The organism is Streptomyces sp. NPDC047061 (genome assembly GCF_040643955.1).
Taxonomy (GTDB): domain Bacteria; phylum Actinomycetota; class Actinomycetes; order Streptomycetales; family Streptomycetaceae; genus Streptomyces.
In genome coordinates this window covers 1-113947 of record NZ_JBEYVI010000022.1, presented here as the reverse complement: position 1 = coordinate 113947, position 113947 = coordinate 1, and the positions used below count along the sequence as shown (strand labels likewise).

The 113947-nt window shown below is 71.4% G+C and carries 96 protein-coding genes and 1 pseudogene (1 of these 97 cut by a window edge); 46 read left to right on the top strand and 51 right to left on the bottom strand.

The window, feature by feature from the left end:
* The 4 genes from mgtA to ABZ887_RS28475 all read left to right on the top strand — a co-directional run.
* Positions 1 to 279 carry the 3' portion of a magnesium-translocating P-type ATPase gene (mgtA, locus tag ABZ887_RS28490; protein ID WP_361294911.1) on the top strand. Its footprint begins 2295 nt before the window's first position, so only the last 279 of its 2574 coding nucleotides appear in the window; the start codon falls outside the window, past its left edge; the stop codon is at positions 277 to 279.
* Positions 280 to 419: 140 nt separating this feature from the next.
* Complete coding sequence (tatA, locus tag ABZ887_RS28485) at positions 420 to 692, top strand: Sec-independent protein translocase subunit TatA (RefSeq protein WP_361294908.1); 273 nt, start codon at positions 420 to 422, stop codon at positions 690 to 692.
* A 178-nt stretch (positions 693 to 870) separates the two neighbouring features.
* Complete coding sequence (locus tag ABZ887_RS28480; RefSeq protein WP_361294905.1) at positions 871 to 1266, top strand: hypothetical protein; 396 nt, start codon at positions 871 to 873, stop codon at positions 1264 to 1266.
* An 82-nt stretch (positions 1267 to 1348) separates the two neighbouring features.
* Positions 1349 to 1885, top strand: a complete 537-nt coding sequence (locus ABZ887_RS28475; RefSeq protein ID WP_361294902.1) for an SMI1/KNR4 family protein — start codon at positions 1349 to 1351, stop codon at positions 1883 to 1885.
* Between the two features lie 102 nt (positions 1886 to 1987).
* Here the strand turns inward: ABZ887_RS28475 and ABZ887_RS28470 are convergent, their stop codons facing one another.
* The gene (locus ABZ887_RS28470) at positions 1988 to 2425 is read right to left on the bottom strand and encodes a DUF6114 domain-containing protein (RefSeq protein ID WP_361294899.1); all 438 of its coding nucleotides are present in this window, start codon (positions 2423 to 2425) and stop codon (positions 1988 to 1990) included.
* Entirely contained in the window at positions 2425 to 3123 is a 699-nt protein-coding gene (locus tag ABZ887_RS28465; protein ID WP_361294896.1) for a DUF6230 family protein, read from the bottom strand. The genes ABZ887_RS28470 and ABZ887_RS28465 overlap by 1 nt, the downstream gene beginning before the upstream one ends.
* Positions 3124 to 3731: 608 nt before the next feature.
* Here ABZ887_RS28465 and ABZ887_RS28460 point away from each other — a divergent pair.
* Positions 3732 to 4376 (top strand): Tat pathway signal sequence domain protein, encoded by a 645-nt coding sequence (locus tag ABZ887_RS28460; RefSeq protein WP_361294893.1) that lies wholly within the window; start codon positions 3732 to 3734, stop codon positions 4374 to 4376.
* 17 nt (positions 4377 to 4393) lie between these two features.
* Here the strand turns inward: ABZ887_RS28460 and ABZ887_RS28455 are convergent, their stop codons facing one another.
* Entirely contained in the window at positions 4394 to 5353 is a 960-nt protein-coding gene (locus ABZ887_RS28455) for a lytic polysaccharide monooxygenase (RefSeq protein ID WP_361294890.1), read from the bottom strand.
* Between the two features lie 466 nt (positions 5354 to 5819).
* On the opposite strand from ABZ887_RS28455, the gene ABZ887_RS28450 reads away from it, so the two are divergent.
* A complete protein-coding gene (locus ABZ887_RS28450) occupies positions 5820 to 6467 on the top strand; it encodes a ScbR family autoregulator-binding transcription factor (RefSeq protein ID WP_361294887.1) in 648 nt (215 codons plus the stop codon).
* Positions 6468 to 6545: 78 nt separating this feature from the next.
* On the top strand, positions 6546 to 7703 hold the full coding sequence (locus ABZ887_RS28445) for a damage-control phosphatase ARMT1 family protein (protein WP_361294884.1): 1158 nt from the start codon (positions 6546 to 6548) through the stop codon (positions 7701 to 7703).
* Here the strand turns inward: ABZ887_RS28445 and ABZ887_RS28440 are convergent.
* Complete coding sequence (locus ABZ887_RS28440; protein ID WP_361294881.1) at positions 7675 to 8940, bottom strand: cytochrome P450; 1266 nt, start codon at positions 8938 to 8940, stop codon at positions 7675 to 7677. The genes ABZ887_RS28445 and ABZ887_RS28440 overlap by 29 nt on opposite strands.
* Before the next feature lie 46 nt (positions 8941 to 8986).
* Positions 8987 to 10714 (bottom strand): serine/threonine-protein kinase, encoded by a 1728-nt coding sequence (locus ABZ887_RS28435; protein WP_361294879.1) that lies wholly within the window; start codon positions 10712 to 10714, stop codon positions 8987 to 8989.
* Between the two features lie 207 nt (positions 10715 to 10921).
* On the opposite strand from ABZ887_RS28435, the gene cyc2 reads away from it, so the two are divergent.
* A complete protein-coding gene (gene cyc2 / locus ABZ887_RS28430; RefSeq protein ID WP_361294876.1) occupies positions 10922 to 13084 on the top strand; it encodes a germacradienol/geosmin synthase Cyc2 in 2163 nt (720 codons plus the stop codon).
* 21 nt (positions 13085 to 13105) lie between these two features.
* Here the strand turns inward: cyc2 and ABZ887_RS28425 are convergent, their stop codons facing one another.
* Positions 13106 to 13939 (bottom strand): hypothetical protein, encoded by an 834-nt coding sequence (locus ABZ887_RS28425; protein WP_361294873.1) that lies wholly within the window; start codon positions 13937 to 13939, stop codon positions 13106 to 13108.
* A 70-nt stretch (positions 13940 to 14009) separates the two neighbouring features.
* A complete protein-coding gene (locus ABZ887_RS28420) occupies positions 14010 to 14744 on the bottom strand; it encodes a hypothetical protein (RefSeq protein WP_361294870.1) in 735 nt (244 codons plus the stop codon).
* 88 nt (positions 14745 to 14832) lie between these two features.
* Here ABZ887_RS28420 and ABZ887_RS28415 point away from each other — a divergent pair, with 88 nt between their 5' ends.
* The 4 genes from ABZ887_RS28415 to ABZ887_RS28400 all read left to right on the top strand — a co-directional run bounded on the left by ABZ887_RS28415 (position 14833) and on the right by ABZ887_RS28400 (position 18680).
* Positions 14833 to 15705, top strand: a complete 873-nt coding sequence (locus tag ABZ887_RS28415) for a LysR family transcriptional regulator (RefSeq protein WP_361294867.1) — start codon at positions 14833 to 14835, stop codon at positions 15703 to 15705.
* 91 nt (positions 15706 to 15796) lie between these two features.
* Positions 15797 to 16351 carry a PDZ domain-containing protein gene (locus tag ABZ887_RS28410; RefSeq protein ID WP_361294864.1) on the top strand — a complete coding sequence of 185 codons (555 nt, stop codon included), beginning with the start codon at positions 15797 to 15799 and terminating at the stop codon, positions 16349 to 16351.
* Between the two features lie 195 nt (positions 16352 to 16546).
* Positions 16547 to 17671, top strand: a complete 1125-nt coding sequence (locus tag ABZ887_RS28405; protein ID WP_361294861.1) for an aminopeptidase P family protein — start codon at positions 16547 to 16549, stop codon at positions 17669 to 17671.
* A 61-nt stretch (positions 17672 to 17732) separates the two neighbouring features.
* Entirely contained in the window at positions 17733 to 18680 is a 948-nt protein-coding gene (locus ABZ887_RS28400; RefSeq protein WP_361294858.1) for an aminoglycoside phosphotransferase family protein, read from the top strand.
* 72 nt (positions 18681 to 18752) lie between these two features.
* Here ABZ887_RS28400 and treZ read toward each other — a convergent pair whose 3' ends face one another.
* Positions 18753 to 20498, bottom strand: coding sequence for a malto-oligosyltrehalose trehalohydrolase (gene treZ / locus ABZ887_RS28395; RefSeq protein WP_361294855.1), 1746 nt, complete (start codon positions 20496 to 20498; stop codon positions 18753 to 18755).
* Between the two features lie 176 nt (positions 20499 to 20674).
* Between treZ and ABZ887_RS28390 the strand changes: the two genes are divergently transcribed.
* From ABZ887_RS28390 to ABZ887_RS28380, 3 genes are all read left to right on the top strand, one after another.
* On the top strand, positions 20675 to 21226 hold the full coding sequence (locus ABZ887_RS28390) for a DUF1707 and FHA domain-containing protein (protein ID WP_361294852.1): 552 nt from the start codon (positions 20675 to 20677) through the stop codon (positions 21224 to 21226).
* A 166-nt stretch (positions 21227 to 21392) separates the two neighbouring features.
* Entirely contained in the window at positions 21393 to 22760 is a 1368-nt protein-coding gene (locus tag ABZ887_RS28385; RefSeq protein ID WP_361295068.1) for a M14 family zinc carboxypeptidase, read from the top strand.
* On the top strand, positions 22757 to 23176 hold the full coding sequence (locus ABZ887_RS28380; protein WP_361294849.1) for an SSI family serine proteinase inhibitor: 420 nt from the start codon (positions 22757 to 22759) through the stop codon (positions 23174 to 23176). Before ABZ887_RS28385 ends, ABZ887_RS28380 begins: the two co-directional genes overlap by 4 nt.
* Before the next feature lie 64 nt (positions 23177 to 23240).
* On the opposite strand, the gene ABZ887_RS28375 is transcribed toward ABZ887_RS28380, so the two are convergent.
* The 3 genes from ABZ887_RS28375 to glgX all read right to left on the bottom strand — a co-directional run bounded on the left by ABZ887_RS28375 (position 23241) and on the right by glgX (position 29330).
* Positions 23241 to 24500, bottom strand: coding sequence for a M14 family zinc carboxypeptidase (locus ABZ887_RS28375; RefSeq protein ID WP_361294846.1), 1260 nt, complete (start codon positions 24498 to 24500; stop codon positions 23241 to 23243).
* Between the two features lie 274 nt (positions 24501 to 24774).
* A complete protein-coding gene (treY, locus tag ABZ887_RS28370) occupies positions 24775 to 27126 on the bottom strand; it encodes a malto-oligosyltrehalose synthase (RefSeq protein ID WP_361294843.1) in 2352 nt (783 codons plus the stop codon).
* 95 nt (positions 27127 to 27221) lie between these two features.
* The gene (glgX, locus tag ABZ887_RS28365) at positions 27222 to 29330 is read right to left on the bottom strand and encodes a glycogen debranching protein GlgX (protein ID WP_361294841.1); all 2109 of its coding nucleotides are present in this window, start codon (positions 29328 to 29330) and stop codon (positions 27222 to 27224) included.
* A 196-nt stretch (positions 29331 to 29526) separates the two neighbouring features.
* On the opposite strand from glgX, the gene ABZ887_RS28360 reads away from it, so the two are divergent.
* The 4 genes from ABZ887_RS28360 to ABZ887_RS28345 all read left to right on the top strand — a co-directional run bounded on the left by ABZ887_RS28360 (position 29527) and on the right by ABZ887_RS28345 (position 33893).
* Positions 29527 to 30342: a Tat pathway signal sequence domain protein gene (locus ABZ887_RS28360; protein WP_361294838.1), complete on the top strand. Its 816-nt coding sequence runs from the start codon at positions 29527 to 29529 to the stop codon at positions 30340 to 30342.
* Positions 30343 to 30400: 58 nt separating this feature from the next.
* Complete coding sequence (locus tag ABZ887_RS28355) at positions 30401 to 31717, top strand: copper amine oxidase (RefSeq protein WP_361294835.1); 1317 nt, start codon at positions 30401 to 30403, stop codon at positions 31715 to 31717.
* 103 nt (positions 31718 to 31820) lie between these two features.
* Complete coding sequence (locus ABZ887_RS28350) at positions 31821 to 33062, top strand: SAV2148 family HEPN domain-containing protein (RefSeq protein WP_361294832.1); 1242 nt, start codon at positions 31821 to 31823, stop codon at positions 33060 to 33062.
* A 111-nt stretch (positions 33063 to 33173) separates the two neighbouring features.
* A complete protein-coding gene (locus ABZ887_RS28345) occupies positions 33174 to 33893 on the top strand; it encodes a 3'-5' exonuclease (RefSeq protein ID WP_361294829.1) in 720 nt (239 codons plus the stop codon).
* A 74-nt stretch (positions 33894 to 33967) separates the two neighbouring features.
* Here ABZ887_RS28345 and ABZ887_RS28340 read toward each other — a convergent pair whose 3' ends face one another.
* Complete coding sequence (locus ABZ887_RS28340) at positions 33968 to 34831, bottom strand: aminoglycoside phosphotransferase family protein (protein WP_361294826.1); 864 nt, start codon at positions 34829 to 34831, stop codon at positions 33968 to 33970.
* 1036 nt (positions 34832 to 35867) lie between these two features.
* Between ABZ887_RS28340 and ABZ887_RS28335 the strand changes: the two genes are divergently transcribed.
* On the top strand, positions 35868 to 37115 hold the full coding sequence (locus ABZ887_RS28335) for a reverse transcriptase N-terminal domain-containing protein (RefSeq protein WP_361294823.1): 1248 nt from the start codon (positions 35868 to 35870) through the stop codon (positions 37113 to 37115).
* Between the two features lie 102 nt (positions 37116 to 37217).
* A pseudogene (locus tag ABZ887_RS28330) lies at positions 37218 to 38416 on the top strand (RNA-guided endonuclease TnpB family protein).
* A gap of 277 nt (positions 38417 to 38693) precedes the next feature.
* Here the strand turns inward: ABZ887_RS28330 and ABZ887_RS28325 are convergent.
* Positions 38694 to 40949, bottom strand: a complete 2256-nt coding sequence (locus ABZ887_RS28325) for an MMPL family transporter (protein WP_361294820.1) — start codon at positions 40947 to 40949, stop codon at positions 38694 to 38696.
* Between the two features lie 384 nt (positions 40950 to 41333).
* Here ABZ887_RS28325 and ABZ887_RS28320 point away from each other — a divergent pair, with 384 nt between their 5' ends.
* Positions 41334 to 41885, top strand: a complete 552-nt coding sequence (locus ABZ887_RS28320) for a DUF1697 domain-containing protein (protein WP_361294817.1) — start codon at positions 41334 to 41336, stop codon at positions 41883 to 41885.
* Positions 41886 to 41956: 71 nt separating this feature from the next.
* The gene (locus ABZ887_RS28315; RefSeq protein WP_361294814.1) at positions 41957 to 42967 is read left to right on the top strand and encodes a 2-dehydropantoate 2-reductase N-terminal domain-containing protein; all 1011 of its coding nucleotides are present in this window, start codon (positions 41957 to 41959) and stop codon (positions 42965 to 42967) included.
* A 190-nt stretch (positions 42968 to 43157) separates the two neighbouring features.
* Here ABZ887_RS28315 and ABZ887_RS28310 read toward each other — a convergent pair whose 3' ends face one another.
* From ABZ887_RS28310 to ABZ887_RS28240, 15 genes are all read right to left on the bottom strand, one after another.
* Entirely contained in the window at positions 43158 to 43907 is a 750-nt protein-coding gene (locus ABZ887_RS28310) for a sirohydrochlorin chelatase (RefSeq protein ID WP_361294811.1), read from the bottom strand.
* A gap of 5 nt (positions 43908 to 43912) precedes the next feature.
* The gene (locus tag ABZ887_RS28305; RefSeq protein ID WP_361294808.1) at positions 43913 to 44791 is read right to left on the bottom strand and encodes an ABC transporter permease; all 879 of its coding nucleotides are present in this window, start codon (positions 44789 to 44791) and stop codon (positions 43913 to 43915) included.
* The gene (locus ABZ887_RS28300; protein ID WP_361294805.1) at positions 44778 to 45563 is read right to left on the bottom strand and encodes an ABC transporter ATP-binding protein; all 786 of its coding nucleotides are present in this window, start codon (positions 45561 to 45563) and stop codon (positions 44778 to 44780) included. The genes ABZ887_RS28305 and ABZ887_RS28300 overlap by 14 nt, the downstream gene beginning before the upstream one ends.
* 35 nt (positions 45564 to 45598) lie before the next feature.
* Positions 45599 to 46708: an aliphatic sulfonate ABC transporter substrate-binding protein gene (locus tag ABZ887_RS28295; protein WP_361294802.1), complete on the bottom strand. Its 1110-nt coding sequence runs from the start codon at positions 46706 to 46708 to the stop codon at positions 45599 to 45601.
* 231 nt (positions 46709 to 46939) lie between these two features.
* On the bottom strand, positions 46940 to 48277 hold the full coding sequence (locus tag ABZ887_RS28290) for a GTP-binding protein (RefSeq protein WP_361294799.1): 1338 nt from the start codon (positions 48275 to 48277) through the stop codon (positions 46940 to 46942).
* Between the two features lie 2 nt (positions 48278 to 48279).
* Complete coding sequence (gene cysD, locus ABZ887_RS28285) at positions 48280 to 49218, bottom strand: sulfate adenylyltransferase subunit CysD (protein ID WP_361294796.1); 939 nt, start codon at positions 49216 to 49218, stop codon at positions 48280 to 48282.
* Positions 49215 to 49823: an adenylyl-sulfate kinase gene (gene cysC / locus ABZ887_RS28280; protein WP_361294794.1), complete on the bottom strand. Its 609-nt coding sequence runs from the start codon at positions 49821 to 49823 to the stop codon at positions 49215 to 49217. Before cysC ends, cysD begins: the two co-directional genes overlap by 4 nt.
* Positions 49820 to 50530, bottom strand: a complete 711-nt coding sequence (locus ABZ887_RS28275; protein WP_361294791.1) for a phosphoadenylyl-sulfate reductase — start codon at positions 50528 to 50530, stop codon at positions 49820 to 49822. Before ABZ887_RS28275 ends, cysC begins: the two co-directional genes overlap by 4 nt.
* Positions 50527 to 50706 (bottom strand): hypothetical protein, encoded by a 180-nt coding sequence (locus tag ABZ887_RS28270; protein WP_361294788.1) that lies wholly within the window; start codon positions 50704 to 50706, stop codon positions 50527 to 50529. Before ABZ887_RS28270 ends, ABZ887_RS28275 begins: the two co-directional genes overlap by 4 nt.
* Positions 50703 to 52400, bottom strand: a complete 1698-nt coding sequence (locus ABZ887_RS28265) for a nitrite/sulfite reductase (RefSeq protein WP_361294785.1) — start codon at positions 52398 to 52400, stop codon at positions 50703 to 50705. Before ABZ887_RS28265 ends, ABZ887_RS28270 begins: the two co-directional genes overlap by 4 nt.
* 127 nt (positions 52401 to 52527) lie before the next feature.
* Entirely contained in the window at positions 52528 to 52611 is an 84-nt protein-coding gene (locus tag ABZ887_RS28260) for a putative leader peptide (RefSeq protein WP_309500612.1), read from the bottom strand.
* Positions 52612 to 52703: 92 nt separating this feature from the next.
* Positions 52704 to 53294: a GNAT family N-acetyltransferase gene (locus ABZ887_RS28255; RefSeq protein ID WP_361294782.1), complete on the bottom strand. Its 591-nt coding sequence runs from the start codon at positions 53292 to 53294 to the stop codon at positions 52704 to 52706.
* 112 nt (positions 53295 to 53406) lie between these two features.
* Positions 53407 to 54741 (bottom strand): hypothetical protein, encoded by a 1335-nt coding sequence (locus ABZ887_RS28250; protein WP_361294779.1) that lies wholly within the window; start codon positions 54739 to 54741, stop codon positions 53407 to 53409.
* Between the two features lie 184 nt (positions 54742 to 54925).
* Positions 54926 to 56203: a GAF domain-containing protein gene (locus ABZ887_RS28245; RefSeq protein ID WP_361294776.1), complete on the bottom strand. Its 1278-nt coding sequence runs from the start codon at positions 56201 to 56203 to the stop codon at positions 54926 to 54928.
* Between the two features lie 434 nt (positions 56204 to 56637).
* The gene (locus tag ABZ887_RS28240) at positions 56638 to 58275 is read right to left on the bottom strand and encodes an acyl-CoA dehydrogenase family protein (RefSeq protein WP_361294773.1); all 1638 of its coding nucleotides are present in this window, start codon (positions 58273 to 58275) and stop codon (positions 56638 to 56640) included.
* 127 nt (positions 58276 to 58402) lie between these two features.
* On the opposite strand from ABZ887_RS28240, the gene ABZ887_RS28235 reads away from it, so the two are divergent.
* A complete protein-coding gene (locus ABZ887_RS28235) occupies positions 58403 to 59548 on the top strand; it encodes a YihY/virulence factor BrkB family protein (RefSeq protein WP_361294770.1) in 1146 nt (381 codons plus the stop codon).
* A gap of 160 nt (positions 59549 to 59708) precedes the next feature.
* Positions 59709 to 60383 (top strand): helix-turn-helix domain-containing protein, encoded by a 675-nt coding sequence (locus ABZ887_RS28230; RefSeq protein ID WP_361294767.1) that lies wholly within the window; start codon positions 59709 to 59711, stop codon positions 60381 to 60383.
* Here ABZ887_RS28230 and ABZ887_RS28225 read toward each other — a convergent pair.
* On the bottom strand, positions 60369 to 60767 hold the full coding sequence (locus ABZ887_RS28225; protein WP_361294764.1) for a VOC family protein: 399 nt from the start codon (positions 60765 to 60767) through the stop codon (positions 60369 to 60371). The genes ABZ887_RS28230 and ABZ887_RS28225 overlap by 15 nt on opposite strands.
* 117 nt (positions 60768 to 60884) lie before the next feature.
* On the opposite strand from ABZ887_RS28225, the gene ABZ887_RS28220 reads away from it, so the two are divergent.
* The 3 genes from ABZ887_RS28220 to ABZ887_RS28210 all read left to right on the top strand — a co-directional run bounded on the left by ABZ887_RS28220 (position 60885) and on the right by ABZ887_RS28210 (position 62834).
* A complete protein-coding gene (locus ABZ887_RS28220; RefSeq protein WP_361294761.1) occupies positions 60885 to 61451 on the top strand; it encodes a membrane lipoprotein in 567 nt (188 codons plus the stop codon).
* 274 nt (positions 61452 to 61725) lie between these two features.
* Complete coding sequence (locus tag ABZ887_RS28215; protein WP_361294758.1) at positions 61726 to 62592, top strand: isocitrate lyase/PEP mutase family protein; 867 nt, start codon at positions 61726 to 61728, stop codon at positions 62590 to 62592.
* Entirely contained in the window at positions 62589 to 62834 is a 246-nt protein-coding gene (locus ABZ887_RS28210) for a hypothetical protein (protein WP_361294755.1), read from the top strand. The genes ABZ887_RS28215 and ABZ887_RS28210 overlap by 4 nt, the downstream gene beginning before the upstream one ends.
* Positions 62835 to 62944: 110 nt before the next feature.
* On the opposite strand, the gene ABZ887_RS28205 is transcribed toward ABZ887_RS28210, so the two are convergent.
* The 6 genes from ABZ887_RS28205 to ABZ887_RS28180 all read right to left on the bottom strand — a co-directional run bounded on the left by ABZ887_RS28205 (position 62945) and on the right by ABZ887_RS28180 (position 69187).
* The gene (locus ABZ887_RS28205) at positions 62945 to 63151 is read right to left on the bottom strand and encodes a hypothetical protein (protein WP_361294752.1); all 207 of its coding nucleotides are present in this window, start codon (positions 63149 to 63151) and stop codon (positions 62945 to 62947) included.
* 30 nt (positions 63152 to 63181) lie between these two features.
* Positions 63182 to 64246, bottom strand: a complete 1065-nt coding sequence (locus tag ABZ887_RS28200; protein WP_361294749.1) for a substrate-binding domain-containing protein — start codon at positions 64244 to 64246, stop codon at positions 63182 to 63184.
* A 199-nt stretch (positions 64247 to 64445) separates the two neighbouring features.
* Positions 64446 to 66059 carry a family 43 glycosylhydrolase gene (locus ABZ887_RS28195; RefSeq protein WP_361294746.1) on the bottom strand — a complete coding sequence of 538 codons (1614 nt, stop codon included), beginning with the start codon at positions 66057 to 66059 and terminating at the stop codon, positions 64446 to 64448.
* Entirely contained in the window at positions 66056 to 66961 is a 906-nt protein-coding gene (locus tag ABZ887_RS28190) for a carbohydrate ABC transporter permease (protein ID WP_361294743.1), read from the bottom strand. The genes ABZ887_RS28195 and ABZ887_RS28190 overlap by 4 nt, the downstream gene beginning before the upstream one ends.
* Positions 66961 to 67845, bottom strand: coding sequence for a sugar ABC transporter permease (locus ABZ887_RS28185; protein ID WP_361294740.1), 885 nt, complete (start codon positions 67843 to 67845; stop codon positions 66961 to 66963). Before ABZ887_RS28185 ends, ABZ887_RS28190 begins: the two co-directional genes overlap by 1 nt.
* A gap of 13 nt (positions 67846 to 67858) precedes the next feature.
* Positions 67859 to 69187, bottom strand: coding sequence for an extracellular solute-binding protein (locus ABZ887_RS28180; RefSeq protein ID WP_361294737.1), 1329 nt, complete (start codon positions 69185 to 69187; stop codon positions 67859 to 67861).
* Between the two features lie 330 nt (positions 69188 to 69517).
* Here ABZ887_RS28180 and ABZ887_RS28175 point away from each other — a divergent pair, with 330 nt between their 5' ends.
* From ABZ887_RS28175 to ABZ887_RS28145, 7 genes are all read left to right on the top strand, one after another.
* Positions 69518 to 70867: an extracellular solute-binding protein gene (locus ABZ887_RS28175; protein ID WP_361294734.1), complete on the top strand. Its 1350-nt coding sequence runs from the start codon at positions 69518 to 69520 to the stop codon at positions 70865 to 70867.
* Positions 70864 to 71862, top strand: a complete 999-nt coding sequence (locus ABZ887_RS28170) for a sugar ABC transporter permease (protein ID WP_361294731.1) — start codon at positions 70864 to 70866, stop codon at positions 71860 to 71862. Before ABZ887_RS28175 ends, ABZ887_RS28170 begins: the two co-directional genes overlap by 4 nt.
* Complete coding sequence (locus ABZ887_RS28165; RefSeq protein ID WP_361294728.1) at positions 71859 to 72722, top strand: carbohydrate ABC transporter permease; 864 nt, start codon at positions 71859 to 71861, stop codon at positions 72720 to 72722. Before ABZ887_RS28170 ends, ABZ887_RS28165 begins: the two co-directional genes overlap by 4 nt.
* 33 nt (positions 72723 to 72755) lie before the next feature.
* Positions 72756 to 74288: a glycosyl hydrolase family 28 protein gene (locus ABZ887_RS28160; RefSeq protein WP_361294725.1), complete on the top strand. Its 1533-nt coding sequence runs from the start codon at positions 72756 to 72758 to the stop codon at positions 74286 to 74288.
* A gap of 179 nt (positions 74289 to 74467) precedes the next feature.
* Complete coding sequence (locus ABZ887_RS28155) at positions 74468 to 77731, top strand: alginate lyase family protein (protein ID WP_361294722.1); 3264 nt, start codon at positions 74468 to 74470, stop codon at positions 77729 to 77731.
* 26 nt (positions 77732 to 77757) lie between these two features.
* Entirely contained in the window at positions 77758 to 79008 is a 1251-nt protein-coding gene (locus tag ABZ887_RS28150) for an alginate lyase family protein (RefSeq protein WP_361294719.1), read from the top strand.
* 119 nt (positions 79009 to 79127) lie between these two features.
* On the top strand, positions 79128 to 80678 hold the full coding sequence (locus ABZ887_RS28145) for a carboxylesterase family protein (protein ID WP_361294716.1): 1551 nt from the start codon (positions 79128 to 79130) through the stop codon (positions 80676 to 80678).
* On the opposite strand, the gene ABZ887_RS28140 is transcribed toward ABZ887_RS28145, so the two are convergent.
* Positions 80652 to 81710, bottom strand: coding sequence for a LacI family DNA-binding transcriptional regulator (locus tag ABZ887_RS28140; RefSeq protein ID WP_361294713.1), 1059 nt, complete (start codon positions 81708 to 81710; stop codon positions 80652 to 80654). The genes ABZ887_RS28145 and ABZ887_RS28140 overlap by 27 nt on opposite strands.
* Before the next feature lie 166 nt (positions 81711 to 81876).
* The gene (mmuM, locus tag ABZ887_RS28135; protein ID WP_361294710.1) at positions 81877 to 82794 is read right to left on the bottom strand and encodes a homocysteine S-methyltransferase; all 918 of its coding nucleotides are present in this window, start codon (positions 82792 to 82794) and stop codon (positions 81877 to 81879) included.
* Positions 82795 to 82923: 129 nt separating this feature from the next.
* Here mmuM and ABZ887_RS28130 point away from each other — a divergent pair, with 129 nt between their 5' ends.
* Entirely contained in the window at positions 82924 to 83778 is an 855-nt protein-coding gene (locus tag ABZ887_RS28130) for a PhzF family phenazine biosynthesis protein (RefSeq protein ID WP_361294707.1), read from the top strand.
* Positions 83779 to 83903: 125 nt separating this feature from the next.
* Here the strand turns inward: ABZ887_RS28130 and ABZ887_RS28125 are convergent, their stop codons facing one another.
* A complete protein-coding gene (locus tag ABZ887_RS28125) occupies positions 83904 to 86027 on the bottom strand; it encodes an autotransporter (protein WP_361294704.1) in 2124 nt (707 codons plus the stop codon).
* A gap of 207 nt (positions 86028 to 86234) precedes the next feature.
* Here ABZ887_RS28125 and ABZ887_RS28120 point away from each other — a divergent pair, with 207 nt between their 5' ends.
* Positions 86235 to 87644: an RICIN domain-containing protein gene (locus ABZ887_RS28120; RefSeq protein ID WP_361294701.1), complete on the top strand. Its 1410-nt coding sequence runs from the start codon at positions 86235 to 86237 to the stop codon at positions 87642 to 87644.
* A gap of 18 nt (positions 87645 to 87662) precedes the next feature.
* Here ABZ887_RS28120 and ABZ887_RS28115 read toward each other — a convergent pair whose 3' ends face one another.
* Positions 87663 to 89342, bottom strand: coding sequence for a rhamnogalacturonan lyase B N-terminal domain-containing protein (locus ABZ887_RS28115; RefSeq protein WP_361294698.1), 1680 nt, complete (start codon positions 89340 to 89342; stop codon positions 87663 to 87665).
* Positions 89343 to 89530: 188 nt separating this feature from the next.
* Between ABZ887_RS28115 and ABZ887_RS28110 the strand changes: the two genes are divergently transcribed.
* Positions 89531 to 90589 carry a rhamnogalacturonan acetylesterase gene (locus ABZ887_RS28110; protein WP_361294695.1) on the top strand — a complete coding sequence of 353 codons (1059 nt, stop codon included), beginning with the start codon at positions 89531 to 89533 and terminating at the stop codon, positions 90587 to 90589.
* A 123-nt stretch (positions 90590 to 90712) separates the two neighbouring features.
* The gene (locus ABZ887_RS28105) at positions 90713 to 92410 is read left to right on the top strand and encodes a DUF2264 domain-containing protein (protein ID WP_361294692.1); all 1698 of its coding nucleotides are present in this window, start codon (positions 90713 to 90715) and stop codon (positions 92408 to 92410) included.
* A gap of 63 nt (positions 92411 to 92473) precedes the next feature.
* Here ABZ887_RS28105 and ABZ887_RS28100 read toward each other — a convergent pair whose 3' ends face one another.
* The 4 genes from ABZ887_RS28100 to ABZ887_RS28085 all read right to left on the bottom strand — a co-directional run bounded on the left by ABZ887_RS28100 (position 92474) and on the right by ABZ887_RS28085 (position 96377).
* Positions 92474 to 93856, bottom strand: a complete 1383-nt coding sequence (locus ABZ887_RS28100) for a hypothetical protein (protein WP_361294689.1) — start codon at positions 93854 to 93856, stop codon at positions 92474 to 92476.
* A 54-nt stretch (positions 93857 to 93910) separates the two neighbouring features.
* Positions 93911 to 94879, bottom strand: coding sequence for an alpha/beta hydrolase (locus ABZ887_RS28095; RefSeq protein ID WP_361294686.1), 969 nt, complete (start codon positions 94877 to 94879; stop codon positions 93911 to 93913).
* Between the two features lie 234 nt (positions 94880 to 95113).
* Positions 95114 to 95794 carry an alpha/beta hydrolase gene (locus ABZ887_RS28090; protein ID WP_361294683.1) on the bottom strand — a complete coding sequence of 227 codons (681 nt, stop codon included), beginning with the start codon at positions 95792 to 95794 and terminating at the stop codon, positions 95114 to 95116.
* Positions 95787 to 96377 (bottom strand): TetR-like C-terminal domain-containing protein, encoded by a 591-nt coding sequence (locus tag ABZ887_RS28085; protein WP_361294680.1) that lies wholly within the window; start codon positions 96375 to 96377, stop codon positions 95787 to 95789. Before ABZ887_RS28085 ends, ABZ887_RS28090 begins: the two co-directional genes overlap by 8 nt.
* A gap of 128 nt (positions 96378 to 96505) precedes the next feature.
* Between ABZ887_RS28085 and ABZ887_RS28080 the strand changes: the two genes are divergently transcribed.
* The gene (locus ABZ887_RS28080; protein ID WP_361294677.1) at positions 96506 to 97765 is read left to right on the top strand and encodes an MFS transporter; all 1260 of its coding nucleotides are present in this window, start codon (positions 96506 to 96508) and stop codon (positions 97763 to 97765) included.
* A gap of 15 nt (positions 97766 to 97780) precedes the next feature.
* Here the strand turns inward: ABZ887_RS28080 and ABZ887_RS28075 are convergent, their stop codons facing one another.
* The 5 genes from ABZ887_RS28075 to ABZ887_RS28055 all read right to left on the bottom strand — a co-directional run bounded on the left by ABZ887_RS28075 (position 97781) and on the right by ABZ887_RS28055 (position 103190).
* Complete coding sequence (locus ABZ887_RS28075) at positions 97781 to 98581, bottom strand: ABC-2 family transporter protein (protein ID WP_361294674.1); 801 nt, start codon at positions 98579 to 98581, stop codon at positions 97781 to 97783.
* Positions 98582 to 98586: 5 nt separating this feature from the next.
* Positions 98587 to 99393, bottom strand: coding sequence for an ABC-2 family transporter protein (locus tag ABZ887_RS28070; RefSeq protein ID WP_361294671.1), 807 nt, complete (start codon positions 99391 to 99393; stop codon positions 98587 to 98589).
* Positions 99393 to 100400 (bottom strand): ATP-binding cassette domain-containing protein, encoded by a 1008-nt coding sequence (locus tag ABZ887_RS28065; protein WP_361294668.1) that lies wholly within the window; start codon positions 100398 to 100400, stop codon positions 99393 to 99395. The genes ABZ887_RS28070 and ABZ887_RS28065 overlap by 1 nt, the downstream gene beginning before the upstream one ends.
* 172 nt (positions 100401 to 100572) lie before the next feature.
* A complete protein-coding gene (locus ABZ887_RS28060; RefSeq protein WP_361294665.1) occupies positions 100573 to 101808 on the bottom strand; it encodes an ROK family transcriptional regulator in 1236 nt (411 codons plus the stop codon).
* Between the two features lie 128 nt (positions 101809 to 101936).
* Positions 101937 to 103190 (bottom strand): FAD-binding protein, encoded by a 1254-nt coding sequence (locus ABZ887_RS28055; protein WP_361294662.1) that lies wholly within the window; start codon positions 103188 to 103190, stop codon positions 101937 to 101939.
* Positions 103191 to 103352: 162 nt separating this feature from the next.
* Here ABZ887_RS28055 and ABZ887_RS28050 point away from each other — a divergent pair, with 162 nt between their 5' ends.
* The 5 genes from ABZ887_RS28050 to ABZ887_RS28030 all read left to right on the top strand — a co-directional run bounded on the left by ABZ887_RS28050 (position 103353) and on the right by ABZ887_RS28030 (position 109619).
* Entirely contained in the window at positions 103353 to 104360 is a 1008-nt protein-coding gene (locus tag ABZ887_RS28050) for a hydroxyacid dehydrogenase (protein WP_361294659.1), read from the top strand.
* A gap of 71 nt (positions 104361 to 104431) precedes the next feature.
* Positions 104432 to 105499: a LacI family DNA-binding transcriptional regulator gene (locus ABZ887_RS28045; protein ID WP_361294656.1), complete on the top strand. Its 1068-nt coding sequence runs from the start codon at positions 104432 to 104434 to the stop codon at positions 105497 to 105499.
* 164 nt (positions 105500 to 105663) lie between these two features.
* The gene (locus tag ABZ887_RS28040; protein ID WP_361294653.1) at positions 105664 to 106338 is read left to right on the top strand and encodes a pyridoxamine 5'-phosphate oxidase family protein; all 675 of its coding nucleotides are present in this window, start codon (positions 105664 to 105666) and stop codon (positions 106336 to 106338) included.
* Between the two features lie 58 nt (positions 106339 to 106396).
* Positions 106397 to 107716 carry a radical SAM protein gene (locus tag ABZ887_RS28035; RefSeq protein ID WP_361294650.1) on the top strand — a complete coding sequence of 440 codons (1320 nt, stop codon included), beginning with the start codon at positions 106397 to 106399 and terminating at the stop codon, positions 107714 to 107716.
* 394 nt (positions 107717 to 108110) lie between these two features.
* Entirely contained in the window at positions 108111 to 109619 is a 1509-nt protein-coding gene (locus ABZ887_RS28030) for a cellulose-binding domain-containing protein (protein WP_361294647.1), read from the top strand.
* A 115-nt stretch (positions 109620 to 109734) separates the two neighbouring features.
* Here ABZ887_RS28030 and ABZ887_RS28025 read toward each other — a convergent pair whose 3' ends face one another.
* The 3 genes from ABZ887_RS28025 to ABZ887_RS28015 are packed head-to-tail and all read right to left on the bottom strand — an operon-like array spanning position 109735 to position 112615.
* Positions 109735 to 110739 carry an ABC transporter substrate-binding protein gene (locus ABZ887_RS28025; RefSeq protein WP_361294644.1) on the bottom strand — a complete coding sequence of 335 codons (1005 nt, stop codon included), beginning with the start codon at positions 110737 to 110739 and terminating at the stop codon, positions 109735 to 109737.
* A 50-nt stretch (positions 110740 to 110789) separates the two neighbouring features.
* Positions 110790 to 111824, bottom strand: coding sequence for an ABC transporter permease (locus ABZ887_RS28020; protein ID WP_361294641.1), 1035 nt, complete (start codon positions 111822 to 111824; stop codon positions 110790 to 110792).
* The gene (locus ABZ887_RS28015) at positions 111821 to 112615 is read right to left on the bottom strand and encodes an ATP-binding cassette domain-containing protein (protein WP_361294638.1); all 795 of its coding nucleotides are present in this window, start codon (positions 112613 to 112615) and stop codon (positions 111821 to 111823) included. The genes ABZ887_RS28020 and ABZ887_RS28015 overlap by 4 nt, the downstream gene beginning before the upstream one ends.
* A gap of 201 nt (positions 112616 to 112816) precedes the next feature.
* On the opposite strand from ABZ887_RS28015, the gene ABZ887_RS28010 reads away from it, so the two are divergent.
* Complete coding sequence (locus tag ABZ887_RS28010) at positions 112817 to 113827, top strand: LacI family DNA-binding transcriptional regulator (RefSeq protein ID WP_361294635.1); 1011 nt, start codon at positions 112817 to 112819, stop codon at positions 113825 to 113827.
* The last annotated feature ends 120 nt before the right edge of the window (positions 113828 to 113947 follow it).

Below are 113947 nucleotides of genomic sequence, written 5' to 3'. Positions count from 1 at the left end.
CTCGACGACCAGGCCGTCTTCCACTCCGCCTGGTTCACCGAGAACCTGCTCACCCAGGCCCTGGTGATGCTCCTGCTGCGTGGCGGCTCCCGCCGCGGGCCCGTCGGCCGGGCCGCCGCCGCTCTCGCCGCCGTCGGCCTGCTGCTCCCGCCCGGACCCCTGGGCGGGGCGCTGGGCATGACCGGGCTGCCGCCCGCCTACCACGTACTGCTCGCCGCCGTCCTCGCGCTGTACGCGCTGGCACTGCGGGCCGTGCGGGCACGCCACCACCGGCGTTAGCGATCCCGGGGCCGGGTCCGGGGGGCGTTTCCCGCCCCGGGTTGTACAGTTGCGCAATGTAGCAATCGTCGCTGCCCGGCCGAGGCCCGTGAAGCACCCTCCGCCGGCACGAAAGAACGTGAGAAAGGGAGGGGGCGGTCATGCTCCGCAACGGACTGGAACCCTGGCACCTGCTGATCGTCGCGATCGTCTTCATCGTGCTCTTCGGTTCCCGGAAGCTGCCCGACACCGCCCGGGCCCTGGGCAAGTCGATGCGCATCCTGAAGAGCGAGGCGAAGGCCATGAAGACCGACGACACGGCCGCGGCGGCGCCGGTGGAGCCGACGTCGGTGCAGATGGCGGCGGAGCCGGCCGCGGCCCCCGCGCAGCCGGAGCCGAAGACGGTCGCCGAGCCGACCGCCACCACGAGCTGACGCTCTCTCATCCTGTACGCCGCTGGTCGCTGAACTCCTGGGGTGTGACCGGTCCGGGGTGTCCCGGGCCGGTGGCGTCGGAGGGATGCTCGGGCTCCCCGGGGCGACGGTCCGAGGGCCGCGTCGTGAGACGTACAGGGAAAGGCCACTGCCGTGTCAGCCGCGGATGTCCTGGGGGATGACGTTTCCCGAGGAGTACGTGGACTTCGGCCGTGCCTACGGGGACGCGACGATCTCGGACTTCCTCTTCGTCTGCGGTCCCCGGACGCTCCAGTCGTACGTCGCGATGACGGGGCCGAGAATGGAGCGCAACCCCTTCGTGCCGGGGGAGGCGCTCCCCACGAAGGGCGGCATGCTGCTGTGGGGGAACACCGTCGAGGGCGACCAGCTGTTCCTGGTCGACCGGGGAGACGGCCGGTGGACCGTCGCGGCCTTCCGGCGCAACTGGGCGGACTGGTACGAGTCGGATCTGACGCTGCTGGAATGGCTGCGGCAGGCACTCACCGGACGGATCGCGGTGGACTGGTTGCCGGCCTCGCCGGAGCGACACACCCTCGTGCCGACAGGACGATGACCGGAATGCACATGACGGCCACCACCGAGGCCGGGCCGCTGTCCGACGTGGCAGTGGAGAACACCTCGGCCCGGCAGGACACATGCTGAACCTTTCGGACCTCGAACGCACGATGCAGGGGCTGCGGGCGGTGCGTCCGGCCGCGGCCCGCCGGGTCGACTGGCCCGCCCTGGAGCGCTCACTGGGGGTCGGTCTGCCGGCGGACTTCAAGGAGTTCGCCGAGGCCTACCCCCCTGTCGAGATCGACGAGTTCCTCCGGATCTGGAGTCCGGCGCCCGGACGGGAGGAGGAGTACGTCGAAGGGGTGCGCTACGGCCTCGACATCCTGGGGGACCTGAGGGAGTCCGGCGACACCGAGGACTACACGCCCTATCCGGAGCCGGGAGGACTGCTGCCGTGGGGCGAGTCGCTGGAAGGCGACGTCTTCTACTGGCGTACGGCCGGCCGGGATCCGCGGCAGTGGCCGGTGGTCGCCGGCGGGCGCAACGGCGCCTGGTGGGAGTGCGCGGGCGGCATGCTCACGTTCCTGGTCGGGGTGGTCGACGGGACGGCGGAGAGAGCCGAGCTGCCGGACGGCGTACTCGGACCGGCCGCGTCCGTGGTCCTGCTCGGCCCGTGAGGCGGGTCGGCCTCGACCTACGCCGTCCTGCCCTCGGAAAAGAGGCCTCCGCACCCTCTGCGCCGACCGGCGGAGAGGGTGCGGAGGCCGTCGTTCACACGTTCACTGCGCCTGGACGATGTCCGTCGCCCGCGCCTGCTTCTTGCGTTGCCGTCGGCTCACCCGCGGCTCCTGGTCCGGCAGCCAGCCGAAGATCATGCAGCTGCCGACGGCCCCGAGGGCGAGGCCGACGAAGAAGCCGCCCAGGTTGGAGGTGACCCAGGTGCCCAGTGAGCAGAGGATGCCGAGGATGGAGTAGAAGAGGCGCTGCGAAGGGCTGAAGAGGGTCAGCAGGCCGCACAGCACCATGACCACCGGCAGCAGATAGCCCACCAGGCCCTGCATGCCGATGTGTATGACGACCTTCAGCGAGGCCTTCTCGGTGAGCAGGATCCACGTGCCGCCCAGGGTCAGCAGCAGCCCGCCCACGAACGGCCGACGGGCCCGCCAACCGCGGAAGGCGGGCCGCCACCCCTCATGTGGAGTGTCTGTGCCGGACATCAGCAACCCGAGCTGCTGAAGCTGAGTTTCAGGCCGGGCAGCTTGAACACCGCAGCGGTCGTCGCGTAGTTGGTCTGCCGCAGGTTGTCGATGTGCACGGTGTCGGCCTGCTGGCTGAAGACGCCGATGGGCCCCTTGACTCCGGCCTTGGTGAGGGTGCTCGCGTCGTTGCCGATCTCGATGTTGTTGAAGGACGCGTCGCCCGACAGCTCGGTCGAGTCGGTGGTCAGGTTGGTCGCCTGCACCTTCGACGAGCCGCTGCCCGCCTTGATGAGCAGGTTGGTACCGCCGAGGTCGACGCTCTGGCACAGGCTGTCCAGGGTCGCGCTCTTGATCGCGGAGGTGACGACCAGCACCTGGCCGCCGGTGTCACCGGCGTTCGGGCTGCCGTCGGCCATGCTGTCGAGCGCGCCGAACTGCTCGAAGCCGGTGCCGTCCAGCGACTTGGCGGTGACCGTGAAGGGCATGCCGGAGATGGAGAACGACACCCCCAGCGCTCCCTGGGCGGTCAGGACCGCGAGGCCGGCGAGGCCCAGGGTGGCCGGTACGGCCATCACGGCGGCCCGGCGTGCCCGGACCCGTCCGCGTCTCGGTGCCCCTCCGGTCTCCCCGGTGGTGTCTGGTGTTGCGGAAAGAGAACCGCTTCCCGGGTTCTCAGGCGTGTTGTCGGCGGACGGAACGTCCGGGGACTCGGCCATGTCTGCTCCCATGCATTAGTCACGCGGGTTGGGCTTCAGTGGCACGTTGTCCTGGCGCGGACAGCGGCTGCCGCGCACGCCTCCTCGCAACTCCCGGCGGGTGCAAGGGCTTTCTCGTTACGCAGCAGTAGCCAAGCCGCAAGTTACCGGCGGTTACTTTTCAGGGTCAAGACAGTTGTGAAAAAAGGGTGTTGAATTCGCGTCAATTATGTTCCGACCATGCATTCCCTTGATCGATTGCCCAACTCCCTTGATAGGCCTTGACGTTGACGGGTGATCAGGTCTACAACTCTCCCTGGTTTGTTTCGGATCCGTGGCGCCGGATCCGCCGAGCGGCATCGACCGCTTCCCGGCCTCTTCGATCACCGCTCCGCTCGCGGCGTCGGCACGGTCGCTTCCCCCCAGGGACCGTGCCCGAACGCCCTTGACCGGCCCGGTCGGAGGCCTAACCCCCCCAGGCTTTCGGCCGGTGTCCGGCCTGACCGCCGTTGCCGGCCCGTCACGTACGGAGAAGGCGTGACGAGCCGGCAACGGCCGGCGCTGCATCCGCGCCCCCAGAACCCCCCACCTCACCTCACGCAAGTCCCCCAAGGAAAGAGGCAACCCGCATGCGTACGCGATCCCTTCTCGCCCTCGCCGGTACCGTCGTCGCCCTCTCGGTCGCGGCCACCGTTCCCGCCTCCGCCGACGGCGCCGTGCTGACCACCGGCAGCGCCGGCGGCACCGCCGTCGCGGTCGGCGACACCCTCACCGCGTCGCTGGCCAGCGGCACCACCGCCACCCTCTACTCCAGCTCGACCAGCACCAGCGGCATCACCTGCGCGGCCTCGACCTTCACCGCGACGGTCACCGACAACCCGGCCGCCTCCGGCACCGCCGTCGAGTCGGCCACCGCGCAGACCTTCAGCAGCTGCACCAGCAACGTGGTCGGCGTGACCGGCGTCTCCAGCATCACGGTCGACAACCTGCCGTACACCACCGCGGTCAACTCGGACGGTACGGTCTCGGTCACCTCGGCGAGCGGCGCGAACATCCAGACCACGGTCAAGCTGACCACCCTGCTGGGCAGCATCACCTGCGTCTACCAGGCCGCCAGCCTGTCCGGCACGAGCTCCAACACCGACAACAGCCTCGCCTTCAGCAACCAGGCGTTCGCGAAGTCGTCCGGCTCGATCCTCTGCCCCTCCGCCGGCTACTTCACCGCCAAGTACGCCCCGGTCAGCGACAACGGCGCCGCCGTCTTCGTCAACTGACCTTGTTACAAAGGCCGTTAGCGTCGACGCAGACGCAACGCCAGGGCGGCGCCGCCGGTGAGTACCAGCACCGCGGCGGCGCCGCCCGCCACCAGTGGCGCCGACGGGCCCGAACCGGGGTCCGTGTCGGAGGCCACGGGAGTGCTGTCGGCGGCGGTGGTTCCGGTCGTTGGGGAGGCCGGGGTCGCGGCCGCCGTCTGCTGTGCCCGGGCGGCAGCGCTCTTCGAGGCGCCGGCGGCGGGCGTCGCACTCGGCTGCGGTTTTGCGCTCGCCGTCGCCCCGCCGCCCTTCGTCGCGGCTTTCTCCCCTGTCTTGTCCGCGTCCTTGTTCGCGGCCTTCTTCGCTGTGAACACCACGTCGGAGCACGAGTAGTAGGTGTCCGGCGTGCTGCTGGTCTGCCAGACGGTGTACAGCACCTGACGGCCCGTCCGGTCGGCGGGCAGCGTCGCGCTGAAGTGGTACGCCCCGTTCGTCAGCGGCGGGTCCTTGACCTCCGCGAAGGGCTGCGCGGCCAGCTCGGACCAGGTCAGCGGCTTCGCCGGGTCGTAACCCTGCTTCGTCAGATACAGCTTGAACGTGCCGGAGTGCGCGATCGTCGACGCATACGTCATCGTCATCCGGGCGCCCGGCGTCAGTTCGGTCGCGGGCCAGTCCGCGCGCGCCAGGTCGAGCCCCTTGTACGCCGGCAGACTGCCGCTGCACAACTTTCCGTCCGGAATCACCTGCCGGTCACGACCGGCGACGCCCGCCACCCGCACGTCGTCCCATGCGACGAAGTTCTGCCCGCTCGCCGCGATCGCCGCCCTGCAGGCCGCCGTGGCGGCGCTGCCGCCGCTGGGGGAGCAGGCGTAGGCCCGGCTGACGGGATAGGTGGGCGCGCCGTGCGCCCGGGCGGATCCTGCCGCCCACGACAGGAGCAGAAGCGGGGCCGCGGCGGCGGCTCCCATGATTCTCAGGCGGGCGGTCGTCCGGGTCATCCGGGACGTCTCCTCGGCGGGCGCGGGTACGTGGTCTGTTGAGGTGAGTACGGGAATCGGGGCCGCACTGTTCAGCGCGCTCGGTCTCCGGGCCGGCCGAAGTGTGGCGCACCGACCGGATCGTCCGTTTTGCCGACTTTCCAGGCGCCATTGAGAACCAACCGCCCGGCTCGTATCGTGGCGATCACCGATGGCCGCCCGGCCGCCCGCATCGCTTCCGGATACCGGTGCGAACACGAGGGAGGGGCGCGTTCTGATCTCGTCCGTTTGTGCACTGCGGACCCCCGTTCGCATGGTCGCACGCGCGACTTGCCCATGTACGTCGCCGGGTCCGCACAGTTGCCTCCCGCTGCCGCACGGTGAGCTATCGTGTGCACGGGGTAAAAAACAAACCGCATGCCCCGTCGGTTTGGGAAGTGTGAAGCCCGGAAACGCAGTCGTGGAGCCGTGAAGGAGCGTCGAGTCGATGGCGAGGCAGTTACGCGCGGAGCAGACCCGTGCCACGATCATCACGGCCGCCGCCGACCTTTTCGACCGGCACGGCTATGAATCCACCAGCCTCAGCGAGATCGTGGAGCACGCGAAGGTCACCAAGGGAGCGCTCTACTTCCACTTCGCCGCCAAGGAGGACCTGGCACACGCCATCATGGAGCTCCAGTCCCGTACCTCCAGCCAGTTGGTGAGGGAGATGGACAGCCGCGGCTACTCCTCGCTGGAAGCCCTGATGCGCACCACGTTCGCGATCGCCCGGCTCTCCGTCGACGGCCCGATCCCGCGCGCCGGCCTGCGCCTCGCCACCGCGGACGTCACCGTACGGCCACCGCTCAGGCATCCGTTCACCGAATGGCTGGAGTTCGCCACGCGTAAACTCCTGGGCGCCGTCAAGGAGTCCGACGTACACCCGGACATAGACGTCGGCGCGGTCGCGCACTCCCTGGTCTGCTTCTTCGTCGGCACCCGGGTCGCCGGCCGCAACCTGGAGCCGGTGGGGCGACTGCCGCGCAGGGTCGCCGAGATGTGGTACCTGATGATCCGTGGCCTGGTCCCGGTGCACCGGCGGGCCCGTTACCTCACCCTCGCCACCCAGCTGGAGCGCGAGATCAGAACGGCGTGACAGGCGACGCGACCGGCGGCGTGACCGGTCTCCCGCGGTTCGGCGGAGCCGGGCGGCCCGCGCGATAGCGTGGCGGCCATGCCCGACTCCGCCGCCGCGCCCGTGATCCTCGGCACCACCGGCCCGTTCCCGCACAGCGTGCTGGCCGAACGGCACCCCGCGATCATCCGCCAGGTGCGGGACGCCTTCCCGTACGGCCCCGCCCAGCACCGCGCCCTCGACGCGCTGCTCCACAACTGCACCGAGGGCGTGATCGAACCCCTGCCCGACGGCGCGAGCGGCTGGCGCGACTGGGGCCTGGACACCTACACCGGCCACTCCTGGTTCGACGTGCCGTGGCTGTGGTCCGAGAGCTACTTCTACCGCCGGCTCCTGGACGCCGTCGGCTACTTCGGCCCCGGCCCCTGGCAGGGCATCGACCCGTTCCGCCCGTTCAAGCTCGCCGAACTCGACGCCAAGGAGACCGACGAGGAACTGGCCGCACTCGACGACCTCGACGGCGATCCGGACCTGGCCCTGCTGCACGGCTCGCTCTGGGGCAACCGCGCCGACCTCGGCTTCCGGCTCTCCGCCGCCGGGTCCGGCGAGGCCGTCGCCGCCCTGGTCGCCGACGACAGCGCCGCCCTGTGGCCGCTGCTGCGCGGCGGCACCCTGTGCCTCGTCGCCGACAACGCGGGCCGCGAACTCGTCCCCGACCTGCTGCTGATCGCCCACCTCCTGGACACCGGCCGCATCGCACACGCGGTCCTGCACATCAAGCCCCACCCGTACTACGTCTCCGACGCCACGACCGCCGACGTGCTCGACGCCCTGCGCAGGCTCACCGCCGCCCCGGGCGCCGCCGCCGGATACGGCACCACCCTCTGGTCGGCGATGGCCGACGGCCGCCTCACCGTGCGAGCCCACCCCTTCTCCTGCGCCCCGCTGCCGTATGCCGAGATGCCCGGCGACCTGCGCGCCGAGTTCGCCGCCGCCGACCTGACGATCTTCAAGGGCGACCTCAACTACCGCCGTCTGGTGGGCGATCGGCTCTGGCCGCCGACCACCCCCTTCGCCGACGTGACCGCCTGGTTCCCGGGCCCGGTGGCCGCGCTGCGCACCCTCAAGTCCGATGTGATCACCGGGCTCTCCGCGGACACCGAGCGGGCCCTGGACGAGGCCGGGGCAGAGCGCTGGCGCACGGCCGGCACCCATGCCCTGATCCAGGTCAACCCAGGTACACCGGCAGCGACTTGAGCCCGTTGATGAAGTTCGAGACGAGGCGCTCGGGCGGACCGGCGGGCTTCAGGACCGGTGGCGCCTGCGCGTAGAGAGCGCGCAGCTGGAGCCGGGCGAAGTGGGCGCCCAGGCAGACGTGCGGGCCGTCCCCGAAGGAGACGTGCGGGTTCGGCGCACGGGTGAGGTCGAGCCGGCCGGGCTCGGCGAAGGCCCGCTCGTCACGGTTGGCGGAGGCGTGCAGGACGACCACCTTGTCGCCCTTCCTGATGCGCCGCCCGCCCAGCTCGGTGTCCCGCGCGGCGGTGCGGCGGAAGGTCAACACCGGGGGATGCCAGCGCAGCAACTCCTCCACCGCACGGTCCGCTCCGGCCTTCCCGGCGCGCAACAGGCGGTACGACTCCGGGTCTTCGGCCAGCGCCAGCAGCCCGCCGGGGGCGGCCGAGCGCACGGTGTCGTTGCCCGCGACCGTCAGCAGGAAGAAGAACATCTCCAGCTCGCCGTCGGCGAGTTCGGGGTCGTGGGCGAGGGACGTCATGACGTCGTCGGCCGGGTCACGGCGTTTGTGCGCGGCGAGTTGCCGGGCGTACTCGAACATGTCCCGCAGCATCGCGGGCGACCGTGGGTTCACCGGCCGGCCCGTGCCGTCGCGCACCTCGGGTCCGGCCTCGTCCGGGTCCTGGTAGCCGATCACCCGCCGCGTCCAGTGCAGCAGCAGCCCCCGGTCGCTCTCCGGGACACCCAGCAGGTCGGCGAGGTTGAGCAGCGCGTACTCGTCGGTGACGGCGGCGACCAGGTCCACCGTGCCGCCCCCCGCCCGGGCCGACTCCAGCGCCCGGGCGAACAGGGTCCGCGCCCGCTCCCGTACCACCGCCTCGAACCGCTCGATCCGTCCCGGCGTGAAGGCCCGGCTCACCGTGCGCCGCAACCGCCCGTGGTCCGGCGGATCCTGGTTGAGCATCATGCGCCGGATGAACGGCAGATCCGCCGGGTCCGGATCCCGGATCTGGGTCGCGCCGAGCTGCGAGGAGTACGTCCCCGGATCCCTGAGCACCCGCACCACGTCCGCATGCCGGGCCACCGCCCAGAACCCCGGCCCGGCCGGCCACCCCAGCACCTCCGGCTCCCGCTGCCAGGCCACGGGATGGTGGTCGCGAAGGACGCGGTAGTCGGCGTACGGCACGGCGGCCGCGTACCGGCGCGGGTCGAAGACGTCGGGGACGGGCGGTGCCTCGCCGGGGTGCGCGGAGGAGGTCATGGCACCACCGTGGCCCGGGGGTCCGGGTCCGGCAAGACCGCGGAGATCAGGCCGCCTTGCGCCAGATCGTCATGTCCGCGGTCATGAAGCTGATCCCGGGATGGTCCCAGAGCGCGGTCGACTTCACCTTGACGACGAGCAGCGCGATGTCCCCGGAGCGGGACTTGACGCAGATCAGGCTGCCGGCCGCGGCCACGTTCAGTGTGAGGCTGTGGCTCTTGGAGGCGGTGACGGCGTCACGGCAGGTGTCGAGGGTGCCCTGGGCCTTGTTGTCCCACACGTTCTCGATGACGCTGGTGTCGCTCTCCAGTGCGCAGCCGATCTTCTTGCAGTCGAAGCGCACGTCCCCCTTGCGGTTCTTCCGTTCGACCGGCTCCTTGAAGCTCAGGGAGCTCTTCTCGTCCACCCAGACCTGGGGGTACGCCTCAGGCCGCGGGGCCGTGGCCGTGGGGTCCGTGGCCGCGGGGGCGGTGGCCGTGGTGGATGCCGGGGTGGTGGCGACGGTGTCCGGCGACTTCGTCGAGGAGGAACCCGCCGACCGGCCGTGGGCCGTCGGATCCGGGGTACCCGAGGACCGGGTCCCGGCCTGCCGGCGGACCCAGTCGGCGGTCTCCGGCAACACCAGCGCCATGACCGTCACCATGCCGGCGACCCAGGTCACGGTGGCGATCCCGAGCAGCACGGCACGTCTGCGGCGGCCGGGACGCGGCTCCGCCTGCCCCGGTGGCGGGGCGAACGGATAGGTCGGCGGCAGGAGAGGCCCGACCGGGGCGGGGGCGGCGGACGTGACGGTGACCGGGGCCGCCATGGTGAGCGGGGCGGGAGCGGGAGCCTGAGTCGGCGCGGGGGCGGGAGCGGGAGCGGGAGTCGGCGCGGGGGCGGGTACCGGTACCTCGGGTCCGGTGATCTCCTGCCACACGGCCGGTCCGGCGCCCGCGTCGGCGTCCGGGCCCAGTCGCCGCCGGCACCGGTCGACGACCTCCGCCAGGGTGGCCCGCTGCTCCGGATCGGCGGCCAGACAGCGGGCGATCAGCGGCCGCACCTCCTCGGGCAGCGGGGAGAGGTCGGGTTCGGAGTGCACGATCCGGTACAGCACATTGACGGCGGGACCGTCGCCGTACAGCGGCACGCCCAGGGCCGCGAACGCCGCCGTCTGGCCGAGCGCGAACACGTCGGTCGCCGGGGTGACCTCGCCTCCCGAGGCCTGCTCGGGAGCCATGAACGAGGGGGTGCCGATGGCGGTGCCCGTCGCGGTGTGCGAGGTGGCGTCGGCGGCCAGCGAGATACCGAAGTCGATCACCCGCGGACCGTCCGAGGCCAGCAGCACGTTCGACGGCTTCAGGTCCCGGTGCACGATGCCCGCGCCGTGGATGGCCTGCAGCGCCTCGGCGACCCCCGCCATCAGCCACAGCACCGCCGGCACCGGCAGCGGGCCGCGCCGGGCGACGACCTCGGAGAGGGCGGGCCCGGGCACGTACAGGGTGGCCAGCCACGGCGGTACGCCGTCCGCGTCGGCGTCGATCAACTCGGCGGTGTACGCGCCCCGGACCCGCCGGGCGGCCGTGATCTCCCGGCGGAACCGGCGCCGGAACTCCGGGTCGTCGGCCAGCTCCGGCCGCACCACCTTGATCGCCACCGGTCGGCCGCCCCGGGTGTGCGACAGATAGACCCGGCCCATGCCCCCGGCACCGAGTCGTGCGGCGAGGCGGTATCCGGCCACTCCGGGCGGATCGTCCGCCTGCAACGGCTGGAACACCTCGGTCGCGTTGTTCATCGGCCCCCGCCCCCTGAATCTGTTGATCCGACGAGTCGACCAACGGCGGCAGCCTAATGGATGTTGTGTGAATGCATCGGGGGAGGATGCCCCTCCAACGCCACAGCCGGCGGCCGGAGTTCCGGGATTCCGCCGCGGTTCACGCGATGGTGTGATCATGTGCCGCGGGGCGGATGGCCTCTGTGGCGCGCGGGTAGAGCCCGGGCCATGACGCAGCCGTTCGAACTCCCGCACTTCTACATGCCGTATCCCGCGCGGCTCAACCCGCATCTGGAGGAGGCCCGGGCCCATTCCACCGAGTGGGCCCGCGAGACGGGCATGCTGGAGGGCTCCGGGATCTGGACCCAGGCGGACCTGGAGGCACACGACTACGGCCTGCTGTGCAGCTACACCCACCCCGACTGCGACGGCCCGGCCCTGTCGCTGATCACCGACTGGTACGTGTGGGTGTTCTTCTTCGACGACCACTTCCTCGACATGTACAAGCGCACCCAGGACCGCGCGGCCGGCAAGGCCCATCTCGACCGGCTCCCGCTGTTCATGCCGCTCGACCTCGCGACGCCCGTGCCGGAGCCGGAGAACCCGGTCGAGGCGGGCCTCGCCGACCTGTGGGCGCGTACGGTGCCGTCGATGTCCGTCGACTGGCGCCGCCGCTTCTCGGTCGCCACCGAGCACCTGCTGAACGAGTCGATGTGGGAGCTGTCCAACATCAACGAGGGGCGGATCGCCAACCCCGTCGAGTACATCGAGATGCGCCGCAAGGTGGGCGGCGCCCCCTGGTCCGCGGGGCTCGTCGAGTACGCGACGGCCGAGGTGCCCGCGGTCGCCGCCGGCTCGCGGCCGCTCAGGGTGCTGATGGAGACCTTCGCGGACGCCGTCCACCTGCGCAACGACCTGTTCTCCTACCAGCGCGAGGTCGAGGACGAGGGCGAGAACAGCAACGGCGTGCTGGTCCTGGAGACCTTCTTCGACTGCACCCCCCAGGAGGCCGCCGACGCGGTCAACGACATCCTCACCTCCCGCCTGCACCAGTTCGAGCACACCGCCCTCACCGAAGTCCCCGCCCTCGCCGTCGAGAAGGGCCTCACCCCCGACCAGACCGCGGCGGTCGCCGCCTACACCAAGGGCCTGCAGGACTGGCAGTCCGGCGGCCACGAATGGCACCTGCGCTCCAGCCGCTACATGAACCAGGGCGCCCTACCGTCCTCCCCCTGGCAGCACCTCACCGGCCCCGGCACCTCCGCCGCGGACGTCGGTGCGTTACTGGCCGCGGCCGCCGCGGAGCGCCTGCGCGCCTACTCCCATGTGCCCTTCCAGCAGGTCGGTCCCTCTCTCCTGCCCGACTTCCACATGCCGTACGAGGTCGAGGTCAACCCGAACCTCGATGCCGCCCGGCCCCGCCTGACCGCCTGGATGCACGGCACCGGCATGCTCTCCGAGGGCGTCTGGGACGAGGACCGGCTCGCCGCCTCCGACCTCGTGCTCTGCTCCGCCGGCCTCGACCCCGACGCCACCCCCGAGGAACTCGACCTCAGCGCCCGGTGGCTGGCCTGGGGCACCTATGCCGACGACTACTACCCCCTCTGCTTCGGCACCCGACGCGACCTGGCGGGCGCCCGGCTCGCCACGGCCCGCCTCTCGGCCTGCATGCCCCTCGCCGACGAGCCGGTGCCTCTCCCGGCCACCGGCATGGAACGCGGCCTGATCGACCTGTGGGCCCGCACGACCGCCGGGATGAACCCCGAGGACCGGCTCGCCCTCAGGGAGTCCGTCGACAGCATGACCGAGAGCTGGCTCTGGGAGATGTCCAACCAGCTCCAGCACCGCATCCCCGACCCGATCGACTACCTGGAGATGCGCCGGGCCACCTTCGGCTCCGACCTCACCCTGAGCCTGGCCCGCCGCGGCCACGGCCCCGCGATCCCCGCGGAGGTGTACCGCAGCGGCCCGGTGCGCTCCCTGGAGAACGCCGCCATCGACTACGGCATGCTCGTCAACGACGTCTTCTCCTACCAGAAGGAGATCCAGTACGAGGGCGAGCTGCACAACGCGATCCTCGTCGTCCAGAACTTCTTCGGCGTCGACTACCCGACCGCGCTGCACGTCGTGCACGACCTGACGACCCAGCGGATGCAGCAGTTCGAACACGTCGTCGCAAACGAACTCCCGGTCGTGTACGACGACTTCGAGCTGTCTGCCGAGGCGCGCCAGGCCGTGGACGCCTACGTCCGCGACCTGCAGAACTGGATGGCCGGCATCCTGAACTGGCATCGGCGTGTCGACCGCTACAAGGCGGACCACCTCGCCCGCCGGGCCCACGGCTTCCTCCCGGACCGACCTCCGCTCGCCCCGTCGCTGCCGGTCGGCTGACGGCGCCCCTCGCGCGGGTCCCTACCGGAGGGAGGCGTGCAGGCCCCGGGCCCGCTCGGCCTGCGGCAGGTCGCCCAGCCGCTCGAACTCCACGGCCAGCCACAGCAGCGGGGACAGGTCGAGCTCCCTTCTGCTGCCGGGCCGCAGCAGCAGGCTCTGGTCCATGACTATGTCGTCGAGGCGACGGATCAGCGCCACCCGGGCGAGTTCGGTCATGCCCTGCTCGGCCGCCAGCCGGGTCCAGGTGGACAGCGGCTCGGCGGCCGGGTCGCCGGGCACCTCGTGCCGTACCGATTCCCACAGGGGCGGCCTGGGGTGCGGGTCGAGCAGGTCGTAGGCGCAGCCCTCGTCCGCGTTCAGCAGGAGGAAGTCGGGCTCGGTACGGAGCAGGGCCGTGTGCAGCATGCCGAGCAGTGCCACGGGGGAGCGCTCGGGCAGGCCCAGGGCGGCGCGGAGTTCGGCGCGCTCGGCGTCGATGCCGTGGTACTCCCGCATCTCGTCCTCGATCTCGGCCACGCTCGCGAGGATCTTCTCCTCGCCGTCCGCCGGCGACAGGGACAGATGGTCACGCCAGCCCGGCAGGCCGATCAGGACCTCCAGCGCCTCGTCCACGGACGAGCCTATGATCCCGGCCGAGCCCTCCGAGTCCGCGTACAGCAACGAGCCGTCCGCGCACACGAAATAGGTGCCGCCGGTGTCGGAGCCCGCCACCGCCTCCAGAGAGCCTCCGGAGGCGAGACGGACCGGCTCGACATGGCCGTCGGCGGCCCGGGCCAGGTCGAAGTTGAAAGGGAACGCCGCCAGTTCGGCCAGGCGGCGGTGCTGCCGGAGCAGCCGCAGGCAGTCATCGGTCATGTCACAGAACGTAACAGCCGCCACTGACAACGGCCTCCGGCCCCGGGCGGGGAACCGTGCGGCCCCGGCCTCACACCGACGTGCGCACCCGCTCCGCGGCATGGGCGACCGCCGCCCGGGCCAGCGCCCGGACCACCGGATGCGGACGCGAGCCGTCACCGGACAGCTCCGGCTGGAAGAGCGTGGCCAGGAAGAAGGGATGGCCGGGCAGTTCGGCGACGCGGACATGGCCGTCCTCGTCGTGTCCCGACAGCCGCAGCCCGTGCGCGCGCAGGGTGTCGAGGTGGCGGGTGGGGCCGTAGGAGCAGAAATAGCGTTCCACCGTGCGTCCCGAGCCGATCGCCGACTCGGCCAGCGTTTCTGGCTCGACGTGCACCGCGGCCTCGTGACCCACCAGCGAACAGGCCAGCGGCTCGATGAGGAGGTCCTCGGCGGCGGGGTCGTTCTCGGCGTGCGCGACCCGGGTCAGGCCGCACACGTTGCGGGCGTACTCCAGGAGCGCGTGCTGGAAACCCCCGCAGGTGCCCAGGAAGGGGATGCCCTCCTCACGGGCGGTGCGGATCGCCCGCAGCACGCCCGCCTCGCTGCGGTACGGGCTGCCCGGCAGCACCCACACCGCGTCGAAGCCCCGCACCGCGTCCGCGTCCTCGGCGTCCTCGGAGGGGATCCAGTAGGCGTCGAGCACCAGCCGGTCGCGCCGGGCGAGCGCGTCCAGCAGGAGCGGGATCCGGGTGTGCGACACGACGTTGGGGGAGCGGTCCCCGACCAGGGCGAGCGTGGCGGTCCCAGCTGCGGAGTTCGTCATGGGGTTCATCCTGGGCGCCCGCTCCGGTTCACGTCCAACGATGATTAAAGGACTCTCGATAAGCATCACTGATGTCATCCTGTGCGGCATGGACCCGCACCTCCTGCGCACGTACGTCACCGTGGCCCGCCTCGCCTCCTTCTCCGAGGCCGCGCGCCGGCTGGGCTACACCCAGTCCGCGGTCTCCCAGCACATCGCCGCCCTCGAACAGGACCTCGGCGCGCCCCTGCTCACCCGGCGTCCGGTGGCCCCGACGGCCGCCGGTGAACGGCTGCTGGAACACGCCGCCCCGCTGCTGCTGCGCCTGGACGCGGCCCGCGCGGACGTCGTCCGGATGGCCGCCGCGCCCGTGCCGGGCCTGATCCTTGCCGCCACCCCGACCGCACTCGGACCCGCCGTCCTCGCCGCGCTCCCCGCCGCCGACGTCACCCTGCGGGTCCTGCCCCGCGACGGGATCCCGGCCGCCGTGGCCACCGGCACCGCCGACCTCGGCCTGATCGACGGCCTCGCCGCCCCCAGCGACCCCCTGCGGCTGCCCGACGTGGCCCCCCTGAGCACGCACGGCGTGGGCGAGGAGCCCGTGGCCGTGCTGCTCCCCGCCGGCCACCCCCTCGCCCGCCGCCCCGGCCTGCGCCTCGCCGACCTCGCGGACGCGCGCTGGCTCGACGCCCCCGACGCCGCCGCACCCCTCACCCAGCTGCGCACCGCGACCGGCGGCGGCGCCTTCCGCCCGGCCCTGCGCTACGACGGCTCCGACGTCCGTACCCTCACCGCCCTCACCGCCGCCGGCCATGGCCTCACCCTGCTGCCCCTGCGCACGGCCACCGGTGTCCCCGGCACGGTCGCCGTCCCCGTCACTGCGCCACGCCTCGTCCACCGGGTGGAACTGGTGTACGGCGGGACACCCACGGGAGCGGCGGCGGACCTGGTCGCAAGCCTTCGCCACGGTGCCCGGGACTGAGGCTTCCCGCGGTTGACCCAGGGTCAGTCTCACTCGTTCGTGTCTCGTCGCGCCCGCGTGCGCCGGGTAGTGCTCGGGGTGGAGGCGAACCATGGAACAGACCGCATTGCGTCCCAAGCCGATTCCCGGTCAGGAACGCGGGGACAGCCCCCCACCCGATCCGGCCCGGCGCCCGCACGCGGCGCGCCGCCGCGGCCGCCGGATCAGAACCCTGCTGTTCGGATCGTTCGTCGGTACGGTCCTGGTGCTGTCCGGGGTCGGAATCGGCACGGTGGGCGCCACGGTGATCGGCATGAGCAAGCTGGCCGAACTGCGGCAACAGGCCCCGCCGACGCCCGCGGGACCCGTCCCGTCCATCAGCCCCACCCCCTCACCGAAGGCAGCCGCAACCCTGGGCGTGGAGGCGGTGGACGCAGACAAGGTGGGCGCACTGGTGGTGGGCGTCCATCTGCCGGGGCCGGGCTACACGGCGGGGCTGGTCAGGGGCGACGTACTGCTCCAGCTCGGCGACCGGCGCATCGATAGCGCGGCCGACCTGGTCCGGGCCGTGGCCGACGCCCGACCGGGAAAGGAGGCCAAGCTCACGGTCCGGCACGCGAGCGGGGGGTACCAGCAGCTGACTGTGGTGCCGGGTGTGGTGACCTGAGAGAAGGCCCATGGGAAGCGCCCCTGAAAGGGGCGCGGGGAACTGCGCGACCAGCCCCCACGTACCCCGCACCGGCGCCACAACCGCAACCCATGACGGCGTCTGTGCCCAAACCGGCTCGCGCGGCCACGCCGCACCCGGCAGGATGCATGCCGAGGCCCGTACAGCCGCCTCACCCGCGCAAGGAGGCCCTGGATGACCGGCACCGCCGCCCCCTTCACCGCCGCCGACTACAAGTCCCGCATGACGCGCGCAGCGCACACCGCGGCGGACGCCGGCCTCGCCGGCCTCCTGATCGCCCCCGGCCCCGACATGGTGTGGCTCACCGGCTACACCCCCACCGCGGTCACCGAACGGCTCACCCTCCTCGTCCTGGCCCCCGGCAGGGACCCCGTCCTGATCGTCCCGACCCTCGAGGCCCCCGACGCCGAGAAGGCCGACGGCGCGGCCGTGCTGTCCCTGCGGGACTGGACCGACGGCACCGACCCCTACGCGGTGACCGCCGACCTGCTCGACAAGTCCGGCCGCTTCGGTATCAGCGACAACGCGTGGGCCATGCACCTGCTGGGCCTGCAGAAGACACTCCCCGACACGTCCTACGCCTCCCTCACCGACGCGCTGCCCATGCTCCGCGCCGTGAAGGACGCGGCCGAGCTCGAACTCCTCGCGGCCGCCGGAGCGGCTGCCGATGCAACGTTCGAGGAGATCCGCAAGGTTCCCTTCGCCGGCCGCCGCGAGTCCGACGTCGGCCACGACCTGGCCGACCTGCTGCGCCGCTTCGGCCACGAGCAGGTCGACTTCACCATCGTCGGCTCCGGACCCAACGGCGCCAACCCGCACCACGAGGTCGGCGACCGGGTCGTCCAGGACGGCGACATGGTCGTCCTCGACTTCGGCGGCCTCAAGGACGGCTACGGCTCCGACACCACCCGCACCGTGCACGTGGGCCCGCCGACCGCGGAGGAGCGCGAGGTGCACGACATCGTGCGCGCCGCCCAGGAAGCCGGCTTCCGGGCCGTCCGACCCGGCGTGGCCTGCCAGGAGGTCGACCGGGCCGCCCGCGCGGTCATCGCCGACGCCGGGTACGGCGAGTTCTTCATCCACCGCACCGGCCACGGCATCGGCGTCACCACGCACGAGCCGCCGTACATGATCGAGGGCGAGGAGCAGCCGCTCGTGCCCGGGATGTGCTTCTCCGTGGAGCCCGGCATCTATCTGCCCGGCCGCTTCGGGGTGCGGATCGAGGACATCGTGACGGTGACCGAGGACGGTGGCCGTCGTTTCAACAACACCACCCGCGAGATGGTCGTCGTGGGCTGACCGACCCGGCCCGGAACCACCAGTTCGCCCCTACCCCACCCGAACGGCAACGGCGCGATCCATGACCCAGGCACCGAATCCCACCGCGGACACCGTCCGCCGACTGGTCCGTTCGCTGCTCAAGGAGGGCGCGGGCGGCACCTCGGGCCTCGACGTCCGGCCCGTCGCGGCAGGCGGTGCGCACTCCACCTGGTGGGTAGGCACCCGCCATGTGCTGCGCCTCGCCCCCGACCGGGACGCCGCCGCCCGCCAGCGCCGCGAACTGCGCCTGCGCGACCTGGTCCGGCCGCACCTGCCCGTCGCCGTCCCGGCCGGCGTCGCGCACGGCGAGTGGGCCCCGGGGCTGACATACACGCTGGACACCGTGATCCCTGGGGGTACGGCCGAGGAGCACGACGTCTCCGCGGTCGGCGAGGCGGATCTGGCCGGGCTGCTCACCGGGCTGCGCGAGGTGCCGGTACGGCAGGCCGAGACGCTCGGCGTGCCGCGCACCCCGCCGCGGTCCCTGGAGGCGCTGCGCCGCATGGCCGTGGCCGCCGCCGAACGCCTCGCCGCCGCCGACGAGTTCGACCCCGCCCGGCTGCTCCAGCTGACCCCGCCGGGCGCCGCCCAGCTCGCCGCCCAGCCCGGTACCGCCGTGCTGGCCCACCACGACCTCCTGGGCGAGCACCTGGTGGTCAGCGCCGACGGCAGGGTGCGGGGCGTCCTCGACTGGACCGGCGCGGCGGTGGGAGACCCCGCCGAGGACATCGCCGGGCTCGCCCTCGCGGTCGGCTCCGGCGCGGCCGTCCGCGCGGCCACCCTCGCCGGCTACGGCGCCCGCCCCTGCCTGCGCGGCCTGTGGCTGGCCCGCTGCGACACCGTCATCCGCCTCGCTGACCGCCTCGAAGGCCGTGACGACAGCCCTCTGCCACTGCTGCGCACCCGGCTCCGGCGCGCCTGGGAGGCGATCCTGCTGGAGCGGGTGACGGAACTGCGCGAGGACACCGAGGACGACGAGGAGCTCTAGCGGGGCGGTGGCCCGCCGGAAGGAGCCGTGCGGCAGCCCGCCGACAACGAGCTGTGGCGGGGCGGCCGGTGCTCAGGCCTGGGTCAGGACCACGCACGACTCGCCCGGCACCCGCAGCACCCCGTCCGCGTCCGGTGCCGCCACGCTGTCCCACGCGGCCAGGACCTCCACCTTCCCGGTGCCGAGCGGGATCGCGGCCGGTTCGCCGCCCAGGTTCACCGCCACCCGCAGGTCCCCGCGCCGGAACGCCAGCCAGCGTGCCGTCTCGTCGTAGGCCACCTTGGTGTCGGCGAGATCGGGATCGGTGAGGTCCGGCTGCTCGTGGCGCAGCGCGATCAGGCGCCGGTACCAGGCCAGCACGCGCGCGTGCGGCTCGCGTTCCGGTTCCGACCAGTCCAGACAGGACCGCTCCCGGGTCGCCGGGTCCTGCGGATCGGGCACGTCCTCCTCGGCCCACCCGTGCGCCGCGAACTCCCGCCGCCTGCCGCGCCGTACGGCCTCCGCCAGATCCGGGTCCGTGTGGTCGGTGAAGAACTGCCAGGGGGAGCCGGCCGCCCACTCCTCGCCCATGAACAGCATCGGTGTGAAGGGCGCGGTCAGGGCCAGGGTGGCGGCGCAGGCCAGCAGGCCGGGGGAGAGGGTCGCCGAAAGCCGGTCGCCCTGGGCGCGGTTGCCGATCTGGTCGTGGGTCTGGGTGTAGCCGAGCAGCCGGTGCCCGGCCACCCGCGCGCGGTCCAGCGGGCGGCCGTGTCGGCGGCCGCGGAAGCTGGAGTACGTGCCGTCGTGGAAGTAGCCGCCGGTGAGCGTCTTGGCGAGGGCGGCGAACGGGGCGCGGGCGAAGTCGGCGTAGTAGCCCTGGGACTCGCCGGTCAGCGCGGCGTGCAGGGCGTGGTGGAAGTCGTCGTTCCACTGCGCGTCCAGGCCGAACCCGTGCTCCGCGCGCGGGGTGATGACCCGCGGGTCGTTCAGGTCGGACTCGCCGACCAGGAACAGCGGCCGGCCCGACTCGGCGGCCAGCGCGGCCACGGCCGCCGACAGTTCCTCCAGGAAGTGGCACGCGCGCGTGTCCCGCAACGTGTGCACCGCGTCCAGGCGCAGCCCGTCGATCCGGTAGTCCCGCAGCCAGGCCAGCGCGCTGCCCAGCAGGTACGCGCGCACCTCGTCCGACCCGGGCGCGTCCAGGTTCACCGCGGAGCCCCAGGGCGTCTGGTGCGTCTCCGTGAAGTACGGCCCGAACGCGGGCAGGTAGTTGCCGGACGGGCCGAGGTGGTTGTGCACGACGTCCAGGACGACGCCCAGGCCGAGTTCATGGGCCCGGTCGACAAACCGTTTCAGCGACTCGGGGCCGCCGTACGGCTCGTGCACCGCCCACAGCGACACCCCCTCGTACCCCCAGCCGTGCCGGCCGGGGAACGGGCACAGCGGCATCAACTCCACATGGGTGATGCCCAGTTCCCGCAGGTGGTCGAGGCGGGCGGCGGCCGCGTCCAGGGTGCCCTCCGGGGTGTACGTGCCCACGTGCAGCTCGTAGAGCACCGCGCCCGGCAGCGTCCGCCCCTGCCACGCGGTACGCCACTCGTGGCGCCCGTGGTCGACGACCGCGCTGAGGCCGTCCGGGCCGTCCGGCTGGCGGCGCGAGCGCGGGTCGGGCAGCACGGGGCCGTCGTCCAGGGCGAACCCGTACCGGGTGCCGTCCTCGGCGTCCGCCTCCCCGGCCCACCAGCCGGGCCGCTCCCGGTCGCGCTCCAACGCGCGCGTGGTGCCGTCGCAATGGAGCGTCACACGGTCTGCCTGCGGTGCCCACACCTCGAACTGCACGGACGGTCCCCTTCGTCTGGCTCATCGTGAGGTAGCCCGTCCATCGTGCCGTGAAAAGAGATCAATCCGCTTTGAATCCCGGCTTTGCGGAACGGGTGTCGCCATACGTACGCGCGCGTGACGGCCGTTTCCCCGTTTTCTGGACACCCGGGGTTCACTGACTCAGAATCGGCAGCGTGACGTCGTCCTTCGAGTTCCACACCTACCCCGCGCGGCTGTCCGACGCGGAGCGCGACAAGGCGCTGAGCGTGCTGCGTGACGGCGTCGCCATGGGACGGCTGTCGCACGACACGTTCGTGCGCCGCATGGAGCTGGCGCTCGCCGCCCGCCGCGCCGACGAACTCGCCGCGCTCACCGCCGACCTGCCCCAGGAGAGCCGGTTCGCGCGCGTGCTCTTCGGCACCGTCGAGGCCGTCTCCGGCTTCACCGTACGGCTGCGCCGGGCCTGGCAGGCCGAGCGGCTGCCCAAACTGCTGCTGCCGCACCCGGGCAACGGTCATCCGCTGCGCATCGGCCGCGACCCCGCCAACGGGCTGCGGCTCAACCACGAGACCGTCTCCCGGGTGCACGCCGAACTCCGCCACCAGGGCGGCCTGTGGATCCTGCGGGACCTCGGCTCCACCAACGGCACGACCGTGAACGGCCGCCGGGTGACCGGTGCCGCCGTCGTCCGCGAGGGCGACCAGGTCGGCTTCGGCCGGATGGCCTTCCGGCTCTCGAGCGACTGAGCCCCGGGCTGGGCCTCCGTCACCTGAGCCCCGTGCCGGGCCCCGTCACCTGGACTGTCCTGGGCGATGGCCGAAAAGTGTTTGTCCGTCGCGGTGTTGACGTACCCCCCAAGTCGTGACTGACTGTGCGTACGCCATGCACACCATGTGCATCGTCGGCACCGCATTGTGGAGGTGTGACCTGCCGCCCCTCCTCCGCTATCCGTCCGTGGACGAGCTCGCCTCGCGGGCGGCCGCACTGGTCGCCGACCGCCCCCGGGACGCCCGGCTGCGCAGGGCGGGTGTCTCCCGCGCGGGTACCCCGATATGGCTGCTTTCGATCGGTCACGGCGCCCGGCACGTCCTCGTCGTCGCAGGCCCGCACGCCAACGAACCCGTCGGCGGTGCCACCGTGCTGCGCCTCGCCGACCGGGTCCTCGCCGACCCGAGGCTGACCGAGGACGCCGACGTCACCTGGAACCTGCTGCTGTGCCTGGACCCCGACGGCTCACGTCGCAACGAGGGCTGGCTGGCCGGGCCGTACACCCTGGGTCACTACTTCCGGAACTTCTTCCGGCCCGGCTTCCTGGAGCAGCCCGAGTGGCTGCCCGACGGGGCGGACGCCGCCGCGCTGCCCGAGACCCGGGCGCTGCTCGACGTCCAGGACGAGCTGCGGCCCTTCCTGCAGTGCTCGCTGCACGGCGTCGACGTCGGCGGCGGCTTCGTCGAGCTGACCCGCGACCTGCCGGGCCTCCACCGGCGCCTCGCGCACACCGCGACCCGGCTCGGCATCCCCCGCGAACTCGGCGCCTACGACACCTTGTACTGGCCCACCCTGGGCCCGGCCGTCTACCGCGTCCCGCCGCCCCGCCGGGGCGACCTGGCCGCCGCCCTCACCGAGGCCGCCGTCGAGTCCACCTGGTTCCACCCGTACCGGCACGGCACCGTCACCGCCATCGTCGAGGCGCCCATGTGGGGAGTGGCCGCCGTCCAGGACGGCACGCCGCCCGCCGACCGGGACGCGGCGCTGCGCGCCGTCAGCCGGACCCTGCGGCGTGACACGGGCCTCCTGGACGGCGTCCTGGCCCGGGTCAGGACCCAGCTGTCCGCGGCGCCGGACGCGGCCCGGCTGCTCGCGCCGGTCGACGACTACCTGCTGGTCTGCCCCGGCCTCGCCGACGCCTGGGACCCCGACACGGACACCGGCAGCGCCCGCCCGCTGCCCCCGCTCAGCTCCGCCCACCTGGCCGCCCTGCGCATCGCCGGGCGCCGGCTCGCCCTGCGCACCGCCGGGCTGCTGCACCAGCTCCTGCGCAGCACCGGCCACGACCCCGCCGCCGCCCTGCCCGACCTGGACCGGCTGATCGACACCTGGTGCGCGGACTACCACGACAGCCTCGGCGCGCGCTGGATCCCGGTCGCACGCCAGGCCGAGTACCAGACACGCGTGGTCCTGAGCGCCTTCGAGCTGGCGCATCGCCACACGCGCGGGCTTGCCCGATCGGGTGAGCCGGGCTGGGGGACCGAGCCCGCCGTGCCGATGCACGGGGAATGACGTATCTCAGCAAAGCGACAGCGGCCGGCGGTGCCCTGCTGGCGGCCGCCGCCCTTCTCGCCGCCGGACCGGCCCAGGCCGCGCCGGGCGGCGCGGCGCGTGACGGCGACTACCTGTACCTGACCGTCACCAAGGGCGACAGCCACTCCAGCGACACGCGCGGCACGCTGCTGCTGTGCGACCCGCCCCAGGGGCACTCCCGCGCGGCCGAGGCCTGCGCCGAACTCGACGCGGTGGGCGGTGACATCGCGCACGTCACCCCGGCCAAGGACGCGATGTGCCCGATGGTCTACGCCCCGGTGACCGCCCAGGCGCGCGGGCAGTGGAGCGGCCGGCCCATCGAGTACCGGGAGACGTTCTCGAACTCCTGCCAGCTGGCCGCCCGGACGGGCCCGGTCTTCGCCCTCGACGGCTGACCGGCCGGCCCCGCGGGCGGCGTGCGGCCCGCGGGGCCGCACGCCCGGGGCCGGGCCCTGCGCCTCACGCCGCCTGCTCGCGCGCGTGCTGCGCGGCCGCCAGCACCGTCCGGGACTGGTGCTCCACCTGGCGCTCCAACGGCACCCAGCGGGCCCGGAAACGCTCGCCGTAGGCCTCGCACCAGGAGGCCACCAGCTCCTCCAGCCGTGGCGCCGCGCGGTCGTCCGCCTCCCGCAGCACCCGCAGCAGCATCGACGCGGCCCGCAGCGGCAGCCGTCGCCCGAAGGCGTCCACGCTGCCGACGTACGCCATCGTGGTGTCGACCGGCGGCCGCTGGATCCAGTCCTCGGCCAGCCCGGGGATCAGCCCCAGCGCCCAGCGGGCCGCCCGCAGCAGCGGCCCGTCCAGGCCGCTCAGGCCTTCCAGCCGGGGCAGCACCTCGGCCAGCACCCGCTCCACCTCCCGCGAGTCCCGCAGCAGCCGGCGCGCCAGCCGGCGCATCGCCGCCGCCGGCGCCGGATGCGGCGCCGGGTCGTCGACCAGGTCGCTCGCCCACATCGGCACCTCGACCACGGCCGTCAGACCGCCGTAGCGGTGCGCGTGGTACCAGGTGCTGTGCCGCGCGTCGTCCGGCATGCTCGGGTACGCCACCCCCGTCTCCGGACCGGGCATCACCCGCACCCCGGGCCCCGAGGCCGGCCAGCCCGCGGCGTCCGAGGCACCCGTCTCCACCGGGATGTGGAGCTCCGCCGCGGACTTGGCGAACGGCTCGGCGAGCCCCGGCACGTCCCTGGTCAACTGCACCCAGCTGCCGCCCAGGTCGGTGCCGTGCAGCGTCACCTGGAGGTAGGGGCGCAGCTCGTCGATCACCCCGAGCAGGGCCACGGTCTCGGGCGGCAGCCGGTCCGGCGGCAGCACCGACGGCGACCACTCCGGCTGCTCCGGGCCCGCCGGCCGGTAGAAGCCGAGGTGGTAGTCGAGCAGGCTGCGCGGGGCCGGGGTGACGTGCAGGCTCGCCCCGTCCGGGTCCGCGCAGAGCAGGAAGTGCCAGGAGTTCTCGGCCCGCAGGTCCCGCTCGTGCAGCACCCGTTCGGCCAGTAGCTGGAGGGTGCCGCCCCCCGTCGGTTCGTTGGCGTGGGCTCCCGCGACCACCAGGACCGCCCGCCGGGCGTGCCCGACGGACAGCAGGTGCAGCGGTCTGCCCGCGCGGGAGAGGCCGATCTGCCGCAACGTGCACAGGCCGGGCCGGTGAGCGGCCAACGCCCGGGCGGTTGCGACGAGTTCGGGAACACTGGGGTAACGCAGCTCCGGCAGGAGACTCACCCCCGACTTGTCCGCCCGGCTTCGCATTCCCCAGTCCCGCACGGCATAGGTGAACTGTCAAGAACCTCCCGGGGGAGGCTCCAGGGGGCGCCCGGAGGCGTGTGCGGACGGCCGACGGGACGGTTGGCGCCGGTCGGGGGTGCGAAGCCATTACGGGGCGCGGAACGGCTCCGCGCGCCGATAACCGACGCGGTGCGCGCCCGGCGAGTTTCAGCAAACCGGCGGATCGGCCGCATATTCACTCGTACGAGTGAATTTTGTCGCCAATGGCCGGTCAGTTCCCGTCTCCCACCCGCTCCAGCAGCGCCACCGGCAGCCTGCCGAAGAGCTCGCCCACGCGTGCGTGACCCGTGAACTCCCGCCCCGGCGCCAGCGCGTCGGCCCACCGCCCCGGCGGCAGCGGCAGGACCGTGTCCCGCCAGCCGCCCGCCGCGGCCAGCCGCAGCGACAGCCGGGTCACCGCCGTGACCACCGCCCCGGAACGCGAGAACGCGAGACAGTGCGCGGCGGCCGGCCCCTCGGCGGTCAGCGGCGCGTACGTCGCCGTGTCCCCGAAGACGTCCGGGCGCCGGGTCCGCAGCCGGAGCGCCGCCGCCGTCACCGCGTCCTTCTCGCCCGGGTGTTCCGGCGGGAAGGAGACCGGCCGCCGGTTGTCCGGGTCCACCAGCGCCCGGTACTCGCCCTCCGTGCCCTGGTAGACGTCCGGCACCCCGGGCATTGTCAGGTGGACCAGGGCCGTGCCCAGCACGTTCGCCCGGACGTGCGGCTCCAGCGAGGCCCGGAAGGCCGCCACGCGCTCTCCTGGCGCCCCGCACGGCCCCGCCCCGACGAACGAGACCACCGCCTCCTCGTACGGCGGCTCCTGCTCCGTCCAGCTCGTGTACAGGCCCGCCTCCCGCACGTGCTTCACCAGCGCCCCCCGCACCCGCTCCGGGGCCGCCGGACCGAGCCCGAACACCGTCTGCCAGGCCGCCCAGGCCAGCTGCGCGTCCGGCACCCCCTCCCCGTCCAGGGTCACCTCGGTGAGCACGTCCGCCCAGCGCTCCGGACACTCCGTCAGCACCGCCAGCGCCGCCCGCACATCGGCGCTGCGCTTGGTGTCGTGCGTCGTCACCACCGTCCCGGTCAGCGGCCAGTCGCGCTGCACGCGCGCGCAGTACGCGTGAAAGGCGTCGGGGGAGACGCCCGGGCTGCCCGGGTCCCCGCCCACCTCGGTCGCCGACAGCAGCGGCACATAGCGGTAGAACGCCGTGTCCTCCACGGACTTGGCCCGCAGCGCCGAGGCGGTCTGCGCGAACCGCGTCCGGAACTCCGCGAACCCCGGCCCGTCCCCCGCCACCAGCAGCCCGCGCACCACGTCCACGGCCCCGCCCTCGGCGGGCACCACGAAGGCCCGCCGGGCCTCCTCGGCGGCCTCCTCGGTGACCACGGCGGACACGTCACCGGAGGCGTACGGCCGGTACACCCGCATCCGCACCAGGAGCTCCTGCAGCGCGGTGCGCAGCGCCCAGGGCGCCCGGTCGCGCAGGGCGGGATCCGGCGAGGTCGCGCACACGCGCGTGGCGACCCTCGTCAGCCGGTCCGTCTCGGCCGCCAGCTCGTGCGTGACCACCTTGTAGGCCGCCCGCCGCACCGTGGCCGCCCAGTCGCCGCCCCGGTCCGTCTGCGGGGCCGCGAACCTCCGGTACTGGCCCAGCAGTTCACCGGCGCCCGCGGGATCCGTGAACAGGCCGTCCACGTGCCGCAGGGCGTCGTACCCGGTGGTCCCCGCGACCGGCCAGCCGGCCGGCAGCTGCTCGCCGTCGGCCAGGATCTTCTCCACGACCGTCCAGCGCCCGCCGGTCGCCTCGTGCAGCCGCGCGAGATAGCCGTCGGGGTCGGCGAGCCCGTCGGGATGGTCCACGCGCAGCCCGTCCAGCACGCCCTCGTGCAGCAGCTGGAGGATCTTGCCGTGGGTGGCCTCGAACACCTCCGGGTCCTCCACCCGCACCCCGATCAGCTCCGAGATGCTGAAGAACCGCCGGTAGTTCAGCTCGGTACGGGCCAGCCGCCACCACACCGGGCGGTACCACTGGGCGTCCAGCAACTCCGGCAGCGGCAGGTCCGCGGTGCCGTCGCGGAGCGGGAAGGCGTGCTCGTGGTAGCGCAGTACGTCCCCGTCGACCACCAGCTCCCCGAGCACCTCGCCGACCGGCCCGCCCAGCACCGGCACCAGCAGCCGGCCGCCCTGCGCCTCCCAGTCGACGTCGAACCAGCGCGCGTACGGCGACTTCGGACCCTCGCGCAGCACCTCCCACAGGGCGTGGTTGTGGCGGGGGGACATGGCCATGTGGTTCGGCACGATGTCGACGACGAGGCCGAGACCGTGCGACCGCGCGGTGGCCGCGAGTGCGCGGAGCCCGTCCTCGCCGCCGAGTTCCTCGCGCACGCGCGCGTGGTCGACGACGTCGTATCCGTGGGTGGAGCCGGGGACGGCTTCCAGCACGGGGGAGAGGTGGAGGTGGGAGACGCCGAGCGAGGCCAGGTACGGCACGGCCGAGGAGGCCGCCGAGAAAGGGAAGCTGGGCTGGAGCTGTAGTCGGTAGGTGGCCGTCGGGACGGTGGGGGTGATTCGCTCGGCTGTCATGCGGACGTATGTACCCGTCTGGTTGGGTTTTGTGTCACAGTGCGGGCCCGGTGGGGGTTGATCGCGCAGTTCCCCGCGCCCCTAAAGGGGCGCGTCTATGCCGGCCTCTTCAACACAGTCAGGCTTCGTCCCAGCAACGTCAGACGCTCTCCCCCGTCCACCTTCACCCCAGGTGGCACCGGTTCTGCCCGCGCCGTGTCGACCACCACCTCCCACTGCCGGCCGTGGTTCACCGGTACCAGGAACTCCAGGGGGCCCGGTGACGCGTTGAACATCAGCAGGAAGGAGTCGTCGGCGATCCGCTGTCCCCTGGTGCCCGGTTCCGAGATCGCGTTGCCGTTGAGGAAGACCGTGAGGGCCGACGCCTGGGCCGAGTCCCAGTCCCGCTGGGCCATCTCGTGGCCCTCGGGGGTGAACCAGGCGATGTCGGAGAGCTCGTCGTGGGTGCCCTCCACCGGGCGGCCGTGGAAGAAGCGGCGGCGCCGGAAGACCGGGTGCTCCTTGCGCAGCCGCGCCATCGCACGCGTGAAGGCCAGCAGGTCGCTGTCGTCGTCGGGGGACGGCCAGTCCACCCAGGACACCTCGTTGTCCTGGCAGTACGCGTTGTTGTTGCCCTGCTGGGTGCGGGCGAACTCGTCGCCGTGGCTGATCATCGGCACGCCCTGGGACAGCATCAGCGTGGCGACGAAGTTCCGCATCTGCCGTTCGCGCAGTTCGAGGATCCCGGGGTCGTCGGTGTGGCCCTCGACCCCGCAGTTCCACGAGCGGTTGTGGCTCTCGCCGTCGCGGTTGTCCTCGCCGTTGGCCGTGTTGTGCTTCTCGTTGTACGAGACGAGATCGTGCAGCGTGAAGCCGTCGTGGCAGGTGACGAAGTTGATGGAGGCCAGCGGGCGGCGGCCGTCGTCCTGGTAGAGGTCGGAGGAGCCGGTCAGCCGGGACGCGAACTCCGCCAGTGCGCGGGGCTCGCCGCGCCACAGGTCGCGCACGGTGTCCCGGTACTTGCCGTTCCACTCGGTCCACAGCGGCGGGAAGTTGCCCACCTGGTAGCCGCCCTCGCCCACGTCCCACGGCTCGGCGATCAGCTTGACCTGGGAGACGATCGGGTCCTGCTGCACCAGGTCGAAGAACGACGAAAGCCGGTCCACCTCGTGGAACTGCCGGGCCAGGGTCGCCGCGAGGTCGAAGCGGAAGCCGTCGACATGCATCTCGGTGACCCAGTACCGCAGCGAGTCCATGATCATCTGGAGTACGTGCGGGGACCGCATCAGCAGCGAGTTGCCGGTGCCGGTGGTGTCCATGTAGTAGCGCGGGTCGTCCGTCAGGCGGTAGTACGACTGGTTGTCCAGGCCGCGGAAGGACAGGGTCGGGCCGAGGTGGTTGCCCTCGGCGGTGTGGTTGTAGACCACGTCGAGGATCACCTCGATCCCGGCCTCGTGCAGCGCGCGGACCGCCGACTTGAACTCCAGGACCTGCTGGCCGCGGTCGCCCCAGGAGGCGTACGCGTTGTGCGGGGCGAAGAAGCCGATGGTGTTGTAGCCCCAGTAGTTGTTCAGGTCCATGTCGACCAGCCGGTGGTCGTTGACGAACTGGTGGACCGGCATCAGCTCCAGGGCCGTGACGCCCAGCGCCGTCAGATGGTCGATGACGGCCGGGTGGGCCAGGCCCGCGTAGGTGCCGCGCAGCTCCTCCGGCAGGCCCGGGTGGCGCATGGTGAGGCCCTTCACGTGGGCCTCGTAGATCACGGTGTGGTGGTACTCGGTGCGCGGCCGCCGGTCGTCGCCCCAGTCGAAGTACGGGTTGATCACCACCGACGTCATGGTGTGCGGCGCCGAGTCCAGGTCGTTGCGCTTGTCGGGGTCGCCGAAGTGGTAGCCGTACACCTCCTCGCCCCAGTGCACCGAACCGCCGATTGCCTTCGCGTACGGGTCGAGCAGCAGCTTCGCCGAGTTGCAGCGCTGCCCGCGCCCGGGGTCGTACGGGCCGTGCACCCGGAAGCCGTAGCGCTGCCCCGGCATCACGCCCGGCAGGTACGCGTGCCGGACGAAGGCGTCGCTCTCCCGCAGTTCCACCGCCGTCTCGGAGCCGTCGTCGTGCAGCAGACACAGCTCCACTCGGTCCGCGTCCTCGGTGAAGACCGCGAAGTTGGTCCCGGCGCCGTCGTACGTGGCGCCGAGCGGATATGCCTCTCCAGGCCAGACCTGCATGAAGTCGACTCTTCCAGGTGCGTCCTGCGCCCGGGGGCGCCTTGGTCATGAGTCTGCCCGAAAGTAATGGAACCCCTTGTGACTTACGTCCCTCTTACTCGGCGACCAGTGCACGCAGTGACCGATGTGGTGATGTGTGCCGAACCAGTGGGGCAGACACGTACTCCCTGTGACCAAGGGGGAGTAAGGGGAAGATGTGCGCAAGATAGTGCATCGCCATCTGGGCAAAGTGGTGGCCGGTGCGGGACTGGCGGTAGCGGGGACCGCCGTGATGGTCGGGATCACCCTCCCGGGTACGGCAGGGGCGAACGAGTCGGGAGGGAGCGACGGGAGCGGCGTGGCCGCCGCCCAGCAGGGCGGCCAGGGCCAGGACGCCGTCAAGCCGGGCGTGGTGGAACAGGCGCCGGCCGAGGGGAAGAAGGGCACGGGCAGCGACCCGCTGACCGACGACGAGACCAAGCGCGTCGAACAACTCGCTCTGACCAAGCAGATGTTCAGCGCCGGGGAGAACGTCGAGGGCCGACGCGGTCCCGAGCGGCTCAGCGTCGATCTCGCCGAGCCGGACGCCGACGAACTGGACGCCACGAACGCGCCGCGCCGCGCTGACGTGACGTTCTACGACTACCGGGACGACACCCTCGTCACCCGGACCGTCAACCTCGACACCGGCAAGGTCGAGCAGACCACCAGCCGCACGGGCGTCCAGCCGCCGCTCAGTCACGACGAGAACGTCGAGGCGCTCAAGCTGCTGGTCGCCGACCCGCTCGGGGCCGGCCTGAAGGCGGACTTCAAGGACGCCACCGGCAGCGAGCTGACCGACCCGGAACAGCAGCTGCTGCTCAACAGCGCGGTCTACCGCGCCACTCCGGGCGCCCAGCCGGCCGCGCTCGACAAGTGCGGCGAACACCGCTGCGTGCGGCTCTTCCCGAAGGTCAAGAACGGCCCGTGGATCGACGCCAGGTCGCTCATCGTCGACCTGAGCGCACGCAAGGTCGTGAAGCTCGGCGGCTGAGCCGGCTCCTTCGTTCACCCTTCCACCCTGCATCTCCCGTACCAGGAGTCACTTCGTCATGCACCCGAACAGAATCCGCCGTGCCCGCAGGACGGCCGCCGTCGGCCTGTCCGCGGCCGCGCTGGCCGCCGGCGTGACCACCGCGGCCGGACCCGCCGTCGCCCAGCCGAAGCGGGCCGGCGCGGCCGCCGCCGACTGCTCCGCCGCCTACCGCATCGAACAGAAGCTCTCCACCGGCACCACCTGGCGGATGTGCTGGCGCTACGACAGCAAGGCCGGGCTGGTCCTGGAGCACATCTCCTACCAGCCCAAGGGCGAGTCCGCCCCCATCAAGGTGCTCTCCAGCGCTCGTCTCGCCCAGATCGACGTCCCCTACGACGACGGCAGCGTCGAGTACGACGACCTGACCGGCTTCGGCTTCGCCCAGGGCCTGGTGCCGCTCGACTCGGCCGAGTGCCCCGGCGGCACCATCAAGACCGTCAAGGTCCCCGACGCCTGGGACCCGGCCCACCCGAACGTCAACGGCTTGTGCACCACCACCCGTTCGCGCGGCCACGCGTACCGGATGCAGGCCGACACCGGCAACCGGGTGTACCAGCAGCAGGGCAAGGACCTGTTGATCTACACCGTCAACAAGGTCGGCTGGTACGAGTACATGACCGAGTGGCGGTTCCAGGACGACGGCACGATCAACATGAACGTCGGCGCCACCGGCAGCCTCTCGCCGGGCGACTACGACGCCGGGGACGGCCGCGGCTGGCCGATCGGCAAGGGCGCCCACGCCTATGCCACCAGCCACAGCCACAACGTCTTCTGGAAGCTGGACTTCGACCTCGACGGCTCCTCCAAGAGCCGCGTCGAGCAGTACGACTCGAAGGTCAGCGCCCCCGTGCACGGCCAGGAGGCGCCCAGCAACAAGACCACCCGCACCGACGTCACCAAGGAACTCGCCGGTGACGCCGCGAACATGCGCTGGTGGCGGGTGGTCAGCACGGCCGGCAAGAACAAGGACGGGCACGCCCGGTCGTACGAGATCGTCCGGGGTGCCAGCAGCAAGTACCCGGGCCATGCGTTCACTTCGCACGACGTCTACTTCACCCAGTACGACAAGTGCGAGCAGTTCGCCAGCAACAACCCGGGCTGCGCGAGCGATCACCCCAAGACCGTCGACAAGTTCGTGAACGGACAGACCCTCACCAACCCCGTGGTCTGGGTGAACGTCGGTTTCCACCACATCGCGCGCGACGAGGACCAGCAGCCGATGCCGGTCCACTGGCAGGGCTTCTCCATCGCCCCGCGGGACGTCACCGCTATGAATCCGCTCACTCCGGCCGCCCTTGCTGATCAGAACGGACAGCCCGGAAACGGTAGTTGAGAAACGACCTGGGCATCCGGCTGCACCGCCGACCGCTCCCGGAGTACCCTTCCTTGATCGTTGGCACAGGGAGAGCTCGGGGGAGCGGAAGGCGGTGCACGGGGTGGGCTCGGGAGGCCTGGAGCTGCCCCCTGGTGACGAGGGTCACGAGGGGAACTCCACAGACGTCCCGCCCGGCGCGGTGTCCCTGGCCCGGCCGATGGACGCCACGGGCTCCATCGGGCCGGAGCTGGAGTGGGACGCCGACGCCTGGCTGGAGGTGCGTACGCGCGCCCAGCGGGCCGGCCGGGCCTACATCTGGCTGAACCTCGTCGAACAGCGGATGCGCGCGGTCGTGGCCGCCGTGCTGCGGCCCATCTACGAACCCGTCCACGGCGACGAGTGGGTGGTCGCCGCGGTCGGTCCGGCCGGCCAGGAGTGGGTCCAGCGGGCGGCCGCGGTCCGCGAGGTGAGCCGCCGCAAGGGGTACCTGCTGGACCCCGCCGACGACAACGTGCTCAGCTTCCTCACCCTGCCGCAGCTGCGCGAGCTGATGGTGCAGCACTGGCCCTGCTTCGAGCCGTACTTCGACGAGCGCCGGGACGTCGAGCTCGCCCTGGACGAGCTGGAGGTGACCCGCAACATCGTCTCCCGCAACCGGGCGCTGTCCGGGGCCGTCCTCGACCAGGCCGAGCGCGCCTCCGCCCGGCTCCTGGAGATGCTCGGCGCGGGCGGCGACGTGCCCTCGGCGCGCCGGCTGCCGGTGGACGCGGTGGAGGACCTCGTCGGCGACCGCTACGCGGACGTCGTGGCCGTCCACCCCGACCGGGTCCGCCTCATGCGCCAGTTCCCGGCCGAGGACCTCTTCGGCGGCGCCCGCCGTCTGGACGCCATCGGTATCGGCCTCAACCTGCTCGTGCAGAACTTCTCCGGCCGCCGGCTGATCCGCCTCGCCGAGACCGGCTGCCGGGTCCGGCTCCTCTTCCTCAACCCCGCCTCCAGCGCGGTCAAGCGCCGCGAACGCGAACTCGGGATGAAACGGGGCGAACTGGGCCGCTCGGTCGAGATGAACATCCTCCATATGCGCCGGGTCCGCTCCCGGCTGCGCGACCCTGGCGCCTTCGAGATCCAGGTGTACGACGACACCCCCCGCTTCTCCGCCTACCTGGTGGACGGCGACGGCGCCGACGGCGTCGCGGTCGTCCAGTCCTATCTGCGCGGCGCGCGCGGAATGGAGTCGCCGGTGCTGGTGCTCCGCAACGGCGGCAAGGTGGTCAAGTCGGACGATGCCGTGGAAACAGGCCTCTTCCCGACGTACCGCGAGGAGTTCGAGATGGCTTGGGCGGATTCGCGCCCGGTGTCGTGAACTGTCCCTGCGCGTGGGCGGCATAAGCGGAACGCGGTCCTCTGATTGTCAGTGGGGCATGCGAGGGTGGAGACCACTGGGGGAAAGCACCACCAAGAAGGGGGGCCGCCCATGGGCTGGCACCAGGAGCTCCTGATCGGCTTCGACCTGGAGACGACGGGTACGGATCCGCGCGAGGCACGGATCGTCACGGGGGCCGTGATCGAGGTCAGGGCCGGGCAGGAGCTGGGCCGCCGCGAGTGGCTGGCGGATCCGGGCGTGGAGATCCCGGCCGACGCGGTCGCGGTGCACGGCATCAGCAACGAGCGGGCGGCGGCGGAGGGCAGTCCGGCCGACCAGGTCGCCGACGCCCTCGCGGACGTCCTCACGGGCTACTGGAAGACCGGCGTCCCGGTCGTCGCCTACAACGCGACCTTCGACCTCACCCTGCTCTCGGCGGAACTCCGCCGGCACGGACTCCCGTCCTTCTCCGACCGCCTCGGCGGCCTCGCCCCCGGGCCGGTCGTCGACCCGTACACCATCGACCGCTGGGTCGACCGCTACCGCCGCGGCAAGCGGAACCTGGAAGCGGTCTGCGCCGAGTACGGCATCACCCTCGCCGCCGCCCACAACGCCTCTGCCGACGCCCTCGCGGCGGCGCGGCTGGCCGGCGCGATAGCCGAGCGCCATCCGAAGATCGCGGCGCTGGGTCCGGCGGAGCTGCATCGGCGGCAGGTGGAGTGGTATGCGGAGTGGGCCGCGGACTTCCAGCAGTTCTTGCGGCGCAAGGGGGAGGCCGACGCGGTGGTGGACGGGGCGTGGCCCCTGCGGGAGCTGGCCGAAGTGGTCTGAGTGCGGGCCGGTGGGGGCTGGCCGCGCAGTTCCCCGCGCCCCTTTGGGGCGCTCCTCAGGGGCCGCGGCACAGATCAGAAGGGATACCAGTGCACCGACTCGTCTCCCTCCCGCAGTGACGCTACCCGTCGCTCGAACTCGGCCAGCGCCTTCGGGTTGGTCGGTGCGTGCTGGGCCACCCACGCGCAGCTGGCCGTTTCCCGGGCCCCGCGCAGCACGCCGCAGCCCTCCCACTCGCGCACGTCCCAGCCATAGGCCGTGACGAACGAGTCGTAGGCGTCCGCCGGCATCCCGTACCGGTCCCGGGACAGTGCCATCACCACCAGGTCGTGCTCGCGGAGGTCGGAGGAGAAGGTCTCCAGGTCGACCAGGACCGGCCCGTTTGGGCCGACGTGCACGTTGCGGGGCAGCGCGTCCCCGTGGATCGGTCCCGGTGTCAGATGCGGGGTCAGCGCGGCCGCGGCCGCCGCGAAGCCGTCCCGGCGCTCCCGCAGGTACGCCGCGTCGGCGGGGGCGATCGCGGTGCCGGCCAGTCGCAGCCAGCGCTCCACACCGCCCAGCAGTTCGCGGGGCGGCAAGGTGAAGGGGGGAGTCGGCAGTGCGTGCACGATCCGCAGCAGTTCGGCCAGATCCTGCGGCTCGGCCGGCCGTACCGGATCCGGCAGCCGGTGCCACACGGTCACCGGGTGGCCGTCGACGAGCAGTGCCTTCTGCTCCGCGGCCCGTACGGCCGGTACGTCCGCCTCGGCCAGCCACCCGGCGATCTCCAGCTCGCGCCGGGCCCGGTCGAGGAGTTCGGCGTCGCGGCCGACCTTCACCACCAGGTCCCCGGCGGCGAACACCGCGTTCTCGCCCAGGGCCAGGAGCGAGGCGTCGGCCGCCGCGCCGGGCAGTACATGCGCCGCGGCGAGTACGTCCCGCGCCCTTGCCTCGTCCATCGTCCGCCTCCGTGTCCGTCGCCGACGCCCGCGCGCCCGCGGCTGTGCGGGTGCACACGGCGTCGTCTTCTCGCCGTCCGGCGGCCAGTCTCGCATCCACCTTGCTCTCGGGCAGGGTGCCCGGTCCTTCATGGCCGGGGTGAATGCCCGCTCCCGCCAAGCGGGGCAGAAGAGACCGAATCGCCGTCGGGGCGATTCGGCGTCGCCGCCCATGGTGCAAAGGGTGGCCTCGCAGAGGAGGTGGTGACAGGGAGTCGAGCATCTGGTGGCTGGTGGCTGGTGGTCGGCCGGGTCAGTAGGCGGGAGTGGTCACTCACTTGGGTGCGGTTGGTCGATGGTGTGCGCGGGTGGGGAACGCGGTGGCCGGGTTCGCGGCATGGCACGTTTTCGGATGTACCCGACGCCCGCGCAGGCGGAGCAGATGCTTCTGCACTGCGCGCACGCCCGGTACGCCTTCAGGGTGCGACACGAGGTCGCACCGCTCAAGCGGACAGCTCGGCCTCAACTGAGCTGTCCCAGACCAGTGTTCTGAGGTCTGGCCCCACGCTCACATGCGTCACTGGCAACGGTGGGGTGTGAAGCTGAGCGCTCAAGGCCCAAGGGTGTCGAGGCATCTGGCGCCACAGGCCGAGGGGCAGTCCGGAAGGGTGAACGAAAGTGAACCCCTGTCAAAGCCTCGTCAGCGTAAGCCGCCCGATGCTGAGCAGGAGTGGCGGCTACGGCCCGGATGTTGTGAGGCATCGAGCGGAGCTGAGGGTTCTGACCCGAGGCTCGTGAACACCGCTGGCCGCGGGGCAATAGGGGGCACCCTCCCCGGACGTATCTTGGTGGTGCGGAACGTGGAAACCCGGTTGAGGTCCAGAGTGATCTGGTAGGCCGACCGCAAGGAGAGCGGAATCCCTCAGCCGGACAGGATGGTTCAAGAAGCTAATGCCGGTCCCCGAAAGGGAGCAGACGTGAACCAGGTGAGCCTTTGAAGTGAACTGAGAAGAAGCCTGAACCGAGGGGCAAGTTGGACACCGGGAGGACGGTGGACATGTCTGCTCTATCGCTCAGCCCGGCGAACGGACCCGAGGACGCTTCCACGCTGTGGCACCAGATTGACTGGAGTCAATGCGAGGGAGAAGTGCGGCGACTGAGACAGCGGATCTTCAAGGCCGCGCAGGAAGAGGACTGGCCCAAGGTCAGGAATCTGCAAAAGCTCATGCTGCGGAGCTACTCCAACACGCTGGTGAGCGTGCGACGAGTGTCCCAGCTGAGTACTGGCCGCAAGACGGCCGGCGTCGACAGGAAGAAGGCGGTAACGCCCAAGGCTCGGTGGAATCTCGCGTCAGAGGTCCATCGGGTCGAGAAACCCTGGCGAGCCATGCCGGTCAGGCGGGTGTACATCCCGAAGAGTAACGGGAAGCAACGCCCGCTCGGTATTCCGACGATTCGGGATCGGGCCATGCAGGCCCGTGTCAAGAATGCACTGGAACCCGAGTGGGAAGCCCGTTTCGAACCCCGGTCGTATGGTTTCCGTCCGGGGAGAGGGTGCCACGACGCGATCGAGGCCATTTTCGGGGCAACGGCACGCAAGAACGCCAAACGCCTCTGGGTTCTCGACGCTGATCTGTCGGCGGCATTCGACCGCATCGACCATCCTCGCCTGATGGATGCCGTCGGGGGCTTCCCCGGCCGGAGTCTCATCCGTGGATGGTCGGCGTACTACCGGAAGGCGGTTTCCTCTAGAACATTCTCAAGTCTCGACAACTATGTGTGGGGGCTGCTCTGGGAGTGGGTGAAAAGGAGCCATCCGAGGAAGTCGAGGGTCTGGGTAGCCAACAGATACTTCGGCAGGTTCAACGAATCCAGAAACGACAAGTGGGTATTCGGGGACCGTATCAGCGGCGCCTATCTCCCCAAGTTCGGCTGGACCAAGATTGTCCGCCACGTACAGGTGAAGGGCGCGGCGTCTCCCGACGACCCTGCCCTGGCCGAGTACTGGCAAGAGCGCCGCCGTAAGAAGACGCCACCGCCGATGGACAAGGTGAGTCTGTCTCTGGCGTACAAACAGAAGGGGCTCTGCCCACTCTGTAATCAGGCGCTCATCGCCGGGGCCGAGTACGAACCGGATAGTCCACGTGAGTGGATCAACTGGTTCGCGGCCTCGAAGAAGATGCTGCACAAGCATCACTTCGTTTACCGGCGAGACGGCGGCTCCGACAATCGAACCAACCTCCGTCTCGTGCACTCCGCATGCCATCGACAGCTACACGCTCAAGATGGCGTGCAGACCAAGTGAAACTGCGCTGGCCCATGGGGCGAGCTTGAGCCGTGTGCATTGAAAGGTGCACGCACGGTTCTGAGGGGGCCGGGATGCAGTAATGCATCCCGGCTACCCGACTTGTACCCCGATGCCGCTCAGCAGGTCGCGCTGGCCAGGGCGTTCGGGTGCGCCCGCGTCGTGTTCAACGACGCGGTCCGCGCCCGTGAGGACGCCCGCAAAGCCGGACAGGCGTTCCTCACGGCGGGCGAGCTGTCCCGGAAACTGATCACCGAGGCGAAGAAGACCGCCTCGCGGTGCTGGCTGGGAGAGGTGTCCGCGGTGGTGCTCCAGCAGTCCCTGCGGGACGCCGAGAGTGCGTACCGCAACTTCTTCGCCTCCCAGAGGGGAACCCGCAAGGGCCCGAAGCCGGGCTCGCCCCGCTTCAAGTCCCGCAAGGACGCCCGGCAGTCGATCCGGTTCACCGCCAACGCCCGCTGGAACATCACCGGCAGTGGCCGCCTGAACCTGCCGAAGATCGGCGCGGTGAAGGTGAAGTGGTCCCGCACTCTGCCCGCCACCCCCACCTCCGTCACCGTCATCAAGGACGCGGCCGGACGATACTTCGCCTCCTTCGTCATCGACACCGACCCCGCCACCGACCAAGCGCGCATGCCCGCAACCGACCGCACCATCGGCATCGACTCGGCCTCACCCACTTCGCGGTCCTGTCCGACGGCACGAAGATCGACTCCCCGCGCTTCTTGCGCCGCGCGGAGAAGAAGCTGAAGAAGGCCCAGCGGGAGCTGGCCCGCAAGGAGAAGGGATCGAAGAATCGGGCCAAGGCCCGTTTGAAGGTCGCCCGCGCCCACGCCGAAGTCGCCGACGCGCGCCGTGAGTTCCACCACCAGCTCTCCACCAGGCTGATCTCCGAGAACCAAGGGATCGCCGTGGAGGATCTGTCGGTGAAGGCTCTGGCCCGCACGAAGCTGGCCAAGTCCGTGCACGACGCCGGATGGTCTTCGTTCATCGGCATGCTGGAGTACAAGGCAGAGCGTTACGGCCGTACCCTGGTCAGGATCGGCCGGTTCACACCGACCTCCCAGACCTGCTCCACGTGCGGCGCCGTGGACGGACCCAAACCCCTGCACGTGCGGGAGTGGACCTGTACCGCCTGCGGCACCGTCCACGACCGGGACCATAATGCCGCACTCAACGTCAAACAGGCCGCCGGACTGGCGGTATCGGCCTGCGGAGCGCTGGTAAGACCAGGAGTGATCCCGGCACAGCGTGAAGAAACAGGAAGCCATGGATTCCCGACCGGAAACCGTGCCGCGTAGCGGCACAGCGACCAGTCAAGGAAGGCCAGAATCCTCGCCCTTCAGAGCGAGGAGCATGTCAACCCGAGTGGAAGGACAAGGTGGCCACTCCGGCCCTCCAGGAGGACTACAGCGGGGCCATCGGCCTCGGCGAACTCCGGCACCGGTTGGAGAAGGGCGGCAATCTGGTGCTGGCCCGCTGTCAACGCTGAGTATCCGCACACGCGGAGCAGGGCCCGTTGGCTCCCCCGGAGACCAACGGACCCTGTGTGTGTCAGAGGGTGGTGCACCGCGCGGTTCAGACGCGCAGCCGCTCCTCCTCGCCCCGCGTCACCGGCGCCACCGCCTCCGGCGACTCGTCGTGCGTCAGGTCCGGCAGCCACCGCAGCCAGCTCGGCAGGTACCAGTTGCGCTCGCCGAGCAGGGCCATCACCGCCGGGAGCAGCACGCCCCGGATGATCGTCGCGTCGATGAGGACCGCGGCCGCCAGGCCCACGCCCATCTGCTTCATGGACTGCATGGACAGCGTGCCGAAGATCGCGAACACGGCGACCATGATGACGGCGGCGCTGGTGACGACCCCGGCCGTGGTGACCACGCCGTGCTGGATCGCGTCCTTGGTGGACCGGCCGCGCAGCCGGGCCTCACGGATCCGGGAGACCACGAACACGTGGTAGTCCATGGACAGGCCGAACAGGATCACGAAGAGGAACAGCGGCAGCCAGGTGACGATCGCGCCGACGCCCTGGGCGCCCACCAGCGAGGCGCCCCAGCCGTGCTGGAAGACGGCGACGAGGATGCCGTAGGCGGCGCCCACCGAGAGCAGGTTGAGCAGGATCGAGGTGATCGCGACCGTCAGCGAGCGGAACGACAGCAGCATCAGGAGGAAGGCGAAGACGACGACGAAGGCGAAGACCGGGACCACCGAGCCGAGCAGCTGGTCGTTGAAGTCCTGGTTGCCCGCGACGTTTCCGGTGATCGGCGCCTGCACGCCGTCGACCTTGCCGAGGGTGGCGGGCCGTACCTGGTCGCGCAGCTTCTGCAGGCTCTGGCCGGCCTTGTCCATGTCGGAGCCGCCGACCAGGGGCACGGTGATCAGGGCGACGTTCTGGGCGTCGTGCAGCTTGATGTCGACCGGGCCGCGCGAGGCGCCGGAGCTGATCGCCCGGTCCTTGAAGTCGGTCAGCGCCTGCCGGACCTCGGGGGCGTTGATGTCCTTCGCCTTGACGACCACCTCGGCCGGTTCGGAGCCGCCCGGGAAGGCCTGGTTGACGCGGTCGTAGGTCTGCACGATCGGCAGCGAGTTCCCGAACTCCTGGTCCAGGGTGAGCTGTGAGGTCTTCATGCCGAGGGCGGGCGCGGTGACCGCGAGCAGCGCGCCCACCGCGACGAGCACGGAGACCAGCGGCTTGGCGAGCACGCCCCGCAGCACGGCCGTCCAGAAGCGGCTCTCGGACGGCCCGTGGGCCCGCTTGCGGCGCAGGAAGGGGAGGCGGCCCTTCTCGACCCGGTGGCCCAGCAGGGAGAGCAGGGCGGGCAGGACGGTCACGGAGCCGACCATGGCGACCGCGACGACCATCAGGGAGGCCAGGCCCATCGCCTCGAACTCGGCGAGGCCGGTGAAGAGCATGCCCGCCATCGCCACGCACACCGTGACACCGGAGACGATGATCGCCCGGCCGCTGGTGGCGGCGGCGATCCGGAGCGCGGCGCCCGCGTCCCGGCCGGCCTCCCGTTCCTCGCGCTCCCGGCGCAGGTAGAAGAGGCAGTAGTCGACGCCGACGGCCATGCCGACCAGCAGCATCACGGAGTTGGCGGTGTCGCTCATCGGCTGCAGGTGGCTGACCAGGCCCATCAGACCCATCGTCGCCATGATCGCGGTGACCGCCAGCCCCACCGGCAGCAGCGCGGCGACCAGGGCGCCGAAGGCGATCAGCAGGATGCCGAAGGCCACCGGCACGGCGGAGTACTCGGCCCGCTGGAAGTCCTTGCCGAAGGCGTCGTCGTACTGCTTGTTCATGCTGGCGCCGCCGATCTCCTCGATCCGCAGCGTGCCGTGCGTCTTCTGGACCCCGGCCACCGCGTCCAGGACCGGCTGGACCCGGTCGCCGGCGGTCTCGGAGTCGCCGCGCATGTCGAACTGGACCAGTACGCTGCGGCCGTCCTTCGAGATCGTCCCGGCGGTGTAGGGCGAGGTGACGTCCGTGACCCTGCCGGTGCCGTCGACGGCCTTCATGACCTCCGTGACGGCGGCCCTGAAGGCGGCGTCCGTGGCCTTCACCGACGGGTCCTTCGATTGGACCAGGACCGTCTCGCTCGCCGGTTCCTTGATGCCCGCGTCGTCGATGATCTTCGCCGCGGTGTGGGTCTCGCCCTTCAGCTGGTCGCTCTCGTCGACGTCGACCCGGCCGGCCGCCGAGCCGAGCCCCATCGCCAGGACGACGAACAGCACCCATATACCGACGGCGGCCCAGCGGTGCCGGGCGCTCCAGCCGCCGGCCCGGGCGGCCAGCCCCCGCACCCGCGTCTCTCCGTTGCCCTTGACGGGATCCATGACGGAAATGCCCCCTCGTGTGCGGTGACGACCCCCCGGTCGCCACGATCTCTTCACGACTTCGTTCGTTCGATTCGAAGGTATGGGGCCGACAAGACCGACTCCTCGTGCTGTCCGGTGAAGTACGGCGGCCGCCTCTCGTCGCCGAGGAGGATGTCGGGCCCTTACATCTATCCACCCATCTCGGGGGTGATGATCAGGGCTGTCCCTTCCGACGACGGGGATCCTCTTTGTGATTGCGAAACCTTGTTGAACAAGTCACAGGTGCGTGTAGGAGTTGCTCCTGGCCGGTCCGATCGGCCAGAGTTTCGGGCAACCCGGGTTGCCCGGCACGGCCGTCGTGCCCACCCCCACGGGGCACGACGGCCGTTCTAAGGTGTTCGAATGACGACGTATGCGGCACTGCTGCGCGGGATCAACGTGGGCGGCAACAAGAAGCTCCCGATGGCCGAACTGCGCGCACTGATGACCGGCCTGGGGTACGGCTCCGTCCAGACCTACCTGCAGAGCGGGCAGGCCGCCTTCACCGCCGCCCACGGGGACGCCGAGTCCCTCGCGGCGGAGCTGGCCAAGGCGATCGAGGAGCGGTTCGGCTTCTCGGTCGACGTGCTCGTCCGCGACCATGCCTACCTGAAGGCGGTCGTCGAGGCCTGCCCCTTCCCGGCCGCCGAGCTGGCCGCCAAGCAGCTCCACGTCACCTACCTCTCCGAGCCGGTGGCCCCGGAGCGCTACGCGGACATCGACCCCGCCGCCCACCTCCCCGAGGAGTTCCGGCTGGGCGACCGCGCGCTGTACCTCTACGCCCCGGACGGCCTCGGCCGCTCCAAGCTCGCCGAGGCGCTGTCCCGGCCCCGGGTCCACAAGGGGCTGATCGCCACGACCCGGAACTGGAACACCGTCGTCAAGCTGGTGGAGCTCACGGCCGGGGAGGCGTGACCCCGGACCGGGAGGCCTGACCCCGGACCCTGCCCCAGGGGCGGGACGGACGCCTGTGCGAGGCTCGTCCCATGCGCTACATCATCATCGGAGCAGGGGCCGTCGGCGGTGCGATCGGCGGCCGGCTGGCCGGCGCGGGACACGACGTCGTCCTGGTGGCACGGGGCGCGCACCACACGGCGCTGCGGGACGGCGGGCTGCGGCTGAAGGTGCCGGACGGCGAGTACACGTACCGGCTGCAGGCCGTCACCGGGCCCGGGGAGCTGGGCGAGCTGCGGGCGGACGACGTACTCGTCCTCGCCGTCAAGACACAGGACACCGTGACCGCCCTGGGAAGCTGGGGGCCGGCACCGGTCGCGGGCGGTGGCACGGCGGCGGAGCGGCTGCCCCTGTTCTGCGCCCAGAACGGCGTGGAGGGCCAGCGCCTCGCCCTGCGCGTCTTCCGGCACGTCTACGGGGTCTGCGTCTGGCTGCCGTCGACCTTCGTCGAACCGGGCGTCGTCTCCGCCGGCGGCGCCCCGCTCACCGGCATGCTGCACCTGGGCCGGTACCCCCACGGCACCGACGCGACTGCCCGGCTGGTCGCCGCCGACCTGGAGAAGTCGCACTTCGAGGCGCCGGTCGTGCCCGACGTGGCGCGCTGGCAGTACGCCAAACTGCTGTCCAACCTGGGCAACGCGCTGGAGGCCGTCGCCGGGCCCGTCGCCGACGACGCGGCCATGACCCTGTTCGAGCGGGTGCGGGCCGAGGGCGCGGCCGTACTCGACGCCGCCGGGATCGCGTACGCGAGCGTCGAGGAGCAGCGGGCGCTGCGGGGCCACAAGGTGGACCTGGTCCCGCTGGCAGGCGCCCCGCGCGGCGGCGGTTCCTCGTGGCAGTCCCTCAGCCGCGGCACCGGCACCATCGAGGCCGACTACCTCAACGGCGAGATCGCCCTGCTGGGCCGCCTGCACGGCGTGCCGACCCCGCTCAACGACCTGCTCCGGCAACTGGCCAACGCCTACGCACGTGAGCGCCGGGCGCCCGGTTCGATGCCGGTCGGGGAACTCGCCCGGCTCGCCGACGAGGCCGCGACCACCTGATCAACTGCCGGGCGGGACCAAGTCGTTGGGAATCCGGACCGGTAAAGGCCCAGGTGTGACACGTTCGCCGGACGCGACGCAGAAGTAAGTGCCGGCCACGGCGCGACGCTCGTGAGAGCCTGCCGCGGGCCGGCTTGTTCGCGGTCCGACGGACAGGGGAGCGCCGGACCGCGAACACCAGGCCTGTCGCTCAGGCCCCCACGGCCGCCAGGGCCGGGGTGCGTGCCGCGTCGTACCGCTCCAGCAGCACCCGCGCCACCTCGGGCGCCGGGCCGAGCACCTCGGCCAGCACGTCCGCCTCCGCCGCGCCCCGCGCGATCCGGTCGGGCAGGAAGCCGGGGGCGAGGACGTACGGGGCCACGGCCACCCGGGCGCAGCCCAGTTCCCGCAGTTCCCGTACCGCGTCCTCGGTGCGGGGCAGGGACGCGGAGGCGAACGCGGGCCGCACGGCGCACCAGCCGGTGTGCCGCCACTCCCGCGCGATCTCCGCGATCACCGCGATCGCCTCCGGGTCGCTGGACCCCGCCGAGGCCAGCACGACCCCGGTCGAGGACTTGTCGGCGGAGGTCAGCCCCGCCTCGTACAGCCGCCGTTCGAGGGCCGACAGGAGCAGCGGGGACGGGCCCAGCACCTCGGCCTGGCGGATCCGCAGCCGGGGCGGCGCGTCCCGCAGCACGGCCGGGATGTCCGCCTTCGCGTGGAAGGCACGGGTGAGCAGCAGCGGGAGGGCCACGACGTCGCGCACGCCCTCCGCCGCCAGCGACTCCAGCACCCCGTGCACGGACGGGATGTTGAAGTCCAGGAAGCCGGTCTCCACGCGCAGCCCGGGCCGCAGCGACCGCACCCGCCGCACCAGGGCGTGCACGGTCGCGGCATGCCGCGGATCACGGCTGCCGTGGGCGATCACCACGAGGACGGGGCGGACCGGCTTGCTGTACATGGACCTCAGCTCTTCACCAGCAGACCGCGGCTGCGCAGCACCCACCGCTCCAGCGGACTGAAGATCAGCAGGTCGATCGCGATGCCGACGAACAGGATCAGGATGATGGCCTCGAACACCATCGCCATGTCACTGGCGGTCCGCGCGTTCTCCAGGAGCTGGCCGAGACCCACCCCGAGGTCGGGGAAGCTCGCGATGATCTCCGCCGCCATCAGCGAGCGCCAGGAGAACGCCCAGCCCTGCTTCAGACCCGCCACATAGCCGGGCATGGCCGCCGGCAGCACGACGTGCCAGATGCCCTTGACGCCGGTCGCGCCCATCGTGCGCCCGGCCCGCAGGAACAGCGGCGGCACCTGGTCGACGCCGGACACCAGGCCGTTGGCGATGGAGGGGACCGCGCCGAGCAGGATCACGGCGTACATCATCGAGTTGTTCAGGCCCAGCCAGATCACGGCCGGCGGCACCCACGCCACCGACGGCAGCGACTGGAGGCCGGACAGGATCGGGCCGATCGCCGCGCGCACGAACCTCACCCGCGCCACCAGCAGCCCCAGCGGGGTGCCGATGACGAGCGCGAAGAGGAAGCCGAGCAGGCCGCGGCTGACGCTGGTCCAGATGTAGCCGAGCAGGTCGCCCTTGAGCCAGGCGTCCTTGAACGCGTCGCCCACCGCGGTCGGCGAGGGCAGCTTGGACGGGTCGTCGACGACCGGGACCAGGAGCGTCCAGACCACGAGGACCACGGCGAGCGCGATGATCGGGGGCAGGATCTTGCCGGTGAAGGTCTGGCGGAGGGTCGGGCGGCTGGTGGCCGTCGTCTCCAGGGCGTCGAGGCCGGCCTCGACACTTCCGGCGTCCTTGGCCGGCGTCGTCTCAGTGCTGGCCATGGCGGCGGATCTCCCCACGCAGTACATCGGTGATCTCAAGGGACAGTTCGGCCACGGGCGCGTCCTCGATGCGGCGCGGCTGCGGTATGCCGACCTCCCACTCGCGGGCTATCCGGCCCGGCCGGGACGACAGCAGGATCACCCGCTGGGCGAGCCGCACCGCCTCGCGCACGTTGTGCGTGACGAACAGGACGGAGAGGCCGGTCTCCTGCCAGATCCGGGTCAGCTCGTCGTGCAGCACGTCGCGCGTGATGGCGTCCAGCGCCGAGAACGGCTCGTCCATCAGCAGCAGTCTGCTCTCCTGGGCGAGCGCGCGGGCCAGGGCGGCCCGCTGGCGCATACCGCCGGACAGCTCGTGGACGCGCTTGTCGTACGCGCCCTTCAGCCGGACCAGTTCGAGCAGTTCCTCGGCCCTGGTACGGCGGTCGTTCTTGGGAACCCCCCTGAGCTTCAGGGCGAGTTCGATGTTCTTGCCCGCGGTCAGCCACGGGAAGAGAGCGTGCTCCTGGAACATCAGGGCGGGCCGCCCGTCCGTCGCGATGGAGCCCGCGGTGGGGCGGTCCAGCCCCGCCACCAGGTTCAGCAGCGTGGACTTGCCGCAGCCCGAGGCCCCCAGGAGGGTGACGAACTCGCCCGGCGCGACATCGAGGGTGATGTCGTCCAGGACGAGCTGCTGCCCGCCCGGAGTCGCGAAGGACTTCGAGACATGCTCAAGGCGTGCCGCGTACTCGACCGACTCGTCGGCCTTGGCGAGTGTCGTGGTCGTGGCCATGGTCGTCACCTCCTGGGAACTCGTCGGGACCGGGGTCAGCTGCTGCCGAGACCGGCGGCGTCGACCGCGCTCTGGCCGTCGGCCTTCAGCACCTTGTTGAGGAGCGTCAGGTCGTAGATGTTCTTCAGCAGCGGGTCGGTGAGCAGACCGGCCTTGACGGCGTGCTGGGCCTCGGTGTTGAGGGTGGAGGCCAGCGGGTCGTCGGTGAACTGGATGGACGACCAGGCCGAGTTCAGGACGTCGTCGGGCAGCGCCTTGCCGGAGTCGACCGTCAGCTGCTTGTTGGCGGAGGCCTTCGCCGCGTCCGGGTTGGCGTTGATCCACTTGTTGGTCTCGACCGAGCCCTTGAGGACCGCCTCGACGACCTTCGGGTGCTCCTTGAGGAACTTCTGCGACACGATGATGTTCGTGATCACGAACTTCTTGTCGGGCCACAGCGTGGACTCGTCGAGCAGCACCTTGCCGCCCTCGGCGACCAGCTTGGACGCGGTCGGCTCCGGCACCCAGGCGCCGTCGATGGAACCGGCCTTGAACGCGTCCGGGGTGATCTTGTTGTCGGTGCGGACGACCGTGACGTCACCCTTGCCGCTCTGCGCGTCGACCTTCCAGCCCTGGTCGGCGACCCAGTTGAGGAACGCCACGTCCTGCGTGTTGCCCAGCTGAGGCGTCGCGATCTTCTTGCCCTTGACGTCCGCCAGCGACTTGATCTTCTTCGGGTTGACGACCAGCTTCACGCCGCCGGACGCCGAACCGCCGATGATCTTCAGGTCGGTGCCGTTGGACTTGGTGTAGCCGTTGATCGCCGGGGAGGGGCCGATCCAGCCGATGTCGATCGAGCCGGAGTTGAGCGCCTCGATCTCGGACGGGCCCGCGTTGAAGATCGCGTACTTGGCCTTGGTGGCGCCGAGCTCCTTCTGGAAGAAGCCCTTCTGGTTGCCGACCAGTGCGGTCGCGTGGGTCAGGTTGCCGAAGTAGCCGATCTTGACGGTGTCGAGACCGTCGATCTTCTTGGCTCCGGCGGCGACCTTGGTGGTGTCGGTCTTGTCGGAGTCCGACCCGTACCCGCAGGCGGCGACTGTGAGCAGGGGGAGCGCGGCGAGCGCGGCTATGCCGCGGCGAAGGAGCGTGGAGCGGTTGGCAGGCACGGGAGGCTTTCCTCTCGTTGGCCCGGCGGTCACGGTCTTTCAGGTCGTGGCCGGGAGGTCGGCAGGTCTTCGTCGCATCCGGGACGTCGGGTGGGGGGCCGGGGCGCGCAGGCAGTGCGCGTACGTCTTCACGCACATCGCGCCACCCCGCCCTGCCCGCTCCCGAGGTCGCCGCTGCCGACGCGGCCGCCCTCCTTCGCGAACGTCGCGTAGACGTCGGTCATCGTCATGTCAGAAGTCCCAGCCGTCGTCTTCGGTCTCGTCCTTGACCGGCTCGGGGGAGGCGAACGACTCGCCGACCATGCCCGCGGTGAGCGTGGTGCCGTCGGCGGGGTCGATCAGGATGAACGAGCCGGTGCGGCGCGAGTCGGCGTAGGAGTCGACCGGCAGCGGCTCGGCGGTACGGATCTTCACCCGGCCGATGTCGTTGGCGACGAGCTGTCCCGGGTGCGGGTGCAGGGACAGGTCGTCGAGCGTGAGCCGGGACGGGATGTCCTTGACGACCGCCTTGACCGTGCGGGTCCCGTGCTTGAGCAGCACCCGGTGGCCGACGGTCAGCGGCTGGTCGGCGACGTGGCAGACGGTCGCCTCGACGTCCTGGGTGGTCGCCGGGGCGTCCTTCGTCGGCACGATCAGGTCGCCGCGCGAGACGTCGATGTCGTCCGCGAGCAGGAGGGTCACCGACTGGGTGGTCCATGCCGTGTCGACCGGCTTGCCGAGCAGGTCGATGCCGGAGATCGTCGTCGTACGGCCGGACGGCAGGACCGTGACCGCCTCGCCGACGTGGAAGGTGCCGGCCGCGATCTGGCCGGCGTAACCGCGGTAGTCCGGGTGCTCGGCGGTCTGCGGGCGGATCACGTACTGCACGGGCAGCCGGGCGTGGCAGTGCGCCAGGTCGTGGCTGACCGGGACGGTCTCCAGGTGCTCCAGGACGGTCGGGCCGCCGTACCAGTCCATGTTCGCGGACGGCTCCACGACGTTGTCGCCGACGAGCGCGGAGATCGGGATGGCGGTGACCTCGGGGACGCCCAGCTCGGTGGCGTACGCCGTGAACTCCTCGGCGATCCCCGCGAAGATCGGCTCCTGGTAGTCGACCAGGTCCATCTTGTTGACGGCGAGGACGACGTGCGGGACGCGCAGCAGGGCGGCGATCGCGGCGTGCCGGCGGGTCTGCTCGACGACGCCGTTGCGGGCGTCGACCAGGATCACGGTCAGCTCGGCGGTGGAGGCACCCGTCACCATGTTGCGGGTGTACTGCACGTGGCCGGGCGTGTCGGCGAGGATGAACCGGCGCTCGGGGGTGGCGAAGTAGCGGTAGGCCACGTCGATGGTGATGCCCTGCTCGCGCTCGGCGCGCAGGCCGTCGGTGAGGAGGGCGAGGTCGGGGGCGTCCTTGCCGCGGCTGAGGGACGCCTGCTCGACGGCTTCCAGCTGGTCGGCGAGGACCGACTTGGAGTCGTGCAGCAGCCGTCCGACGAGGGTGGACTTGCCGTCGTCGACGGAGCCGGCGGTGGCGAACCGCAGCAGGGTCGTCTCGGTGAGGCCGAGTTCCGTGGTGCTGGTGCTCATGCTTAGAAGTACCCCTCGCGCTTGCGGTCTTCCATCGCGGCCTCGGAGAGCTTGTCGTCGGCCCGGGTGGCGCCGCGCTCGGTGAGCCGGGAGGCGGCGATCTCGGCGATCACGGCGTCCAGCGAGTCGGCGCCGGAGTCGACGGCGCCGGTGCAGGACATGTCGCCGACGGTCCGGTAGCGCACCTGGCGCTTCTCGACCGTCTCGCCGTCCTTCGGGCCGCCCCACTCGCCTGCGGTCAGCCACATGCCACCGCGCTGGAACACCTCGCGCTCGTGCGCGAAGTAGATCTGCGGCAGTTCGATCTCCTCGCGGGCGATGTACTGCCAGACGTCCAGCTCGGTCCAGTTGGAGAGCGGGAACACGCGGACGTGCTCGCCGGGGGCGTGCCGTCCGTTGTAGAGGTTCCACAGCTCGGGGCGCTGGCGGCGCGGGTCCCACTGCGAGAACTCGTCGCGCAGCGAGAACACCCGCTCCTTGGCGCGGGCCTTCTCCTCGTCGCGCCGGCCGCCACCGAAGACCGCGTCGAAGCGCTCGCTCTGGATCTTCTCGGTCAGCGGCACGGTCTGCAGCGGGTTGCGGACGCCGTCCGGACGTTCCTTGAGCACACCCCGGTCGATGTAGTCCTGTACGGAGGCCACATGGAGGCGCAGCCCATGTGCGGTCACCACACGGTCCCGGTACTCCAGGACCTCGGGGAAGTTGTGTCCGGTGTCCACGTGCAGCAGCGAGAACGGGATCGCGGCCGGGGCGAAGGCCTTCAGCGCCAGGTGCAGCATGACGATGGAGTCCTTGCCGCCGGAGAACAGGATCACCGGCCGCTCGAACTCGCCCGCCACCTCGCGGAAGATGTGGACCGCCTCGGACTCCAGCGCATCCAGGTGGGACAGGGCGTACGGGGTGCCCGTGCCCTCCCCGTGAGCCGCCACGGTCGTCGTCATGCCAGTCCCTTCCCGCTCAGCAGGGCGTGCACGGACGCCGCCGACTCCTGCACGCTCTGGTGCTGCGACTCGATCCGCAGATCGGGCGTCTCGGGCTCCTCGTACGGGTCGTCGACGCCGGTCAGCCCGCTCAGCTCACCCGCGGCCTGCTTGGCGTACAGACCCTTCACGTCGCGTACGGAGCACACCTCGACCGGGGTCGCCACGTGCACCTCGACGTACGCGGTGCCGTTCTCCTCGTGGCGCTTGCGTACCGCGTCGCGGCTGTCCGCGTACGGGGCGATCACGGGGACCAGCGCCTTGACGCCGTTGCGGGCCAGCAGCTCGGCGACGAAGCCGATGCGCTGCACGTTGGTGTGCCGGTCCTCGCGGCTGAAGCCGAGGCCCGCCGAGATGAACTCGCGGATCTCGTCGCCGTCGAGCACCTCGACGAGGTGGCCCTCCTCGCGCAGCCGGGCGGCCAGCTCGTACGCGATGGTGGTCTTGCCGGCACTCGGCAGACCCGTGAGCCAGACGGTGGCTCCGGTCGTCACGTGGTTCTCCTGGTTCGTCGATGGGGTCGTCTGGTGGGGCGTCTGGGTCGTCGAAAGCCCGTTGGCCGTCATCCGTGCAGTCCGCACTCGGTCTTGGCCCGTCCCGCCCAGCGCCCGGCGCGTGCGTCCTCGCCCTCGAGGACCCGGCGGGTGCAGGGCGCGCAGCCGACGGACGTGTAGCCGTCCATCAGCAGCGGGTTGGTCAGGACACCGTGTTCTGCGACGTAGTCGTCCACGTCGTCCTGGGTCCAGCGGGCGATCGGGGAGATCTTGACCTTCTGCCGCTTCTCGTCCCAGCTGACGACCGGGGTGTTCGCCCGGGTCTCGGACTCGTCGCGGCGCAGCCCGGTCGCCCAGGCCGTGTACTTCGTCAGACCCCGCTCCAGGGGCAGGACCTTGCGGAGCCTGCAGCACAGGTCGGGGTCGCGGTCGTGCAGCCTGGGGCCGTACTCGGCGTCCTGTTCGGCGACGGTCTGGCGCGGGGTGAGGGTGATGACGTTGACGTCCATCACGGCCTCGACCGCGTCCCGGGTGCCGATGGTCTCCGGGAAGTGGTAGCCGGTGTCGAGGAAGACGACGTCGACGCCCTTCTGGACGCGGGATGCCAGATGGGCCACCACCGCGTCCTCCATGGAGGAGGTCACGCAGAAGCCCCTGCCGAAGGTGTCCACCGCCCACTGGAGGATCTCCAGGGCGGAGGCGTCCTCCAGGTCGCGGCCGGCCTGCTCGGCCAGCGCCTTCAGCTCGTCGGTCGTCCGGTCTTCCTGAGCCGTGGTCATATCTGGTCCCCTCCAGCTTCGGAGTGCTTCAGCCCCCGGGCGAGCAGCCCGAGGAACTTCAGCTGGAATGCGCGATTGCAGGCCGCGCATTCCCAGGCGCCGTGGCCCTGCTCGTTCGGACGCAGGTCCTCGTCGCCGCAGTAGGGGCAGTAGAAGGGGGCGGCCCGCTCGCTCATGAGAGGGCCTCCTCACTGGCGCGGGACGCCCAGACGGCGAACCGCTCGCCGTCCTCGCGCTCCGCCTGGAAGCGCCGGAGCACCCGCTCGACGTAGTCCGGCAGCTCCTCCGAGGTCACCTTGAGACCGCGGACCTTGCGGCCGAACCCGGCCTCCAGGCCGAGCGCGCCGCCCAGGTGCACCTGGAAGCCCTCGACCTGCTCGCCCGCGTCGTTCAGGACCAGCTGGCCCTTGAGACCGATGTCCGCGACCTGGATACGGGCGCAGGCGTTCGGACAGCCGTTGATGTTGATGGTCAGCGGTTCGCCGAAGTCCGGCAGACGGCGCTCCAGCTCGTCGATGAGCGAGGCGCCGCGCGCCTTGGTCTCGACGATGGCGAGCTTGCAGTACTCGATGCCGGTGCAGGCCATGGTGCCGCGCCGGAACGGGGACGGCCTGGCGGTCAGGTCGAGCGCCTCCAGGGCCTCGACCAGCGACTCGACCTGGTCCTCCGTGACATCGAGGACGATCATCTTCTGCTCGGCGGTGGTACGGACCCGCCCGGAGCCGTGCGCCTCCGCCAGGTCCGCGATCTTCGCCAGGGTGGCGCCGTCCACGCGGCCGACGCGCGGGGCGAACCCGACGTAGAAGTTGCCGTCCTTCTGGCGGTGCGCACCGACGTGGTCGCGCCAGCGCTCGACGGGCTGCGCCGGGGCCGGCCCGTCGACGAGCTTCCGCTTCAGGTACTCGTCCTCCAGCACCTGACGGAACTTCTCCGCGCCCCAGTCGGCCACCAGGAACTTCAGCCGGGCGCGGGTGCGCAGCCGCCGGTAGCCGTAGTCGCGGAAGATCGAGATGACGCCCTCGTAGACGTCGGGCACCTCGTCCAGCGGGACCCAGGCGCCGAGCCGGACGCCGATCTTGGGGTTGGTGGACAGGCCGCCGCCGACCCACAGGTCGAAGCCCGGGCCGTGCTCGGGGTGGTCCACGCCGACGAACGCGATGTCGTTGATCTCGTGCGCCACGTCGAGCAGCGGCGAGCCGGAGATCGCGGACTTGAACTTGCGGGGCAGGTTCGAGAAGGCCTTGTTGCCGATGACCCGGCGCTGGATCTCGTCGATGGCCGGGGTGCCGTCGACGATCTCGTCGGCGGCGATGCCGGCGACCGGTGAGCCGAGGATCACCCGGGGCGTGTCACCGCAGGCCTCGGTGGTGGACAGGCCGACGGCCTCCAGCCGCTGCCAGATCTCGGGAACGTCCTCGATCCGGATCCAGTGGTACTGCACGTTCTGCCGGTCGGTGAGGTCCGCGGTGCCGCGCGCGAACTCCTGCGAGATCTCGCCGATCACCCGCAGCTGCTGCGTGGTGAGCCGGCCGCCGTCGATCCGCACCCGCAGCATGAAGTACTCGTCGTCCAGCTCCTCCGGCTCCAGGATGGCGGTCTTGCCGCCGTCGATGCCGGGCTTGCGCTGCGTGTACAGGCCCCACCAGCGCATACGTCCGCGCAGGTCGTTGGGGTCGATCGAGTCGAAGCCGCGCTTGGAGTAGATCGTCTCAATGCGTGTCCGCACATTGAGACCGTCGTCGTCCTTCTTGAACTGCTCGTTGCCGTTGAGCGGGGTGAAGTGCCCCATGGCCCACTGACCCTCGCCGCGGTGACGGCTCACCTTGCGGCGGGGCGCGGAGGCAGCAGGGTTCTGCGGGGTGGCGGCCATGGTGATATACGTCCTTCAGACAGCGGGGAAGCGGCTCTGAACTGCGCCTACGGGCGCACGAGGGCATGTCTGCGCGGCACTGCGCAAGGGGGAGGTCCGGACCGGGAAACGCGGCGGTGCTGTGCTCTCAGCCCGCCGGACAGATGGCGCTGGACATGCGGCCGAGGTCGACGTGCCGCCGACTCACCAAGGCAATCCCAGTTCCAGACATGACGGAAGCGTGTCACGCGGATCTCCGGGCAGTCCACCATCGTCCGCGATTCGGACGGATCTATTCTGAATAGTGAGACGGAGTGTTCTGGGTCACGCCCCGTTCCGCGCCGTGGTGTGCGCCCCGGGCCACGGTCCGGGCGCCGAGACGTCCGGTTCCTCCGCGCTCTTCGTGTCGAAGAGCCGGAACCCCCGCCGCTGATAGTTCGCCATCGCGTGCTCGCCGTCCAGACTGCAGGTGTGCACCCATACCCGCTTCGTCGGCGGCCGCCCGTCCCACCGCTCCGCGAGGTCCCAGGCCCGCGCGGTGCCGTACGAAAGCAGATGACCGCCGATGCGGCGGCCCCGGAACGCCGGTATCAGGCCGAAGTAGGCGATCTCCACGACTCCGTCGTCCTGCGGGTCGAGCTCGATGTAGCCCGCCGGGGTGCCCCGGTCGTATGCGACCCAGGTCTCCGCGCCCGGCCGCTCCAGGTACTGCTGCCAGCGGGCGTGGCTCCAGCCCAGCCGGTCGGTCCAGCGGATGTCACCGCCGACCGAGGCGTACAGGAAGCGGCTGAACTCGGGGGAGGGGACCTCGGAGCGGACGACCTCGACCGTGTCGCCGCCCGGGACGGCGGCGGGCAGGAGGCCGGCCGCGGAGGTCTGCTCCAGGGACCAGGTGGTCACGACGATGCTGCTCATGGGGCCAGGCAATCATCCCGGCCCCGGACATGTCGACAGCCGCCGCCGGAGCGACGCGCCGACGGCCGGTCCGGCGACGCGCCGACGGCGGCTGCCGACGCGCCGGCGGTCGTCATCCGAGCGACGCGTCGATCGAGCGCAGCGGGACCGAGAACAGCATGCGGTTGGTGACCGACCACACCTCGCCCGTGTCCGGTGCGTAGGAGAGCGAGCCGGTGTCCTCGCCCCAGCAGCGGTGCGAGGCGTCCGAGCCGCACCCGGCCGCACGGGCACCCTTGGAGTCCTGCCGCCACAGACTGCCGTGCCCGTCCATGGCGCCGGGCAGATGCCCCACGTACCACTCGGAGTCCGTCGCGCCCGGCGGCCGGTACGACAGGACGCCCCGGATCTCCGAGGCGCCGGTCCGGTACGCCTCGACCGCGTCGGCCCGGCCGAAGGTGTCCGTGGTGAGCAGTCCGTCGCGCTTCGGGCTCTCGTCGAACGCGTACCGCCACAGCCGGGCGTGCTGATCGCTGCCGGCGGGCGTCCACTCGCCGAGGACCAGGCTGTCCGGGGCCGTCCCCCGGTCCACCGAGAGCGCGCTCGGACAGGGCGCACCGGTCCGGGAGCAGGCCCCGGCGGAGTAGCGGTACGAGCCCACGGCGGGCATCACGTACCGGAAGCCGTCGGCCGACCAGCCGCCGGACACCCGGCCGACCGCGTCGGTGAGCACCGAGGTGCGCTGGATGCGGTTGAGGTCGTAGACGTAGAGCGCGTCGGCGCTGCCCTCGGCGGTGGTGACCAGGAGCTTGTCCTCGTACCAGGCCATCCCGGAGATCTGCGAGGTCAGGCCCCGGTAGGTGCTGCCGTCGGCGCTGGGCACGGTCAGCAGGACCCAGGAGTAGGAGGGGTGGGCGGGGTCGTTCGCGTTGATCACCGCGACCCTGGCCAGGCCCCGGGAGGCGGCGGGGCCGGTGCTGGTGCTGTGCGTCCAGCCGGCCAGGACGACCCGGTTGGCGCCCCACAGGCCGTCGTCGTCGGCCTCCGAGGAGGTGGTCACCGAGGCCGGCTGCCAGTCGTCGGTGAGGGTGTCGGTGGGGTCCCAGCAGTACGCCTCGGTGGCGGCCGGGGTGACCGGCAGCGAGTCCCGGTCGTCGGAGTCGCAGTCGGCCGCCCTGCGCAGGGTGTGGTCGGCCTCGGCCAGCACGTCGGCGACCCCGACCGTGCCGCCCATCGCGGAGGCGAGCCGGTCCAGTGAGCGGCGCGGTACGAGGTGTTCCTGGAGCTGCAGCGGAGCGATGTCGGTGGTGGAGGTCAGTGGCTTGAGCGCGCCGGGGTCCTCGGCGACCGTGGCCTGCGAGGCGCTGACGATCGTGGCCGTCGCGGTGAGCGCCAGCGCGGTCCCGGCCAGGGCTGCGCGCAGGGCCGCGCCCCGTCTGCGCCGTCGGTGTCTGCCGCGATGCTTCATGTGTCCTCCCGAGGCGGGCCAACTGCGCCTCATGGTCCGAGCGTTGACCAAGGAGCAGGTGGGGAGGCCCGTACCGGGATGCTACGGCAGCCGGAGTCGCCGTACCTCGAAGACCCCGCAAATATGCGGAAGATACCTCCCCCGATGCCCCGGATGCGTTAAATAAGTCCGGGAGCGAGGACACTCATCCGGGCCGGAGGCCCGGCGTCCGGCCCGCCGCCACGACCGGCGCGGTCGAGTACGGCAGCAGGTCGCGCGGATCGTCGGGGAGCAGCACCTCGATCTCGGCGTCGTCGCGGAAGCGGTACGGCCGGTGTTCGAGAAGGGCCCCGAGATACCGCCGGATCCTGGACATCTCGGCGCGTACGGTCACGGTCCGCGAGGCGTCCCCGAAGACGTCCTCGGCCAGCCCGGCCGCGCTGCGCCCGGCGCGCCGCACCGCCAGCAGGTACAGCAACTCGGCATGCCGGGGACTGAGTTCACGGGACCACGAGCTCGCACCGCCGCCGACCGTCATGGAGGGCCGGCGCGGCCTGGCCAGGTCGAGCACGAGCCGGCCGCCGCCCACCGGCGCCGGCTCGTCCACCGCCCGCAGCAGCCAGCCCCCGGCCAGCGGCTCCACCGCGCACAGTCCGAGCGCGGGCAGCCACCGGCGGCCCGGCGACAGCGACTTGGGCAGGGAGAGCCGCCGCGGGTACGGCATGCCGGTGACCGCCGCGGTCCAGCCGTCGGCGTCCACCACCACCGCCCGCCCGCCGAGCCGGGCCAGCACCGGCGCCGCGACCGCCCGCAGCCGCTCCAGCGCGTCCAGGTGCAACTCCCGCAGCCGGGCCTCGGCGAGCTTCGCCACCGAGTTCACCCAGGCCAGGGTGGCCGGATGCATCGTCTCCAGCGGGCCGCTGACGTCCACCACACCGAGCAGGCTGCCGTCCCGGGGGTCCGTGATCGGGGCGCCGGAACACGTCCAGGAGACATGCGAGCGGACGAAGTGCTCGGCGGCGAACACCTGTACGGGCCTGCGCTCCACCGCCGGGGTGCCGACCCCGTTGGTCCCGACGACGTCTTCCCGCCAGTCGGCGCCGAGTTCGAAGCCCAGCCCGTCCGCCTTGCGCAGCACCGGCGACGAACCCTCCCGCCACAGCACCCGGCCGTCGGCATCCGCCACCACCATGATGTGCTGGGCGACGTCCGCGACCGAAAGCAGCCCCTCGCGCAGCACCGGCAGCACGTCCTTGAGTGGTGACTCCTCGCGTCTGCGCCGGACTTCCTCGGCGGACAGCAGCCCCGAACGGAAGTCGTGGTCCGGGTCGACGCCGCTGCGCAGCATCCGTCCCCAGGACTGTTCGATCACCGGCCGGGGCGAGACCCGCCCACGCTGTCCGGCGAGTCTGGCCTCGCGCACCTCGTTCAGTACCCGCGCCGCCTGCGCCGCGTCCTTCGCGGCGAGTCGCGCCACGTCCATCGGCGGGTTCCCCACAGAGGTCCTCCCGGATACGCCTCGAAAAAGGCATCGATGAGTCGCTGTCAAGCCGTCCGGGCGGCGGTTTCCGGTCCGACTGCGCGTCTTATACTGCCGTTTTCCGGTGCCGGAGGCACACAGTCCGCACACAGTCACCGATATGTTGCAACCCCTTGCAACCCTGGTGAACGGGCCGGGGGTGGCCGAAACTTGAGCCGACGCCACGGCGTCGGAGGCCTGACATGGGCCGAAGAGGTGGGGGTGGTGCCGTGTCGGCGCAGCACCACCCCCGCCGGCGGCGCCTTGGCCGTCGCGGCAGGGGGTGCGGCTTGCGGTGCGTTGGCGGCTGACGGTTGTGGGGGGTTGCTCGCGCCCACGCGGCGGAGCCGCACATTGATACAGCCCCGCGCCCCTATAGGTAGGGCAAGTCCCGGATCTCAGAAGGTCACCCGGGATCGGTCCACTACCGCCGTGAGGTCCAGGCTGCTCGGCAGGGTGCCGAAGCTTGAACCCCAGTCGTTGCCCAGCCTCGATGCGCAGAAGGCGTCTGCCACCTCCGGCGGTGCGAAGCGGACCAGCAGGGAGCCCTGGAGGACTGTGGCCAGGCGTTCCACCAGGCGTCTGGCTCGGGCCTCCATGCCCTCCAGGTCGGCCAGTTCGGAGAAGAGGTCCTTGACCGCGCGGTCCAGGCGGTGGTCGGCGCCGTGCGCCCGGCCGATCTCCTGGAGGTAGGCGTCCAGTGCGCCCGGTTCGCGGTGCAGGGCGCGCAGCGCGTCCAGGGCCTGGATGTTGCCGGCGCCCTCCCAGACGGAGTTGAGCGGGGACTCGCGGACCAGCCGCGGCAGCCCCGACTCCTCCACGTAGCCGTTGCCGCCCAGGCACTCCGCGGCCTCCACGACGAGCGGTGCGCAGCGCTTGGTCACCCAGTACTTGGCGGCCGGCAGGGCCAGCCTGAGCAAAGCCCGTTCGGACTCGCCGCCGTCGTCGTAGGCGGCGGCCAGCCGCAGCGCGAGGGCGGTCGCCGCCTCCGACTCGATCGCGAGGTCGGCCAGCACGTTGCGCATCAGCGGTTTGTCGGCCAGCGGCCCGCCGAACGCCTCGCGGTGCGTGGCGTGGTGCACGGCCTGCGCCACCGCCTGCCGCATCAGCCCCGCCGAGCCCAGCACACAGTCCAGCCGGGTCGCGGCGACCATCTCGATGATGGTCCGCACCCCGCGCCCCTCCTCGCCCACCCGTCGCGCCCAGGTCCCGTCGAACTCGACCTCGCCCGACGCGTTGGACCGGTTGCCGAGCTTGTCCTTGAGCCGCTGGAGGAGGAAGACGTTGCGGGTACCGTCCGCCAGGACGCGCGGCACGAGGAGACAGGTGAGGCCGGCCGGCGCCTGGGCCAGCACCAGGAAGCCGTCCGACATGGGTGCCGAGCAGAACCACTTGTGTCCGGTGAGGGTGTACGTCCCGGCCTCGGCGAGCGGGGCGGCGGTGGTCGTGTTCGCCCGTACGTCGCTGCCGCCCTGCTTCTCCGTCATGCCCATGCCGAACAGGGCGCCGGCCTTCCGCGCCGCGGGCCGCAGTTCGCGGTCGTAGACCGTGGACGTCAGCAGCGGCTCCCACACGGCGGCCAGCTCCGGGTCGGTGCGCAGCGCGGGCACCGCCGCGTTGGTCATCGACAGCGGGCAGCAGTTGCCGGCCTCGACCTGGGTCCAGACCAGGAAGGCGGCGGCCCGCCGGACATGCCCGGACGGCCGGACCCAGCCGGTGGTCAGGCCCGCGCCGACGCCCTTGCCGAGCAGCCGGTGCCAGGCGGGATGGAACTCGACCTCGTCGATCCGGTGGCCGTAGCGGTCGTGGGTGCGCAGCCGCGGCGGATGCTCGTTCGCCTGTGTCCCCCACTCCTGCACCTGCGCCGAACCGGCCGAGGCGCCGATCTCCGAGAGCTCGGTGCGCACCACGCCGAGCAGCCCGGGGTCGGTGTGCCGCTCGACGGCCTCGACGAGCGCCCGGTCGGTGGTGAAGAGGTCGTATCCGGCCAGCGGAGGCGGCTGGTTGCTCACGGTATGCGTGGTGTTGCCTGCCATGTCTGCGAACCTACCCGGGGCGGCGGCGGTGGTCTCCAGCGTGACACAGCGGCCCCGCCCATCGCGTCCGCCCCGGCCGGGGCCCCGTGAGGTGAGGACGGCCCCGGACGGCGGATACCGTTAGGGCGTGCAGCCAGCAAGCGATACTCCCGAGCGGCCCTCCGGCCGGCTCCACCGGGCCAGAGCCCTCTACCGGAACGTCTCCAAGCGCAGGACGGCCTGGCTGCTGATCAAGGACACCACCAATTCCTGCATCGAGTACCGCATCCTCGGGCTGGCCGCCGAGGCCGCCTTCTTCACCCTGCTGTCGGTCCCGCCGCTGCTGCTCAGCCTCATCGGACTGCTCGGCTACGTCGACGCCTGGACCGGTGCCCACACCATCGCGAGCCTGGAGGCCAACCTCCTGGACGCCTCCCGCACGGTCCTGTCCGACAAGGGCGTGAAGGAGATCGCCGAGCCGATCCTGCACGACGTGGTACGCGGCGGCCGCCCCGACGTCATCTCCATCGGCTTCCTGTTCGCCCTGTGGTCGGGCTCCCGCGCGGTGAACGTCTTCATCGACACGATCACGGTGATGTACGGCCTCGACGGCGTCCGGGGCATCGTGAAGACCCGGATCGTCTCCTTCCTGCTCTTCATCGCCGCGCTGCTGATCGGCTCGGTGGCGCTGCCGCTGATGGTGGCCGGACCGGACGCGGTGGTCGGGGTCGTGCCCTGGTCGGAGACGCTCGTACAGGTCCTGTACTGGCCGGTCGTGATCGTCCTGTCCGTCGTCTTCCTGACCACGCTGTACCACGTCTCCGTGCCGGTGCGCTCGCCGTGGGTCGAGGACGTCCCCGGCGCCCTGGTCGCCCTGGCCATGTGGGTCCTCGGCAGCTTCCTGCTGCGTATCTACCTGACCCACACGATCGAGGGCGCGACGATCTACGGCTCGCTCGCCGCGGCCGTCGCGGTGCTCCTGTGGATCGGCGTCTCGGCCTTCGCCGTGCTGGTCGGCGCCGCCGTGAACGCCGCGATCGACCGGGTCTGGCCGGCCGCCGCGACGGCCGCGGCGCGCGCCGCCAACGAGCGGCTGCGGGAGGCCCAGGTCGCCGAGTACGTGGCCCGCGCGGCCGCGGCGCGGGAGGCCGACCCGGGGGACCCCGACGACCCCGACATGCCGTCGGAGTTCCCCGAGCGCTGGTCCCGGTTCCTGCCGCCGGAGGATGTCAGTGCGCGGCTGCGTACGCATGTGAAGAGCAGCCATCCGCCGCCGCGGAAGCCGGAGGCTTGAGGGCCGAGGCGGTTTCGCAGTCGAGGTGGGGTTTTCGGCGGGGTGCGGGTTGTGGGTGGTTGCTCGCGCAGTTCCCCGCGCCCCTTACGGGGCGCGATCTCGCCGGCATGTCGAACGTGGCCCCCCTTGCCCCTGAAGGGACGCGTCTACGCTGGCGTATGTGTACAAGGAGCGGGCTTCTCGGGTTCCCGGTGCGGTCGTCTGGGTGAACAGGCCCGACGGGGGCGGTGCCGGGCGGGTGCTGCCCGACGGGTGCATGGATCTGCTCTGGAACGAGGGGCGGCTGCTGGTCGCCGGGCCCGATACACGGGCCTACCTCACCGAGGGCGCCAGGGGGGTGTGGGTGGGCCTTCGTTTCTATCCCGGTACCGCCCCCGCCCTGCTCGGTGTGCCGGGGTACGCGCTGCTCGATCAGCGGGTCGAGCTGAGTGACCTGTGGCCGGTCGCCGACGTGCGGCGGCTGCGGGACCGGGTCGCGGGCGCGGGTGATCCGGCCGGCGCGCTGGAGGAGATCGCCCTGGAACGGGCGCTGCCCTGCGACCCGTCGCTGCGGCCGCTGGTCGAAGCCCTGGGCGCGGGGCGCCCCGTCGCCGCCGTCGCCGACGAACTCGGCCTCGGTGCACGTCAGTTGCATCGCCGTAGCCGTGCCGCCTTCGGCTACGGGCCCAAGACGCTGGCCCGGGTGCTGCGGCTGCAGCGGGCGCTCGCGTTCGCCCGGGCCGGGGTGCCGCTCGCGGAGACCGCGGTCCGGGCGGGGTACGCGGACCAGCCTCATCTCGCCCGGGACGTACGGGAGCTGGCGGGTCTGCCGCTGACCGGGCTACTCGGCGGGTAGCGGGGCGAACAGGTCGACGCCGTTGCCGTCGGGGTCGTGCACCGTGGCGTACCGCTGGCCCCAGAACGCGTCCCACGGCTTGAGTTCGCCGTGGTGGCCGGCGCCCACCAGGTCGTCGTAGAGCGCGTCCACCTTGGCGGGCGAGTCGCAGCGGAAGGCGAGTGCCACCCGGCCGCCGCCGGCCGGCGGGTGCCAGGCCGGGTGGAAGGAGCGGATCGTCTCCTCCGTGTCCAGGGCGAGGGTGAGGCCGCCCGGCAACTCGGCCTCGACGTGCGGCTGTTCCTCGGCGCCGGGCGGGAAGACCAGGCCGAGGCGGCGGTAGAAGGCGAGGGACGCGGCCAGGTCGGAGGTGACGAGGCCGATCACGGCGAATCGTGGAGTCATGCCGTCACCGTAGGCGGGTTCCGGGCGTCGGTCTTGAAGGAATCGGACGCACCGGCCTCCTCCGGGCGGGAGGAAAACCGGTCCCCCTGTGGAACGCCTGTGCGGCACGATGAGCGCATGATCCGTGCCGTGCGCGTCCTGCCGCCCCTGCTCCTCGCCGCCGCCCTGCTCACCGGCTGCGGCACCGAGAAGGCGGGCTCCGCAGACTCCGGCGCTCCCGCGGACGCCGGCACCGCCCCCGCCGACCAGGCCGAACTGGCCGCCAAGGCCAAGGCGTTGGGGATGGCCCCGGAGCTGGTCTACGTCACCGCCGCGCCGGGCTTCACCCTCGCCCAGCAGTCCGTCGGCGTACAGGGCGACGACGGCTTCTCCGCCGCGTACACGGACCGGACCGGCGCCGTCATCCACCTCTACACCGATCATCTGCGCTACGCCGGGCAGCACAAGTACGAGGTGGTGGAGAAGGACTGCGTGGTGTGGCTGGAGGGCGAGGGCGGGGTCTCCGGCGCGGTGCTGGGCAAGGCGCTGCGCGCCGTCCACCGCCCCACCGCCGGCGAACTCGACACCCTGCTGCCCGCCCCCGACCCCGCCTTCACCGACGGCGAACCGGTGCAGCGCGGCGACCTGCCGACCAACGGGGACGGCGGCCCGCCCGACAACAGCGTGCCGACGCCGGGCCTGTGAGCCGAACGGGTGTTCTGCGCAACCCGTGGTCACGCCCGGGAGAAGCGCCGGGATTCCGGCTTCCCGGCCCACCTGTACGGGGGTGTCGCCTCGGCCGCACGGCTGGTCCAGTGACGTTTCTCCGGTGAACCGGATCCGCCATTGGGGTGAGTAAAGGTCGCGCACGGAGATAGTCACGTGCGTACCTAGAGATGCTCTTGTCTTGGCAAAGGGCGTCGAGACGCGGGAGCCGAGCTGTGCCCCCGCGCCACCCACCCACAGGAGGAGCCGGACCTTGACTTACGGGAAGAAGCTGCGCGAGCAGATCGCCGGGCCGGGGACCACCCCGCTGATCGGCGTGTACGACATGTACTCGGCGTCTATCGCGGCCAAACACTACGACGGGATGTTCGTATCGGGCTTCGGCTTCGCCGCCTCGTACTACGGCCTGCCCGACATCGGATTCATCGCCTGGCCCGACATGGTGGCCTTCGTCCAGCGGCTGCGGGGCGCGTTCCCGCACCACCACCTCCTCGTCGACATCGACGACGGGTACGTCGACCCCGAGGTCGCCTGCCACGTCGTCGAGGGGCTGGAGCGGATCGGTGCCTCCGGGGTGATCCTGGAGGACCAGAAACGGCCGCGCCGCTGCGGGCACGCCGACGGCAAGCAGGTGCTGCCCCTGGAGGAGTACCTGGACAAGCTGGAGAAGGTCCTGGAGACCCGCCAGGACCTGGTCGTCGTGGCCCGCACGGACGCCACCGACGAGCACGACATCCTGCACCGCGCGGAGCGGCTCGCCGCCACCGCCGCCGACGTGATCCTGGTCGACGGGGTGCGCAGCGAGGAGTGGATCCGCCGGATCCGCAAGGTCGTCGGCGACAAGCCGCTGCTCTTCAACCAGATCGCCGGCGGCAAGTCGCCCCGCCTCTCGCTCACCGAGCTGGACGACCTCGGCGTCGACGTCGCGATCTACTCCACGCCCTGTCTGTTCGCCGCGCACGAGGCGATGGACTCGGCGCTGAGCGAACTGAAGTCCGCGGACGGCCGGCTGCCGCAGGTCGACGCGGCCAGTGGTGTCGGCGTCAAGGCCTCCACCACCCTGCTGGAGCGGAACATCGCCCGCGAGCGGCTCGACGAGCCCGAGGGCGTGGGCGTGTGACCCGGTTGCGGACCGCCGCGGCCCTCACGGCGGCGCTGCTCGGCGCGGCCGTGGCGCCCGCGCACGCGGCCGGCAGCCTGATCACCGTGCTGGACAACTCCAACGCGGACTCCATCCTGGAGGTGGACCGCACGGCGAACATCCAGGCCGGCAGGGGCACGGCGGGCAGCGACCACGACGGCAGCGCCGTGGACGCGATCCAGGCGATGCTCGGGGAGCCGCGCCAGGACGACGACGACTGAGCGACCGGCCTGCCGGCGGGGAACTGCGGGTCCGTCGTGGCTGGACCCGCAGTCCCTCCCCCCAGCCTTCGGCCGGGGGACCCCCGGCGCCCCTGACGGGGCGTTCCGCCTCAGTCCTCGTTCAGGTCCGGACGGCCGTTCTCGTCCAGTTCCACGTCCTCCTTCGGGTCGTGCTCGTCGGCCGCCGGCACGGCCACCGTGGCGTGGTGCCGGGCCGGGGCGAGGGTCAGGGTCGTGGCCCGGGCGGTGCCCAGGGCCGTGGTCACGGCGGCTGCGGCCAGGGCACAGGCCGCCGCGGTGCGCAGGGTGGGATTCATGCCCTGGAAACGATCTTGAGGTGGGTGCGGTCACCCTCGTAGGTCCGAACGGGCAGGCGGGGCCGCCGTGCTGGCCCGCACCACCAGTCTGGTCGACAGCTCCGTCCGGGTGCCCTCCGGACGGTCCCCGTGCATCAGCCGCACCAGCAGCCGCAGCGCCGTCGCCGCCATCTCCGACAACGGCTGGCGGACCGTGGTCAGCGCGGGGGTCCCCCAGCGCGCCTCGGGCAGATCGTCGAAGCCGACCACGCTGATGTCCGCCGGCACCCGCAGCCCGCGTTCGGCCAGCGCCGCGTACACCCCGAGCGCCATCCGGTCCGAGCAGACGAACACGGCGGTCGGCGGCTCCGGCAGGTCGAGCAGTTCGTGCATACGGTGCCGGGCCGTCTCCTCGTCGAAGGCCGCGTGCCGGACGTACTCGCCCCGATGGCGCAGCCCCGCCGAGGCGAGCGCCGAGCGGTAGCCGGCCACCCGGGCGCCGCTGCACATCCGGCGCCGGTTGCCGGCGATCACCGCGATCCGCTCATGGCCGAGGGCCAGCAGGTGCTCGGTGGCGGTGACCCCGCCCTGCCAGTTCGCCGCCCCGACGGAGACCACGCCCGCCGGGGGCTCGTGGACCGGGTCGATCAGTACGTACGGGATGCGGTGGTGGTCCAGCCAGGCGTACTGCGCCTGGGTCAGCTCGGCCAGGTTGAACAGCACCCCGGACGAGCCGCGTGCGGTGAGCTTGTCCAGCCAGCCGCGCTCCGGGCGGCCCGCCCGGGTCCGGGCCGGCCCCGCCGACACCACGATCTCGAGACCCGCCTCGTACGCCGCCTCCTCCACCCCGTGCAGCACCGCCCCCGACCACGAGCTGTCCAGCGCCTGCACGACCAGGTCGATCAGTGCGGGTGCCTTCGTCGCGTCGAACCGCGGTCTGCGGACGTAGCCGAGCCGTTCGAGGGCCTCGGTGACCCGGCGGCGGGTCTCGGGGGCCACGTCGTCCCTGCCGTTCACCACCTTCGACGCGGTCGGTACGGAGACGCCCGCCTCGCGGGCCACCACCGCCAGCGTCGGACCGGCCGCCGCCACGCTCGTACCTCCGGCACGGACCATGGGGAACCCGCCTCTCCGGCCCGCCCTTGGGCCAACGAAAGTAACGAAAGTTGCGACCAACGCTGCTTCCGCGGTCTGTGCGCAAGCCGTGCAGTAAGCGCTTCCTACGATAGGTGCGCGTCAACTCGGCGTGAAGACCTGGGAATTCACGGGATCAGCGGGTTCCGGACTTTCGAAACTTCGAACAGAGGTGGTCGTTTTAGGCGGGTGTGCAGATGACTCGGAAATCTGTGAAGTCCGCGGTGAAAGAGGCGTCGACGAGGTCTACGGCGTGGATTGCCGCCATTGCGCCGGTGAAGCGGAGGCGGGAGCCGTGGTCGTCGGAGAGGCGGGTGAAGTCGAGGGGCGGGCCGATGGGGGAGCGGGTGTCGCCGGTGAGGTGCCAGAACTGGGCGTCGGCGCGGTGCACCGTGACGCCGAGGGTGAGGGGGGTGGCTGTCTCGATGTCCATGACGGCCAGTGTCCGGGTCTCGGTTTCGTCGCGGCCGGTCAGCGCGAGCACGGTCCGGCCCGTGTGCTGCCACTGCTGGCCGTGCTGCGTTTCGCCTTCCGGTTCCGACCAGGTGAGGTCCAGGGCGTAGTAGGCCGAGGTGTTGTACCAGAGGAGCAGGCCGGCGGACTGGGCGAAGGTGGTCGGGGTCGCCTGGAGGGTGACCTGGGCCTCGGTGTGGTGTTCGGTGATGCGGCGGGCCAGGAGGTGGTGGGACCAGAGGGAGTCGGGGCCGTGGTGGCCGCGGAGGCGTAGCCAGCCGGGGTGAGTGACAGGGTCGATCCAGGAGGGGCCTGCCGGGGAGCGGAGGGTGTAGTAGGGGGGTGCGTTGTCGGGTGCGGGGCTGTGGGGGCTGGTCGCGCAGTTCCCCGCGCCCCTGAAGGGGCGCTCGTGCTGAGGCATCTTCACTGTGACCGCCGGATGGTGATCCCCGTGCCGGAGTCTCGGCCAGCCCTCTGCGTCCCAGGTCACCGCCTGGATCGCCGTCTCGCGGCCCAGTGGGCACCGTAGGCCCTTCGACGTCTTCAGAGGGCGTGCCGTCAGGTGGCTGAGGAACCATTCGCCCTCCGGCGTCTCCACCAACTCCGCGTGTCCCGCCTTCTGTAACGGCCACTCCGGGTTGTCCCTCGTCGTCAGCATGGGGCGTTCGTCGAGGTCGTACGGGCCGGTGAGGTCGCGGCTGCGGGCCACCCGTACCCCGTGTTCGAAGCCCGTGCCGCCCTCGGCCAGGACCAGGACGTACCAGCCGTCCCGCCTCAGCAGCTTCGGGCCCTCGATCAGCCGGTCGTGCTGGAGGAGGAGGTGGGTGGTGCCGACGGGTGTGAGCGTCTCCCGGTCCAGTTCCGTGGCGACGATGCCCGCGAAGCGCCGGCCGCCCGGGCGGTGGTCGTTCTGGAGGTTGAGGAGCCAGAGGTGGCCGTTCTCGTGGTGGAGCGCGGGGTCGAAGCCGTGGCTCGGGACGCGGCGCGGGGGACTCCAGGGGCCGGACACCTCGGTGGCCGTACTGACGTAGGTGTCCGCGTCGAAGTACGGGGTGCCGACCGAGCGGACGACGCAGTACGTCACCCAGAAGCGTTCCCCGTCCCAGCTCAGGGACGGGGCCCAGATGCCGCCCGAGTCGGGGACGCCGGCCAGGGAGCCGCCGGGGGCCGCGCCCTCGACGTGGCCCGCGTACTCCCAGTGGGCCAGGTCGCGGGAGCGGTGGATCGGGATCGTCGGGAACCACTCGAAGGAGCTGTTGGCGACGTAGTACCAGTCGCCGGCGCGGACCAGGGAGGGGTCGGGGGCGAAGCCGCGGATCACCGGGTTGCGGAGCTCGGTCACTTCAGGGCTCCCAGGGTGACTCCGGAGCGCCAGTAGCGGCGCATCGCGATCATCATGACGGCCATCGGGACGATGGAGAGCAGGGCGCCGGTGAGGACCAGGCCGGTCAGGTCGACGCCGGATTCCAGGCGTTTGCCGGACCAGTTGTACAGGCCCAGGTTGAGGGTCCAGTTCTGTTCGCCGCGGAGCACGGTGAGGGGGAGGAAGAAGGCGTTCCAGGTGTTGACGAAGGCCAGCAGGAAGACCGTGGCGCCGCCGGTGGTCATCATGCGCAGGACGATGGAGAAGAAGATGCGCAGTTCGCCCGCGCCGTCGATGCGGGCGGCTTCGAGGAGCTCGTAGGGGACGGTGGCCTCGGTGTAGACCTTCGCCAGGTAGACGCTGAACGGGTTGATCAGGCAGGGGATCAGCATCGCCCAGGGGGTGTCCACCAGGCCGATCTTCGAGAAGAGGAGATAGAGGGGGAGGGTGAGCAGGGCGATCGGGACCAGGAAGGAACCGACCACGCAGGCGAAGACCAGGTCGCGGCCGGGGAACTGGAAGCGGGCCAGACCGTAGCCGGTGGCGAGGGCGATGAGCGTGCCGCCGAGGGAGCCGACTCCGGCGTAGAGGAAGGAGTTGGCGGTCCAGCGCAGGAAGATGCCGTTCTCGTAGGTGAACAGCTGGTGCAGGTTGGTCCAGAGGTGCCAGCCGGAGAACCAGAGGCCGTTGCTCTGGTAGAGGGCGGTGCGGTCCTTCGTCGCGGCGACGACCAGCCACCAGACCGGGAAGAGGCTGTACGCGCTCGCCAGGGCCAGGCCGACCAGGAGGAAGCGCTGGCCGCCTCGTGAACGGGCCGCCGGATCGGGCTTGTTGATGCGGCGGACGGAGTGGGTCCTGGTGCGCTCCTCGGTGAGTGCCATCAGTCGGCCTCCTTCGCGGTCAGCCGGTAGAAGAGGAAGGAGGCGACGCCGAGGATCAGGGCCAGCAGGACCGAAAGGGCGGCCGCGTAGTGGTAGTTGCCCGCGTTGAACGCCTGGTTGTAGATCACCATGATCGGGGTGAAGCTGTCGCTCACCGTCTGGGGCGTGACGTTCCGGAACAGGGCGGGCTCGTTGAAGATCTGGAGCATCTGGATGATCGACAGCATGCCGGTGAGGACCAACGCGCCGCGCACGTAGGGGACTTTGATGCTCAGCGCGATACGGCGCTCCGAGGCGCCGTCCAGCCGCGCCGCCTCGAAGAGTTCACGCGGCACGCCCTGCAGCGCCGAGTAGATGATCACCATGTTGTAGCCGATGCCGTGCCAGGTCAGCAGGTTGCCGATGGACGGCCACACCATCGACGGCGCGAAGAAGTTCCAGTCGAGGCCGAACGCCTTGCCCAGGGGGGTGAGGGGGCCGACGTCCGGGCTGTAGAGGTTGATCCAGACGAGTGCGGCGACCACTCCCGGGATCATGTACGGGACCAGGAGCAGGATGCGGAATCGGCTTGCCGCCCGGGACGTCAGGGTGTCCAGGAAGAGCGCGAGGAGCAGGCTGATCAGCAGCATCACGGGGATCTGGGCGCAGGCGAACAGCAGCACGCGCAGGACCGAGTCGAGGAACGCCGGGTCCGTCAGGCCCTGGTGGTAGTTGGCCAGGCCCGAGAACTCGTCGGTGGTGCCGCCCAGGCCGAGGCCGGAGGACCGGGAGCGGTACAGCGACTCGTAGCCGGCGTACCCGATCGGGATCAGGTAGAGGAAGACGAAGCCGAGCTGGAAGGGCACCGTGAAGGCGGCGCCCTTCCAGCGCTGGGAGCGGACCATCCGGGCGCCCGCCTCAGCCCTCGACGCTGATGCCGCGGGACTTGAGGTCGGCGACCGTCCACTGCTGCATGTGGGCGAGGAGGTCGGTGACCTTCTGCTGCTTGCTGACCACCTTCGCCCAGCCGCTCTGCAGCTCCGTGAACATGGCGGTCCAGTCGGGGCCGAAGGTCCAGTCGGTGGTGACCGTGTTCAGGCTGTCGGTGACGACCTTTTTCGCCGGGTCGTAGTTCGAGCCGAGGAGCTTCTGGGAGATCGCCTCGTCGACGTAGGCGTTGCTGTCGGCGAGGGCCGGCATCACGCCGTTGCCGGTGGTCGGGCTGGCCATCGTCTTCACCGCGCCGGAGTCGGTGGACATCCACAGCGCGGCCTCGGCGGCCTGCTGCTGGTGTGCGCACTGCTTGGTGACGAGGGTGACGCTGCCGGTGAGGTTGGTGCCGGCCGGGGTCTTCGCGGCCTCGCCGGTGAACGTCGGCCAGGGGGCCAGCGCCCACTTGCCGAAGGACTTGGTGAAGTTCTGCACCATCCCGGCCATCTGCCAGGTGGAGATCTGCCGGGTCGCGGTGCCGCCGTTGTCGTAGTTGCGCTGCACGGCCGCGTAGTCGGCGAAGGACAGCGTGGAGTCGAGGCCGTTGTCGATGATCTGCTGGATCACGTCGGCGGCCTTCAGGGTGCCCGCGTCCTGGAAGTCCACCTTCCAGGAGTCGCCGTTGATGGCGTACCAGTGGGCGCCGGCCTGCATGGCGAGCACTTCGAGGGTGCTGGGGTCCTCACCGGCGAAGTTGGTGATCTTGACGCCGTGCTTCTTGAGCGTCTTGCCCGCGGCGATGAACTCGTCCCAGGTGGTGGGGGCCTTGAGGTCGTACTTCTGGAAGACGTCGGTGCGGTAGATGGTGAAGTTCGGCGCGGAGCTGGTGGGGACGCCGTACAGCTTGCCCTGCACCTGTGCGGCCGACCAGGAACCGGAGTTGAACTTGTCCTTGGCGGATCCGACGTACTGCGTGATGTCGGCGAGGGCGCCCTGGGCGACCCAACTCGTCACGTACTCGGCGGTGTTCTGCACCAGACACGGCGCGTTGCCGGCCTTCACCGCGTTGGTGAGCTGCTTCTGCATGGTCAGCTGGTCGGTGACCTTCGTGTACTTCAACCGGACGTCCTTGTGGGCGGCGTTGAACGCCTTCACCACGGCGTCCTGGCCGTTCGCCCAGCCCCAGAAGGGCAGCGTGACCGGGCCGGAGGCCGCATCGGAGCCGCCGGAGCCGGAGTCCGATCCGCCGCAGGCGGAGAGCAGACCTGTCAGCGCGAGGCCCGCGATCGCGGCGCGGACCAACCTGGTGGAGTTCATTGACCGTGTTCCTTCGGAGGTGGGCGCTCTCGGCGAGGAGGGCGGCGGCTCGGCAGTGCCTTAGAAACCGGTTTCCACGGGACAGTAGGACGGCTCGGCCGCTCCCAGCAAGGGGTATGAGTCGGAATCTTTCGACGTGCGGTCGGTCGAACGGTCCGTGAGCAGCAACCGGTACGCAAGAACAACCGGTTGCCGCTGAAGGGTTTTCGAAAGTCCGTCGCGCCTCTTGACGGTGCTCCCGTACGGGTTGAAGCTCCCCTCACCGCTCATAGCAACCGGTTGCCAACCGAGCCGACATCCGGTCACCTCCCTTCAGAGAGTGGGTAGTTCATGCAGACGCACGCCCGTGCCCCGGTCAGCCGGCGCCGTTTTCTCGCCCTGTCGGCGGCGGGTGCCGCGGCCGGCGCCGCGTCGCTCGGCGGCTGTGCGCTCCAGGTGTCCACCGGGGTCGGCAGCTCGGGCGAGACCGTCACCATGATGGTCAAGGCCGACGACCTCAGCCCCGACCTGGTCAAGCAGGCCAAGAGGGACACCGGCGTCACGATCGAGCGGGTGGACTACGACATCACCAAGCTGATCGCGATGCTCACCAGCGGCAGCCCGCCGGACCTGGTGCGCGGGGTGGGTGCCGTGGACGCGGCGTACTTCGCGGCCCGGGACGTGATGCAGGAGCTGGACGACTACTTCGCCGCCAGCAGCGTCCTCCGGCTCGACGACCTGGATCCCGTCAACGACCTGTGGCGCTACGACGGCAAGGTCCAGGGCAGGGGCCCCCGTTACGGCATGGCGAAGGACTTCTCCCAGGACTCCATGTTCTGGTTCAACACCGCCGCCTTCGACAAGAGGAACGTCGCCTACCCGTCGGAGACCGAGCCGATCACCTTCGACGCGTGGCTCGACGATGCCAAGCAGCTCGCACAGCGTTCGAAGGGTCAGACCACCGTCTTCGGCGGCAGCTACAACGGCCTGGTCAAGCTCACCCTCATGGCGACCATGACCGCCTCCGCCGGCGGCAGCCTCTTCAGCGACGACTTCTCCAGGGTCGACTTCACCACCCCCGAGGCCCGCAAGGCGCTGGCCTGGTACATCGACTACTGCAGGCTCAGGGTCGGACCCAGCCCGGTCCTGCCCGACCCCAACGGCTGGGACGGGCCGACCTACCAGGCCGGACGGCTGGCCATGTCGAACTCCGGCTACTGGATGGGCGGCATGATCGGCACCGACAGGAAGCTGGCACAGGTCTCCCGGCTCGCTCCCGCCCCGGTCTTCGCGGGCGGCCCGCGGATCAGCGCCTGCCAGGGCGGCACCGGCCTGTGGATGCCGAGGAAGGCGAAGAACAAGGACGCCGCGTGGCGGGTCTTCGAGTGGTTCTTCGGCGAGGCACCGGCCAAGGCACGCGCCGCCGGCGGCTGGGGCATCCCCACCCTGAAGTCCCTGCGGCCGCTGATGCCGGCCAAGGAGGACTACCAGAAACGGACCTTGCGGGCACAGGAGAACGAGCTCAGGCACTTCTCGGTGGTCTCCCTGTCGCCGTACATCTCGGGGGACGCCTTCGAGGCGCTCTTCAACCAGGTCGCCACGCCCGCGATGAAGGGCGAGATGTCCGTCGGCAGCCTCGCCGGACACCTGAACTCGACCATCAACCAGCAGCTCAAACGCGGTAAGGAGCAAGTGGGATGACCGTCGATCAGGTCTCCTCGGTCGCGGACCGGCCGAGGTCGACCACGGGCGCCGGCCGGGCCGGGTCCGCCGAGCGCACCGGGCCCTCGATGACGGTCCGCAGGCACCGCGCCTTCTACATGTTCACCTCCCCTTGGATCATCGGGTTCGCGCTGCTGACCATCACCCCGATGGCCTACGCGCTGTGGCTGAGTTTCACGACGTACGACGGCATCTCCCCGAACTGGCACTACGTCGGCCTCGGCAACTACCGCGAGCTGATGGGCGATTCGACCACCTGGGACGCACTGGGCCGGGCAGGTCTGTTCGCGCTGCTCTCGGTGCCGCTGTCGATCGTCGCCGGGCTCGCACTCGCCGTCCTGGTCAACCGCCCGGTCAGGGGCCGCGGGCTCTTCCGCACCCTGCTCTACCTGCCGGCCGTGGTCCCGCCGGTCGGCGCGGGCATCGCCTTCAAGAACCTCTTCGACCAGAACTCGGGTGCCGCCAACGGCGTCCTGACCTTCTTCGGCTTCGACGCGATCGGCTGGCTGGCGGATCCGTACGCACGCTACGTGCTCGTCATGACGGTCCTCTGGGCGGCCGGCAACATCATGATCATCTCGTTGGCGGGGCTCCAGGACCTGCCCCGCGAACTCCACGAGGCGGCCCGTATCGACGGGGCGAGCGCCTGGCGGACCTTCCGCAGCATCACCGTGCCGCTGCTGTCGCCGGTGCTGCTCTTCCAGACCGTGACCGGGGTGATCGCCTCGGTGCAGACCATCATGCCGATGCTGCTGGCCCCGCTCGCCACCACGGGCGGCCTGACCACGATCCCCCAGTCCAACTACACGTACATGATCCACGTGTTCTCCGAGTACTTCGCGCTCGGCCGCTACGGATACGCCTCCGCACTGCTGTGGGTGCTCTTCGTCCTGATCCTCATCGCGACCGGACTCATCTTCAAATTCACCTCCGGCGTGGTGTTCTACAACGTCGACCCGGAGGCGAAGAAGTGACCGCCACCAGCGTGCACCCCAAGTCTCCGGCCCGCGTGCGGATACGCGTCAACCGCCTCGTCCTCTACACGGTCCTCGTCGTCGTCACCGGCCTGTTCCTCGGCCCGTTCGGCTGGCTGGTCCTCACCGGCCTCAAGGCTCCCGCCGAACTGGCCGCCGCCCCCGTGCACTGGCTGCCCGCCCACTTCCAGTGGCACAACTTCGCCGACGCCTACCGCCTCATCGACTTCCTCGGCTACGCCCGCAACTCCCTGATCATCGCCACGATCTACGCGACCCTCGTCACCCTCAGCTCCGCCTGGGTCGGCTTCGGCTTCGCCCGGCTCACCGCACCCGGCAAGAAGGCGCTGTTCGGCATCCTCATCGGCTCGATGATGCTGCCCCAGATGATCACCCTGCTGCCGACCTACCTGATCTTCGCCAAGCTCGGCATGGTCGACACCTACTGGCCCTGGGTGCTGTGGGGCCTGTCCTCCGCCCCCTACCTGGTCTTCCTCTTCCGGCAGTTCTTCGCCGGACTGCCCCGCGAACTGGAGGAAGCGGCCATCGTCGACGGCTGCGGTTACGCCGGGATGTTCTGGCGGATCTTCCTGCCGCAGTCCTGGCCGGTGCTCTCCGCGAGCTTCGTCATCGCCTTCACCTGGACCTGGGGCGACTACATCGCGCCGCAGCTCCTGCTCTCCACCGACCGCTCCACCCTCGCCGTCGCCGTGATGACCACCTACGTCTCCTCGGCCGGCACCCCCATCACCAACCTCCAGGCCGCCGCCTCCGTGATGTACGTCGTCCCCATCCTGCTGGTCTTCCTGGTCGCCCAGCGCGGCTTCGTCGCCGGCCTGTCGACGTCCGGCCTCAAGTAGCCCGCCCCGCACACCCGTTGCAAGGAGTCACGCATGACCGCGCCCTTCTCCCGCCGGACCGCCCTGCAGGCCGCGGGGGCCACCGTGCTCGCCGCCGGCCTCTCCGGCGGCCTGACCGCCACCGCCGCCCACGCCGACGACGGCGCCGGGTCCCGTCCGAAGCTGGTCACCTACCCCCGCCCGTCGGCCGTACCGACCAACACCAGCTTCCAGGTCCGGGTCCGCACCGCCCCCGACGGCGACTGGCAGACCCTCGACATCTACCGGCCGCAGCTGGAGGAGATCAACGCCACCACCGGCTCCGGCAAGGTCTACAACTCCTCGATGGTGTACTTCGACTTCCAGTGCTCCGTCGAGGTCGAGGTGACCTACCTCAAGGGCGGCACCACCAAGGCCCGGGTGAGACCCGACTCGTACGGCATCACGCCCGAACTCCTCGGCGACACGATGCGGTTCACCCTCGACGAGCCGAAGGACCTGGTCGTCCAGATCAACGACGAGATCTTCGACTGCCTGCACGTCATCACCAACCGGATCGAGCACCACACCCCGGCCGCCGACGACCCCGACGTCATCTACTTCGGCCCCGGCGTGCAGACCGTCACCGGCGGAGTCCTCACCGTCCCCAGCGGCAAGACCGTCTACCTCGCCGGCGGCGCCGTCCTCAAGGCCACCGTCTACTTCAAGGACGTCGAGAAGGCCGCCCTCAAGGGCCACGGCACGATCTGGGCGAGCTCCGGACAAGGCGTGCTCTGCGAGGGCAGCAAGAACATCCGGGTCGAGGACGTCATCATCATGAACCCCGGCAACTACATCGCCACCCTCGGCGAGGCCCAGAACGTGCACATCAAGAAGGTCCGCGGCTTCAGCTCCAGGGGCAACGGCGACGGCATCGACATCTTCTCCTCCAGCGACGTCATCGTCGACGGCTGCTTCCTGCGCAACTCCGACGACTGCATCGCGATCTACGCCCACCGCTGGGACTACTACGGCGACACCCGGAACATCACCGTGCAGAACTGCTCGCTCTGGGCCGACGTCGCCCACCCGATCAACATCGGCACGCATGGCAACAGCGACGCCCCGGAGACCATCGAGAACCTGGTCATCCGCAACATCGACATCCTCGACCACCGCGAACCCCAGATGAACTACCAGGGCTGCATCGCCCTCAACCCCGGCGACTCCAACCTGATCAGGAACGTCCGCATCGAGGACGTCCGGATCGAGGACTTCCGCTGGGGCCAGGTCATCTACATGAAGGTCATGTACAACACGAAGTACAACACCTCGGTCGGCCGCGGCATCGACGGCGTCTACGTCAAGAACCTCAGCTACACGGGCACACACTCCAACCCGTCCCTGTTCCTCGGTTACGACGCCGACCACGCCATCACCAACGTCACCTTCGAGAACCTGGTGATCAACGGTGTCGTCATCGCCGACTCCATGAAGAAGCCGAGCTGGTACTACACCACTGACGCGATCCAGTGGTTCTACAACGAGCACGTCACCAACCTGAAGTTCCTCACCACCGCCGAGGCCGAGGCGGCCGCGGCGTCATGACGAAGCGCTCCGCTGGAAGGGCCGGGAGAGGTTGTCGGTCGGCTGCGGCTCCGCCTGGGCTGGTCGCGCAGTTCCCCGCGCCCCTTTGGGGCGCTGCCGAACCGCAGTCGACTACGCCGGGTCCGCTTAGCCGCCGGGGTTTCCTCGGCGGCACCGCGGCCCTGCTGCTGGCGACGGGCGTGAGCGGACTGCTCGTGCCGGGCCGGGCGGGGGCCGAGGAACAGGCCCAGGGCGGGGTGACCTTCTCCCACCCCGGCCTGTTGCACTCAGCAGACGACCTCGCCCGGATGAAGGCAGCGGTCGCCGCCAGACAATCCCCGGTCTACGACGGCTACCTGGCGCTCGCGGCCCACGCCCGCTCCTCCGCCTCGTACTCCGTCCAGAACACCGGTCAGATCACCACCTGGGGCCGCGGCCCCGCCAACTACCAGAGCCAGGCCGTCGCCGACTCGGCCGCCGCCTACCAGAACGCCCTCGTCTGGTCCGTCACCGGCGACACCGCACACGCCGACAAGGCCCGCGACATCCTCAACGCCTGGTCCGCCTCGCTCACCGCCGTCACCGGAGCCGACGGCCCGCTCGGCGCCGGGCTCCAGGCTTTCAAGTTCGCCAACGCGGCCGAACTCCTGCGCCACACCGGCTACGACGGCTGGAGCGAGGCCGACATCGCGCGCTGCGAGGAGTCCTTCCTGCGCGTCTGGTATCCGGCCCTGTCCTGCTACACGCTCTACGCCAACGGCAACTGGGACCTGACGTCCCTTCAGTCCCTCCTGGCCATCGGCGTGTTCTGCGACGAGCCCACCCTCTTCCACGACGCGCTGCGCTTCGCCGCGGCCGGCGCGGGCAACGGCAGCGTCCTGCACCGCATCGTCACCGACGCGGGCCAGGGCCAGGAGAGCGGCCGGGACCAGGGCCACGAACAGCTCGCGGTCGGCCTGCTCGCCGACGCCGCCCAGGTCGCCTGGAACCAGGGCGTCGACCTCTGGGGCTTCGACGGCAACCGCATCCTCGCCAACGTCGAGTACGCCGCCCGCTACAACCTCGGCGGCGACGTCCCCTTCGTCCCCGACCTCGACCGCACCGGCAAGTACCTCAAGCTCGCCGTCTCGGCCACCTCGCGCGGCACCCTGCCACCGATCTACGAGATGGCGTACGCCCACTACGCGGGTGTGCGCGGCCTCGACACCCCGTACACGAAGAACGCCGTCTTCCGCGGCACCGGCGGCGCCCGCGTCGTCGAGGGCAGCAACGACGACCTGCCCAGCTGGGGCACCTTCGCCTACGCCGGCGCGACGGCGACCGCCCCGAGCGTGCCGACGCCACCGGCCGGTGTGACGGCGGTGGGGGAGGACCGGTCCGTCATCGTGACCTGGCTTCCGTCGACCTGGGCCGACTCCTACACGGTCCTGCGGGCGTGTGCCGCGGACGGCCGGTACGAGGAGATCGCGTCCGGGGTCGGCGAGCCGACGTACACCGACCTGCGCGTGCATGCCGGAGGGACGTACTACTACACCGTCGCCGCCACCAACTCACTCGGCGAGAGCGGGAGTTCGACCTGGGCGGCGGCCTGTGCCGGACTCCCCGGGCCCTGGGCCGCGCAGGACGTCGGGCAGGTGAAGATCCCCGGCTCCGCGGCCTTCGACGGCGAGCGCTTCGTGCTGGAGGCGAGCGGCACCGACGACACCTACCGCCTCGTCCACCTGCCGCTGCGCGGCGACGGCACGGTCACCGCGCGGATCGTGTGGCCGCTCAGTTCGCAGTACTCGAAGATCGGTGTGACGGTCCGGGCCTCGCTCGACGCGGCCGCGGCGCACGCCTCCATGCTGATCCAGGGGCTGCCGCTGCACACCTGGAGCGGGGTGTGGACGGTCAGGCCCGCGGCCGGTGCGGAGGTCTCCGCGACCGGCAGTACGCCCGTGCCGCCCTCCCAGCAGCAGGCGATCACGGTCAACGCGGCCTTCCCGCTCTCCAACCTGGGCACGCTGCCCGAGTCGGCGACACCCCTGGAGGCGCCCTGCGTCGAAGGCGCGGGCGACGGCTACCGGCTGCGGGCGCCCTACTGGGTGCGCGTGACCCGCAAGGGCGCGCGGTGCACGGGCGCCATCTCGCCGGACGGCGTCCACTGGACCGAAGTCGGCGCCACCGACGTCGAGTTGGGACGCACCGCGTACGCGGGCCTCGCGCTCACCTCCTGCCTCGGCGTCGACGCGGACTATGCCGAGACCGGAACCGGCGCTTTCGACAACGTCAGCGTGGTCTCCTCGTCCGGTGCGGTGTGGTGCGTGCCGCGTCCCGCCCGTGCCGTCACCGACCTGCGGGCCGTCACCGGCGCCGACGCCGTCGAGCTCGCCTGGAGCGACCCGGACCTGTCCGCCCGGTACTCCGTGCTGCGCGCCACCCGCGCCGAGGGGCCGTACAAGACCCTCGCCACCGGCGTCGGCCCGGTCGGCTTCGGCACCCGCGTCCGGCACGGCGACGCGACGGGGGCGCCGGGAACGACCTACCACTACACGGTGGTGAAGACCAACGCCGGTGGCCGCGGCCCGCGTTCGGCGCCGGTGCAGGCCACGATGCCCACCCCGTCCGTGCCCCGACTCACCTCGGCCGGCACCGCGTTCGCCAACCGGGGCGAAGGCTTCCGGCATCTGCTGCGGGCCGCGCACGAGCCCGTGCTGTTCGCGGCGGACGGGTTGCCGGACGGGCTCCGGCTCGACCGGCGTACCGGTCTGGTCTCCGGAACCCCCACCGCGACGGGCGAGTTCACGGTCACCACCACCGCGGCCAACGCCTCCGGGACCACGACCGGCACCCTCGCGCTCACGGTCGGCACCGCGCCGCCCGCTCCGTGGACGTACGGGGACCTCGGCGACACCGTGCTCGACGACCGCGCCCTCGGGACACTGGGCGTGGTCGCGATCACCACGCCGGGCAGCACGTCGTACGCCGACGGCACCTTCACCGTGCGGGGCGCGGGCGTCGACCTGAACGCCAACGGCCAAGGGATGACCGGGCAGTTCGTACGGCAGTCCGTCAGCGGCGACTGCGAGATCGTCGCCCGGCTCGTCTCCCGAACCGGCGTGAGCGCCGACCGGGTGGGGCTGTTGATGGCGAAGTCGCTGTCGCCGTTCGACCAGGCCGCCGGAGTCGTCGTGACCGGCGGAAGCACCGCGCAGCTCATGCTCCGCAAGACCGTGGCCGGAGCCTCCGCCTTCACCGGCGGCGCGGCCGTCACCCTGCCCGCCCTGCTGCGGCTGAAGCGCGCCGGGACCGCCTTCGCCGCAGCCCTGTCCACCGATGACGGCGTCACCTGGACCCCCCTCGCCGACGGAGAGATCCCGGCCTTCGGTGACGCCCCCTACCACGTGGGCCTCGTCGTCTGCTCGCGCAGCCAACCGGTCCGCTGCACCACCGAGTTCGACGAGGTGAGCATCACGCCCACCTGAGCCAGACGGATTGGAGATGCACAGCGATGAGCCGCACTTCCCCCCACGAGCATTTCCGCAGAACAGAGTTGAGCCGCCGCGGTCTGCTGAGGACCGCCGGCGGCCTCACCGCCGCCCTCGCCCTCGGCGGCGCCACCGTCGCCACGACCGCGCACGCGGCCCCGTCCACGTTCACCCACCCCGGCATGCTCCACAACGCCGGTGACATCAACCGGGCCAAGGTCAGGGTCGCGGCGGGAACCGACCCCTGGCTGTCCGGCTGGAACAAGCTGACCGCCAACTCCCACTCCCAGTCGACCTGGACCAACCGGGCCACCGCCACGATCATCCGCGGCGGCGACGGACAGAACTACAGCCTGCTCTACGGCGACATCGCCGCCGCCTACCAGAACGCCCTGCGCTGGCAGGTCGGCGGCACCGAGGCCAACGCGGTCTGCGCCGCGAACATCCTCAACGCCTGGTCGACCACACTGACGACGGTCACCGGGAACGCCGACCGGTTCCTCGCGGCCGGCCTCTACGGCTGGCAGTTCGCCAACGCCTGCGAGCTGATGCGCGACTACGACGGCTTCGACCTCGCCGCCGCCCAGGAGATGCTGGCGAACGTCTTCTACCCGCTCAACAACAGCTTCCTGACCAACCACAACGACGCCTGCATCACCAACTACTGGGCCAACTGGGACCTGTGCAACATGGCCTCCGTCCTGGCCATCGGCATCCTCAACGAGGACGGCGCCAAGTACGACCAGGCCGTCACCTACTTCAAGTCGGGTGCGGGCAACGGCTCCATCGAGCACGCGGTGCCGTACCTGTACACCGACTCCGACGGCTACGCGCTCGGGCAGTGGCAGGAGTCCGGCCGCGACCAGGGCCACACCGTCCTGGGCATGGGCCAGATGGGCGCCGTCTGCGAGATGGCCTGGAACCAGGGCGACGACCTGTACTCCTACGACGACAAGAGGTTCATGAAGGCCGCCCAGTACGTCGCCAAGTACAACATCGGCGACGACGTCCCCTACACCACCTACACCTGGGGCAGCGGCACCACCTGCGCGTCCAACTCGCAGACCGCCGTCTCCGCCGGCTCCCGCGGCCAGATCCGCCCGGTCTGGGCCATGCTCCACTTCCACTACAACCGGCGCCTCTACCTCGACGACAAGTACATCTCCGCCATGTACTACGACCTGGTCGCCCCCGAGGGCGGGGGAGGTGACTACGGCTCCGACAGCGGCGGCTACGACCAGCTCGGCTTCGGCACCCTGATGTACGCCAAGTAGCCGCCCGTATCCGCCCCCGTGTCCGCCCGACCGCCGTGTGTGCCGGAATACCCGGAGCAGATGTGATGCTCTTGTCGTACCGGCGTAGTGGCGCGCGCGGCGGGAGGAGCTGGTGGCGGATGACGGCGGACCCGACGGAGCCCGTGGCCGACACCCCGTACGGGGCGGTGCGCGGCAGGTGGGAGCGCGGGGTCGCCGTGTTCCGCGGTATCCCCTATGCCGCCCCGCCCTTCGGGGCGCACCGGTTCCGTCCGCCCGTGCCGCCCGAGCCCTGGGACGGCGTCCGGGACGCGGGCGCCTTCGGGCCGACGGCGCCCAAACCGCCGTACTCGGAGGCGTTCTCGCAGTATCTGTCCGACCCGGTGGTCCCCGGCGACGACTGCCTCAACCTCAACGTGTGGACCCCGGAGCCGGGCCCCGGTGCCCGGCTCCCGGTCCTCGTCTGGCTGCACGGCGGCGCCCTGACCAGGGGATCTTCGGCCGTACCGGTGTACGACGGGCATGCGTTCGCCCGTGACGGGGTCGTCTTCGTCTCGATGAACTACCGGCTGGGCGTGGAGGGCTACGGCCTGTTCCCCGACACCCCGCCCAACCCCGGCCTGCGCGACCAACTCGCCGCCCTGCGCTGGGTCCACGACACCGTCGCTGCCTTCGGCGGCGACCCGGCCCGCATCACCCTCTGCGGCCAGTCGGCCGGAGCCATCAGCGCCGGCGCCCTGCTTGCCGCACCCCAGGCGCAGGGCCTGATCCGCCGGGCCGTCCTGCAGAGCGGCCCGCCGGAGGCCTCGGAACGGGACAAGGTACGGCGCATGGTCCGGCGGATGGCCAGCCGCCTCAGGATCCCCGCGACCGCCCAGGCCTTCGCCGAGGTGGACCGCGAGCTGCTGCTGCGCACCCAGGCCGAGGTGGGCCGGCTCAGCAGCCCCGTCCTCGGCGGCCCCGCCTTCGGAATCGTGGTCGACGGCGACCTCGTCCCCCGCGACCCGCTCCAGGCCCTCCTCGACGGCGAGGCGGCGCAGGGCGTCGACCTCCTGATGGGCTGGACCCGCGACGAGTACCGGCTCTGGCTGGTCCCCGGCGGCCTCGTCGACCACATCGACCGGCTCGGCCCGGTCGCCCTCGCCGGTGCCATGGCCCGCTGCCATGTCGGCCACGAGGTGCCGCGCGGCTACCGCACCCTGCACCCCGCGGCTGGCCCCGCCGAGATCGTCGGCCAGATGGTCACCGACCACCTGCTCCGCCGCCCGCTGCACCGGCTGGCCGAGTCCCGCCCGGGCTCCTCCTACCTCTACGAGTTCGCCTGGCCCTCCAACCGCCCCGGCCTCGGCGCCTGCCACGCCCTGGAACTGGGCTTCGTCTTCGACACCGGCGAGGTGTCCGACGCGGTCCGGCTGGCCGGCGAGGGCGCCCCGCAGGACCTCGCCGACGCCACGCACGGCGCCTGGGTCCGCTTCGCCGCCACCGGCGACCCCGGCTGGCAGCCCTGGGACGACAGCCACCCGGTCCGCGTCCTCGGCGACGGCGAGCCGCACACCGTGCCCGGCCTCCGGGACGAGGAGTTCGCCCTCTGGAACCCGGGCGCGCCACCGCCGCAGCCGGAACGAACGGCCGAACTGGCCCTGGCGGTCCGCAGGCTGCGCCGCTCAGTGGCCGCGGTACGCCGTCACTGAGTCCCGTACGACCACATGCGTGCCGAGGAGCAGGTGCTCGTCGGCCGACTCCCCGCCGTGGCCGAGCGCGGTCCGCACGGCGAGCCGCCCCAGCTCCTCGTAGGGCACGTGCACGGTGGTCAGGGCCGGGTGCAGATCGCGGGCGAACGGTATGTCGTCGTACCCGGCCAGCGACACGTCCCCGGGCACCGTCAGACCCGCCTCGTGCAGCGCGGTCAGCGCCCCCGCCGCCACCATGTCGGTGGCGGCGACCACCGCGCTGAACTCCAGTCCCGATGCCAGGGCCTGCCGCATCAGCCGGTGCCCGGAGTCCCGGGTGAAGTCGCCGTGCAGCAGCAGCGCGGGGTCGGGCTCAAGACCTCTGGCCCGGTGCGCGGCGAGATATCCCCGTTCCCGCCCCAGCGCCGTCGTGTGGTCCGGCTTCCCGCCCAGGAACAGCACCCGCCGGTGCCCCTGCGCGAGGACATGGGCGACCAGGGCGTAGGCGCCGCCCTCGTTGTCGTACTCGATGACCGTCACCGGCGCGCCGGGCCCGAGCGGCGGCCGCCCGCAGAGCACGAGCCGCGACCCGGCGGAGGCGAGCGAGTCGGCGACCCGACGCGTCCGTTCCCGGTACTCGGGCGTGTCCGCCGCCCCGCCCACCAGGATCACGGCGGCGGCCCGCTGGGCCCGCATCATCCCGATGAACTCCAGCTCGCGCTGCACGTCCCCGTCGGTACTGCACACGAGACTCAGATGCCCGAGCCGCGCCGCCTCCCGCTCCACGCCGTACGCCATGTGCGCGAAGGACGGCCCGGTGATGTCCTCCAGCACGAAGGCGAGCGTGGGCGTACCGACCCCGGCGACCGCCTTCGCCCGGGCGTCGGCGACGTAGTCCATCTCACGAACGGCCCGCAGGACCCGGGTACGGGTGGCCGCACTGACGGGATAGTCACCGCCCAGCACCCGGGACACGGTGGACGCGGACACCCCGGCGCGCGCGGCGACATCACGAATGGTGCTTCGCCCGTCTTCCCCACTCTTCTTGGTCAACCCCACCCCCGCCAACCGGTTCCCACGGGGACCTTAGCGCCCTGCCACGGATGCAGGGAACAGGATTGCAGCGCGCCCCTTCAGGGGCGCGGGGAACTGCGCGACCAGCCCCCACCGGGCCCACAGTCGCCCACCGCCCGCACCACGCACGGCGAACAGGCGCCCCTCACACCACCCGAGCAATCCCGGCAATCGCCTCCGGCCCCACCCGACAGCACCCCCCGATCAACCGGGCCCCCGCCGCCCGCCATCCCTCCACCTGCCCGGCGTCGAACAGCGACTGCCCCGTCCACGCCCGTGCCTCCGCGTCCCACACCTCACCGCTGTTGGGATAGACGACCACCGGCTTCCCGGTGACCCGCGCCGCCACCTCCACCGCCCGTTCCACGTCCTCCGGCGCACAGCAGTTCACCCCCACCGCGATCACCTCGTCCACCCCCGCCGCCAGGGCGAACGCCTCCTCCAGCGGCTGCCCCGCCCGGGTTTGCCCACCCGCCACGCTGTACGACAGCCAGGCCGGCACCCCCAGCCCCCGCACCGCCCGCAGCAGCGCCGCCGCCTCGTCCGCGTCCGGCACGGTCTCCAGCGCCAGCACATCCGGCCCGGCCGCGGCCAGCACCTCCAGCCGCGGCCGGTGGAACCGCTCCAGCTCGTCGACGCTCAGCCCGTACCGCCCCCGGTACTCGGAGCCGTCCGCGAGCATCGCCCCGTACGGTCCGACCGAGGCGGCCACCCACAGCGGCCGTACGATCCCTTCGGCCCGCGCCCGCCCTGCCGCGTCCCGCCCCAGAGCCACGCTCAGCGCGAGCAGCCGGGCGGCCTCCTCGTGGGAGATCCCGCGCTTGCCGAAGCCCTCGAACGTGGCCTGGTAGCTGGCGGTGATCGCGACATCCGCGCCCGCCCTGAAGTACGCGAGGTGCGCGTCGCTCACCGCGTCGGGCCGGTCGGCCAGCAGCCGCGCCGACCACAGTTCGTCGCTCAGGTCGTGCCCGGCGGACGCCAGCTGGTTGGACATGCCGCCGTCGAGCACGACCGTCCCGGCGGCGAGGGCGTCGGCGAGGCTGGGGGAGATGTCGCTGGTCATGCCTCCGACGCTAGCCGACCCGGCGGCGGAACGACCGACCGCGTCCACGGTGCGGGCAGGCCCCTGAAGGCAGACCCCCACGGGCAGACCCCTGCGAGCACGCCGCCGTCCTGCCCTACGCTCGCTGCCGTGAACGTCACCATCGTCCGTGCCTGCCTGCGCGACGGCCGCGGGGGCAGTCCCACCGCGGTCCTGGACGACGCCCCGCTCACCGACGACGAGCGTCGCGAGGTGCCCGTCCGGGCCGGTACGTCCCATGCCGTGTTCCTCTCGGCCGACCGGGACGGCGGCGGGGCGGCGCTGCGCTTCTTCACCGCCGAGGGCGAACTGCCCGGCTGCGGCCACGGCACGGTCGCCGCGCTGGCCGTCCTGGCCGCGCGCACCGGCACCCGCGAGATCACCCTGCGGACGCGGGGCGGCACCCTCGCGGGCCGGTCGATCCGGCACGACGGGAACGACGGGAACGTCGGCCTGGAGGCCTGGTTCACGCCGGGCCCGGTCGCCCTGCGCGCGCCCGAGGCCGGTGAACACGAGGACGTCCTCACCGCCCTCGGCGTCGCCGCGGACACACCCGGCTGCGTCGTCGCCACCCTGGGGCGCCCGCGACTCCTCGTCCCGCTGCCCACCCGGTCCGCCGTCGCCGCGGTGACCCCGGACCTCGACCGCCTACGCACCGCCTGCGACCGGTCGGCCCTGCTGGGCTGCTACCTCTACTCGGCCCCGGCCCCGGACGGCCGGGTGGCGGCCCGGATGTTCGCCCCGTCGATCGGCGTCCCCGAGGACATCGCCAACGCCAACAGCACGGCCTGCCTCGCCGCCCACCTGGCCCGGGACGGCCTGCCGGGCGTCATCGCCGACATGGGCGACTCGCTCGGCACCCCGGCGACGATCAGGGCCGTCGTACGCCAGGGGACGGACGGTCCGGGGATCCACGTGGGCGGGGCGGCGGAGATCGCCCGCGAACCGGCCTCGGACCATCCCTGAGACGACACTCCAGGAGACCGAGGCCAGCGAGGTGCCCGGCGCGGACGGAGTCGTCTTCGACGCCGTCGTCCACAACCCGAAGAACGCCGTCACCGGCGGTGTGTGGCAGGCGGCGCCGCGGTCGGTCAGGCCGCGTGCCGTCTGTTCTTCCGGCGGTCGTTGCGCCGCCGCGTCCGCCGGCCCGCGGGGACCATCAGGCCGCCGAGGAGGCCGAGGGCGAGGGCGTAGGGCCACCAGCCGAAGGAGTCCGCCGAGTCGGCGGCGGTGCGGGTGGTCACGGCCGGGGGAGCGGACGCCGGGTCGGCGGTGTCCGCCTTCGTCGAGGCCCTGGCGGCCTCCTCCGCGTTCAGGACCACGTCGTTGCCGTCGCCGCCCCGGTAGGTGATCCGGTAGACCGTGTCGGCCAGCTTCACCTCGGTGCCCTCGCGCAGCCCGTCGAAGCTGCCGGTGGTGCGGGTCGTGCCGGTGTGGTCGATCAGGGTGATGCGGTGGGCCGGCGCGGTGCCCGCGGCGGACAGGTCCAGCGCACCGGCCAGGGCGAGACGGCCCGCCACCTTCAACGGCTTCTTCCGCAGGACCAGTTCGCCCCGCCTGTGCTGGGTGTAGTCCCCCTTCACCGTCGGTCCGCTGGTCACCAGGCTGTCGTTGGTGACCGACCCCAGCACGGTGCCCGTCCCGGAGAGCGTGGTCAGCACCCGCAGCCCCGCCGTGCCCGGGTCCAGGCGGGCCCCGGCCGAGGTGAGCCGGACGGCCTCGCTGTGCTCGAGCGTCGCCCCGGAGCGCAGGGCGAGGGTGCCCCGGCTGACGGTGGTCGTCCCCGTGTACGTCACCGCGCCGCCGGTGAGCGTGGTGGTGGCCGTCCCCGACTGCACGAGGGACCCGGAGCCGCCGACGTGTGCCAGCCGGATCGGGGTGGAGGTGTTGCGGACGACCAGGGTGCCGTCGTTGTCGACGCGCCGGCGTTCGGTGCCCGTCAGGAGCGAGCCGTCGCCACCCTTCCTGCCCGAACCCAGCCGCAGCACCGCGCCGTTGCGGATCGTCGTCGAGCCGTCGTAGTCCTGGGCGGCCGCGAAGGTCACGTCGTTCCCGCGGGTGCCCGCGATCACGATGTCCCCGGCGCCGGGCGCGGCCAGCGTGTCGTGGTAGCGGCCGCCGCCGATCGGGGCGCCCAGGGTCACCGGGCCGTCGTAGTCGAAGGTGAGCGTGGAGCGGCGGCCGCTCGCCTCGTGCAGGTTGACGTAGACGGTGTCCTTCGTCCCCGGCATGAAGATGCGGTGCGTCGTCCCGTCGCCCCAGTGCACGTCGGCACCCTCGATGTTGGTGCCGCGCTTGTTCAACTGGTGAGGAATCGGCGTCCAGTTGAGGGACGGGTCGCTCAGCGACGGGTTCGTGTCGCCGCCCCGGTCGCTGTAGCTGTACTGGCCGGTGAGGACCACCTTGCTGCCCGGCCGCGAGTGGACGTTGACGTCACTGCCGTACTCGCGCTGGTAGAAGTCCTGGCGCAGGGTGATCGTCTGACCCAGTGGGGTGTCGATGATCCAGGAGCCCTGGTTGAGGACGGCGCGCGCGTCGGGGAGTGCCACCGGGTACTCCGGGCGGCCGACGGCCATGCCGGAGCCGTTGTCGATGACGCCCGAGAAGGGGTGGGTGCCCGCCAGGTCCAGCGTGCCCCACATGTTGCGGGGCTGGGTCACCAGGCCCGAACCGCTGATCGTGCCGATGTTGAAGGTGCGGGTCAGGGAGAGCCTGAGCGTCCCGTCCACGCGGATGTTGAGCTGGTTCAGCTGATAGCCGGGGGTGTCGTACGGGAAGTGGCCGATCAGGCCGGTGCCGCCGCCCGTGCCGTACTGCAGGGTCGTACCGCGCTCGACCGTGATCGCGGGCGGGTCCGGGTTGGTGACCGTCGTATACGGGTGGTTGCCGCCCTGGGTGCGGACGACCTGCCGCTGCCGGGACTTCGGCAGGGTGAAGTCGCTGTCCCTGGTGAGGATCAGGGTGCCGCCGCCGCGCACGGTGAGCGTGCCCTCGCCGCGGAGGACGCCGTCGTACGTGGTCGTCCCGGCCGGCACGGTGACGACCGTGTCGCCGGTGACGGTCACGTCCCGGTCGGCGAGGACGTCGGCGGTGACGTCCCGGGCACCGGAGGCGGGGGCAACGGCGGGGGCGGCGGCGGACGCCGGGGGAGCGGAGGCCAGAAGGGCGGCGAGGGCGCCGACGGCCGCTGCGGTGGTGTGGAGATGGCTGCGCACATCAGAGGAGACGCTTGCGGACGGCCCTCGATAACAGAAAAACAGCCCTCGGCACGGATCCGCCGGAAATCGCTTTCCCCCTTGTCGCGTCAGACCCGTTGACCCACGCGTAACACACCCTTACCTTTTCGGCGATCACAACGTTCGTCATGACAGATGCAGTTCGGTAGGTCGAACGACTTTCCTTCCCCCGAGGAGCGTGTGTAGATGAGACGTGCGTACGCGATCCTGCTGTCCCTCTGTCTGGCGGTGATCGGCGCCCTGGCCACCGCGGGACCGGCCGCGGCCGCCTCCCAGACGGTCACCAACGGCACCCAGTTCACCGACACTTCGGGGAACGTCGTCCACGCCCACGGCGGCGGGGTCATCAAGGTCGGCAGCTACTACTACTGGTTCGGCGAGGACCGCAACTCCGACAACACCTTCAAGTACGTGGACGCCTACCGTTCCACCGACCTGAAGACCTGGGAGTTCCGCAACCACGTCCTCACCCAGTCCTCCGCCTCCGAACTCGGCACCGCCTACATCGAGCGCCCGAAGGTCATCTACAACGCCTCCACCGGCAAGTTCGTGATGTGGATGCACAAGGAGAACGGCGTCGACTACAGCGAGGCCAAGGCCGCGGTCGCCGTCTCCGACACCGTCGACGGGAACTACACCTACCAGGGCAGCTTCCAGCCGCTCGGCCAGTACATGTCCCGGGACATCACGACCTTCGTCGACACCGACGGCACGGCCTACATGGTCTCCGCCGCCAACGAGAACTACGACCTGCAGATCTACAAGCTCACCAGCGACTACACCGCCATCGACAGCCTGGTCGCCAACCCCTGGGCCGGCGGCCACCGCGAGGCCCCGGCGCTCTTCAAGCGCAACGGCGTCTACTTCATGCTCACCTCGGGCGCGACCGGCTGGAGCGCCAACCAGCAGGAGTACGCCACCGCGACCTCCCTCGCCGGCCCCTGGACCTCCTGGACCAACGTCGGCGACTCCACGGCCTACAACTCCCAGACCGCGTACGTCCTCCCGATCACCGGCACCTCGGGCACCTCGTACCTCTACATGGGCGACCGCTGGGGCAACTCCTTCGGCGGCACGGTCAACGACTCCCGTTACGTCTGGCTGCCGTTGACCTTCCCGACCACCACCTCGATGTCGATGTCCTGGTACCCGGAGGTGTCGATCGACACGGCGGCCGGCACGGTCGGCGGCACCAGCGCCACCTACAACACCCTGATCGCCCGGCACAGCAGCAAGTGCGCCGACGTGCCGAGCCAGTCCCTCTGGGAGGGTGTCGCGATCAGCCAGTACACCTGCAACAGCGGCACCAACCAGAAGTGGTGGTTCAAGGACCTCGGCACCGGCTACTACGAGCTGATGGGGCGCGGCAGTTCGCTCTGCCTCCAGGAGAACTCCACCAATGTCACCCAGGAGGACTGCACCGGCGCCACCGCCCAGCAGTGGTCGGTCGTCACCTCCGGCTCGTATGTCAACATCAAGGCCCGTACGACCGGTGAATGCCTGGACGTGAACGGCGCGTCCACCGCCAACTCGGCCGCGATCATCACGTACACGTGCAACAGCGGCACGAACCAGCAGTGGACCCGCGGGACCTGAGGATGAATCAGAAACGAGTCACGCCAGCAGGTCGATCGCGTCGATCGAGGTGCCGGCGCTGAGGAAGGACGTCGTCCCCGAGCCGCTCGCCACGTAGATCTTCAGCGTGTTGTAGGCGCTGGTGTCCGTCAGCCAGGCGGACGCCGGAACGCTGTAGGTGAACGTGTAGTTGTTGCCCCGGTACGAGCCCACGGTCAGTGACCGGGTGCTCGGCTGGGTGGGCGGGGAGGGGACGGCGGAGGTCCAGGTGTCGTTGACGACGACCTGCGGCCTGCCGTTCGCGTAGGCCGTCGTCACGCCGATCCTGAGGGTGTGCGCGGCGGCGGCCTGGGCGGCCGTGAGCTTGAAGTACACGATGATCCCGCTGTTGACGTCCTTCCACAGGTAGCAGGGGAAGGCCGAGGTCTCGGTGCCGCTCCCGATGACCACGTTCCCGGTCCAGGACGCGGCCCGGACGTCCGACGGGTGTGCGTACGTCATCAGGTCGGCGTTCTTGAACCCGCCGGGAGTGCCGTCCCAGTTGTTGATCCGCCAGATCGCGGACGCGTTGCCGGGATCGTTGGAGGACGGGACGGCGATGGTGTTGAGGGTGGTGGTCGCGCCGGCGGAGACGCTCACCGAGCCGGCGTAGACGGCCAGTTCGCCCTTGAAGACGGTGAGGGTGTACGTCCCGGGCAGCACCCCCGCGATCGAGAAGTAGCCGTCCGAGGAGCGCGCCGAACCCCAGTACTGCGCCGCCGAGTTGGCGAGCCCCACGGTGTACGCGTAGGCCGTGTCCCGCCCCGAGATGCCGACGCCGGCCACCCGCCCGCGTCCGCTCGCGGCCACGTACCCGGAGATGCCCAGCGAGTCCGCCCAGGACGTGGTGAGGGTGCCCGGGTACAGGGACGAGGAGGGTGCGCCGCCGTCCGTGAGGGCGATGACGTACGGGCCCTGGAGGCCGTAGCGCTCCGCCTCGGTCTGGTTCTCGCCGTAGTACAGGATCTCGTACAGGCCGCCGCCGTCGGCGCTCTGGTGGCGCAGCAGCGAGCGGTAGAACGGGCCGCCGGAGGCCTTCTCGTGGTTGCTGCGCACGATCCACAGGCCGACGCTGCCGGTCGTCCAGCCGATGTAGCCGTAGTCCATCACCCGCAGCTTCGAGTAGTGCTTGGCGCGGGTCTGGCCGTCGGACTTCTCGAAGACGTCCGCGGACTCGATGACGGTGGGCGCGTAAGTGTAGGAGTCCGGCTCGTCGTTGAGGAACAGGCCCGCCTTCACGCGCACGATGTACCGGGTGGCGGAGACGGACGAGTCGGCCTTGTTGGTCCACAGGTAGACGTTGTTCTCGCCGCTGCGGGCCGCGTAGTAGTGCTTCAGCGTGCCGTACGCGACGGAGACCAGGATCGTCGAACCCGACTGGGCGATGGTCACCGTGGAGGTGCCGAGGCCCGACTCGACGTGCGAGTTCTTGCCGCCGTAGCCCTGGTACTCGGTGCCCTTGTAGACCAGCGAGGTCAGGTCGCCGTTGGTCTTGCTGACCTTGAAGACGAGACTGGCTCCGGTGTCCACGACGTAGTTGGAGCCGTCGTCCGACCAGCCGAAGCTCGCGGCCGAGGCGGTGGTGGCGAGCGGTCCGGCGAGGGCGGCGGTACCGGCGGCGGCCGCGCTGCCGAGGACGAAGGTGCGGCGTCCGAGCGGTCTCCCGGTGGATCCGGACATGGGGGTGCCTCCTTCGGTGGGGCGGGGGTGCGGGTGTCTGTGAGAGTGACAGTTGAATCGATTTCGCGAAAGGGCTTTCGCTTTCCTGGAGTTGGCAATCCCGTGAAAACGGTCCAAGGTCTAGAAAGCGCTTGTGGATGACGGTACGGTCCCCGCCAGACCCTGTCACCGCGACGGAGGAGTCCCGGGTGAGACGTTTCAACGGTGTTCGCGTCGCCGCGCTCGCGGTGGTCGTCCTCGGCACCTGCCTGACGGCCGCTCCCGCCGCCGGGGCCCACGACCGGCAGCCGCCGCTCGGCATCGGGAACTGCACCGCCACCGCCTGCCACTTCGACGTGCCGCCGGGCGACTACGACGTGACCGTCCGGCTCGGCGGCGCCGCCGCGTCCAGCACGAGCATCAGCGGCGAGACCCGGCGCTCCCTCCTCCCCGAGACGGCCGCGGCCGCCGGCCGGCACGTCACCCGCGGCTTCACCGTGAACGTCCGCACCCCCGAGGGCGAGCCGACGGGCCCGGACGGAACCCCGGGCCTGGACCTGGCCATCGGCGGCTCCGCCCCCGCACTCGCCGGCATCCGGGTCACCCCTGCCTCCCGGCACACCCGGCAGATCCTCCTGGTCGGCGACTCCACCGTCTGCGACCAGCCCGCCGACCCCTACTCCGGCTGGGGCCAGCAGCTCCCGCAGTTCCTGCGCAGGGGCGTCGCCGTCGCCAACTACGCGGACTCCGGCGAAAGTACGGTGACCTATCTCCAGAACCCCCAACTCTGGGGTAACGTCGAGCAGTTGATCCGCCCGGGTGACCTGGTCCTGATCCAGCTGGCGCACAACGACAAGACGACGGACGAGGCGACCTACCGCGCGAACCTGGAGACACTGGTGGCGGGCGTACGGGAGAAGGGCGGGCGGCCGGTGCTGGTCACACCCATCGTGCGCCGCTGGTTCAATGCCGACGGCACGCTGAACAACGACATCGCGCTTCTGGTCAACGGGCTCGGCGTCAATCATCCTGAGGTGATCCGCTCGGTCGCCGCCGCCGAGGACGTTCCGCTGATCGACCTCACGGCGAAGACCAAGGCGCTGGTCGAGTCCCTCGGCGTGGAGGGCTCCAAGGCCCTGTACCTGTACAACGAGAAGAAGGACAACACGCACACCTCCGCGTACGGCGCCACCGTCTACGCGGGCCTGGTGCGTGACGAGCTTCTCGCCCGGCACCTGGTGCCCCGGGGCACCGTGCGGGCGGGATGAGCCCCTGGGGCGCCCCGACCGGAACCGGGGCGCCCCAGGTTCCAACGCCACGAGCGCCTGGAGCGCCACGAGCGCCTGGAACGGTACGAGTGCTTCGTGCGGTACGAGCGAGAAAGAGCCCCGATGCAGCTGCCTCCCGAGGACCGCCGTTCCAGCCCGCGCACCGGCTACACCCGCGCCCACTGGGAGACAGCGGCCGACACGCTGCTCGCCGCCGTGGAGCCGTACGCCACCCCGGACCGTGCCCTCTACCACCTCCCCGGCGACCACCAGAGCTGGTCGGGGCGGCTCTCCGACGGTCTGGAGGGCTATGCCCGCACCCTGCTCCTCGCCGCCTTCCGGCGCGACGAGACCGTGCTCCAGCGGTACGCGGACGGACTCGCGGCCGGCGTGGCGGGCGTCTGGCCGCGCATCGAGGACCGCAGCCAGCCGCTGGTCGAGGCCGCCTCGGTCGCCCTCGCCCTGCGCCTGACCCGCCCGCTGCTGTGGGACCGGCTCGACGACGCCGTACGGCAACGGGCGGCGGCCTGGCTCTCCGACGCGCTGACCGCCGAACCCTGGCCCTGCAACTGGGAGCTGTTCCCGGTCACGGTCGGCGGCTTCCTGGCCGAGGTCGGCCACGAGCCCGAGGCCGCGCACAAGGCGGTCGACCACGGCCTGGCCCGGATCGAGGACTGGTACGTCTCGGACGGCTGGTACACGGACGGCGACGGCCGCAAGTTCGACTACTACAACGGCTGGGCGATGCACCTCTACCCGGTGCTGCACGCCTGGCTGGCCGGCGACGAGCAACTGCTCGACCTGTACGGCGGCCGCCTGGAACGCCATCTCGCCGACTACGCCCGCCTGTTCGGCGGCGACGGCGCCCCCATGCACCAGGGCCGCTCCCTGACCTACCGCTTCGCGACCACGGCCCCGCTGTGGCTGGGCGCGCTCACCGGCCGTACCCCCCTGTCCCCCGGGGAGACCCGGCGACTGGCCTCCGGGGCACTGAAGTACTTCCTCGACCGGGACGCCCTGGACGACCGGGGCCTGCTGACCCTCGGCTGGCACGGCCCCGACCCCGCCGTCCTGCAGGGCTATTCGGGCCCCGCCTCCCCGTACTGGGCGAGCAAGGGCTTCCTCGGCCTGCTGCTCCCACCGGACCACGAGGTGTGGACGGCACCGGAGGAACCCGCCCCCGCGGAACGCGCCGACGCGGTCACCCCGATCACCCCGGCCAACTGGCTCCTCCAGTCCACGAGTTCGGACGGAATCGTCCGCCTCCACAACCACGGCAGCGAGGACGTCCGCTACGACCCGTACTACACCCGCCTCGGCTACTCGACCGTGACCGGGCCCGCCGCCTCGTACGACAACAGCGTGATCGTCGGCGACGACCCGAGCCGTACGCACATCGAGCCGCTGGGCGTGGGGGAGGGCTGGGCCGCCTCGCGGCACTCGGCCGGCGCGGGAGCCCGGGTGACCAGTGCGGTGCTCGTGCACGGGGCCGTGGAGGTGCGGGCCTTCCGGGTGACGGGGGCGCCGCCCGGAACCCCGGTGCGGGTGACCGGCTGGGCCGCACCGGAGGGTCTCCGGGCCGAACTGCTGCCCGCCGTGGGCCTCGACGACGCGCTGACCGGGGTCACGGGGGAGGCCGCGACCCTGTTCGTCGCGCTGAGCCGGCTCACCGGCGCGCCGGACGCCGCACCGCTCGGCGGGACGGTGACCGTACGCGCCGAGGGCGACCGGGAGCTGACGGTGCTGTGGAGCGGCGGACCCGGCCTCCGGGTCAGGTGGCAGGCGTCCGGCGTGGAGGTGGAGCACCCCGCGCAGGGCTGAGCCGCTTCCGGTGTCGGTGTCGGCATCGTGCGCTGGGCGTGGAAAGGGGCACGGCGGCGCGCGTCACGGGGTGAGGCGGGCGATCCGCAGCGTCGTCGTGGTCGGTGAGGCACCGGTCAGCGGGCTGCCGTAGGCCGGGGTGACGGGTGCGTAGGCCCAGGTGAGGGTGCCGTCCTTGAGGACCGCGATGTCACCGGTGAACCGCGCGCCCACCACCTTGCCGGCACCGACGAACCTGCCGGTCCAGTCGACCAGCCGCAGGTGCGTGCCCGTGAAGGTGCCGGTGCAGGTGCCCGCCGAGCACTTGGCGTTCTTCAGGGACTCCCAGGAGAGCAGGAGCTTGTCCTTGCCGTAGGGCGCGAGGTGCACGTTCACGTTCTCGACGGTCTTGGCACTGGTGAGGTAGACCGCCTTGCCGGGGCCGGAGTTGCGGTTCTTCAGGAACGCGATGGCGACCTGGTGGGTGGCGGTCTTCGGGGTGACCGTCCAGCCGCGGCCGCTGCTGTCGTCCGGGTTCTTCTTCGCGGAGGCGGCGCCCCGGGAGGCGAACGCGGTCGCGTACCTGCCGGTGGCGGACTTCACCAGATCGCCGGTGCGGCCGGGGAAGGTACCACCGCAGTACCCCGCCCAGCACTGCTCCCGCTGGACCACCGGGGCCACGTCCGGGGCACCGATGCCGGTGGAGACGAACAGGCCCGAGCGCCAGTCGTCGAAGCAGAGCGAGGTGAAGGCGCCGGAGGTCTCGGCGTGCAGGGCGATGCCCTCGTTGTGGCTGCACCCCCAACTCCAGCCGCCACTCAGCTTCCTGCCCCCCGCGCTGACGTACGACAGCTTGTCGCCGAAGTGCCCGTCGGCGAAGCCGCCCGCGCCGTGCACCACGAAGTAGGCGCCGTACTTGGAGCCGTTCCAGGTGAGCTGGCCGTCGAGGGTGGGGGAGGTGTCGTGGGAGGCGGTGCCGGTGAGCTTGGTGGTCCAGGTCCGCTTGCCGCCCGTGTAGCGGACGATCGCGGCCGCGGTCTCCTTCCACTTGTTGGTGTCGGCGACCCGGGTGAGCAGCGCGAACCCGTTGGTGTGGGCGACCAGGCCGCCCACCTCCTTGGCGCCCTTGACCACCGTGTCGGCGCCGGACCGCTTGCCGGCCGCGGTGAGCGGGGTGACGTGGACGCCGTCGGCGGCGGGCCAGGCGACCCGCAGGGTGCCGTCGGGGGCGACCGCGGTGGCGGTGCGGTTCCACTCCCGGGTGTTGTTGTAACCCGCCGAGAGGTAGGGGTACTTGGCGGTGAGGGTCACCGCGGTGGACGTGACCTTCAGGCCCGTGGTCGTGGCCGCGCCTGCGGTGGCGTACCAGGCGCCGGCCAGCAGACCGCCGGCCGCGAGGAGTCCGACAGCGGGCTTGCGGTAGGCGTGGACCCGGCGGTGACGTGTGGTGCGTGGTGCGGAAGTCATGCCCTGTGGTTGCCGCCGGGTCCCGGAAGGTTGCCGTGCCTGGGGACGTCTCCGCTAGGGCCGGTCGGTTCCGAGGGCGTTCCCCAGGAACGTCGTGGCCTGGTCGATCGCGCCGCGGGTGGCCTCCGACTGGCTGAGCGAGTTGAGCAGCATGAAGTCGTGGACCGTGCCGTCGTAGCGCACCGTGGTCACCGGGACGTCGGCCGCCCGCAGCTTGGCGGCGTACGCCTCGCCCTCGTCGCGCAGCACGTCGGCCTCGTCGACGATCAGCAGAGCGGGCGGCAGGCCGGAGAGCTGCTCGGTGGTGGCCTGGTTGGGCGAGGCGGTGATCTCCGCGCGCTTGGCCGGGTCGGGCGCGTAGGCGTCCCAGAACCACTCCATCAGCTTGCGGCTCAGGTAGTAGCCGGTGGCGAACTGGTCGTAGGAGCCGGTGTTCATGGCCGCGTCCGTGACCGGGTAGTACATCGACTGCTGTACGAACGTGACGTCACCGCGCTCCTTGGCCATGAGGGCGAGGGCGGCCGTCATGTTCCCGCCGACCGATTCCCCGGCCACCGCCATGCGCTGTGCGTCCAGCCCCTTGGCCGCTCCCTCGCGGACCACCCACTGGGCGGCGGCGTAGCCCTGCTCGATGGCCACGGGGTAGTGGGCTTCGGGCGACGGCGTGTACTCCACGAAGACCACGGCCGCCTGTGCGCCGACCGCCAGCTCCCGCACCAGGCGGTCGTGGGTGCCGGCGTTGCCCAGGACCCAGCCGCCACCGTGCATGTACAGCACGACGGGCAGCATCCCGGTGGCGCCCTGCGGTTTGACGATGCGTACCCGTACGTCGCCCACGGCGGCCGGCACGGTGATCCACTCCTCGTCGACCGGCAGTTTGTCGATCGGTGCGGCCTGGAGGTCGTCGAGGACCTTGCGCGCGGCGGCGGGATCCAGCTCGTACAGGAACGGGTGGTGCGAGGTCGCCTCGGCGAGTGCCCGTGCTTCGGGTTCGAGGACGATCGAGGAGGTCTGAGCAGCCATGGGAATGCTCCCTGGGGAAATCCGAGAACGGCATGGTCGGGACGTCCGGGAAGGGCATGGCGCCGAGCGCACAAGGCCGACGGGCGTCGCGACGCGCCGGCGCCGTGCGGTGGCCGGCGGAGCTCGCGCCCTGCGTCAGGCCCTTGGCGAAGACCTACTGTCCACCATAATCACGGCCCCTGCGCCGCTGCATTCCAGGTGTGCGGCCGGTCGCTCTGTGTCATCCCCGCCGCGTCACCCGGTCCCGAGCAGTGTCTCCCGCACCCGGTCGGCGAACCCGGCCGGGTCTTCGAGGACGCCGAGGTGCCCGCCGGGGAACTCGGTGAAGGCCGCGCCGGTGTGCCCGGCGACGGACTCCGCGGTGCGGTGCAGGAGTTGGCCCTTCGACTCGGCTCCGGCCGCGATCGCGAGGCGGGGCAGCGCGGCCGGTGGACGGTAGGCGGTGAAGGGGCGGAGGACATGGGCGAGGAAGACGGCCATCGGGGTCCCGGGGGCCGGGCGCGCCGCGTCGAGCTGCTCGATCAGCTCGGTGCGCAGCCGCTCCCCGTCCGGCAGCAGCGTGACGCACGGGGGCTCGTGCGCGACGACGTGCCGGAGCCGGCCGGGGTGGCGGGCCAGCAGGTCGAGGGCGGCGATGCCGCCGGAGCTGGTCCCGAAGACGTACGCCGAATCGCCCGGCGTCAGTACCTCCTCCAGCACCCGGTGCGCGCCCTCGCTCCAGTCCGGCACGGTCTGGTCGGCGACCGGATCGCCCAGGCGGCCGTGGGCGAGGCCCAGCGGGTCGTACGTCACGACCGTGAAGTGCCGGGCCAGATGCTCCGTGAAGGGGCCCAGGCCCATGGGGTGCCCGGCGCCGCCGGGGAGCACGAGCAGCACGGGGCCGCTGCCGGTGACGTCGTAGTAGAGGTCAGACATGGTGGTCGGTCTCCTCGCGGGGCCAGTTCTCCAGTGCGATGTGCAGGGCGTCGACCGCCCGGTCCCAGGAGGCGCGGACATCGCGAGGGGCGTTGAAGCCGCCGCAGGCCTCCAGGGCGCAGTAGCCGTGGAAGGTGGCGCGCAACAGGCGTACGGCGTCGGTGAGATCGGGTTCGGCCAGGCCGTAGCCGCGCAGCATGCCGTAGGTGATCTCGACGGTGCGGCGCATGGCGGGGGTGTCGGCGTCGACGAGGGCGGGGTCGATACGGATCTGGGTGGCCGCGTAGCGGCCGGGGTGGGTCAGGGCGTACGCGCGGTAGGCGTCGGCGTAGGCGGCCAGGGCGTCCCGTCCGGACCGTCCGGCCACGGCGACGGCGATCCGGTCGATCATCTCGCCGCCCGCCAGGAGCGCGAGCCGGTGGCGCAGGTCCCGGAGGTTGCGGACGTGCGCGTAGAGGCTCGCGTCCCGTACGCCGAAGCGCCGGGCCAGCGCGGACAGCGAGACCTGCTCGAAACCGGCCTCGTCGGCCAGCTCGGCCGCCGCCGCGACCAGCCGGTCGGCGGTGATTCCGGCACGGGCCATGTGACACCTCCCCTGGATTCCCTAGACAGAATCCTAGGGGCTCTAGGTTTTGGTCGTCATGCGATTTATCGCGAGGCGTCCGGCCGGGGTACCGGCATAGGGTTGCCGGGGAGACGGGAGGGGGAGCCGTGGCGAATGAGGCGCGGCGCGTGGAACGGGCGGCGCGCGAGCGGACGGCGGACGGTCGACCGCTCTGGAAAGACCGGGACTTCGGGTTCTTCTGGCTCGCCCAGACCCTCTCCGTCCTCGGCGACTCCTTCAGCCTGATCGCGCTGCCCCTGCTGGTCCTCCAGGCGACCGGTTCGGTGGCCCGGATGGGTCTGCTCACCGGCGTCGGCGGGGCCGCGATGGTGCTGGCGGCGGTCTTCGCCGGCGTGGTCGTGGACCGGGTCGACCGGCGCAAGCTCCTCATCGCCTGCGACCTGGTCCGCATGGTCCTCTACGGCCTGGTCCCGCTCGTCTGGCTCGCCGGACCGCAGCTCTGGCTCCTGTACGTGGTCCTGCCCCTGTGCGAGGCCGTCGGCATGCTCTTCGCCGTCGGGTACGTCACCGTCGTCCGCGGACTCGTCGGGCCCGGCCGACTCACCGAGGCCAACGGCCGGTTGAACGCCACCGCGGCCGCGGCCGGCGTGCTGGGACCGCTCGGCGCCGGCCTGGTGGCCGCCCGGACCGGGCCCGCCGACGCGGTGGCCGTGGACGCGGTCAGCTACGCGGTCTCGGCCTGCTGTCTGCTGTTCGTGCGGGTCCGGGAGCGCGCCGCGGACGACGGGCCGGTCAAGGACACGGGCCTGTGGCGCGACCTGCGCACCGGGCTCTCGTACCTGTTCCGCCACCCCGTCCTGCGCTCGCTCGCCGCTCTCCTCGCCGTGTTCAGCTTCCTCAGCCTCGGCGTCACCGACCTGGTCATCTACCACCTCAAGCACGACCTCGGACACGACGACGGCACGGTGGGGACGGTGATGGCCGTCGGCGCGGTCGGCACGATCGCCGGGGCGCTGCTGGTCGCCCGGGTCCGGCGGCGGCTGGGTTTCGGGCCCACCTGGATCGTCGCCACCGCGGTGTGCGGACTGGCCTTCGCCGGGCTCGGCCGGGCGCACACGGTCCCCGCCGTGGCCGCCCTGAGCGCGCTCTACCTGGCCTGTCTGGGCATGGCGGGCACCTGCTCCATGTCACTGCGTCAGGAGATCACCCCCGAACCCCTCCTGGGCCGGGTCACCTCCGCCTACTGGACCCTCCAGTACTCGGTCGCCCCGGTCGGCGCCGCCGTCCTCACCTGGGCCGCCGAACAGTACGGCACCGCCCGCGTGGCCGCCGTGGCCGGAGCCTGCTGCACCCTCGTCGCCGTCGTCGGCCTGTGCACCCCGGTCCGGGGCGCGCGGCACGGCTGACGCGCGAGCGTGACGTCAGCCGTTCACCCCCGTGTAGTGCCCCAGCGCCCACCGCCACAGCCACCGCGCGGCCAGGTAGGCGAGCAGGCCCAGGAGCGGGGAGGCGGCCGCCAGCCAGTAGGGAGCGCCGGTGGAGTGGCCGTGGCCGGTGAGGACGGCCGCCGGGAAGTAGGCGACGAAGGCGAGCGGCAGGCCGTACGTGAGGAAGCCGCCGACCGCCCTAGGGAGGACGTTGAGGGGATAGCTGCCGAAGGTGCCGAGGAGCTCCTCCAGCCAGCGGCCCCAGTAGTCCGCGGCCGGGAAGCGCAGCGAGGCCGACGCGACGACGGTGAAGAGGGCAGCCTCCAGGAGCATGCCGCCGAGCACCGCCGCGACCAGGTACGCGATCCGGCCCGGCGTCCAGTCCAGGTGGCTGCGGCCGAGCGCGCCCGCCATCAGGCCCACCGCCACCGTCAGGTCGCCGATCGCGTTGGTCGGGAAGAACTCCAGCTGGACCTGGCGGTAGACCGGCATCGGGCGGAGCAGATACGCGTCGATCTTGCCCTCCTGGATGTGCCGGCCCAGGCCGTGCACCCGGCCCAGGAACAGCACGAACAGGCCGTGGGCGAGCATCCGGGTCGCCGGGATGAGCAGGACGTCCGAGCTGTCCCAGCCGCCCATCCCGGCGAACCGGGTCAGCAGCACGGTCGCGAACACGATCACCGACACCTGCCAGACCGCGCCGATCGCGATCATCATCAGGAACTCGGTGCGGTACTCCAGCTGGGCACGGAAGTTGAGCTGCGTGACCCGCCAGACGATCCGTACGGCGTTCATGGGCCTCAGCCTCCCTGGGAGACGACTCGACGGGCGGCGCGCCGCCACAGGAAACGGGTGAGGAAGCGCAGCGCCACCAGCCAGCCGGCCTGGACGCCGAGCTGGAAGCCCGCCTCGGAGAGCGGGATGCGGCCCACGTACAGCGACAGCGGCACGTTGAGCGTGGCCTGGAACGGCAGGAAGGAGCTGAGGACCAGGAACCAGTGCGGGAAGAACCACAGCGGGGCGTACACCCCGGACATCAGGTTCTGCGCGAAGATCAGGATCAGCAGGGCGGCCGTGTTGCGCAGCGTCCAGAAGCACAACTGGTCGATGAGCAGCATGACGTAGTGCAGGACCCACTGGCCGAGGAGCAGGCTGAGCGCGAACACCCCCGCCACGGCCGCCGATTCGGGCGGCACCACGACACCCGCCGCCAGGCAGATCGCGTAACCCGTCAACGCCCAGGCAAGTCCGTAGAGTTGCTCGCCCAGGGCGCGCAGCGCGTAGTAGCGGTGCGGGGACAGCGGGCGCAGGTACCAGTAGACGACCGTGCCGTAGTACATGTGCTGCGCGACCGAGTCCCGGCCCGCGTACTGGTCCAGCTCCCGCAGCCGGGAGGCGAGCACGGCCAGCACGGCGAAGGTGACCGCCTGGTCCCGGGAGAGCCCGGCCGTCGTACCGGTCTGGGCGTACAGGCCGTGCCACAGCGACGCGACCAGCACCACCTGCACGGTCAGCCGCAGCAGGGCGGCGGTGATGCGGGGCGGGGTGTACAGCTCGCCGAGCGGGGTGACCCGGGCGGTGCGCCAGGCGTAGGTCAGGGTCGTCATCACGCCGCCTCGGCCTTCGCCCTGGCCTCGGCGTAGGCCGCGCGCATCACGTCCTCCAGGTCCGCCTCGTCCACCGCCACACCGGTCACCTCGTACCGCTCGATGACCAGCTTCAGCGCCTGGTGGACGGTGGGCGCGGCCGGACCGTCCGGGCCGAACACGACCTGGGGCCCGTCATGGCTCACCAGCGCGATGCCCGGCAGCGGACCGACCGGGGTGTGCGGGTCGGCGAGCGTCGCCCGCACCTGCCAGGTCGAGCCGAAGTCCCGGCGGACCTCGTCCAGCGTGCCGTCGAGGACCAGCCGCCCGTGGTTGACCAGCACCACCCGCTCCGCGAGCCGCTCCACCTCGGTCATGTCGTGCGTGGTCAGCAGCACGGTACGGCCGCGCTCGGCCACCTGGTACCGCAGGAACTCGCGGACCTGCTCCTTCACCACCACGTCCATGCCGATGGTCGGCTCGTCCAGGAAGACGACCGGCGGATCGTGCAGCAGGGCGGCCGCCAGGTCGCAGCGGACGCGCTGGCCCAGCGAGAGGTGCCGCACCCGGGTGTCCCAGAAGTCGGAGAGTTCGAGAAGTTCGTCGAACTCCCGCAGCCGCGCCGCGTGTTCGGCCTTCGGCACCTCGTAGATGTCCCGCAGGATCGCGAACGACTCCCGCACCGGCAGGTCCCACCACAGCTGGGTCCGCTGCCCGAACACCGCGCCGATGTTCCGCGCGTTGCGCTCCCGCTCCCGGTACGGCACCACGCCCGCGACCCGGGCCTCGCCGGAGGTCGGGGTGAGGATGCCGGTGAGCATCTTGATGGTGGTCGACTTGCCCGCGCCGTTCGGGCCCAGCAGGGCGAGGAGTTCGCCGGGGGCGACGTCGAAGGTGATGTCGGAGACCGCGTGCTTCTCCACGCGCTCGGGGTTGACCAGGGATCGCAGGGCGCCCGCGAAGCCCGGGCGCCGGACGGTGGTGTGGAAGGTGCGGGACAGGCCGCGGACCTCGATGTTTCCGGCCACGCTGGGGCCCCTCTCGTTCCGTGCACGACGTACGGCCGGTCGGCTTGAGAGGCCGACCGGCCGCGGATACGCCACGACGGTCGCAGAGCGCCGAGGGGCCCGGCAATGGATTAATCGACCCGCGATTTGGACTATTCGATCACCGGGAGACGCGGGTCGGCGGCGCGGCCGGTCACCGGGAGGCGGGCACGGTGCGGCCCGGGCGTCCCCCGTTGCGCAGACCCACCGACCGCAGCGCGCCCTCCAGCGCGAACGTGGCCGCGCCCAGGCAGACCGGGTCGGTGGGGATGGGGGAGAGGACGATCTCGGTGGCGGCGAACGGCCGCCCGAGCGCGTGCCGCCGGACGGCCTCCCGCACCTCCGCCAGCAGCGGCTCGCCGAGCCGGCGCGCCACCCAGCTGCTGAGCACGACCAGTTCGGGGTTGAGCAGGTTCACCAGGTTGGCGATACCGGCGCCGATGTAGCGGGCCGTGGTCCGTACGACCTCGACCGCGACGGGATCACCGTCCGCCACGCCCCGGGCCAGCGCGTCCACGGTGGCCGTCTGGTCCTCCGGGTGCAGCAGCGGGCTCCGCGGGCTCGCCTCCCGCAGGTTCAGCATGATCCCGGGGGCGCCGACGTAGGTCTCGACGCAGCCGTGGTTGCCGCAGTGGCACAGCCGCCCGTCCAGGACGAGCGTCGTATGACCCCATTCCCCGGCGCTGTTGCTCACCCCCCGGTGCAGTCCGCCGCCCAGCGCGAGCCCGGCGCCGACACCCGTTCCGAGGTTCACCACCACGGTGTCCCCGCGCCCGCGCGCCGCCCCGAACCACTGCTCGGCCACCGCGCAGGCCCGCAGCGGGTTGTCCAGGTAGAGGGGGTACGCGATGTGTCCGGACAGCAGGCGCAGCAACGGTACGTCGTGCCAGTCCCAGTTGGGCGCGTACTCGGCGATGCCGGTGGCCCGGTCCACCTGCCCCGGCACGCTCACCCCGACGCCCAGCACCCGCGCGCCCTCGATCCCGGCCTGCGCCACCACCGCGCCGACCGCGGCGGCCACCTGGCCCACCACCTGCTCCGGTCGGTTGTGGCCGGGGCGCACGTCCTCCTCGGCGCGGGCCAGCACGTTCAGCGCGAGGTCGAACAGCTCGACGTGGACGTACGTCTCCGCGATGTCGACGCCGATCAGTGCGCCCCCCGAGGCGTTGACCGCGACGAGTCCCCGGGGGCGGCCGCCCGCGGAGTCCTCGAAGCCGACCTCCGTGATCATCCGCAGTTCCAGCAGCTCCCCGACGAGGGTGGCGACCGTGGCCAGGCTCAGCCCGGTGACGGCCGCCAGCTCCTGCCGGGAGGTGGGAGACTCGGCGATGATGTGCCGCAGTACCTCGTAGCGGTTCGCGGTGCGGATGTCCCGTGATGTGTGCTTCACGCGGCGCAAGGCTATGGCCTGGGAAGCGCTTTCGACAAGCCATTACCTTAAGGGTTGGATTAAGTCCGGCCGTCGTGATCCGTCGTGATCCGTCGTGATCTTCCGTGGTGAGTCGTGGTCGGTCGTGATCAGTCGTGCAGGACATCTGCCACGAAGGGGTTCGTGAACTTCCCGTCGGGGTCGAGGTCCCGGGCCAGGGCGCGGAAGTCGGCGAGCCGCGGGTAGCGGCCGCGCAGCACCTCGCCCGGCACGGCGTGCACCTTGCCCCAGTGCGGCCGCGGGTCGAACGGCGCCAGCGCCTCCTCCAGCCGGCGCAGCACGGGCAGCACCGCCGTCAGGTCGTCCACCCAGGTGAAGTGCAGGGCGACGGAGTCACGGCCGTGGGCGGGGCTGAGCCACTGCGGATCGGCCGCGATCGTCCGTACCTCGCAGGTCTGCAGGACGGGTGAGACCGTCTGCCGGATCCCGTCGACGGCGTGCAGCGCGTCCACGGCCGCCGCCCTCGGCAGCAGGTACTCCGACTGGAGCTCGTCCCCGCTGCTCGGCGTGAACTCCGCCCGGAAGTGCGGGAGCCGCTCGTGCCAGGGCCCCGGCACCCCGAACTGCTGGGTGCAGTTGCCCGCCGGCATGCCCGGCACCGGGTGCATCGCCTCGGTGGCCGGCGCGGCCCATCCGAAGTCCACGGCCGGCCGGTCGGTGCGCCGTTTCACCCACACCTGCCGGAAGCCCGGCTCCCGCCAGTCGGTGAACAGGCTCACGCTGTAGGCGGCCCCGGCGACCGCGGGGAAGTCCAGGCCGTCCAGCGGCAGTTCGGTGTATACAGTCTGCGCCATGTCATATGCCGCCTCCAGGTCCAGGGTGAGCGCGGTGACGGCACCCAGCGCCCCCAGCGAGGTCACCGCCCCGTCGAAGCGCGCGTCCCCGCGCGCGATGCCGACCGTGGAACCGTCGGCGACGACCAGCTCCACCTCCCGTACCGGCGCCGCGAGCGACCCGTTGGCCACGCCCGAGCCATGGGTGCCGGTGGCGACCGAACCGGCCACCGAGATGTGCGGCAGCGAGGCCATGTTGGGCAGCGCGAGGCCCCGCGCATGCACCGCGCGGGCCAGTTCGGCGTACCGCACCCCGCCCGCGACCCGGACCGTACGGGCCGCCGTGTCCACCTCGATCACCGGCGGCAGCCCGGCGATCGAGACCAGCACGCCCTCCGGGCCCGGGTCGGCGATGCGGTTGAAGGAGTGCCCGCTGCCCAGCACCCGTACCCGCGCACTGCCGGCGACCAGCGACCGGAGCCGGTCGAGGGAGTCCGGGCGGTGGAACTCCTTCGCGGTGTAGGTGATGTTGCGCGCCCAGTTGGTGACCGTCTGCGCCGGATCCGTCATCTCTGCCGTCCCATTCCTGTCGTCCCTCGGGGAGTGCCCGTCGTTCTCCGGGAAGTGTCCGTCCCCTCCGGGGAGTGCCTGTCCATTGACCCTCTCATTCGCCGAGACCTACGGTAGAGACCGGTTGCTATCCGCGCGTCACCGAGCCGGAAGGTCACTTCCTTGCCCGAGCGTCCCCAGGCACTGTTCGCCATGACGGCCCAGAACGTGCCGCACATCTTTCCGCCGGAGGTGCTCGCGCGACTGTGCGAGTACGTAGAAATCGATCCCACTCTGGTGGCGGAGGACTTCACCGATCCCCGGGTACGGGAGGCGCTCGCCCGCACCGAGGTCCTGGTCACCGGCTGGGGCTGCCCGGTCCTGGACGCGGCCGCCCTGGACGCTGCGCCGAAACTGCGGGCGGTGCTGCACGCGGCCGGCTCGGTCAAGGGCTTCACCACGCCCGAGGTCTGGCGGCGCGGCATCGTCGTCTCCTCGGCCGCCGCCGCCAACGCGCTGCCGGTCGCCGAGTACACCCTCGCGATGATCCTGCTCGCCGGGAAGGACGTCTTCGCCTTCCGCGACCTGCTGCGCACCCGACGCGCCTTCCCGTACGGCGGCATCGTCCCCGGCATCGGCAACTTCCACCGCCGGGTCGGCATCGTCGGAGCCTCCCGCATCGGCCGCCGCCTCCTCGAACTGCTGCGCCCGTACGACCTGTCGGCCGGCCTCGCCGACCCCTACGTGGACGAGGCGGAGGCCGCCCGGCTCGGCGTGCCGCTGCTGCCCCTCGACGAGCTGCTGCGCACCTCGGACATCGTCACCGTGCACGCCCCCCAGACCCCGGAGACCCGGCACCTCCTCGGCGCCCGCGAACTCGCCCTGATGCCGGACGGATCGGTACTGATCAACACCGCGCGCGGCTCCCTCGTCGACCACGACGCCCTGATCGAGGAGCTGCGCACCGGCCGCCTCACCGCGATCCTCGACGTGACCGACCCCGAGCCGCTGCCCGCCGACTCCCCTCTCTTCGACCTTCCCAACGCCTTCCTCACCCCGCACCTGGCCGGCTCGCAGGGCAACGAGCTGGCGAGGCTCGGGCTCACCGCCGCGGAGGAGGCCGGCCGGCTGCTGACCGGCGACGGCCTGCTGTACGCGATCGACCACTCGGTCCTCGAGCGGGCCGCGTGACGGCCCGTCCGCCGGGCGCCTCCGGCCGTCTCGTAGGGTGATCCGAACACATGACGAAGGGGGGCCGGGCGATGACCAAGAGGACGCAGCCGGCGCCGAACGGGGACGCCTCGACGGTGCGGGACGTGGCCGCGCGGGCCGGGGTCTCCGCGTCGACCGTCTCCCGGGTCCTGGGCGGCACCTATCCGGTGGCCACCGCGACCCGCGCCAAGGTCATGAAGGCCATGCGCGAGCTGGACTACGTGGTCAACGCGCACGCCCGCGCGCTCGGCGGCGCCACCAACAAGACGGTCGCCTTCGTCGTCGACGACGTCACCGGCCCCTTCTACGCGCACATCGCCCGCGGGGTCGAGGAGCAGGCCTCGGCGGAGGGCCGGCTCTGCATGCTCTGCACCACGCACGGCGACCCGCGGCGCATCCTCGCCGTCGTCGAGACCATGCGGGAGCAGCGGGCCGACGCGGTGATCGTGGTGGGCGGCGCCCTGGAGGACAAGGCCTACCACGACCGGATGACCCACTTCGCGCACGCCCTGGACCGGTCCGGCTCCCGGCTGGTCCTCGTCGGCCGCCCGCCACTCGGTCCCGGCGTCCCGGCGACGGTCGTCGACTACGACAACGAGGGCGGCGCCTTCGCCCTCACCACCCACCTCCTGTCCGGCGGCCACCGGCGCATCGCCTACCTGGGCCGGGTCCCCGGCCTGTCCACCAGCGCCCAGCGCATCGCCGGCTTCACCCGCGCCCATGAACTCCTCGGCCTCGCCCCCGACCCGGACCTGATCCTCGACGGCGTCTTCTCCCGCTCCTACGGCTACCAGGCGACCCGCGAACTCCTCGCCTCCGGGCGGGAGTTCACGGCGGTCTTCGCCGCCACCGACATGATCGCCACGGGCGTGATCCAGGCCGTACGGGAGTCCGGCCGCCGCATCCCCGACGACATCGCCGTGGCCGGCTACGACGACATCCCGGTCGCCCGGGACGTCTACCCGACACTCACCACGGTCCACGTACCCCAGGAGGAACTGGGCCGCGCCGCCGTCCGCATCGCCCTGCACCGCGACGAGCTCCCGGACGGGCAGCACCTGGTGCTGGGGACGCATGTGGTGCTGCGGGAGTCGACACGCCGGGCCGCCGGCGGTTGACGGCGGCAGCACAGGCGACGGCGGTGGGCGGTGGCGGTCGACGGCGGTTGGCGGTTGCGGGCGAGCGGTCGGCGTGCCCTGCGGATTTCGTTGCCTATGCGCGATTCAATGCCGTATCCAGCAATAATGTGGCTATTCGACTGCGATATCGGTAGCGTGCGGACATGGCCTCCGACCCGCTCTCCCCGCGCCTTCCCGTGACCGACCGCACCCGCCATCGCCGGCTGCGCGAGCAGGGCAGTCTCGACCGGGCCGAGCTGGAGGCGATTCTCGACGCCGGGTTCGTCTGTCATCTGGGGGTGGCGGTCGAGGGGCGCCCGCTGGTCGTGCCGACGGTGTACGGGCGGGACGGGCACCAGCTCTATCTGCACGGCTCGGTCGCCAGCCGCAGCCTCGCGGGCGGGACCCCGGTCTGTGTCACCGTGACGCACGTCGACGGCCTGGTGCTGGCGCGGTCCGTCTTCGAGCACGGCGTCAACTACCGCAGCGCGATGGTCCACGGCACCGCCCGCAAGGTGACCGACCCCGAGGAGAAGCTGACGGGCCTGCGCCTCCTCTCCGAGCACACGGCCCCGGGCCAGTGGTCGTACGCCCGCCGCCCGAACCGCAGGGAGCTGGCCGCCACCACCCTCCTCGCCCTCTCCCTACAGGAGGCCTCCGTGAAGATCCGCACCGGAGCGCCGGACGACGGCGACGGACCGGACGCGGAGCTGGGGCTCTGGGCCGGCGTCCTGCCGCTGACCTCGGTCTGGGGTGCGCCGGTGACGGATCCCGCACTGCCCCCGAACACTCCCGTACCGGGACACATCGCGCGCCGAGTGGGGACCCGGCACGGCTGACGGCCGGGCGGGGGCATACCGTGAGGAGCTGAACGCCTGAGCCGGGAGGAGACACGGGATGGGCAGCCGTACCGCGCTGGTCGAGGACCTGATGGAGAGGTTCCCGCACGTACCGAGGGAAGCCGTCTTCAAGGAGGACCTGCTTCGGGGCGGTGTGGCCTTCGACCCGTCCGCGCTGAGCGACAACGAGAGCGGCGAGGTCAAGCCGAAGTCGTACTTCATCTTCTCCTTCGACCACGGCACCCTGCCCGAGCTGGGCGAGGCCGCGCTGCGCCGGCCGCCGGAGGAGATCATCCTCACCGGCGGGCCGTACGACCTGCGCCGGACCGTGGTGTCCGTGCGGGTGAACCCCACCTCGCCCTACCGCGTCGCCGCCGACGACGAGGGCGTGCTCGGGCTCTACCTCGACGGGAAGCGGATCGCCGACGTCGGTGTGCCGCCGATGCCGGAGTACTACCGGCACAAGCTCTCCAACGGGAAGTCCGTGATGGAGGTCGCCCCGACCATCCAGTGGGGCTACCTGATCTACCTCACGGTCTTCCGGGTCTGCCAGTACTTCGGCGCCAAGGAGGAGTGCCAGTACTGCGACATCAACCACAACTGGCGCCAGCACAAGGCGGCCGGGCGGCCGTACACGGGGGTGAAGGACGTCGAGGAGGTCCTCGAAGCCCTGGAGATCATCGACCGGTACGACACCGCGAAGGCGTCCACCGCCTACACGCTGACCGGCGGTGCGATCACCAAGACCGTCTCCGGGCGCGACGAGGCCGACTTCTACGGGCACTACGCCAAGGCCATCGAGGAGCGGTTCCCGGGACGGTGGATCGGCAAGGTCGTCGCCCAGGCGCTGCCGCGGGACGACGTGCAGCGGTTCAAGGACTACGGCGTGCAGATCTACCACCCCAACTACGAGGTGTGGGACGAGTACCTCTTCAAGATGTACTGCCCGGGCAAGGAGCGGTACGTCGGCCGGGACGAGTGGCACAGGCGGATCCTGGACTCGGCCGAGATTTTCGGCGCGCGGAACGTGATCCCCAACTTCGTGGCCGGTGTGGAGATGGCCGAGCCGTTCGGCTTCAAGACGGTCGACGAGGCGATCGAGTCGACCACCGAGGGGCTGCGCTTCTTCATGTCGCACGGCATCACGCCCCGCTTCACCACCTGGTGCCCGGAGCCGACCACCCCGCTCGGCAAGGCCAACCCGCAGGGCGCCCCGCTGGAGTACCACATCCGGCTGCTGCAGGCCTACCGCCAGACGATGGAGGACTTCGGCCTCTCCTCCCCGCCCGGTTACGGCGAGCCCGGACCCGGCCGCGCGGTCTTCTCCGTCAGCTCCTTCATGGACAGCCTGCCTGCGGCGGAGCCGACGAAGGTGTGACTCCCGGCGGGCCGCCGCAAGTGACTGAAGGGAACGGTGAGTCGAAACGCGGTCGCTGTCCGTACTAGGGGCCGGAGTTGTGGACCACGGTGGACACGAACGCGTTCTCCGGCCGGGCTACTATCCACGGTCAGGTGCCCGCTTCGGCCTCGATGCGCGGGGGCGGGTGGCGGCCGGGGGGTGGCCGGGCAGCCGAGTGCAGCGGTTGACACAACACCGGGGACCGGTGGTACGGGTGACGGCGAGGATCCGTGGCACGACCACCGGTAACCGGTTTTGAATATGCCGCTTGTCAGTTGTGCAGGAGACGTGAAAAGCTCGGGCCTGCCGCGAGGTTCCCCCCAACTCCGTTGCCGATACGGTGAGTTGACCTCGCTTTGGATGCAGGAGACCCATGCCCGACCTGCCGACCCCTCAGGACGCCGCCGAGGCAGCGCTGTTCTCCGAATGCTGGGACGCAGTGCTCTCCTACGCCGACCTGTGCACGTCCGGCTCTCTGACGGCCAATCAACTGGCCACCGAGGCTTTCACGCTCGGTATGCGTGAGGCCCGCGCGTCGGACTTCGAGCCGGTCCGCAGCTCGGGACGGCGCGCCGCCCGGCTGCCGATGATCCCGCTGCTCCTCACCGCCGTGCGCAACACGGCGGCCGCCTGGGAGGCCGAAGGGCTCGGGCACCAGCTCGACCCGGACCTGCGGCTGTGGCTCAACTCCGAGAAGGCCGCGCGCTACACGGGGCTGCCGCTGCAGCGGCCCGTCGCGCTGCGCGGCCTGCGGGACATGCAGGAGGCGGACGCCGAACTGCTGTGGCTGGCCGAGGTGGAGGCGTTGCCGCTGCCCTCCGTGGCACGCCGGCTCGGTCTCGACCCGGTCGTCGTCGCGCAGGAGCTGGAGCAGGTGCGCGGGCTCTTCCGCGACCGCTGCCACCGCGCCCACCTCGACACGCCGATGGCCGCCGAGTGCCGCAGCTACGCCCGGCTCCTCGACGCGGTCACCCGGTCCTCCTCCGCCGACACGCCCGAGGACCTCTCCCGGCACCTCGCCACCTGTGTGCAGTGCGCAGAGGCCGCCGCCTGTCTGCGGCTGCACGGCGGCGGACTGCCCGCGGCACTCGCCGGCGGGATCATCGGCTGGGGCGGCCTCGCCTACCTGGAGCGCCGCCGCCGCGCCGCCGAGGTGCGGCTCGGCGCGGGCCGCCCGGCCACCGCCGACGTCGACGGCGGCGACCCCAAGGAGGGCGGCGGCCGGGGCAAGGTGTTGCGGCACGGCCTGCTCGGCGCGGCGGTGCTGATCTCGCTGGTGGCACTCGGCGTGTCGATGATGCCGATGGGCGGCGGTTCCGGCGACGACGCGGCCTCCGCCTCCCAGGACGACCGGCAGCCGGTCGCCGACCCCGGCTCCGTCCTTCCGTCCGCCGACCCGACCCCCACGCACACCGCCTCCGCCGCCCCCTCCGCCTCGGCCACCGCCGCCGGCAAGCAGGACCACAAGAACCCCGACCCGGAGCCCCAGGGCACCTCCTCGGCCACGGCGAGCACCGGCGGCCACCACGCCACCCCCTCCGCCAGCCCCACCCACACCTCCGCGGCGGCCGTCTGCCAGGTCTCCTACGACCTGGTCAACCAGTGGACCGACGGGTTCCAGTCCACCGTCACCGTCACCACCAGCCAGGCGCTGACCGGCTGGCGGGTCCAGTGGTCCTTCGGGGACGGCCAGCGGGTCACGCAGATGTGGGACGCGACCGTCAGCCAGAACGGCGGCGTGGTCACCGCCGACGCCGCGGACTACAACCAGTCGGTCGCCGCGAACGGCACCCTGTCCTTCGGTTTCCTCGGTACCTGGAGCGGCCGGAACTCGGCACCGTACGGCTTCACGCTGAACGGCGAGTCCTGCTCGTCGAACTGAGCCACCCGAACGACCGGCGGCCGGGCGGACCCAGGAGGGTGGGTCCGCCCGGCCGCCGGCCGTATGCCGGGCATGTCCCTGACCGATCGTCAGATCCGCTGCTCCGGAGCCCGGTTCAGCACTGCGACTTGTAGAAGTACTTGCTGACCGACGGGTCGTTCATGTTGTCCTTGGTGATCGCCACCATGTTGGTGCCGATCGACTTGCTGACCGACTTGCCCTCGAAGGCGTTGGCGAGCTGGTCCACCGCCTGCCGGCCGATCGCCGCGGGGTCCTGGGCGACCAGCACCTGGAGGGTGCCCGACTTCAGCGAGGCGATCTCGTCCGGCTCGGCGTCGAACGCGGCCACCTTCACCGCGCCCTCCTTGCCGGCCTGCTTCAGCCCGGTGGCGATGCCCTGACCGGTGTTGGTGTTGCCCGCGAACACCCCGCCGAGGTCCGGGTGGGCGGCGAGCGTCGACTGGATCTGGGAGGCCGCGGTGGCCGGCAGGTCGTTGTCGTAGAGCGTGGGCAGCACCTTGATCTTCGGGTACTTGGCCATCTCCTCGGTGAAGCCCTTGATCCGCGCGTCGGTCGTCGACACGCCGGGCTTGACGCTGATGACGATGGCCGAGCCCTTCTCGTTCATCAGCTTGGCCAGCGCGTCGGCGGCGACCCGGCCGCCCTTCTCGTTGTCCGACGAGATCCGCGTGATGCCGATCGAGGTGTCGGTCACCGTCGTGTCCACCAGCGCCACCTTGGTGCCGGCCGACTGGATCTGCTTGAGCGACGGCGTCAGCGCGCTGGTGTCGACCGGCGAGATCAGCAGCCCGTCGGGCCGGGACGCGGCCGTCGAGTCCAGCAGCGGCCGCTGCACGGACACGTCCCACTGCGCGGAACCGTCGGCCGTGAAGTCCATCCCCTTGGCCTTGGCCTCCGCCTGCGCGGCACAGGTCATGGTGATGTAGAAGGGGTCGCTCTTCACCCCGGTGATCAGCCGGACCTTCTTGCCCTTGGCGCTGCCCGAACTCCCCGAGCCGCCACCGTCGTCCGACGAACCGCACGCCGAGGCCCCCGCGCCGAGGGCCAGAACCGTGCCCACCGCGACCAGCAACCGGCGCCTGCTGCGAATGCTCCCCATCACAGAGTCCTCCTTAGCCACGAGCGATTCAGTCTTGTGCTGCGATTCAGTCATGCGCGTTCCCGGGTCTTCCTGCGCAGCTGGTCGATGTAGACGGCCACCACCAGCACCACGCCCACCGCCACGTCCTGCCAGTACTGCTGGACGCCGATCACGATCAGCCCGGTGGTCAGCACCGCCGGGATGAACACGCCGATCACCGTGCCCAGCACCGAACCCCGCCCGCCGAACAGGCTGGTCCCGCCGAGGACCACCGCGGTGATCACCTTGAGGTTGTCGGTGGAGTGCCCGGCGATCGACGTCGTACCGTACGAGGCCAGCCACATCACCGCGCCCAGCCCGGCCAGCAGCCCCATCAGCCCGTAGACCTTGACCAGTTGGCGGCCCACCGGAATGCCCGCCCGGCGTACGGCCGTGGGGTTCGAGCCGATCGCGAGGGTGTGCTCGCCGAACCGGGTGCCGGCCAGCACCGCGCCGAAGATCGCGGTCACCACGGCCGCCAGGATCACCATCCAGGGGATACCGAGCACCTTGCCGAAACCGAGGCTGTTCTGCAGATGCGTGGAGGCCGCCCCGGCCGGGTCCTGGCCGCCGGTGGCGAGTTCGGCGATGCCCAGCGCCGCGCCGAGCCCGCCCAGCGTCACGATCAGCGGCGGCACCTTGCCGGTCGCCACCACGGCGCCCTGCAACGCGCCCCACGACGTGCCCACCGCCAGCGCGATGACGACACAGAACGCCACCGTGCCCCAGCCCGAAGTCGCCCCGCCGTGATGGATGTTGTACTCACCCGCCGCCACCGCGGCCAGCACCAGCACCGAGCCGATCGACAGATCGATGCCCGCCGTGATGATCACGAACGTCATGCCGACGCCGAGCACCAGGTAGATGGCCGCGTTCACGGCGATCTGGGTGATGTCGTACGTGGTGAAGAACTTGCCCGGCGCCGCGATGGTGAAGAACAGGACCAGCGCCACCAGGATGACAAAGGTCCACAGTTCGTTGAGGGTTGCCGCACGGCGCACCCAGTCGGGCACCGCGGCCCGGCCGCCCACGCCCGCCGCGGCCTTCTCGCTCTGCGCCGTCATCGCGCGCCCTCCGCTTCCCCGGCCCCGTTCGGCCCGTCCAGGGAGCCGGTCATCGCCCCGACCAGCTCCTCGATCGTCGTGTCGGCGGCGGTGTACGACGCGACGCGCCGGCCCAGCCGCAGCACCTCCACCCGGTCCGCGACCGACAGCACCTCGGGCATGTTGTGGCTGATCAGTACGACGCAGATGCCCCGGTCGGCGACCCTGCGGACGGTCTCCAGGACCCGGGCGCGCTGGACGACGCCCAGCGCGGCGGTCGGCTCGTCCATGAAGATGACCTTGTGGGCGAAGGCGACGGCACGGGCGACCGCGACGGACTGCCGCTGCCCGCCGGACAACGTTGTCACAGGAGCCGTCACATCCTTGAGCTCCACGCCGAGTTCGGCGAAGGCGCTGACCGCCTCCCGGCGCATCGCGGGCCGGTCGAGGACGCCGAGGCGGCCGAGCAGCCCGCCGCGCACGATCTCCCGGCCGAGGTAGAGGTTGGCCGCCGCGTCGAGGTCGGGCGCGAGTGACAGGTCCTGGTACACCGTCTCCACGCCTCGCCGCTGGGCGTCCATCGGGCCGGAGAACCGCACCGGCGCCCCGTCCAGGCGGACCTCGCCGGAGTCGGGGGAGAGCACGCCCGACAGGACGTTCACCAGAGTGGACTTGCCGGCACCGTTGTCACCGATGAGGGCGACGACCTCGCCGGGGTATGCCGTGAAATCGGCGCCCGAGAGCGCCTGGACGTGGCCGAAACGTTTGACCACCCCATGTGCGGTGAGCAATGGTTCCCTTGCAGAGGCCATGTTGTGCCTTCTGGTTGGTATCGTTAACAGCTTGGCTGATTCTTGGGGCCCCCGCAGCGGGGTGTCAAGGGTGGTGCAGCGGGTCGCCGAGGCCGCTGGTCGGGCCCTCATCTCCCCTTGTTTGCAAGGCCGTTGATACGCGTGTGAGTTGGTAACGTTAACGAGTCGACGCTCAAACGTGACGCAGCTGGAGGACGTGGCGTGGCAGCCACCCGGCCGACCATGAAGGACGTTGCCGCGGAAGCGGGCGTGAGCACGATGACGGTGTCCCGGGTCGTCAACGGCGACTCGGCCGTCGCCCCGCGGACCGCCGCGCGGGTGGAGGCCGCGGTCCGCAAGCTCGGCTACCAACGCGACGACGTGGCACGGCAGTTACGTCGCACCCATGAACTGAGCCAGATCATCGGCCTGTTGGTCGACGACGTGACCGATCCCTTCATGGCCGCGGTCGCCTCCGCGGCCGAGGACGTCGCCCGGCAGCGCGGCAGCATCATGCTCATCGGCTCCAGCCGCGCCGACCTGCGCCGCGAACGCGAGGTGATCGCGGCGTTCACCGCCCGCCGCGTCGACGGCCTGATCCTCACCCCGGCCGCCGGCAGCCACCGCTTCCTGCGCCCCGCCCAGGCGCAGGGCACGAAGATCGTCTGTGTGGACCGGGCGGCCCCCGGCCTGGACGTGGACGCCGTGGTCGTCGACAACTTCGGGGCGGTACGGGAGGCGGTGGCCCACGTGGTGGCACACGGCCACCGCAGGATCGGATTCATCGGCGACACGCCGAGGATCTGGACGTTCGGCGAACGGCGGCGGGGTTATCTGGCGGCCCTTCAGGCCGCGGGCATCGCAGCCGACCCGGCGCTGGTCAGGGACGGTGTGCACACCGGTCCGGAGGCGGCCGCGGCCGTCACCGGGATGCTGGCACTGCCGGACCCGCCGACGGCGCTCCTCGCCGGCAACGAACTGCTCGCCTTCGGCGCCCTGACCGCGGCCCGCGGCGACCTCGCCTTCGTCGCCTTCGACGACTTCGCGCTCGCGGCCCGGCTGACGCCGCCCGTCACGGTGATCGCCCAGGACCCGGTGGCCCTCGCGACCAGCGCGGCCCACCTGCTGTTCGCCCGCATCCACGGCGACGTCTCCCCGCCGCGCACGGTGGTCATGCCGACGCGGCTGATCCGGCGCGGATCGGGCGAGATCCCGGGACCGTTCGCGGCGTAGCGGCGCGTCGCGGCGCGTGGCGCCGGATGGGCCGGATTCCGGGTGCGGGTCCGGTGGGGGCTGGTCGCGCAGTTCCCCGCGCCCCTTGAGGGGCGCAAGCGCCCCGTCAGGGGCGCGGGG

What these genes read in the sequence shown, in the direction of transcription:
- tatA (WP_361294908.1), top strand. Translation starts at nt 420, where the DNA reads ATGCTCCGCAACGGACTGGAACCCTGGCACCTGCTGATCGTCGCGATC.
- ABZ887_RS28480 (WP_361294905.1), top strand. Translation starts at nt 871, where the DNA reads ATGACGTTTCCCGAGGAGTACGTGGACTTCGGCCGTGCCTACGGGGAC.
- ABZ887_RS28475 (WP_361294902.1), top strand. Translation starts at nt 1,349, where the DNA reads ATGCTGAACCTTTCGGACCTCGAACGCACGATGCAGGGGCTGCGGGCG.
- ABZ887_RS28470 (WP_361294899.1), bottom strand. Translation starts at nt 2,425, where the DNA reads ATGTCCGGCACAGACACTCCACATGAGGGGTGGCGGCCCGCCTTCCGC.
- ABZ887_RS28465 (WP_361294896.1), bottom strand. Translation starts at nt 3,123, where the DNA reads ATGGCCGAGTCCCCGGACGTTCCGTCCGCCGACAACACGCCTGAGAAC.
- ABZ887_RS28460 (WP_361294893.1), top strand. Translation starts at nt 3,732, where the DNA reads ATGCGTACGCGATCCCTTCTCGCCCTCGCCGGTACCGTCGTCGCCCTC.
- ABZ887_RS28455 (WP_361294890.1), bottom strand. Translation starts at nt 5,353, where the DNA reads ATGACCCGGACGACCGCCCGCCTGAGAATCATGGGAGCCGCCGCCGCG.
- ABZ887_RS28450 (WP_361294887.1), top strand. Translation starts at nt 5,820, where the DNA reads ATGGCGAGGCAGTTACGCGCGGAGCAGACCCGTGCCACGATCATCACG.
- ABZ887_RS28445 (WP_361294884.1), top strand. Translation starts at nt 6,546, where the DNA reads ATGCCCGACTCCGCCGCCGCGCCCGTGATCCTCGGCACCACCGGCCCG.
- ABZ887_RS28440 (WP_361294881.1), bottom strand. Translation starts at nt 8,940, where the DNA reads ATGACCTCCTCCGCGCACCCCGGCGAGGCACCGCCCGTCCCCGACGTC.
- ABZ887_RS28435 (WP_361294879.1), bottom strand. Translation starts at nt 10,714, where the DNA reads ATGAACAACGCGACCGAGGTGTTCCAGCCGTTGCAGGCGGACGATCCG.
- cyc2 (WP_361294876.1), top strand. Translation starts at nt 10,922, where the DNA reads ATGACGCAGCCGTTCGAACTCCCGCACTTCTACATGCCGTATCCCGCG.
- ABZ887_RS28425 (WP_361294873.1), bottom strand. Translation starts at nt 13,939, where the DNA reads ATGACCGATGACTGCCTGCGGCTGCTCCGGCAGCACCGCCGCCTGGCC.
- ABZ887_RS28420 (WP_361294870.1), bottom strand. Translation starts at nt 14,744, where the DNA reads ATGACGAACTCCGCAGCTGGGACCGCCACGCTCGCCCTGGTCGGGGAC.
- ABZ887_RS28415 (WP_361294867.1), top strand. Translation starts at nt 14,833, where the DNA reads ATGGACCCGCACCTCCTGCGCACGTACGTCACCGTGGCCCGCCTCGCC.
- ABZ887_RS28410 (WP_361294864.1), top strand. Translation starts at nt 15,797, where the DNA reads ATGGAACAGACCGCATTGCGTCCCAAGCCGATTCCCGGTCAGGAACGC.
- ABZ887_RS28405 (WP_361294861.1), top strand. Translation starts at nt 16,547, where the DNA reads ATGACCGGCACCGCCGCCCCCTTCACCGCCGCCGACTACAAGTCCCGC.
- ABZ887_RS28400 (WP_361294858.1), top strand. Translation starts at nt 17,733, where the DNA reads ATGACCCAGGCACCGAATCCCACCGCGGACACCGTCCGCCGACTGGTC.
- ABZ887_RS28380 (WP_361294849.1), top strand. Translation starts at nt 22,757, where the DNA reads ATGACGTATCTCAGCAAAGCGACAGCGGCCGGCGGTGCCCTGCTGGCG.
- treY (WP_361294843.1), bottom strand. Translation starts at nt 27,126, where the DNA reads ATGACAGCCGAGCGAATCACCCCCACCGTCCCGACGGCCACCTACCGA.
- glgX (WP_361294841.1), bottom strand. Translation starts at nt 29,330, where the DNA reads ATGCAGGTCTGGCCTGGAGAGGCATATCCGCTCGGCGCCACGTACGAC.
- ABZ887_RS28355 (WP_361294835.1), top strand. Translation starts at nt 30,401, where the DNA reads ATGCACCCGAACAGAATCCGCCGTGCCCGCAGGACGGCCGCCGTCGGC.
- ABZ887_RS28345 (WP_361294829.1), top strand. Translation starts at nt 33,174, where the DNA reads ATGGGCTGGCACCAGGAGCTCCTGATCGGCTTCGACCTGGAGACGACG.
- ABZ887_RS28340 (WP_361294826.1), bottom strand. Translation starts at nt 34,831, where the DNA reads ATGGACGAGGCAAGGGCGCGGGACGTACTCGCCGCGGCGCATGTACTG.
- ABZ887_RS28335 (WP_361294823.1), top strand. Translation starts at nt 35,868, where the DNA reads ATGTCTGCTCTATCGCTCAGCCCGGCGAACGGACCCGAGGACGCTTCC.
- ABZ887_RS28325 (WP_361294820.1), bottom strand. Translation starts at nt 40,949, where the DNA reads ATGGATCCCGTCAAGGGCAACGGAGAGACGCGGGTGCGGGGGCTGGCC.
- ABZ887_RS28320 (WP_361294817.1), top strand. Translation starts at nt 41,334, where the DNA reads ATGACGACGTATGCGGCACTGCTGCGCGGGATCAACGTGGGCGGCAAC.
- ABZ887_RS28315 (WP_361294814.1), top strand. Translation starts at nt 41,957, where the DNA reads ATGCGCTACATCATCATCGGAGCAGGGGCCGTCGGCGGTGCGATCGGC.
- ABZ887_RS28310 (WP_361294811.1), bottom strand. Translation starts at nt 43,907, where the DNA reads ATGTACAGCAAGCCGGTCCGCCCCGTCCTCGTGGTGATCGCCCACGGC.
- ABZ887_RS28305 (WP_361294808.1), bottom strand. Translation starts at nt 44,791, where the DNA reads ATGGCCAGCACTGAGACGACGCCGGCCAAGGACGCCGGAAGTGTCGAG.
- ABZ887_RS28300 (WP_361294805.1), bottom strand. Translation starts at nt 45,563, where the DNA reads ATGGCCACGACCACGACACTCGCCAAGGCCGACGAGTCGGTCGAGTAC.
- ABZ887_RS28290 (WP_361294799.1), bottom strand. Translation starts at nt 48,277, where the DNA reads ATGAGCACCAGCACCACGGAACTCGGCCTCACCGAGACGACCCTGCTG.
- cysD (WP_361294796.1), bottom strand. Translation starts at nt 49,218, where the DNA reads ATGACGACGACCGTGGCGGCTCACGGGGAGGGCACGGGCACCCCGTAC.
- cysC (WP_361294794.1), bottom strand. Translation starts at nt 49,823, where the DNA reads ATGACGGCCAACGGGCTTTCGACGACCCAGACGCCCCACCAGACGACC.
- ABZ887_RS28275 (WP_361294791.1), bottom strand. Translation starts at nt 50,530, where the DNA reads ATGACCACGGCTCAGGAAGACCGGACGACCGACGAGCTGAAGGCGCTG.
- ABZ887_RS28270 (WP_361294788.1), bottom strand. Translation starts at nt 50,706, where the DNA reads ATGAGCGAGCGGGCCGCCCCCTTCTACTGCCCCTACTGCGGCGACGAG.
- ABZ887_RS28265 (WP_361294785.1), bottom strand. Translation starts at nt 52,400, where the DNA reads ATGGCCGCCACCCCGCAGAACCCTGCTGCCTCCGCGCCCCGCCGCAAG.
- ABZ887_RS28260 (WP_309500612.1), bottom strand. Translation starts at nt 52,611, where the DNA reads ATGTCTGGAACTGGGATTGCCTTGGTGAGTCGGCGGCACGTCGACCTC.
- ABZ887_RS28255 (WP_361294782.1), bottom strand. Translation starts at nt 53,294, where the DNA reads ATGAGCAGCATCGTCGTGACCACCTGGTCCCTGGAGCAGACCTCCGCG.
- ABZ887_RS28250 (WP_361294779.1), bottom strand. Translation starts at nt 54,741, where the DNA reads ATGAAGCATCGCGGCAGACACCGACGGCGCAGACGGGGCGCGGCCCTG.
- ABZ887_RS28245 (WP_361294776.1), bottom strand. Translation starts at nt 56,203, where the DNA reads ATGGACGTGGCGCGACTCGCCGCGAAGGACGCGGCGCAGGCGGCGCGG.
- ABZ887_RS28240 (WP_361294773.1), bottom strand. Translation starts at nt 58,275, where the DNA reads ATGGCAGGCAACACCACGCATACCGTGAGCAACCAGCCGCCTCCGCTG.
- ABZ887_RS28225 (WP_361294764.1), bottom strand. Translation starts at nt 60,767, where the DNA reads ATGACTCCACGATTCGCCGTGATCGGCCTCGTCACCTCCGACCTGGCC.
- ABZ887_RS28220 (WP_361294761.1), top strand. Translation starts at nt 60,885, where the DNA reads ATGATCCGTGCCGTGCGCGTCCTGCCGCCCCTGCTCCTCGCCGCCGCC.
- ABZ887_RS28205 (WP_361294752.1), bottom strand. Translation starts at nt 63,151, where the DNA reads ATGAATCCCACCCTGCGCACCGCGGCGGCCTGTGCCCTGGCCGCAGCC.
- ABZ887_RS28200 (WP_361294749.1), bottom strand. Translation starts at nt 64,246, where the DNA reads ATGGTCCGTGCCGGAGGTACGAGCGTGGCGGCGGCCGGTCCGACGCTG.
- ABZ887_RS28190 (WP_361294743.1), bottom strand. Translation starts at nt 66,961, where the DNA reads ATGGCACTCACCGAGGAGCGCACCAGGACCCACTCCGTCCGCCGCATC.
- ABZ887_RS28185 (WP_361294740.1), bottom strand. Translation starts at nt 67,845, where the DNA reads ATGGTCCGCTCCCAGCGCTGGAAGGGCGCCGCCTTCACGGTGCCCTTC.
- ABZ887_RS28180 (WP_361294737.1), bottom strand. Translation starts at nt 69,187, where the DNA reads ATGAACTCCACCAGGTTGGTCCGCGCCGCGATCGCGGGCCTCGCGCTG.
- ABZ887_RS28175 (WP_361294734.1), top strand. Translation starts at nt 69,518, where the DNA reads ATGCAGACGCACGCCCGTGCCCCGGTCAGCCGGCGCCGTTTTCTCGCC.
- ABZ887_RS28170 (WP_361294731.1), top strand. Translation starts at nt 70,864, where the DNA reads ATGACCGTCGATCAGGTCTCCTCGGTCGCGGACCGGCCGAGGTCGACC.
- ABZ887_RS28160 (WP_361294725.1), top strand. Translation starts at nt 72,756, where the DNA reads ATGACCGCGCCCTTCTCCCGCCGGACCGCCCTGCAGGCCGCGGGGGCC.
- ABZ887_RS28150 (WP_361294719.1), top strand. Translation starts at nt 77,758, where the DNA reads ATGAGCCGCACTTCCCCCCACGAGCATTTCCGCAGAACAGAGTTGAGC.
- ABZ887_RS28145 (WP_361294716.1), top strand. Translation starts at nt 79,128, where the DNA reads ATGACGGCGGACCCGACGGAGCCCGTGGCCGACACCCCGTACGGGGCG.
- mmuM (WP_361294710.1), bottom strand. Translation starts at nt 82,794, where the DNA reads ATGACCAGCGACATCTCCCCCAGCCTCGCCGACGCCCTCGCCGCCGGG.
- ABZ887_RS28120 (WP_361294701.1), top strand. Translation starts at nt 86,235, where the DNA reads ATGAGACGTGCGTACGCGATCCTGCTGTCCCTCTGTCTGGCGGTGATC.
- ABZ887_RS28115 (WP_361294698.1), bottom strand. Translation starts at nt 89,342, where the DNA reads ATGTCCGGATCCACCGGGAGACCGCTCGGACGCCGCACCTTCGTCCTC.
- ABZ887_RS28105 (WP_361294692.1), top strand. Translation starts at nt 90,713, where the DNA reads ATGCAGCTGCCTCCCGAGGACCGCCGTTCCAGCCCGCGCACCGGCTAC.
- ABZ887_RS28100 (WP_361294689.1), bottom strand. Translation starts at nt 93,856, where the DNA reads ATGACTTCCGCACCACGCACCACACGTCACCGCCGGGTCCACGCCTAC.
- ABZ887_RS28095 (WP_361294686.1), bottom strand. Translation starts at nt 94,879, where the DNA reads ATGGCTGCTCAGACCTCCTCGATCGTCCTCGAACCCGAAGCACGGGCA.
- ABZ887_RS28090 (WP_361294683.1), bottom strand. Translation starts at nt 95,794, where the DNA reads ATGTCTGACCTCTACTACGACGTCACCGGCAGCGGCCCCGTGCTGCTC.
- ABZ887_RS28085 (WP_361294680.1), bottom strand. Translation starts at nt 96,377, where the DNA reads ATGGCCCGTGCCGGAATCACCGCCGACCGGCTGGTCGCGGCGGCGGCC.
- ABZ887_RS28075 (WP_361294674.1), bottom strand. Translation starts at nt 98,581, where the DNA reads ATGAACGCCGTACGGATCGTCTGGCGGGTCACGCAGCTCAACTTCCGT.
- ABZ887_RS28070 (WP_361294671.1), bottom strand. Translation starts at nt 99,393, where the DNA reads ATGACGACCCTGACCTACGCCTGGCGCACCGCCCGGGTCACCCCGCTC.
- ABZ887_RS28055 (WP_361294662.1), bottom strand. Translation starts at nt 103,190, where the DNA reads ATGACGGATCCGGCGCAGACGGTCACCAACTGGGCGCGCAACATCACC.
- ABZ887_RS28045 (WP_361294656.1), top strand. Translation starts at nt 104,432, where the DNA reads ATGACCAAGAGGACGCAGCCGGCGCCGAACGGGGACGCCTCGACGGTG.
- ABZ887_RS28040 (WP_361294653.1), top strand. Translation starts at nt 105,664, where the DNA reads ATGGCCTCCGACCCGCTCTCCCCGCGCCTTCCCGTGACCGACCGCACC.
- ABZ887_RS28035 (WP_361294650.1), top strand. Translation starts at nt 106,397, where the DNA reads ATGGGCAGCCGTACCGCGCTGGTCGAGGACCTGATGGAGAGGTTCCCG.
- ABZ887_RS28030 (WP_361294647.1), top strand. Translation starts at nt 108,111, where the DNA reads ATGCCCGACCTGCCGACCCCTCAGGACGCCGCCGAGGCAGCGCTGTTC.
- ABZ887_RS28025 (WP_361294644.1), bottom strand. Translation starts at nt 110,739, where the DNA reads ATGGGGAGCATTCGCAGCAGGCGCCGGTTGCTGGTCGCGGTGGGCACG.
- ABZ887_RS28020 (WP_361294641.1), bottom strand. Translation starts at nt 111,824, where the DNA reads ATGACGGCGCAGAGCGAGAAGGCCGCGGCGGGCGTGGGCGGCCGGGCC.
- ABZ887_RS28015 (WP_361294638.1), bottom strand. Translation starts at nt 112,615, where the DNA reads ATGGCCTCTGCAAGGGAACCATTGCTCACCGCACATGGGGTGGTCAAA.